Raw genomic sequence first — 115,343 nt, forward strand, 5'->3', positions numbered from 1 at the left:
CGTTTTGCCTGTTTTTCGCGATTTATCAACTTTTGGTTCGGGTGCTTTTTAAGCAAAACATAGGTGGCACCGAGCCCACCATGTAAAGGTTGCGCGGTATGAAACGCAATAACAGTTTTAAGCTGTGGCAACCAGTGATTTACGTAAGATTTCTTCAAAGCGGGGAACGGCTGGCTGTGTTCTCCTTTGCCATGTTGGAGCAGTAACATTCTGATCCCACGTTCATGCGCGGCAATAATTTTGTGATAAAGCGTTTGACTCGACTCGCGCAACGATAAACCAGCCAGTGAAATTTTCTGCTCAATGGGGTACTTCCCCTGACGCATGTTCTTATACACACCATCTTGTATACCTGCCTGTTTATATTCAAGAAAGTCATCCGGCCTTACGGGAATGACATTGTCGAATGTCAGCGGGCTGTCGGTGGGTTGTTGGGCCAGTAAGGCTTCTCGGCGCGACTGCTTCTCCAGCGCTTGTTGGGTACGTTGTAAAGGGACACGGTCATCAGCCTTGAGCGGCTTGACGTCACCGAGCTCGTGCAGAAAATCCTGGAAATCGTCGTGTTGCTCATGGTCTTGATCATCTTGTCGCATCACTCACCCCCAAAATCCCAATGTGCTGTTGCCTTATCATACGGCGAACTGGCATTAAAGTTCATTTGCTGCGTGGCGTCCCCACCAGGAGTCGAACCTAGATCTAAGCCTTAGGAGGGCCTTGTTTTATCCATTAAACTATAGGGACAGGACGCGTGCCGAATCGCAGCATCCTGCCCATTATAGATAGACAAGAAAAAATCGAAAGCTTTAACGCTTGGCGACGAAGTCGTTTGGTTGAATATTACCCAGAAAACGGTCGTCTTTGGCCTTCACCCGCGCGTTATCGGCATAAGCTTCAATGACTTCGACTTCAACCGGATATAGATGGTACTGAATAAACTTTTCGCCCCGGTAGTCGGTGACTTCCTGAACCTGATAGACAGAAAGGGCGTCACCCGTTTGTAAACCGTGCTGTCGGCCTAATGACACATTCAGTTCGTTGCCAGCACTAATACTGATGACATGGCCGGTGGCGGGCACACAGGCCAGTGTGGTATCAACATCGCTTTGCAACTGCTGAAGCTGTTGTTGAAGTGCTTTACCGTAAGCGCTGCGCCAAAACTGACTCGACGATGCGTCGATTTGCGCATAGCGGTCAAATTCCCATTCAGACTCGGTTTCGTAGCTTTTTTGCAATAGTGGTGCGCCATTAATACCATCAATCAGCTCTACGCTGAGGCGAAAACTGCGGGTGGCGGTATTGTCCTGCCAAAATGCCAGTGCGCTATTGTCGGGACGGTGAACACTTAAATCTTCAATAACGCCGGTGAGTACAAACTGGGTTTTGGTTTGCGTTGCCAGCGCGGTTGCCTGATTACGTACCTGGCGGGACTGCCAGTGCACCGTGTAGGGTTCGATACTGCTGATCACTGCGTGCTGAGCTGAACGGTCGAACTCGCGTTTAAGCTGGCCACTAAGTAATCTGCCAAGCTCCTGAATCTGGCCGTCCTGGGCGTGTTGACGTTCAAGCAAAGGAAAATAACTGGTCGCAATAGTTTTGCTGTAATTTTCAGCCGAACACTGTTGTTGGGCAGGAAAAATGTCAGCTCTGATTTTTACGGTAACGACATCGTTGTGCCAGTTTTCCGATATAAGCTCTAACTGCTGAACTTCACCACTGGCAGTCACTTCCATATGGTCGTTGTTAAGTAAGCCGTTAGTTAATTTTTGTACGCTGCGAACTGACGCGCCTGCAAATAGCATGGCCTGTCTGAGCGCCTCTTCGGTAGCCTGCTGTCTGGCTTTTACCTTGTCACCGTTTAATACCACTGACTGGCCCTGGGTTTCATACCAGACGGCATGAGATTGCCCTGACAGGCAAACTAACAGGCAGATCACCGCCGATTTTAGCGTCGTTGTTTGTTGTAAAGCGTTGCTCAGCATTTTCATCGGCTTGTAACTCATTAGCGTAGGCTTGTTAAGATTCGCGCAATCAAACTCTGGCATGGCGAGTGCGTGTCAGGCACTGTATCCCGCTAACGTGGGGATAACCTCATTTTACTGCTGTTTTGATTCGTCGAACGGGTTATTTCCAGTCTTTTGCACAGATAACACTGTTGATGTGCTTCTGCATATCGTCATATTTGTTTAGCATATTTCGTTCCGCTTTGTGCGTATTGACGCTACATGTCTTGCTGATGGTGTCGTTGTGACGCAATTGCAGGCTGATTATGAGTCTTGTCGCGAATATTGCTGCTCGGGCATGGTTATTGCAGCCTTCGGCATGGAGTTTGCGAAGATATTGCTGTTTAGTGCTGAATAACAGCAATGAAAAGTGATTGCACCGTGTTCACAAACAATCACTGATGCGTTCATCACGAGATGAGTGATTGAGAGTCCGTGCGCCGTGTTATTGAGTTGCGTTTTTATGTGAATGGCAATCAATATAGCGTGTTGCGGCGATATGAGGAAGGTTAAAATGAAACTACATTTTTGGCAGATGGTGTTCGTATTGGCGTGTTTAAGCGTTACAGGGGGGTGCACCTCACTGTTTGAAAAGCACGTTGAGTGGGAAACGATAAAGCCCGAGTCTTATCCGGTATTAACGGCTGTCGGTTATGCGCCCATCGACTCTCAAAATGGTGCGTCAGACTCACAAAAGAACCTGATGGCCATGAAGGCGTCTAAACTTGATGCGTATCGGGAATTAGCTGAACAAGTCTATGGACAACGTATTAATGGTCAACAGTCACTGGCGAATATGGTGCTCAACAACACCCAGTTGCAGACCTCTGTAGAGGGCGTTATTCGTGGTGCTAGAGTAGTGAAGTCTTATCCGGTAGGGGAGGACACCTACGCTACTGAACTGTCGTTAGATATGGCAGAGGTTTACGATATTTATTTAGCCACCACACGTCCGCAACGCATCAAAACCGTCAACTACTACTAACCAATAACGTTAGATATGGTGTTAATCGACACCTCTCAGGGCAGTGATCGAACATGTTTTATCACTGCCTTGATGCCCTTGTTTGTGGCTCGCAGCGCCCGGCGTCAGTAAAATATCAATGCGTGCCCACGCTGGAACAAACGCGCTGCCGGGTCAATTATCACGCCGCCATAAAAATTGCGCCCGACCCTGGAATTTTTTTGACAGCGGGTAATTCGTTACTATTCTTAGATCGTTTCAGACGCGTATCGTTTTATAACGCCGCTATCTTCGGGAGACACTCATTACTATCTTCGGTAAAACGCCGCTGTTTACTGCCTTTTCAGTGACCTTGCTGGTCTTTTCGTCATTTGTCTGGGCGAAGGAAACACTCACATACGATGCCAGCGGCTCAGGCGCCTGGTATCCTTATTCTATTGTAAAGGATGATGGCACGGTGGAGGGAGTCTTACCTGATGTGGTGGACTATGTGCTCAATGCTGCCGGTCTTGAAGGCCAGCAAGTGAATTTTCCAGCTAAACGCACTCAACGCATATTTGATAGTGGCCTGATAGACTTTGACTTTACCAGCCCAGCCTGGTTACCGGCAGACAAAGATACAACAGGTTTCACGTTTTCTGATCCCATCATGCCGATCCGGGAGCATATTATCTATCTTAAAGGCACCACGCTGCCAAGCGGGATTTTAACCGAGCAACAGAGAAACAAGCCCAACATCGGAGTGGTTCGCGGCTACCTGTTTCATGATGAGCATATGTTCCATCGTGTAGACTTCAGATCGGAAAAAGAGATTGTTCAGGCACTGTTATTCAACCGCATTAGATGGGGAATTAGCGGCGATCTGACCGCGCTATACTGGGCCAGGGAACTTGGGGCTAAATTGACGTTAGGTCCTGTTCATTCCGATGCACAACTGCATATTCGAATACAAAAAGACAAAGCCTATTTGTTGCCAAGGATAAACGACGCTATCAGCATGCTAAAACAGTCGGGGAGGCTGCAACAAATATTGGATCGTTATAGCACCAAGGCTGTTGCTGAGCTGGCTCCCGATACCTCTGCAAAACACTAAGCCGCTATCTGGCGTCGGTTTAAGCTGGCTAACTAAGAGCTATTAAGGTTTGTCGGGTTTTTGGGGCTGGCTGCGCAGGTGCGTCAGCTACGCTATCGGTTCAATAAGTCTTTGAGGGCATCATAAAGTGAAAGTAAGCGTTACCGTGGAATAGAAAATATAATCTTGCAGCTATAGGTAGCGGCGGTTATCAGGCACTGACACCCTTGCCAGAGAATCCACCTTTCTTTTTACCGGCTTTATCGTAAGTGAGCGATTCTTTGGCGCGCACTTCCATCATCAGGTTGCGTAAATGACCCAGGCGCAGCTGGCCCTGTTCAACAGCAATTTGATTCACATCAGTACAGTACTGACATTCGCTGAGTAATTCTTTTGCCTGTGCAATTTGCTCTTCATAGGTTTCCGGCAGCGGGCCCTGTTGTTGCAATGCCAGTAACTGCGGATTAATCGCGTCGTCGATTTGCTGAATCGCTGTCAGTAATAACTCTTTTTCATTCAACAGTGTCATTAATGCTTCTGCATCGCGAGAACTAATCAGGTGCAGCTCTTTATCTAACATGCCTTTCAGCGATGTCAGGTTATTGACCTGTTGATCGAGTTGCTTACTTAGTGTGTTATCCATAGTTTCCACTTAGCGATACCGTGCCTTATCGGTCAGGACTTCATACCAAATATTTCAGACTCCAGTCGGGCGATTTTTTTCGCCAGTGACTGCGGGTCAACTTTATACTCACCGCTTTGAATCGCTTTTTTAAGCTTATCAACTTTTTCCTGATTGACCGGTACATCTGCGCTTTTCTTTTGAACCTGGTTCAATTGCTGCGCTGACTGTGTTAACGATACCGAATCCTGACGCGGGGCAGTACTCGCCTGCGCAGCTGATGCCGCTGCTTGCTGTGCCGCCGTCTGATTTGATTTAACCTGTTGCTGACTGTTGACCTTGTTGTTGTCAACTGGCGCTTTAGGTAAACCATTGTTTACATTATTAATTGCCATAGTTAAATTCCACTACCTTTTAAACCTCAGTAATTATATCGGCTATCGGTAGATTTTCTTTAGGCCTTAATGAGATTATTTTCAAACAAACTGCATCTATTTCCTTAGCAGATTATCACAGACTTACAACAACTTCCTGGGTACTGGCTACTTTTGCAATAATTGATTTATTAGAGCTACTGTTAACCACCTCGATCACATCGCCTATAACGCCGTCCTGGCGTGCGATCCCAGACGTTTTGACCTCCATTGTGCCAGCCTGTGCACTGATGGTTATTCTATCACCTTTGCAAATAAAGCATAGCATGTTGCTCTGCACTGGCTGCCCCTCTCGTACGCGATATTTAAGCCGCGCACCGGTGACATCTTCCAGGGTCGTAAAGGGAGTGTGACGTAAGCGTTTAATATCGACTTCTGCCAGTGTCAGATGATCGTCCGATAAAACAGTGTCAGGACTTATCATACTTGCTGTGACGACAATTGTGCGCGTGCGAGTGACTTTTGCGCTGGTGAATAAATACCAGTCGTTGCTGTCACAGCTGACCCTGACATTAAGATAACTCAAATGCAGTGTGGCGGGGTCGACGTCGTAACTAAACGGCACATTACACTCAGGTATGTTAATCCGGCTATCAACAGGTGTAACGTCGATGGTTAAATTGTCGCTTAAATCATTACTTTGGTCACCAGCAAGTTGTTGATTTAAAAAATCAGCTACACTTAGCGTCAGACGCTCTTGAGCGGTCATGGAGTTTTGTTGGGCAATCGAGTCAAAGTGAGCTAAGGTGATACCTGTAGTCAATATGAAAGCCAAACGTGTAGGCAATAGTAATGTTTTCAATATTTTCATGTTCAGATGTTGTCATTTTGACTATTATTAAACACATATCAGCATGTTTCGCCGATCTGGTTAACGGGTGTCGGAAAGTTGACACCCGTTTTGATGGTAGTTGAACACGCAAACTCTGTGCCTATATTGAAATATTGAGGTGATGTATGTCTGGAATTTTAGATTCGGTTAATCAGCGAACACAGTTAGTAGGTCAAAACCGGCTGGAGTTGTTGCTGTTCCGTCTTAACGGTCGGCAACGTTTTGGGATTAACGTTTTTAAAGTTCGTGAAGTGCTACAGTGCCCGGCGTTAACGTCGATGCCGAAACTCAATCCACTGGTGCGTGGTGTGGCGCATATTCGCGGCCAGACGATCTCGGTTATTGATCTGAGTATGGCAACCGGGGGACGTCGCATAGAAGACTTAAAAACCGCCTTTATTGTTATTGCAGAGTATAACCGGTCGGTACAAGGATTTCTGGTTGGTGCAGTTGAACGTATTATCAATACCAACTGGGATGCCATTATGCCGCCGCCGCAGGGAACAGGCAGGGCAAGCTACCTGACTGCGGTTACAGAGGTTGAGGGAGAGTTGGTAGAAATTCTCGATGTTGAGAAAATTCTCAACGAAATATCGCCGTTGAATACCGAGGTAAGCGAAGCGGTTGCATCAACGCTGAATACTGAAAAGTATAAAGACAAAATCATTTTTATTGCCGATGACTCGTCGGTTGCGCGCAATCAGGTTAAACGTGCGCTGACGACCCTTGGTCTGGAAATCGAAATGGCCAAGAACGGCTTGGAAGCGCTGAAGCGTTTAAAAGAAATCGCAGCGGAGACCGGCGATGTAACCGATAAAGTTGGCGTTTTGGTGTCGGACATTGAAATGCCCGAAATGGATGGGTATACGCTAACCGCTGAAATTAAAAATACCCCGGAACTACAAAAATTGCATGTGGTTTTACATACATCACTGAGCGGTGTATTTAACCAGGCAATGGTGAAAAAGGTCGGCGCAGACGACTTTATTGCAAAGTTCCATCCCGATGAACTGGCTTCGGCGGTACAAAAGTGGTTGGGGCCGGATGAGTAATATAACGGAGCATCACAGGGTTGATTAATAAGGATGTGTCACCGGACGTTTACCGTCAATTCCGGGACTTTCTTGAGCGACAATGCGGCATTGTGCTTGGTGATAATAAGCAGTATTTGGTACGCAGTCGTCTCGGTGGTCTGCTGCACGAGCGTCAGTATAAGAGTATCGATGAGTTATTGAGCCAGTCGATATCGGGACGTGACCGAACGTTGCTGCAGCAGGTGATAGACGCCATGACGACCAATGAAACACTCTGGTTTCGTGACGGCTATCCCTTTGAGCTTCTGATCAAGCAACTGTTACCTGAGCATGCCAGCCGCCAGCGGCGTTTACGCATCTGGAGTGCTGCCTGTTCGTCCGGACAAGAGCCCTATTCCATTGCCATGTCAGTATTGGAGTATCAGCGTCAAAACCCCAGTGCAGCGTCATTGTCGGTAGAGATCCTGGCGACTGACTTATCGAGTAATATGCTCAAGCGATGCGAACAAGGCACCTATGATGAACTGTCCCTGGCGCGTGGGCTTTCAGCTGAGCGTCGTCAGCGCTATTTTAACCCCCATACCGATGGCTTACTGCAAATAAAGCCAGAAGTACGTCGTATGGTGAATTTCCGAAGTATTAACCTGCTGCACAGTTATTCTTCGCTAGGTAAGTTTGATATTGTGTTTTGCCGCAATGTATTGATTTACTTTTCGACAGAACTGAAACAAAAAATACTGCAACAAATTGCCGCTCAATTGAATCCAGGCGGCATTCTATTCCTCGGCGCCTCAGAATCTGTCGCCTCTGCGGCCGATTGTTACCGCATGGTCAAATGCAACCCAGGCTTGTATTACGCCAAAAAAGACTAGCAAAAACATATGCTTGAGAAGTCTTTTGAATCAAAAATAGCATCTTACAGCTAATTGGCACTTCACTTGCTTCTTCTCTTGTCGTTAGAGGAGAAGTCGCATGGCAATAAATTTAGATAAGTTGACAGGTTTCCATAAGAATGCGCTGCAGGTGCGCGCAGATAAAATGGAAGTCATATCAGGCAACCTGGCGAATGCAAATACACCTGGCTACAAAGCAAGGGGTATTGATTTCCAGCAAGCCATGGCGAGAGCTCAACATTCTTCCGGACAGTCGATGACGCGAACTCACGATAAACACCTGAGCGGGACAATAGTTTCCGCAACGGAAATCGGCTTTCGTATTCCATCGCAGCCAGACACCGGCGACGGTAATACCGTTGAAGTTCAACGCGAACGTAACCAATTTTTAGATACAGGTATGCGCTATCAGGCCACGCTGCAGTTTTTGACTGGCAAAATTAAAGGCATGAAGAAAGCGATAAGCGGAGGTCAGGGTCAATGAGTTTATTTGATGTTATGTCTATTTCAGCGTCGGGTATGCATGCAGAAAGCGTACGTTTGAATACGACTGCGAGTAATATCGCCAACGCCAACTCGGTAAGTAGCAGCGAAAGCGAAACCTACCGTGCACGTCACGCCGTATTTGCCGCTGAGCTTAATCGGGCTACCTCAGACAGTAAAAGCAAAGGGGCAGAAGTCAATGTGCTGGGGATTGTTGAAAGTAACCGTCCTCTGCAAATTGAGTACGCGCCGCACAACCCAATGGCTGACGAAAACGGCTATATCTATAAGCCAAACGTGAATATTGTTGAAGAAATGGCTGACATGATGTCGGCGTCTAAAGCATATGAAACCAACGTGCAGGTCGCTGATACTACCAAACGTATATTCCGACGCGTAATGATGCTTGGTCAGGGTCAGTAACAGCGGGTTTATGAGGAAACGAGTGTGAACACAATTAACAGTACCCCCGGACTCACCGACGACCTTTACTGGAAGGAAGAGAAAGTAAAAGTTGCCGACGGATCAGAGAACCAACTGTCCCAGGAAGATTTCTTTGCATTGCTGACCGAACAGTTAGCCAATCAGGATCCAACCAAGCCAGTTGACAATGATCAGATGGTCTCACAAATGACCCAGTTTACGACCGCGGAAGGTATCAACAAACTCAACGACAAGTTCGCGAGTTTTGCTACGTCCATGACGTCTAATCAGGCACTGCAAGCGTCTGGTTTAATTGGTCAGGATGTATTGGTTGAGGCCAATATAGGCTATATGAGCAGTGAAGGGGCAGGCATTTCCGGCTTTGTGGTAAACGATAAAACTGTTCAGGATATGGAAATTACCATCACCAATGGTAACGGTGAAATTGTTAAAACTATCAATGCGGGCACCCAGGGCGAAGGTAACATCGAGTTTAACTGGGATGGTACTGACAAAAACGGCAATCCTATGCCGCCCGGCAATTACGTGGTTAGTGCGAACGGTAAAGCGAATGGTGAAGGGGTTGCGTTATCAACAGCCATCAATCGTCACGTGAGCAGTGTCAGCCTGGCTGGCAGTAATCAGGGTATTATTTTGAATTTAGATGGCGACGTCAGTATTAATCTGAACGACGTTATTCAGATCGGCAGTTAACAGGAGAAAAGCAAATGTCTTTTAATATTGCACTCAGTGGCGTCGCTGCCGCACAAAAAGACTTAGATACCACAGCAAACAATATTGCTAACGTGAATACTGTGGGGTTTAAAGAATCCCGAGCCGAATTCGGTGACGTGTACGCAGCGTCTTTGCTGGCGGGCGGTAAAACCAAAGTGGGTGATGGGGTATTAACTCAGGAAGTCGCGCAACAGTTTACCCAGGGAAGTTTGCAATTTACCAATACCTCGCTCGATTTGGCTATTACCGGCAACGGTTTTTTTGCGACAGTGCCGGATCTTACTTCACGGGATACGTCATTCACCCGTGCCGGGCAGTTTAAGCTGGACGAAAATAATTTTGTGGTAAATACCGCTGGTGACCATCTGTTAGGCTTTCCTGTTAACCCAGACGGTACTAGCTCGTCGGTTGCGTTAAGCACCACGGTACCGGTGCGGATCCCCGATTCATCAGGCTCTCCGCAACCCACCCGGGAAGTCACGATGCGAATGAATTTACCGGCCAACGATGAAGCGCTCAATCCGGCAAACTTCGATCCTAACGATACACTGACCTACAATGCAGCTACCTCTGTAACAGTGTACGATTCACTCGGTGAAAGTCACATCATGACTTACTACTATGTGAAGGACAACACGGATTTAACCAATAACCCCAACCGCTGGCAGATGTATGCCACGGTGGATGATACCCCCGTCAATATTAACGGCGGTAACGATCTTGGGGTGACCAGAGCGGATCCGGCGAACCCAACCGGCCCGGCAGTGCCGTGGACGTCAGCATCACTAAATTTTAATACCAGCGGCGACTTTATCAGTCAATCACCGGCAACCATTCAAACCGAAATTCTCGGCTTGGACGCCGGCGGTAACGGTGCGAATGCGCTTGGTGGCGGTGCTGATCAGGATCAGCAAATTACCATAGATTTTAACCTCGACCCGACCGGTCAAACGGTCAATGAGCCAACCCAGTACGCCTCTGCCTTTGAAGTTACCTCTCTGGAGCAGGATGGTTTACCGGTGGGACGCCTGACCGGGGTTGATATTGGCCCTGACGGCCTGGTACGAGCAACGTTCTCTAATGGTACATCAGAGCCCGTGGTACGTGTTGCCCTGGCGCGATTCTCCAATGAGCAGGGGCTTACCCAGAAAAGCAATACCCAGTGGAAAGAATCAATAGAGTCGGGTGAGGCGCTGGCAGGTGAAGCGACCACCGGTACCTTTGGCGAAATTAACTCTTCGGCGTTAGAACAAGCCAACGTGAACCTCACTACTGAACTGATTGACCTTATTATTGCCCAGCGTAATTTCCAGGCAAATTCGCGGGCGTTAGAAATTAATAACCAGCTTAACCAGACAATTCTGGGTATTCGATAAGCGCTTTAGGTTACTTATAATCCACACTTTCAAAAGCCAGTTCGTTTATCACGACTGGCTTTTTTTATGTCCCGCTTTTATGGCCTGACTTGTTGAGCGTATTAAGCGTACTTGGCACCCCGTTTGCAACAATAAGTTAAATGTAACTTAAGCGTCAAAAGGCAGTCATGGACAAATTACTCTATATCGCCAGTAGCGGCGCCGGACAGGACCTGTTAGCCACGTCTCTGCGGGCTAATAACCTGGCCAACGCTCAAACGACAGGCTTCAAGGCACAGCTGGAACAGGCAAGAGCTATGCCGGTCTACGGCGAAGGTTTGCCGACCCGGGTGTTTGCCATGACCGAAAGTCCGACCAATAACTACGAAGACGGGCCGCTAATTCAAACCGGCCGGGATCTGGATGTGGCAATTCAGGGCGATGGCTGGTTCGCCGTTCAGGATGGTCAGGGCAATGAGGCCTACAGTCGCAACGGTAACTTTCAGTTGGGTCCTGACGGTGTGCTGGAAGATGTGCACGGCAATGTCGTGCTGGGGGATGCCGGCCCGGTCTTTTTGCCGGTCCCGCTGGATAACCTGACCATCGCCTCCGATGGCACTATCTCAATTCGTCCTCAAGGAGCGCCGGAAGCCGTTAGTGAAGAAGTGGGGCGCTTAAAACTCGTTAAGCCTGAATACAGCGACATGGAGCGCGGCACCGATGGGTTGTTTCGCCGCAAGGACGGTATCCTGGCACCTGCCGACGAGACCGTGTCGGTGATGACAGGCATGCTTGAAGGCTCAAACGTGAATGCCATCGATGAAATGGTCAGCATGATCAGCCTGCAACGCCATTATGAGTTGCAAGTCAAAATGATGAAGAAAGCCGATACACTGGATACCCGCGGCAATATGCTGCTGAGAATTATCTAATTTAGCCCGGGCAACCTTGCCCTGGCAGAGGAGAAACTACTATGCATCCAGCACTTTGGATTAGTAAAACCGGCCTTGATGCCGCTCAGACCGATGTGTCGACGGTGTCAAATAATCTGGCCAACGCCTCGACGGTGGGTTTTAAAAAAGACCGGGCGATCTTTGAAGATCTGCTTTATCAGAATATCAATCAGCCCGGTGGGCGATCGTCAGCCGATACCGAGTTACCATCCGGATTGATGATTGGTGCGGGCTCTAAGGTCGTGGCAACCCAAAAAGCGCATACGCAGGGCAACCTGATTACCACGGATAATGCGCTGGATATGTCTATACAGGGTCGTGGTTTTTTTGAAATATTGCAACCTGACGGCACCATTGCCTATACCCGCAACGGTCAGTTCACGTTAAATGATCAAGGCCAGTTAGTTACGCCTGGTGCCGGATTTTTACTGCAACCTGAAATTGCCATACCAGAAGATGCCCAGCAAATTACCATTTCTCAGGATGGCGAAGTGTCTGCCTCAGTACGTGGTCAGGCTGAGCCCCAGGTATTAGGTCAGCTTAATATTACCGACTTTGTAAACCCGACAGGTTTACAACCCGTTGGTCAGAATTTGTATGTTGAAACGGCTGTGTCTGGCGCTCCCCTGCAAGGCGTTCCTGGTCTGCAGGGCTTGGGCACGCTGGCGCAGGGAACGTTAGAAACTTCTAACGTTAATGTCACCGAAGAGCTGGTCAACCTGATTGAAAGTCAGCGTTTGTACGAGATGAACTCAAAAGTTATTTCTTCGGTAGATCAAATGCTTGGCCAGGTTATTCAGCAGCTATAACACATAGTAGGTATGTCATGTTACGTCTTGTTCTGTTTACCTTAATACTGTTGATCGTCGGTGGCTGTGCCAGCACAGGCGCTGATCACGTGCAAGCCAACGATCCTTCGTTTGCGCCGGTTATTCCTGACCTGCCACGTGAACAAATTGTCGAGGACGGCGGCTTGTTTCGTCCGTACATGGCCAATAGTTTGTATTCGGATGTAACCGCGCGCCGGGTAGGTGACATTATTACCGTTACCCTCAGCGAAAATACCAATGCCAGGAAGTCGGCAGGTACCACAACATCAAAAGAATCAAATGTCGATGTACAGCCGATCACCGGGTTAGGTGGCAATGCGCTGAACATTGGCAACGAATCAATCCAATTGGGCCTGAACTCCTCCAATGAATTCAATGGTGATGCTCAGGCTAACCAGAGCAATAGTTTAAATGGCAGTATTTCGGTAACGGTAGTGGATGTGCTGGCTAATCAAAATCTGGTGATCCGCGGCGAAAAGTGGCTCACCCTTAATCATGGTGACGAATACATCCGCTTAACCGGCATTATTCGCGCCGCCGATATTTCGCCGGAAAACGAAATTTTATCGACTCGTATTGCCAATGCCAGGATCCAATATAGTGGCACCGGCAGTTTTTCCCGCTCCCAGGAAAAGGGCTGGTTAACGAAATTCTTTTCATCTGAGTGGTGGCCACTCTAGGGAGTTGTAAGATGCGTATTATTTTAAGTTATGTATTGTGTGCGCTGTTAATCAGCCCTTTGGCAAACGCTCAGCGGATTAAAGATGTAGCCAGCATACAAGGCGTCAGAAGCAATCAACTGATTGGCTATGGTTTGGTGGTAGGGTTACCTGGCACCGGTGAGCAAAGTCCGTTTACAGAGCAAAGCTTTCGGACCATGCTGACGAATTTTGGGATCAGTCTCGATCCTAACATTAAGCCCAAAATCAAAAACGTTGCAGCGGTTGCTGTGCATGCTGAGCTACCGCCGTTTATCAAACCCGGGCAAACTATAGACGTTACCGTATCGTCGGTGGGTGAGGCGAGCAGCCTGCAAGGTGGCACCTTACTGCAAACGTTTTTAAAAGGGGTGGATGGCAACATCTACGCCGTGGCGCAAGGTAGTCTGGTGGTGAGTGGTTTTGGCGCCCAGGGCGGCGACGGCTCGCGAATTATTGTCAATACGCCAACAGTGGGACGCATTGCTAATGGCGCGCTGGTTGAACGCGCGGTGCCGAGCGGATTTGCCAGCGGTGACAGCTTAACGCTGAACTTACATTATCCTGATTTCTCCACAGCCAAAGCGCTGGCAGATGTGATCAATGAACGTTTAGGCGCCCAGCCTGAAAAAGGCTACGCGATTGCTGAACCACTGGATGCTGCCTCGGTACGCGTCACTGCGCCGCGCGATCCGGGTCAGCGGGTGGGCTTTTTAGCAACTCTGGAGAACTTTGAATTTACCCCCGCTGATGCGCCGGCAAGGGTGGTGGTGAATAGCCGCACCGGCACCATTGTTATTGGCCGCGATGTCAGGTTGTTGCCGGCGGCCATTACCCATGGTGGTCTTACTGTGACCATCAGTGAAAACCAACAGGTCACTCAGCCCAACGCGTTAGCCGAAGGCGAAACCGTGGTTACCACACAATCGATTATTGATGTAAACATGGCCGACAGCCGGATGTTTAAATTTGAGCCGGGTGTAACGCTGGATCAACTGGTACGCGCCGTCAACGAAGTGGGCGCTGCGCCCGGTGACTTAATGGCAATTCTTGAGGCGCTGCGTCAGGCCGGGGCATTGCAAGGTGAGCTGGTGGTGATCTAATGGATATCCTCAACACAAAATCACAACTTGAATCTGCGCGTAACGTGCATGACTTATCCAGTTTGAATAAGTTGCGCGAAGCGGCCTTTAGCAAAGACGATAAAGCGTTAAAAGAGGCCGCCCAGCAGTTTGAAGCGATTTTTGTGCAGATGATGCTTAAGTCCATGCGTAAAGCCCAGGATGCGCTCGCCGATGAAGACAGCCCGTTTAACTCTGAGCAGGTGAAGTTCTACCGCGACATGCACGACAAACAACTTGCCACCGATTTATCCAGCGGTGGTGGTGTTGGTCTGGCTGACATTATTGTTCAGCAATTGGGCCAACATGCCATTGAAGACTTTGTGCCCGCCAGTGTTGCGCGCGCTGATGGGAATCTTGAATCGATAAATCGCCAGCGTCAGCATGCAGTACAACAAGCGCAGCAAACTGCTGCGGCGCTGACCGACAATGAAACCCGCCAGGCGTTCAAAGCTGCTGCCTTCGCCAATCCTGAAGAGTTTGTCAAAATGCTTTATCCGGTAGCAGATAAAGCCGCAGCCGAGCTTGGCATTGCGCCCGATGCATTGATTGCCCAGGCCGCAGTGGAAACTGGCTGGGGACAACACGTCATCCACGATAACAAAGGTAATAGCGCTAATAATTTGTTCGGCATTAAGGCTAACAATTATTGGCAGGGCGACTCGGCTACAGTGAGCACTCTTGAATTTGACGGTACGGTGGCTCGCGCCGAGAAAGCGGCGTTTCGGACCTATGAAAGTCTCGAGCAGGGATTTAATGATTACGTCGATTTTATTCAGGCCAATGCGCGTTATCGCGACGCCGTTGAGCAGGCGGATAAGCCACACGCTTACTTTAACGCCCTGCAAAATGCCGGTTACGCCACCGATCCCAAGTATGCCGAGAAGGTCATGGCAGTTTTTAACAGCGAGACGTTCAGGAGCTATTTGCCATGAACCCGTTTAAGACTGTCGTGCTTCTGATCATGGGGGATAACGCGTAATGTCCACTAATATCGATCTGTATAACATTGCCACTGGCGGTATCAACGCGAGCAATCGCTTACTGGCTACCACCAGTAACAATATTGCCAATGTCAATACCGACGGCTACATCAGAGAGCGCACGGTTTTTACCAACGACCTCAATGTGGGTGTGGGGCGGGGTACTACCGAACGAATTATCGATAAATTTGCGCAGAATCAAATGCGCCGGGATATTACGTCGGTGGGCGAGTGGGAAATGTTCTCGACCAAAACTTCTGCCATTGATGCCCAGTTGGCTAACGAAGCCAACTCTATTTCTAAAGGCCTCAATGAGTTTTTTGCCGCTGTGCAAACCTCCGCCGATGATCCCACTAACCTGGCTTCCAGAGACGTGGTGTTAAGCAAGGCTGAGTCGCTGCTGCGACGCATGACCTCAGTCTCCGACTACATGACCTATAAAGAAGAAGAGCTGAATTTAGAAACTGAAAATATCATCACCAAGGCCAATAATCTGATCCAGACCATTGGTGATTTAAATGAAGCCATTATGGTGGTCAACGGCAATAGCACAGGCAGTCAGCCTACCGCATTACTCAATGAGCGTGATAAAGCCATTAATGACTTGTCTGAACTGATGGACATTACGGTCAGAGAAAGTGGCAATGCCGGAGGTTCGGTACTGGTTAACTTATCCAGCGGTGAATCGCTGGTACTGGAAGATGGCAGCTTTAACGTGCTGAAGGTGAGCAACAGTGCCGATCTGATGCGCCAGCAATTGCAGTTGTCGACAAATTTTTCGGCGCCCAAAAACAACACCGATCTCTTCATAAAAGAAGATCAATTAGGTGGTGCGTTAGGTGGACTGTTTCGCTACCGGGACGAAGTCCTTGGGCCAGCGCAGCGTGATATTGGCCAGCTTGGGGTGGCGTTTGCCGAAGCCGTTAATCAGCAAAACCGCTTGGGTTTGGATTTGGATTACCAGCTTGGCGCCGACATTTTTACGCTACCAGAATTAGTCGGCTTACCCTATCCTGATACGCCGGACACACTGAACTTAACGGGGCAATTTACCCCGGGTAAAGGCAACCAAATTACTGATGCCGACATACGCGTCACCGTCACCAGTCTGAATCTTGGTGTGCCTGATCAGGTAAATATCGAATTATTAAATGGTGATGGTACCCCCAAATTAGATGAGAATAACCAACCGGTCACCTATACCGGTGTGGCGGTGGCTGCAACCGGATTTACAGAGATCGTCGGCGGTATCGAAATTGATTTCCAGTCTGCCGGCGGCTACGCCGTGGGCAATGAATTTTTGCTTCAACCCACCAAATACACGGCAGGCGATATTACCATGGCCACCACAAGGCCCGAGGATCTTGCGTTTGCCAATCCCATTCGGGTCGAAGTCAATTCCAACAATTTAGGTGATGGGGCAGTGTCGAAAACGACGGTCACTAACACCACTGTTGATAATTCATTTGGCCCTTATGCGTCTGCATTTGATGGTAGTGGAGCTATACAAGGACTCGGCTCATCGCCGAGCCCCACTGTTGGTGCACCGGTGCAAGTGAGGTTTACCTCCGAAACCAGTTATGATGTGCTCGATGGCGAGAATCCACCCAACGTGATTACCAGTGTCAGTGGTGTTACCGACTACAACAATTTGTTGGCGCAGGCCGAAGCGTCAGGCGTTCCGGCATGGCCAGCGCAGTTCTCGGCGCTGAATGATTACCCCGGCTATGATTTTAGTATTGAAGGCAGACCGGTCGCGGGTGACAGCTTTTCGGTAAACTATAATGCAGAAGGGCGGTTTGATAATGCCAATGCCTTATCGCTGGCCGGATTACAACAGCAGGGGTTAGTGCAGTTAAGCACAAATTCAAACAGCGAGCCGCGCTCACTGCATGAGAGCTACTCTACGTTAGTGAGCCGGATAGGCGAAAAATCAGCTACCGCCAGTGTTGCGTTGCAAGCGGCAGAGGCCATGAAAGTGCAATCTTCAGACTGGTTTGAGTCGGTGTCTGGCGTGAGTCTCGACGAGGAAGCGGCGAACCTGGTGCGCTATCAGCAATCTTATGCGGCAGCGGCACGAATACTGGGCACTGCTCAGGAGTTGTTTAACACCATCTTGTCGGCGGTAAGGTAATTATTATGCGGGTGACTACTAATCAGTTATACAACCAGACTATCCGCAATATTATGGAAAACCAGAAGGCGCTGTCAGATACCCAAATTGAGTTGAGTACTGGTAGCAGAATAAACAAGCCATCTGATGATCCGGTGGGTGCAGCCCGAGTATTGCGCTTAACCGAAGAGCTTGACACGCTTAAGCAGTTTCAACGCAATAACGACCTGGTTACCGGAGCGTTGGAACAACAAGAAACCATACTGCGTAATATTACCGACACAGTTCAACGGGCCCGACAATTAACCATACAAGCGGGCAATGGTTTATTGTCTGATGCAGATAGAAAAGCCCTGGCCGCTGAGATCGGCCAGATTAAAGACGAAGTGTTTGATTTAATGAACTCGCAAAATGCCGAGGGAGATTATTACTTTGCCGGGTTCCAATCGGAAACCCAACCTCTGGTATTAAATAGTGCGGGTGGCGGAAATGCCTATACATTCCAGGGAGATAGCGGTACTAACAACGTTCAGCTTTCCAATAGTGTGTCAATACGCAGTAGTTTATCCGGGCAACAGGTTTTTGAAGATGTTCCAGCCCGGCGAAACTTTAGTATTACTACTACAACCGGTATTGGTGTTGAAGAGGCATTGGTAGCTGGTCAGGGCGATTTTGATAGGTTTTATCGTAATAATTATGACCCGGTCACACCGCTTAACAACAGCTATCAAATTACCATTACAGCGCCAAACCAACTCAATATTACCAATGTTGGTACCGGCGCTATTGTCGCGACAAAAGACTACGCGGCCGGTGAGTCGTTTAATTTTGCCGGTATAGACTTTACCCTTAATGGCAACCTTGGTGACACGCTGAATTTTCAACTTGATGCGCCGCAAAAGAAAAATATCGCGAATACGCTGAACGATCTCGAGGAAGTGTTAAACAACAGTTCGGTTAGCGACGCCGCCTTTCGTGAAGGTCTCAGCGATGCGCTGGTGGGCATTGATAATGGCTTAGAAAAAATCGCCCTTGAGGTTTCGTCTATTGGCGCTCGTTTAAACACGGCGCAATCAGTGTACGAAACTAACCTGGATATTGAGGTGTCGGTAAAAGAGGCCCGCTCAAGCATTAAAGACGTTGACTATGCCGAAGCCTCGTCTGAGTTTGCCAAACAAGAAGCGGCATTGACCGCTGCGTTAACCACGTTTCCGAAAATTTCCAATTTATCCCTGTTTAATTACATCTAAGTATTCTGTCTCTACATCAAGCCGGGCCAGATACATCCGGCTTTGATTATCAACATGGCTGGAGTAATACGCCACAAACAGTTGGTTTCCAATCCGGGTTATGCCCGGGTAACTATTATCGCCGCCACTGGGCAATTTAATAAGTTCGCTAATTTCCCCGCTGTGAATGGCTAACTGCCATAACTGAGTAACCAGCCTTTTACCATTATAATGCCGACCGGCAATGATGGCGGTATTCTGATTGAGGCATAGCAGCGCTGGAGCGCCAATATAACAACCCAGATCCTGCCAATCCCAATGGCGATAGGGTGGTTTGCTGCGGCCCAATTGGGCTGAGAAAGAATCGGCATCGCGCCTGACAACGGCAATTAATTCGCCACTGTCAGTAAAGCAGCAGTCGCTCTCATTGGGATAACCCAACCCGTGTTGCTGTTTTGATAACACGGCTGTTTTCGCGCAATGCATTTTACCGCGTAAGTTGCCAGCAAACAGATCGAGTTGCTCAGACGGGCGATGATAGGCTAATCCCCACTGTTGATTATTATAGGTTGTTGCCCGCCATAGCCACCAGTTGTCAGGGCCCGGATCATGCCTTGTTGACCACGACACCCCATCGCCACTAAACCAACTGTAGGTTTTTGCCTTTCCCAGTACTGCCGACCAACGCTGATGCGCCAGCAAATATAACCGGTCACCAACCACGCAAAAATGTGGGTCGCGCAGATCGCCCTCGGTACTGAAAAGACGTTGAAACCGCTCGGGCAAGCCCTGTTCGTTTATTTCAGCGATTATCACACAACCGTCATCACTCATATGATGGGTACCCTGCCGGTAGCAAACCAGCAACCGCTGCCTAAAATAAACCACATCCCCAAAGGCATTATGACTATGGCCCCGACATATCCGGGTTAAACGATTCAACGAGATTTGCACGGCCACCTCTTGCTGCTACGTAAAATATAAATCAAAGAACTACCAATAACTTAGCATGGCTTTAAGGCAATCGCGCGGCTACCTGCCAAAAAAATAGTGAATTTTAATTAAAGGGAATTTGGCACGGGTCGATAAAGTACACGAGAGAGCCAGTTCATCAATTACCCCCTCAGGTATTGGTGGCTACTATTACAATGCAATTGCCGGCGTCCCCGGCAGCCAGCGCTAGCTGGATTGAGAGTGTAGGAGAGACTTATGTCTTTGTACGTCAATACCAATGTGTCTGCATTAAATGCACAACGCCAGTTGTCCAATGTGAGTAATGCGCTGGGCACTTCCTTTGAGCGTCTGTCTTCAGGATTCCGTATTAATTCTGCGTCCGATGACTCGGCCGGTTTACAGATTTCTGACCGAATGACCTCACAAATCCAAGGCCTGAACCAAGCTGTTCGTAACGCCAACGATGCGATTTCACTAACCCAAACTGCTGAAGGTGCACTCGATGAGACGACCACTGCTTTGCAGCGTATACGCCAACTGGCGGTACAATCACAAAGTGGTATCAACTCATCAGCTGACCGTGTAGCCCTGCAAAAAGAAGTATCGGCGCTTAAAACCGAGATTTCGCGAATTTCTACTGATACTCAGTTCAACGGTGTTGATCTGCTTAGCGGTGGTTATTCTGCTAAGTTCCAGGTTGGTGCCAACGCAGGTCAAAGTGTGTCGGTTAACCTGTCCAGAGCCGGTGGTTTTGGTGCGTCAGGTCTGAGCGTGGGCTCGTTGTCAGTATCCACTGCAGCGGTAGCGTCAGCAGCGTTAGCATCTATTGATGCAGCCATCTCTACCATTGGTGGAGTGCGGGCTGATTTGGGTGCGCTGCAAAACCGATTCACTTCAACTATTCGTAACCTGAGTAACATTTCAGAAAACGTATCTGCAGCTCGCTCGCGAATCAAAGATACTGATTTTGCAGCAGAAACTGCGGCACTAACTCGTAATCAGATTCTCCAGCAGGCGAGTACGACTGTGCTGTCACAGGCAAATCAGCGTCCGCAGGCAGCGTTACAGCTACTTGGATAATTGATTAAACCGAAGTCAGGGAATGGGGCCAGGAGGTAGTGAACCAGGTATCCACCTGACCGCAGGAGTCGCTCACTCTAACCAAACGAGCATAGCCGGACGAAAGTCCGGCGCTTTGTCTCTTTAAATCATTGAAAAATAAGCTTAATAAAATTTAGCAAAAAAAGGCTAAAGGATTTCTCCTGCCTGCACGATAACTATTACAAAGGCACTGCGAACAATAATAATAAATACGCTAAATGCCTGACTGAGCAACTAATAATAACAATACTGCCAGTCAAACACGGACAAACAATAATAATAAATGTCCGGGTAATTACAAAAAATCGTTAGGAGATTTTACAGTGAGCTTATATGTAAGCACGAATGTGTCGTCGCTGAACGCTCAGCGGCAACTATTTACCTCGTCAACGCAGTTAGATACCGCCTTTGAGCGTTTATCTTCCGGCTTTCGAATTAACAGCGCAAAAGATGATGCGGCGGGTCTGCAGATATCAGATCGCATTACCTCACAAATCATGGGGCTTGACCAGGCAGTCAGAAACTCCAACGACGGTATATCACTTGCCCAGGTCGCTGAAGGCGCCATGCAAGAGATCACTACGGCGTTGCAACGTATCCGAGTGCTGGCCATTCAAGCGCAAAACGGCATTAATTCGTCGGCTGACCGCACTGCACTGCAAAAAGAAGTGTCAGCGCTTAAGTTAGAAATCAGCCGAATTGCCTCGACCTCACAGTTTGCTGGCAGTGACATATTGAAGGGCGGATTCTCTACCGCGTTTTTGGTTGGTGCCCAGGCTGGTCAGTATATCAACTTCAATTTGTCCCGCACTGGTGGCTTTGGCTTTTCAGGCCTGACCAATGGTTTTGATGCCAGTGTGCTGACGGCTGAACAGGCGTCTGCAACGCTGGATCGAATCGACAGAGCCATCTCTGCTATCGATGCGAAACGCGCTGACTTAGGTGCACTGCAAAATCGTTTTCAGTCAACGATCAGAAACTTAAGTAATATTTCGGAGAATGCTTCGGCGGCAAGATCGCGCATTCGCGATACCGATTTTGCCGGTGAAACGGCAGAGCTTACCCGTTGGCAGATTATTCAGCAGGCCAGTACCACTGTTCTTGGCCAGGCGAATCAGCGGCCACAGGCAGCCTTGCAGCTATTACAGTAAATCGGGTGAAGTGATTTATAAGTAAAGTGCGAAGGAGATTGTAATGGATGAGTTTTCAGAAACTGCAAAGAAAAACGGCCGAAACGCAATAAGCGGGGGGAGCAAATTGCATTCGACCATTGGGTATAACGAGGCGAATTGTTAAGTCTGGTTATAACAAATCCATAAAGAAATTGTTAAATGCTAAAACAGCCGACTGACAGGAATGAAGCCAGGAGGTAGTGAGAGGTATGAGGTCTGAACAACATACCTGCAGCCAGCATGAGCTTGTGCTCGGTTTAGCACTGCTTAACCAGGCATTCGCCAAGCAAAGCGTCAGGATTTTAACTCTGACATAAATGATAAAGCACATGTTGTGCCAATTTTTGAATCGCGTTGAGAATAACTATAAATACAACGCTTAATTAAATAGTTAGGAGCTTGTAATGAGTTTATATGTAAACACAAACGTATCGTCACTAAACGCCCAGCGTCAGTTGTTCACCTCAGGCAATCAATTAGATACCGCCTTTGAGCGTCTGTCGTCAGGCTTTCGTATTAACTCCGCAGCAGACGATGCCGCGGGCTTGCAAATTTCCGACCGGATGACCAGCCAGGTAGAGGGCTTAAATCAAGCCGTACGAAACGCCAATGACGGTATTTCTCTCGCTCAAACCGCTGAAGGCGCAATGCAGGAAATTACCACGGCATTACAGCGCATCAGAGTGTTGTCTATCCAGTCCCAAAACGGCATAAACTCTTCTTCTGACCGACTGGCACTGCAAAAAGAAGTGTCGGCGCTTAAAACTGAGATTTCACGAATCTCGGTGACTACCCAGTTTGCTGGTGTAAACATTTTGGCAGGCTCTTACTCGGCAAAATTCCTGGTTGGTGCCAACAGCGGCCAATCCATTAGTGTCAACATTTCGCGCGCCGGAGGAGGCTTTGGTTTTTCCGGGCTAACCAATGGCCAGAGTGACTTAACGGTGGCAGATGCTGCCAGTGCGTCGGCTGCACTTGCGACCATTGATGCTGCGATTTCGACAATTGACGCAAAGCGTGCCGATCTCGGTGCTTTACAAAATCGTTTTCAGTCGACTATCAGAAACTTAAGTAACATTTCAGAGAACGTATCAGCGGCAAGATCGCGCATCCGGGATACAGATTTTGCCGCCGAGACGGCACAACTTACCCGCACCCAGATTATTCAGCAGGCAAGCACAACCGTGTTGTCGCAGGCAAACCAGCGACCACAGGCAGCATTATCGCTACTGCAGTAAAGATAGAAATACCAAAGAGAGGGTGGAACTGAGAGGCCAACCCATGCCAGGGATGGCGGCCGAAAGGCCACCAAATTAAGGAATAAAAAGCCGACTAACAGAATTGAGAGTGTAGAATTTAAGGTTGAGAGGCCAGTATATTTCTACTATCCTGCAAGCCGACCGAAACTGAATTTGCTCAAACTCCTAACGTGAGCAAGTTGGCCGGGTCACTTTTTGACTCGGCCTTTTTTATTTTTATTGACCGATCCCGCAACTTACCCAATTCAAAAAGCAATACTAGTGCCAACATTTTCGTCTGTGATAAAAAATACTGATGGCAACCATTTTACATGCCTTTGCGATTCAACGCTTGTCGTATTCATCCGCAGCCATTATTTGCCGCGTCAAAAATATAGCGCTTATTTCTGAGTGCCAGCACCGTTTTATACCCTGCAAATATCCTACGTCGACATTCAGGTATTAGCCAGATCTCACTAAACAGCCTCGCTTATTGGTTGCCATTAATCAAATTGGCGCTCCGAATTTATGCAGTGGGTGGAATGTTTCAGGGGTTTGGGGAGAAAATTTAGCTATTTTTACTCTATAAAAAACAATGGCTTAAATTTTATTTTGGTTTTTTTTAAATTTTTTTATAAAAAAAACTAAAGATCCTCATGTTTAGGCCGATAGCTATTGTTGAGGGGTAATTCATTTGATGAATTGAGTAGTTGCTTTATGGCGCTACATTTATGAGGTGATTTGGCGTGAAGAGTTAATGTTAACACATTAATACGTCCACGCTAAGTCTTATACGTAAGGCTATAGCATTCAGTTTCCGGGGGGATTCTGCAAATGGTATAGCCTCAGGAGGTTAACAATGAGTTTATATGTAAATACAAACGTGTCGGCCCTGAATGCGCAGCGTCAATTAAGTGATGTAAACGATAAATTAAGTACATCGTTTGAACGCTTGTCATCAGGTTTCAGAATTAACAGCTCGGCAGATGATGCCGCGGGTCTGCAGATATCAGATCGCCTGACGTCACAAATCCAGGGCTTGAACCAGGCAGTACGTAACGCAAACGATGCTATCTCGCTGACGCAAACAGCTGAAGGTGCGTTGTCAGAAGTGACAGCCAGCCTGCAACGTATTCGTCAGTTAGCGGTACAATCGCAAAGCGGTATTAACAGCTCGGCTGACCGTGTAGCCCTGCAAAAAGAAGTTTCAGCGTTAAAAACTGAAATCTCACGGGTATCAACAGATACTCAGTTTGCTGGCGTTGATCTGCTAAACGGTACTTACTCTGCTAAGTTCTTAGTAGGTGCGAATGGCGGTCAAACCATTTCGGTTAACTTGTCTCGTGCGGGTGGCGGATACGGCACATCAGGCTTGTCGCTGTCCAACTTGTCAGTGTCAACAGCTGCGGTTGCATCTGCTGCGATAGCCTCTATTGATAGTGCTATTTCCACTATCGGTAGTGCAAGAGCTGACTTAGGTGCATTGCAAAACCGCTTCCAGTCAACTATTCGTAACCTGAGCAATATTTCGGAAAATGTCACCGCGGCTCGCTCGCGTATTCGTGACACCGATTTCGCTGCTGAAACGGCTGACTTAACGCGGAACCAGATCATTCAGCAGGCGTCTGTATCAGTATTAAGCCAGGCAAACCAGCGTCCTCAAACAGCGTTGTCGTTGTTAGGATAACTGATTGAGCGGCAGTAATTTGCCGCTACTTTGTTTTGGTAAACGGGCGTCTGTGAGTTGCAGGGCCCGTTTTATTCGTTTATGACAGAGGGTTTTGTTATGGATGTTACCACATCACAAATTGGCCAGAATTTTGCTGTAAATAACCTGGCAACCGGAGAGCCTCAGTCCGACGTAAAATCGAATCAGGCAACGCCGGAAAGTGCGCCGGGCAGTGAACAAAAAAAAGTGGCTCAGCGACCAGAAGATACTCAAGCTCAACAAAATTCAGCCGATAACTATAATCGAGAGGAACAGGGGCAAGAGATCGCAGGTGCTGTCCAGGAGATCCAGACGTTTCTGCAAGCGCAGAATAGAAACCTGGCATTTTCTGTAGATGAAAACACCAACCGTTCGGTTGTCACTGTGAAAGATTCTTCATCGGGAGACGTAATAAGGCAAATTCCCTCCGATGAAGTATTGAGGTTAGCAGAAAGAATTAAAGATCTTCAGCAAGACATCGGAAGTAGTGTGGGGGTTCTTTTTAACAAGCAAGCTTAGAGGTGAGTTATGACTATTCAATCGTTAGGTGTTGGTTCAGGGCTTGCGCTTGACGATCTCGTCACGCAGTTGCTCAATGCTGAACGAGCGCCCAAAGAAGCGCGTTTAAAAGACAAAGAAGAAAAAATCCAATCTGAGATCTCTGCATTAGGGCAAATAAAGTCCAAATTATCTGACTTTAAAGATTCTGTAGATAAGTTACGCAAGGACTCCGACATCAACGGCCGTGAGCCTACCATTACTAACCCTACTGAAGACAAAGAAGTTTTCACTGCCGAAGCCTCGGGCTCAGCACTACGGGGGACGTATAAAGTAGCGATAACTCAGCTGGCTTCTGGCTCACGCATAGAAACGGCCGATGCGGTGTATACCTCAGGTACCGACAAGGTGCTGACCGATGGCGCCGGTGATACCACAATGACCTTCAAGATAAATGGGTCAACAGATGAAACATTCACCATAGACGTCAAACAAAACATGACGTTGGCGCAACTGCGTGAAGCCATCAATAAGAATGAAAATAACTTTGGTGTGAACGCCAACATTATTGATACAGGCACCGCTGCCGGAGCTAAACTGGTGTTTACCTCTGATGTAACAGGTTTTGGCAAAGATCTGGTTATCGTTAACGATGGCGATCGTGGTGAACTTGAAAAACTCGCGACGACCAATTCAGCCGAAAGTTTGACTTACTTGTCGCCAGTTAAACCCGCGCAGGACGCTTTAGCGACAGTTGACGGCATTCTTGTCCGTAGCGACACCAATACCTTTGAAAATACGATTCAGAATGTGTCCTTTGAAGCTACCGAGGAATCCCCCTTTGATACCAATGGTACCACTCGCCTTGAATCAACCCTGGAAATCGGTTTCGACCGCAAGGGCCTCGAGAGTAAGGTTCGCGATTTTGTTGATAACTATAACAAGATCATCAAAGATATTAAAACGCTGACCCGCTATGGTTCATCCGAACTGGAAGATGACGGTGCGTTAGCGGGCGACTCGATGCTACGCGGAATTAGCAGTAGTCTGGCTGGCGTGGTGGGCTCAAGCGTGGATAAATCTACTCTGGGCAGTCTTTTTGGCATGGGTATCGAACTCACCTCCGATGGCAAACTGGAAATAGGCGATCTTGATTATGGTTTGGGTTCTGGTCAGGACAGGTTAGAGAAGGCGCTTGAGGAAAACTTTGACGACATCGCTAAATTGTTCACCGATGAAGATCAGGGTATCGCTACGCGACTCTACGAGATTACCAAAGAATATACATCTTACAGCGGCTTGCTCACCTTACGGGAACGATCAGCAAAAGACGACAAAGATCAGTTACAGGATGAACGTGAGAGCTTTGAAACAAGAATGTTTAATTACGAGCAAATTTTACGCGACAGGTATTTGAACTTAGACCAAACCGTCGCAAGACTAAATCAGACCGGTTCTGCCTTGTTGGCATCACTGGGTCAGTACTAGATAACCTGAACGAGGAGTTAGCATGGCACTTACGGGAATCAACGCGTATCGCAAAGGTAGTCTCAAGCAGGATATAGCCAATGCCGATCCGCATAAACTCACATTAATGTTAATGCAAGGTGCGCTGGACCGGATTGCCTATGCAAAAGGGGCAATGGAGCGACGCGAGTATGAATTAAAATCTCAGTATATCTCCAGGGTAACAGCAATTTTAATTAATTTGCGCGAAACACTGGATGTAAAAATCGGCGGTGAAGCGGCAGAAAACCTCTTCGCTCTGTATGATTATATGATTGACCGCTTGCACGACGCTCATGTGAAGAATGACTTGCAGATGCTTGATGAAGTGGCTAACCTGCTAACACCTATTCGAGACGCTTGGGTACAGATCCCTGAAGAAGCCAAGCAGGAAGCGTATTTAGCTCAGCGTCAAAAACGCGAAGCTGTGTGAAGACCAACGAACTTGATCACGACCTTACTCCCGACACGTTGCGCAATCTCAATGCGCAGATATGTGAATGTGTCAATACTCCACCCGACGAAGAACTCTCGTCGGGTTTTGAGCGTTTAAATGCGCTCATCGCCGAGCGCGATGAGCTCATCCATTCTATTTTAGCTTCTCCCGATCACGAATTTGTGCGCGAATTTGCGGCCCGGGAGCAAGTCGTCAACGACAAACTCAAGAACATGGCGCATTCTTTGCTAAGTAAAGCTAAAGACGATGTCAGCCATTTTATTCGTAGTCAGGCCGCCGTTAAAAAGTACAAATAAACAACGTTTGGCCGTTACAACGCTGTAAATAATGGCTTTTTGCTGTCTTACTGACTATATTTGCAATAATTGGTTAATTATAACCGCCTGTAATGAAACATTTTTTCTGCAAAGCCATATAACATGGGTTGCTTTTCCAGCATCATTTGGCGGCTGCAGTCACAACAGGTGATAGTGCAAATCGTGGTAATGTAACGTGACAATGTTTTGACAATCCAAGGCATAGATACCTGCTGGTCGATTGGCAACACGGCTTGTTTGCTTTGTCAGCACGGCGTTGCTGAATACAAATAACTGACTTTTTTAGCGGTGATAATATGAATGTGTTTGACAATAAAACGATACTAATCACCGGTGGTACCGGCTCTTTTGGTAAGCGTTTTGTGAGTTACCTGCTGGCCAATGCAACCCCCCGCAAAGTGATAATTTATTCTCGCGACGAACTAAAACAGTTTGAAATGCAGCAACATTTTAATGCTCCCTGCATGCGTTATTTTATTGGTGATGTCAGAGACAACGAACGGCTTAAAATTGCCATGAAAGGCGTTGATTACGTAGTGCATGCCGCCGCGTTAAAACAAGTGCCCGCCGCCGAATACAACCCGAATGAATGTATAAAAACCAATATCAATGGCGCTCAGAATGTCATAGATGCGGCCATGGCGAATGACGTTTCGCGCGTCATTGCGTTGTCGACCGATAAGGCCGCAAACCCGGTGAACCTGTATGGCGCAACTAAACTGGCATCTGACAAGCTATTCGTGGCGGCCAATAATATCTCAGGTGCCACCGGTCCGCGTTTTTCGGTGGTGCGTTATGGCAATGTAGTGGGTTCACGTGGTTCTGTCGTGCCGTTTTTCCGCAAATTGCTCAGCGAAGGTCGCCAAAAACTCCCTGTTACTCATCCTGAAATGACCCGCTTTTGGATTACCCTGGATGAGGGCGTTGAGTTTGTAGTGAATAACTTTTCGCGCATGCAGGGCGGTGAAATCTTTGTACCGAAAATTCCCTCGATTCGTATTACCGATCTGGTTACGGCAATGAGCGGGCAATCGGCTTACGAAGAGGTTGGCATTCGCCCGGGAGAAAAGTTACACGAGGTCATGGTGCCTGAAGAAATGGCCCATCATACCCTGGAGTTTGACGATCACTACGTTATCGCGCCGGCTATCATCTTCTTTGATAAGAATATCAACTACCGGCGCAATCGTCTGGGCGAAGAGGGCAAACCCGTGGCTGATAAATTTGAGTACCACTCTGGAACCAATCCACACTTCTTAACCATCGATGAGTTACAAGCTTTGGATAAAACCACGTTATGATCCCTTACGGCAAGCATACGTTATTTCCGGATGATATAGAGGCTGTTAAGCATGTGCTGGAAAGCAGCTTTTTAACTCAGGGTGACCAGGTGCCCCGTTTTGAGCAGGCGATATGTCAGTATACCGGCGCCGAATACGCGGTGGCTTGCAACAGTGGCACGTCGGGATTGCATATTGCCTGTTTGGCTGCGGGCGTTAGCCGCGGCGATACCGTGTGGACTGTGCCAAATTCTTTTGCCGCCTCGGCGAACTGCGCGTTGTATTGCGGGGCTAGCGTTGACTTTGTTGATATCGATCCGGCAACGCGTAATATTTGCATCTCCGCATTAACCGACAAATTGCATCTTGCGCTGGCTGAAAACAAGATTCCAAAAGTGATTATTGCGGTGCATTTTGCCGGCAGCAGTTGCGATATGGCAGCTATATCAGCCATCGTAGAGCCTTACGGAATCACCCTCATAGAAGATGCCGCACATGCTCTGGGCGGGTCTGATTCTGACGGTAACCGGGTAGGTTTGTGTAAATACTCGGCCATGACAGTGCTGAGTTTTCATCCGGTTAAATCTATTACCAGCGCCGAAGGCGGCATGGTGCTGACTAATGACGAAGAAACGGCCAGACAGTTACGCCGTTACGCCAGTCATGGTATCAGCCGCGACCCCCAGCTCATCGGCGCTGAACATGCCGACGAACCGTGGTTTTATGCGCAGTTTGAATTAGGCTTTAATTACCGGCTGAGCGATTTACATGCTGCTCTGGGGCTTTCGCAACTCAAGCATCTGGATGATTTTGTTGCCCGGCGATTAGCCCTGGTTCGGGAATATGACAAAGAACTGACCGACTTGCCGGTTATTAAGCCGATCCTCGATGAAAACAGTGCCTGGCACCTTTACATGATCGAGTTGAACCGTCATGATCGCAAAACTGTGTTTACACAGCTTCGCGAGCGGGGGATTGGTGTCAATGTACATTATATACCAATCCACCTGCATCCTTATTACCAGAAATTAGGGTTTGCGCCTGGTCAGTTCCCACATGCCGAACACTATTATGAGCGAGCGCTGACACTCCCTTTATTTCCCGCAATGTCTGCCGATAACCAGCAGGAGGTTGTTAAGCAGTTAAGAGAGGTTTTACTATGAACATCGCCGTGATCCCAGCCCGTGGTGGCAGTAAACGGATTAAAAGCAAAAATATCAGGGCGTTCGCGGGACAGCCTCTGATTGCCTATTCTATTCAGGCCGCTAAAGCCTCAGGAATATTTGAAGATATTCTGGTGTCGACCGATTCGGAAGAAATCGCCAGAGTGGCTAAAGCCATGGGCGCCACTGGCATTATTGAGCGCCCTGCAGCACTGGCCGATGATTTTATTGGCACCACGCCGGTCGTGCAGCACGCCATTAAGAGTCATCAGGATATTGAAGACTCACCGCCAGATTATGTGTGTTGTATTTATGCGACGGCGCCGTTTATTACTGCCAGCTCGATTGTCGAGGGGTACAGTAAATTAGTCGCCGCCAAAACCATGAAGTACGCCTTTTCAGTGACAACATTCCCGTTTCCGGTACAGCGCGCCATCAGAATGTCGGGGAACGGTGTTGAGCCGGTTGATCCGGGCAGCATGGCCTGTCGTTCACAGGATCTGGAAGAATGTTATCACGACGCAGGTCAGTTTTACTGGGGGACGCCGGAAGCCTGGTTAGGTGAGGCAGGCATGTTTGCGCCTCACAGTATTCCGGTTGTGTTGCCACGACATATGGTGCAGGACATCGATACGCCGGAAGACTGGGAACGTGCCGAGTTAATGTATCGCGCTTACGTGGCGGACAGCAAAAAATGAGCCGGCCAGACGCGCCTAAAACAGTGAATATTGGTGGGCGCCAGATAGGCGCGCAGCACTGCCCGTTTATTATTGCCGAGTTAAGTGGCAATCATAACCAGTCACTGGACACCGCTAAGGCCATGGTTGAAGCCGCTGCCGAGAGCGGCGCGCACGCGATAAAACTGCAAACCTATACTGCCGACAGCATGACACTGGATGTCAACGCGAAAGGATTTGTTATAGAGGAGCAGGATAGTTTATGGCACGGCGCCAGTCTTTACAGCCTGTATCAAAAAGCGGCGACGCCTTATGCATGGCATGCTGAATTGTTTGCCTATGCCAGGTCGTTAGGGATGCTTGCATTCAGCTCTCCCTTTGATGAAGCCGCAGTAGACTTTCTGGCCGAACTTGACGTGCCGTGTTTTAAAATCGCCTCGTTTGAGCTCACCGACATACCACTGATACGAAAAGCTGCCAGCAAGGGTAAGCCACTGATCATGTCGACAGGCATGGCCAGCCTGAGCGAGATTGAGCTGGCTGTGAGTACTGCGCGGCAAGCCGGTTGTCATGACATTATTTTATTAAAATGTACCAGCACGTACCCGGCGGAGGCGAGCAATACCAATTTGGTCACCATCCCTCATTTGCGGGACGCTTTTAACTGTCAGGTAGGGCTGAGCGATCATACCGGCGGTATTGGCGCCTCAGTGGCGGCAGTGGCGCTTGGCGCCAGCGTAATCGAAAAACACTTTGTACTGGATCGCAATGGCGGTGGCGTGGATGCGGCGTTTTCACTGGAGCCACAGGAATTAGCCTTGCTGGTGGTCGAAACAGAGCGTGCCTGGCAGGCCTTAGGGCAGATTACCTATGGCGGTAGTGAGGCCGAAGATAAATCAAAACAGTACCGGCGCTCTATTTATGTCAGTGAGGACATTGAGCCCGGTGATACCCTCGGCGCGCATAATTTAAAGATTGTTCGCCCGGCCTTTGGACTGGCGCCAAAACACTGGGAAGAGGTGTGCGGTAAAACTGCCAGGCGTGCAATGTCAAAAGGGACCCCCCTTCATTGGGGGGCCATTGGTTAATGAGTAAGCTGGTCTTTTGTGTAGAGGCCTCTGCCAGTGCCGGTATGGGCCATCTGATGCGATGTCTGGCCCTGGCTCAGGCCGCTCAAACCCGCGGGCTCGATAGTGTTTGGCTGGTGCCGGAGCCGGTGTTACCGGTTTGTCGCCAGCGGCATGACTGGGTTGGGCGCGCAGAGCAAGCTGCCAGCACGGAAGCGGGGCTGGCGGCGCAGGTTGAAGCCATATGCCAGCAGGAACATGTGCTAGCCACCGTGCTTGACGGTTATCATTTTAGCGCCGACCTAGCACAACAACTTCAACGCCTCGAACCCCCTTTGCTGGTGCTGGATGATATTCAGGGTGCAACTATCGACAGTGCCGATATCATTGTGAATCCCGCGGGCGAATCATTGCACCGTGACTATAGCCGGCGCAATAGTACAGCTACCTTGTGTTTAGGGGCGCCGTACCGCTTGCTGCGCAGTGAGTTTGCAGTGACGCTGCCACTGGAATTAAGCCAGCGGCGCAGTCTGACGGTCAGTTTAGGCGGCAGCGATCCAAAGCACTACACACTGCCCTTACTCGACGCTTTAGCTGCCACCTTACCGGATGTGCCGCTGCGGGTTGTAACCGGGCCGGGTTTTGCGCATCGCGATGCGCTCGATGATTTTATTTCTGACTCACCGGCAATTATCCAACATGTACACAATTGCCAGGATATGGCTGATGTATGGGTGAACGCCCGGTTAGCAGTTGCCGCGGCGGGCGGCACGCAGTTTGAACTGGCTGCTTGCCATACACCTGCGGTGTTACTGGTGGTGGCTGACAACCAGTTAGTGGCGACGGAGCAAGCCAGCGAGCAGGGCTGGTGCGAAACCTGGGATGCACGTGAGAGTCTGGATGCCCCAGCACTGAGCGAGAAGATAAAAGCTCTGTGGGACGACGCGCAAACACTCGAATCAATGCATCAAGGTGCTGCAAATTATGCATTCACCGAAGGGGCCGATAACGTCCTCGATATGCTGGCGGAACACTTACAAAACTTGCAACAAGCGACGGGCGAATGATAAGCGACACTCCGGTAAATCAGTATTCTATCAATGCCTACCAGGTATCACTTGAGCCTATACAGATTGAGCATCAGGCATTGCTGCGCGAGTGGCGCAATAGCCCGGCGGTACGTGCGCAGATGTTGTCGCAGTCGGTCATTAGTGAAGAGCAACAGCTTGCCTGGTTTAAGCAAACCCGTATCGACCCTAAGCAGCTGCATTGGGTTGTGGTGTATCGTGACGAGCTTATCGGTTCGACCAATGTGAAGTCTTTGGAAACCGGCGTGCCGGCCACACAAGCGCGCTTACTTGAACCCGGTTTGTATATTGGTGAGCCGCGGTATCAGGGTAATATTATTGCGTTTGCGCCAACGTTAGCAATGTACGATTACTGTTTTGAACAACTTAATGCTGAATGTTTCAGAGCAGTGGTTAAGAGCACGAATAGCGCGGCCTTGCGTTACAATCAAAAGCTTGGCTACCGGCAGATAGGTACTGCACAGCAGGGCACGCTTTGTACGCTGGAGTTGACCTTTGACGATTATGTGCAAAGTACCCGGCAAATAAAACAGTTCTTATCGCGGCAACGAACAACAAACAGAGGATAATGTGGATAATCAGCAAAAGTTAATTGATGCTTTTACGCAGGCCCTTGGTATTAAACCAGACGCCGTGACGGACGAGTTAACCTACAATACTATCCCGGAGTGGGACTCAACGGCGCATATGGTTTTGGTGGCTGAGCTTGAGAACACCTTTGATGTCATGCTCGACACCGACGACATTATTGATATGAGTTCGGTGGCTCAGGCAAAACTGATATTGCAAAAATACGATGTCAACATCGGATAGAGTCTCGCTCAGTAAAACATCGGTACTGATCACCGGTGCCACAGGGGGAATTGGTATGGCGCTGGTAGAACGCTGTTTAGCGGCGGGGGCTACCGTGTTTGCCGCGGGGCGAAACGAAGCCAGTCTCAATGCCTTACAGGAAAAAGCCGGCAAAGCACTGATCCCGCTTTGTTATGATGTGACCGACGAACAAGCCGTGAAAGACACCTTTCGACAATTGCAGCGTATGGTGTCAGACGGGGTCGCGCCTGCTCTTTTTGGATTGGTAAATTGTGCCGGCGTAATGCTGGAATCGCCCTTGTCTGTAACCAAAATGGACAACCTTAAAGCGCAACTCAACATTAATTTATTGGCGCCTTACCAACATATGCAGTTGGCCAGTCGTCTGATGAGCCGGCTGCGTCGTGGCAGTATTGTGAATGTAGTGTCGCAGGTGGGCGAGCAGGGGAGTAGCGGTATGAGCGCTTATGCGGCCAGTAAAGCGGCGCTCACCGGCGCCACAAAAGCGCTGGCAAAGGAACTCGCGCCAATTGGCATTCGGGTGAATGCGGTGGCGCCAGGCTTTATTAGCACAGCGCTGACCAGCCATTACAATGAGGCTGATCAGCAAGCGGTATTAAAGCGCGTGGCGTTGGGCCGGGCCGGTACGCCTGAAGAAGTGGCCGATGCCATATTTTATTTGTTATCGCCGCTGGCGGGCTATACCTCTGGTCAGGTACTGGGAGTGGATGGAGTGTTTACACCATGAGCCAAACCTCGCCGGTGCTGAGGATTCCGTTTATCTCTGAGCATCGCAGTAGCGATGCGCTGGCGCTGCTTGAGTCACAAGGCAGTATGACGTATCGACAGTTAGCTGCAGCCGTTGAAACGCGAACCAGGCAATTCACGCAAAGCCTGAACGTCGAACGGCCAATAATACTGCTAGTGATGGATAATAACATAGGCTCCGTGGTGGATTACCTGACCGCGCTGGCCCTTGATTACGTCACATTGGTGGTAAATCCCGATGCCAGCGATGAAGTACGCCAGGCCTATATCGACGCATTTAACCCTCATGCAGTAATCAGCCAGGGGCAGGTGTCACTGAGGCACACGAGCGTGATAGACACCGATCCCAGAGTCAGCCTGTTGCTATCAACATCTGGCAGCACCGGTGCGGGTAAATGTGTGGCGTTGTCGGGGCGAAACCTGGTAGCAAACTGCCAGTCGATTCTGGAATACCTACCCATTTTACCCTCCGACAACACTCTGGCCACGTTGCCACTGAGTTATTCTTACGGACTGTCTGTGCTCAATACTCACCTGCAAGCCGGTGCGACAGTGTGTTTTACGCGTAACAGTGTGTTCGATAAAGCGTTTTGGACCGAGGTTAAAACATTGCCTGTACATTCCTTGTCGGGTGTACCGTCTTTTTATGACATGCTCGCGCGACTGCGCTTTACGCACATGGATTTGCCCGAACTGCGTTATTTTACCCAGGCCGGTGGCCGCCTGAAGCCTGCACTCGTAGAAGCGTTTGCCCACTATGCAGCGGAGCATAACAAACAGTTTTTTGTCATGTACGGGCAAACCGAGGCAACGGCGCGGATGGCTTATCTGGCGCCGCATAAAGCGGCGGCAAAACCAGCGGCGATTGGCCAGGCCATCGCTGGTGGTGAATTTAAAATCGTTGCCAGCAACCAGAGTACTCCCGGCCAGGGCGAACTTTTTTATCGGGGTGACAACGTGATGCTCGGCTATGTCTCCACCGTGTCTGAACTGGCTGGCTTTACGCCGCCCGAGTGGCTCGCTACCGGGGATATAGCAAGTTGTGACGCTGACGGCGATTATACTCTCATCGGACGCTTGAAGCGGATGATAAAACTGGCCGGAGAACGGGTTTGCCTCGATGTGATGGAACAACTGTTTACAGCGGTGTTGTGTGATTATAGGCTCATGTTACCCGCTTGTGTGATAGGCAGGGATGACCACATTATTTGCCTTTACAGCGGCGATATTGCGCCAGATTTACACCAAAGCGTGCTCGAAGCGATAGCCAAGCGAATGCAGATCCCACGGCGCAATATTACCCTTCGTAGCGATGTCACCTTGCCCTACACCACCAACGGAAAGCTCGATTACGCCGGACTGACTGCGCAACTTGAGGAGCAGAACTGATGTTTAACTATTCCTCAGAGTTGTTCGAGTTGCCGGTGTACGGTGTGGGCCGGACCGACAAGCAGGCTATGCTCGATAGCATGTTAAGCAGGTTGAGCGAATACCATTATGACCATTGCCAGGCCTATAAAAACTTACTCGATTGCAATGGTTTTTCCCCGCGCAATAAAGCCGCTGCAGCGCAGCTGCCAGTGGCGACGACATTGTTTAAAGATCTGACACTATCGAGCATTCCTGATAGCCAGGTGTTTCGGCAAATGCGTTCGTCCGGCACCAGCGGACAAGCGTCGAAAATTGCACTGGATGCCGACTCTGCTAAACGTCAGAGCAAAGTGCTGGTAAAAATTTTGCAGGCCTGGCTGGGCAAGCAGCGCCGACCCATGTTACTGATAGATTCAGCAGCCACGGTTAAAGCCGCTGGCGCCATGACCGCGCGCGCCGCCGGGCTGCAAGGGCTGTCTTTTTTTGGCCGCGATCATTGTTATGCGCTGGACGAAAATATGCAGTTGGATATACCAAAGGTAACAGCTTTTTTTGATCAGTACGGGCAACAGCGGGTGCTAATGTTTGGTTTTACCTTTATCGTTTGGCAGCAGTTTGTACAAGCGCTTCAACGTCACGGTTTAACCTTTAATTTTGCTGACGCAAAGCTGATCCACGGCGGTGGCTGGAAAAAAATGCAGGAGCAGGCTGTGACAGACAGTCTTTTCAAACACACCATCAATGAGCGGCTGGGTAATGTCAGTGTGCATGATTATTATGGCATGGTGGAACAAACCGGTACCATTTATGTGCAGTGCGAACACGGTTATTTGCACACGCCGGTGTGGTCTGATGTATTGATTCGACGACCAGATGACTTAAGTATTGCTGACGTGGGAGAAAGCGGTTTAATACAGGTGAACTCGATATTGCCAAGCAGCTACCCCGGTCACTGCTTGTTAACCGAAGATTTAGGTATTATTCGGGGCGAAGATGATTGCGAATGCGGTCGTCTTGGTAAGTACTTTAGTGTACTCGGCCGGGTTCCCAAAGCAGAAGTGAAGGGTTGCAGTGATACATTTGCATAGTTTGTCTCATTTGGTTAAGTGGCATATTGCTCCGACAGAAAGTATGGACTCAAAGCCAGTTCCGGGTGCGACCGAATTGTGTGAAGCAGTAGGCGGTTTTTCTGATTTTTTGTTCAAACAAAGCACATTGAGGCGCTACCCTGAGATAGTGGCACTGGCGTTTTGGTTTCGGACCGCGAACCTTAAACATATCCGTAATCGACTAGCTCCTGACGATGCATCGAAAACAGTACAACGAGTGTTTCATATCGCCCCGGCCAACGTCGATACGGTGTTCGTTTACTCATTGTTGCTCTCTGTATTATCCGGTAATTGCAATACAGTAAGAGTAAGTGAACGTAGCGGTGAAGTGACCTGGATTTTAATTGATATGTTAAACCAGTATCTGGATACCCAAAGGGGCACATTGCTTAAGGCGCTGATTTGTGTCGTTGAATACCCGGCACAACATCAAGCTGTTACCGAACAACTCAGCAACTGGTGCGATCTGCGGGTAGTCTGGGGGGGCGATGATGCCATTAAGGCCATTTCTGAAATCGCACCGCATACCCACCAGATTAGTTTTCCGAATCGTTATTCGGTCGCAGTCATTAACGCGACGCAACAAAGTGACGTAGCAATTCATGCCCGTGCATTATTAGCGGACGTTTTACCTTTTAATCAGCAAGCTTGCTCTTCTCCCAAAGCTATTTATTGGTTAAACACCCAGCCAGCACTGCAGGAACAATTTTGGCGAGAAGTCGCGACTCAACTGCCGACGACAAACCATCAATTAAGTGTTGGCAATAAGGTAGGTCAGCATACTGATCTCCAGTACTTAGCCGCGTCGCAAGGATTAAAACTGGCTGAAGAGTTTGCCGATAAAAGTGCATTCGCGCGTATCGCAAGTGTTGGTCCGCTTGGCCGCTGTAAAGTAAGCGAAATTACCAGCGCAATGCTCGAAGTGCATGCCGGGAATGGTTTGATTCTCGAACAGGACATACAGTCAATGAATGACATTGCCTATTCCACAAAGTTACAAACTGTAAGTTGTACCGGAACTGACACCGGAATAGCACCGACGGGTGAGCACAAGCGGATCGTCCCACTAGGTAAAGCACTCGAATTTAACGAGGTGTGGGATGGCGTCGACTTATTAAAGGAGTTTTACTAATGGTGTTGCTTAGATTTGAGGATCTTCAATGTTAAAAGATATTCGCATGCACCTCGAAGCAGATGAGGATAAACAAGCTGATTTGGAGCAACAGCTGTCAAAACGTATTATTTCAAATCATCGTCGCAATGCATTGGCCTTCGCAAGGCATATACCGTCAATTCAGCATGAAGTGCAAAATGTGACGTCTGAGAATATTGCTATTTTTGCCAATAAACTAGGACAACACAATATTGTCGACTATGGTACTGGAAGAACTGTCTATGGCCTGGATCCGCAAGCGGAGATTAGCAGACAGGTTGATGAATTTGTTCGTCATGCACCCTATATGTCCCTGCAAACTAGCAAAGAAGAGCTTGATTGTGATAATTACAAATCCAACGAGCTGGAATCATTACCAGGTTACCAACAGCAAATGGCTTATCAGGCACTCCCTGAAAAAGTGGATGTACTGGTTGTGTTCGGCCTTGGGATGGGATTCCACATAGAAAAACTAGTACAACAGTGCAGTATTAAACATCTCATTATTTACGAGCCTGAAAAGCAGTTTTTCAAATGTTCTGTGTTGGCTATGGATTGGCAAAACTTACTTCAGACAATGGAAGATAAGGGTACGGCAGTCTACTTACAATTGGAGAAAGATGGCAGGGATCTCATTGAGAATATTGAAGAACTTGCCAGTAATGTCGCAATCGACGGGTTTTATTTTTATAAACACTACAATCATGACATTTTCGATGTGGTTGATCTCGATTTAAAACATTACTCCTGGCAACATCTGGTAAAAGAAGGCTTTAACTTTGCGAAAAGAGATAATCCTAATCTATATCTGCCAATATGGTCTGCAAGCATCGATATAGAGCACTCAAAATCGGTGAGCGAGGACGAATCCAGATATGTTGCTAATTTGGCGGCATTCAAAAAGTATTTCCCCGATATTTACGCTGAGTTTAAATCCTATCAGCCGCAAGATTGGCTCCCCATCAGACAGTCTAATGGCGAAATTAACCTTGTGCAGAAAAAGTCACTGTTGCCATTTAATGGTGAGTCACCTAAGAACGATGCGAAAGTGAGTTTTGAGTATTTTGATAAATACCCACAGAAAGACGGCCTGGTGTTAGGCTATAAAGGGGCAAAGTTAAAAAAATATCAGCACTATCAATTTGTTGCTAAAACAGAAGAATTACTTGAAGAGGTGGCTGAAGACGTTGGCCAATTGCCTGAAACGGTAAAGTCTCTGATTATGTTTGGTATTGGAACAGGTTATCCGGTAGAGGCGCTTTGCGATCAGAAAAAGGTGGAAAAGCTGTTTTTATGCGAGCCTAATCGTGATTTCTTTTATGCATCGTTATTTGCCATTGACTGGGAAAAAATCCTGGTTGATGCGGATAATCAAAAACATCGAATCTACATAAATATCGGTGACGACGGTTCGCATCTTTTCAGGGATCTTTTGGCTCAGTTTTATTCAATCGGCCCTTATATTCTTGCCAGCACCTACTTTTATCAGTCTTATTATAACGCGAGCCTTAACCAGGCATTGGCGCAACTACGTGAGCAGTTACAAATAGTTATATCAATTGGTGAGTATTACGATCATGCTCGTTTTGGTATAGCACACACCACTGAAACGATTAGCCGTGGCTATCCATTGTTACTTTCTCACCCAGCAAAGAAACTCACCCACCAGCAAAAAGAGGTGCCGGTGTTTATTGTTGGTAATGGACCCTCTTTAGATGGTTCTATTGAGGCAATCAAAGAATGGCAAGGGCAGGCGATTGTCGTTTCCTGTGGCACAGCTCTCATGCCACTTTACAAAAATGGTATAGTGCCAGATTTTCATGCTGAGATAGAGCAAAACCGCTCAACCTTCGATTGGATCTGCAGGATCGGTGATTTTGAATATCTGAAAAAAATAAATTTAATCAGTTGTAACGGCATACACCCGGATACCTGTGATCTGTTTAATAATGTTTATATTGCGTTTAAATCAGGAGAGTCTTCGACAGTCTCCGCGCTTAATATACTTGAACGTGAAGACTATGAAGAATTGGATTTTGCATTCCCCACGGTGTCTAATTTTGCGGTGAATATATTTAGCAAAATTGGCTTTAACCAATTGTACCTGATGGGCGTTGACCTGGGATTTTATGACCGGGATAAACACCACTCGGTGCATTCTGGTTACTATCGAAAAAATGGCAAGGAGGTGTACGATTATAAAAAAAATAACAATACTTCGCTTGTCGTTCCTGGCAACTTTAGAAAGCATGTTTTTACCAAACATGAATTTAAAGTGTCGAAAGAGATCCTTGAGCAGACCCTGGCAAGCCGCAAGCTCGATTGTTTTAACACCAGCGATGGAGCGAAAATCCAACACACCTCGCCGCTCACAGTCGATAATATTTTATTAACTAACTCTGCCGCCGATAAAAAAGATGCGTTAACCGCGGTATTGCAGACAGCATTTAGTCCGTATGCGGAGAGTCAGTCTTATCGTGAGGCGTTTGAGACGCGTTATTCCCCGAAAAATCTGGAGTTTGAACTGACAGGGATTATTAAATTGGTGGAGCAGCCAATTGAGACGGTTGCCGATGCTGAACATCTCATTGACCGGCAAAAAGATATGTTGTTCGCCTCCTATTCTCACAGTAAATCCTTGTTGTTTTTTTTACTGTACGGGACGCTCAATTATTCTAACTCGGTACTCAGCAAAATCGTTAACAGCCGTTCTGAGTCCTGGTTAATGCAAACGGAAAGATTTATCGAAGACTGGCTGCACTTTTTGAAATCAGTCAAAACAACTGCCCTCGATAACTTATTTTCGTTTGATTTTTGCTCATCGTTTGCTGACAAGCGTGAGCATGTTTTCATTAACAACTATATTGCTAACGAGCAAGTAGTAGTTAAAACGGATACTTCGCTTGAGCCATTGCTGTTAGGCCGATTAAAACACTTATCATTTTCGCCAGAACAGTTTTCAGATTGGTCTGAAACGTCATTAGACGGTGTGAGCGAGCTATCCGGCATTCTTTTTCTTGGTCGTAACAGTAAATCGATACTGGAAGAGGTGGGAGATGATATTGCCAGCGGAAAATTTAAAAAATTGCTGGTGTGTGGTTTTAACCCAACTGAAATCGAACACTTAGATTGTAAAGAGACCATTGTGAGTTATGTATTGCTGGGCGACTTTCTTAGCAGCGATGAAGATTATGAGGCCTTAGCTAGCGGTGAAAAGCCGTTGATTGTTGCGCATCATTTGGCATACGTGCTGTATAAGTGCTTTATGAGTTGTGATTATTACAGTTTATTTATCCCCAAAGCTAATTTTTATGGGGAAAATATGACAGCGCAGCAAAATTATGTTGATAACATAATAGATTGTATCGGCAACCCCGAAGGCTTTATGGAATTTTCGACCTATGTGGCAATGAGTAAACGACCGGGCATTAGCAAGGATGATTTCCATGATGCGGCGGGGAATCTCGGCATGTTTTTTAGTGGCATCCCCACGGCGAATGAGTTGGTAGTGCCATTATCAGACAATGCGCTAAGGGATGAACTGGCATTTCATTCTAAAGGCAAATGGCACCTGGTCGACTAAGTCGCAAAAGGGTGAATTAGGACATATGGAATTTCTGACTGGTACCGCCAACATACTTCCTGTTTTGTATTTAAGCCTTATTGCGATTTTGCTGTTGAATAAGGAGTTGCGTGCCAAGCGGGGGGCGTTGAGTAAGACGCTTTCATTAGCCGACCTGAATTGGCTGGCCGGAGTTGTTTTTTTGCACTCAGCGGTGAGCGGGTTAAATGATTATACGGGGATGTTATTAGCGCTAACCTTTACCGCCTACGGGTTACTTGTATGGCTCGATGCAATGCTATTCGTGCAGTACCGCATTGAAGTAAACCGTGAAACCATTACATGGTTTTTTAAGGGAACCAAGGGGTTACTTAAAGGTATCCCTCATTTATTCGACGTTCTTAATAAATACTGGCCCGCGATCCTCATACCTTTTTCGATTACTGGCGCTTTCTGGTTATCTGTATACAGCCTGAGCACGGAGGTTTCGCTTTTAGCAGCATTTATGTTTGTTATCTATGGCTGTTCCGCAAGTACCCCACGGACATTCAGAGTTCTGGTTGTGCTGTTTGGTAGCGGTCTGTCTTTGCTGAGCGTATTACTGGGCAGCGAGCTTAGATTTAATGAAAGTAGTATGTTGACGTTGCTTGCTGCATTTTTGCTGTTCATAAACATTTATGCGATGCTCAAGCGGCCCAAAAGTGCCTTTTTTACAACCCCCAGTTTGTTGCCCAATATTGTGTTGAGCGATGATTTTATTGTTGCTGAACAAACTGGCAGGTCAACTGACAGTCACTTTATTCCTGAGCCTAAGTCGATACAAAGAAGCAATCTTTTCGGCTGTTGCAAAGGCGCCAACGTCATCATGATCACCATGGAGTCTCTCGGGTGTTATGTAAAGCCCTATCCGGGAGCGCCGGTGGATTCGCTGTTGGAAAAGCGCTTTGGCAGTAATCGCTGGCTGTCGGAGCAACACTTTAGTCTTTGCCCGAACACGACAGTTTCAACAAATCAGATATATACCGGCATGTATTCTAATAATCCTTATAACAAGAAAGATTCTGCCTACTTTGGTGCCGAGCCTTATTATATTCGTGATTTAAAAGCGCAGGGTTATACAACACTGTTTTTAGACAGTGCCAATACCGACCTTTACGATTATTGGAAGCTATTGGAGCGTATTGGCTTTGACCATGTATGGGGTACACAAGACATACCTGCGAATGGGTTAACGGCTGATTACCGGCTCTGGAACATGGTGGATGAAATCGTCGATAGGGTTGGCGACAGACCTTACTATCTTCACTTAATCAACGATCAGACCCATATGCCGTATGAAGTGGTAGACAAACAACGCTTTAATCGACATAAAGGTAATAGTCAGAAGGCACTCTATTTAAACGCCGTTGAAGAAGTGGATTACATCATCGATGAATTTCTTAACCGGTTAGCGCAAAAGCTGGACCTGTCGAATACCATTTTGGTGTTTACTGGCGATCACGGCGAATCCTTTGGCGAGTATGGCTATAGCTTTCACAGTAATTCCGTGATACCCGAGCAGACCCAAGTGCCATTTATGCTCACGCACCCTAAGCTGTCTGCTAAAACTCTGACGCATTCGAGTCACTTTGACTTGTTTCCGACATTCTTCGACCTGCTGGGTATTGACTACCAGCACAAAAGTTTCGGCCAGAGTTTGGCCCTGGACAATAGGGAGTGCTGTTACTTTTTCCATTCAGCGACGCTTAAGGGCAATACACCAGCAAATTTCAGCCTGGTGAAAGACAATCAACTGTATTGGTTTGACCGATTGTTTAATCAAACCTATCAGTTTTCCTATCAGCATGAGCACTGGAGCAATATTCCAGTCAGTGACAAGCAATGGATTGAAACAATGCTTGGCTATAATTTGTTGCAGAAAGGGTTAATCAACTCAGATAGTGAACGGCAATCTGGCTGAATTAATGATTTTTGCACATAGACCGATATAAAGTTTGTCAGTGGGTTTACAATAGTAGCGTCATGAAATACCGCTTAAATAAAATTTACTCAGAATATGCCAACGTGCATCAGGTTTGTCAGGACGCGCTGACGGTGTCAGATAGCGCCAACGTCCGGTCCATATTAATTGGCGGCTCGTTACTTGGTATGGTGCGTGACAAAGATTTTCTGCCCTGGGACAAAGATGTAGATTTTTGTGTCTACCAGGATCAGGTCAGTGACATATTCGCTCTGGAGTCCCAATTCAGAGAGGCCGGGTTTGAATGTCGCAAGCACTTTGTTGGCGTGCGCAGTAAAGGCGAATTGGCCAGCGGATTAACTGGACTAAAAGCTATCACGACACTACTGGATTCACTCAGTATCAAGTATGTTCTCACTAGTGGCGCGTTACTCTCTTTGTACAGAGACGGCAAGTTGAATGCGCAAACCGATACGCTGGCGCTGTTAATCCCTACAATGGAAGAGGCAGAAATTAATGCGCTGGCAAAAGAATTCGGCCATTTTGAACAGTGTTTTATTCGCTGCGTGGACGGGCGGGGTAAGAGCCTGACCTTGGAACAAGACGGATGGCGCATAAATCTGTTTAATTTTGAGTTCTCGAAAAACAAAGGCGTATGGCGGGATCTTAATTGTGAATACTGGCTGGACTGCAATTTGCTGAACGCGAAAACACTAGAAGTGGGTGATGAGCAGTTTAGAATTCCTGTTGATACCGAGTCGTTTTTACAGGCTCGCTATGGCAATAGATGGTCTGAACGTTCTCCAGGTACATTCACAGAAGGACGACTGCCAGCGTTTTTGCAAGTATACAAAGCTGGGGTAATGGTTGATTATATTATTCATTATCAGGTGGGTGAAAAAACCTATTGGTTTGAGCCTAATGCGAATGTGATCAGCACTCAGGGCTTTCTCCCTACAGAACTCAAGTCGACAACGGCCGGAGAGCTGCGTTTTCCTGTTCATCCCGAAATTTTTTTAAAAGAGCATTATGGAGATTGGCAAACGCCGGTAAAACGGTGGAATGGTGCAGTAGACAACCCGACTTTAGTGCCCAATCAGCACGCCATGGCAATTATTCTCAAAAGCTATCCAACATTAGCGGTTAAATAATAGATGACGAGTTTTCTTACACAGCAAATAAATCAGGCGATTGAGAGTAAGCAGGTCAAACTGGTGTCTTTTGACCTCTTTGATACGCTTATATATAGAAAAGCTGATAAGCCTGCTTCTGTTTTTGCTGAGGCATTCGACTTGGTGAGTCATAAGCTGACAATGCAGTTAAACGCCCGCGATTACGAAGAATTGAGGCAATTTGCTGAAAAAAACTTAAAAAATAAAACGAAGAGCAGAGAGGTCAGCCTCCAACAAATTATTGCGACCTTGCCGGTGTCAGCACAAGATCAGGAGACATTGTTGCAGGCAGAACTGGCCGCGGAAAAGCGTCATGGCTTTATTGATGCGGAGCTTAAAGCACTGATTCTTGCGCTGCGAAAGCAGGGAACACAAATCATCTTTATTTCAGATATGTACCTGACAGCGGCGCAGATTCGGCAGTGCTTCTTTTACGATGAGCCAGAGTTGGCTGATATTCCTTTGTATGTGTCCTGCGAGCGTCAGGCCAATAAAGCATCTGGTGAGCTATTCAAACAGATTCAGGCTATTTATCAGATTGAATACGCTCAGTGGCTACATATTGGCGATCACGAAATATCCGACGTTAAAAATCCGCGCTTGCTGGGAATTGCGGCAATTCATGCCGCACCTATGTTTAATTTAAAGCGCATTACAGAAGCTGAAACTAAGATTTTTAACGCACGTAACGATTGTAATGCAGTCAGGCAATTAGCCGCATTACATCGCCCTCCGGAAGTAGATGTGCCCTGCTATGAGCTGGGCGCCATAATATGGGGCCCAACACTTTTGGGTTTTTGTGATTGGGTAATCGAAAACGTTTTAACTCAGCAAGCTTCGCATATCTTGTGCGTTATGCGTGAGGGAGAAGTGTTTGCCCCGTTAATAGAAAAACGGTTATCGCAAAGGCAACTCAGCGAAATTAAAGTCATCAAGCTCTATGCATCACGCAAGTCCACGTTTTGGCCGTCAATAGATATTACCAGTGATGACTGGTTCGAAAGCGTCATCAAGATTCTCGTTGGTCGACGAGGATATAGTGTTGCTGATTTTTGCAAAGATTTTGGCTTTACACCTAAGGTATTGCTGAGCCAGTTTGCAGATCTGGACTTTAAAAAAACTGATGGCGTTTATTTTGAAGGCGAGTCAGTTTTTAAGCTGTTGTGTCAACAAGCAAAAGCGAACACACAGCCGATCAAAGCTAAAATCGCCCAACAAAAAACTCAATTCATGGCGTATTACCAGCAAGCGGTTGGCGTGGAACTTAGCCAATGTGTAACAGTTGATTTAGGCAACGGGGGGACTATTCAAAATCATCTGGAGCAAACCCTGGGGATGCGCGCTGCGGCGAATTTGTTACTTTACTCGACGAACAGAATATATGGTCGCCTCGATACGTTATACCAGTCATTCATTGCCGCTCACAATGACAGCGATAACCTGCGCAGGCTGTTGGCTCGCTCGCCGGAGTGTATAGAAAGCTTTTTGTTAGGAAACATTGGTACTACGCTGGGCTACTCATCATCAGGTGAGCCGCAACTTGGCAACGCGACTAAAGAAAATGACACGCTAGTGTCTAGCTTTTACCGGGGCGTTGAGCAATTTTTTGATTTGTTCCTTCGCTATAACTTACCTCAGTCCTCGTTGCGAAGCGCCGTAGCAATTTTGTCGCGATTCGTAAGAATGCCAACGGTGGAAGAGGCGAATATATACACCCGGCTGCACCATGAAGACAATTTTGGCGCCGACATTTCTTACCCTATTATCAATGATGAGCAAATTACTGCTGTTAAAAATCTCGGCGTTGAGCAGGCACATTCAACCTTTTATGCATTTGAACACTGGGAGATTGGCGTGTTGCATTGGCCGCAGGCTATTATTACGCTGCTTGATCCTGATTTTCACTTCCGTAAAGCAGGCTTGTTACTCAATAACAACTACCTGAATATTGTTAACCTGATAAAGCTAATTGAAGAAAAACAGTGGCGTAATTTTACTGTTTATGGCGCTGGTATTTTCTTTGAACAGTTTTATGAGATTGCGTCAACTTATAACTTTACCGTTGAGCGCTTGGTTGACCGTAAGGCTGAATTAAGCGGTGAATACCAGTTGCAAGGATTAAGCGTTAATGGTCTGGCAGAGGCGTTGAAAAAGGGCTCGAGACTGTTTGTCGTGACCTCGTTCGCTTTTAAAGATGACATTGCCAGAAATATCTACAACCTGGCAGATGAAATGGGATATGCCGGCGATATTGAAGTGATAAGTCTATGAATTTGATACAACAAAAACTTGTTAGTATCGTTATTCCCTGCTACCAGCAAATTGAGTTTTTGCATCGCGCTGTTAACTCCTGTATTAAGCAATCTCACTCAAACATCGAAATTCTGATCGTTGATGATGGCAACGAAGACCCAATTACCCGGAAAGACTTTCCGGCCGATCCGCGCGTTAAGCTCATCAGGCAAGAGAATAAAGGCTTATCGTCAGCGCGCAATACAGGCATCGCCAAGGCTGAGGGAGACTATATTAAGTTTCTCGATGCTGATGACTGGCTATTACCGGATTGTATTGAAACGCAGTTAAGTTCGCTGGGTGCCAGTACTGATACGCTATCGATTATTGGCTACTGTTTAACCCGCGATAATGGCGGCACAGCTCAGCCTGTTATTCCTAAGTTTGGCGATTTTTTTGATGGTCTCGCGGCAATTAATATTGGGCCGCCGCATATCTTTTTATATCCCACTGCACTGGTGAAAGAGGCCGGAGGCTTCTCTACGTCTGATAAAGTCAGGGGGGGGCATGAGGACTATGACTTTAACCTGCGCCTTGCGCTTAATGGCGTGAAAGTGGTGACCTGCCACAGTATTGGTTGCTACTATTTTGTTCATGAGCAATCTATGTCGAACAAGGTTGAGAGTATGCGGGTTAGCCGGGGCAAGGTGCTTGCAGACGTGCTATCCGAAGCTCAGGCGCAGAGTGCTGAGTTAAGTTTATTTTGGTTAGTCTCTGCTCTCACCGGAGCGCTTAAATATGGTTTTTATGATTTAGTTAAAAACTCCCTGACAGCCAGAATAGAAGAAGCCAGGTCACGCACTGATGAGTCCCTTGGCCATATTGAACTAAAAGAGCTAATTTGGATGCTGCTGCGATGCCGCCAGCAAATTCTGCAGTTGCCATCGGCGCGAAATGATGTCCTCTGGATTGAGCATGTTTTGGCTTCACTTTACAGGCGTTACAGGAGAACTGAGCGCTTTTACACCGACCAGAATATATTATCGAGTTGCTATTCCGTGCGACCTTTTGAGTTATCAGAACGGCAAATAACGAGCATTGTTAATCGGTTACAACAGCTGGCGCCGCCTAACAAGCTGTTGTTATGGGGAGAGGGTGCGGGTCTTAAGCGCTGGCTAAAATGGGTGGAGTTGGCAGGTGTTAACAATTGCATTGGAACGAGTAAGGACATTAAAGAATCGAAGCGTTTGGAGGGGGTTCCATATTTACCTCTGAACGACATAGAGCTCACAGAAGTTGAGAGTATTCTTATTTGTAGTGAGAGTTATTATTGGGAAATTATAGCTTTTCTGCGCTCATTGAAACTCGAAAATAAAGTCATTGATATCTATTCGGAGTTAAACTTTTAGTCCTGCCGCTGATTAATGAAATTGGTTATGATGCCGATATCTAAGCAATGTTGCTGCTAAATGGGTTGATTGGCGCATACTGCGAATCAACACCCTTGTAAGCTTGTTGTACAGCTGGTGAATAAGCGCTGCGAAATTGCACGTTGCTGCAGAGAAAAGGTAATTGATTTGAGAGTCCTGTTAATAAGTCGCATCAATGAACACTCACAAAAATTCGCGGGAGTGTTTAATAAAATTAAGGGCCAGTTGGAAGGGTTTGAGCAAGCAGGATGTGAAGTGTTCTGCTCGTACATGTCTTATGGTACTCAAACCCTGGCAAAATATCATGACAACCATTTTGTCACCGAGTCATTAACTTTTACAGACATCAATGCAAAAGACGAACCGGTAAGCTTTTGGGAAAATGCCGTCAGTGTTGTAAACCATGTGCAACCAGACTTCATTTATGTGCGTTACGAGCCCATGCTGCATTCACCTACGCTGGTTCGTTTTTTTGAACAGGTCGGCCAGCAATCAGCGGCACAGAAATGTATAGAATTTCCAACCTATCCTTATGAATCTGAATTACCTGATGCGAACTTAGATACCGTGAGGGCTAACCGGCAGGCCATGCTTGAACATGTTGACCATATATTTTCGACTTGCTATGAACCGTCAATTATGGGGAAAGTTAACCACCCATTTGACAATCAATTAAGCGAATCAATGATCAACAGTTTTGCGGAGCATAGGCTTGTTCCGTCGCGTAAACAATCGGCAGGAATTAATTTGCTAATAGTGGCTAATTTAAGCCACTGGCATGGTGTAGACCGCGTGTTATTGGGATTGAAAGAGTATTACAACCAACCTCGAGATAAAATGGTGACGCTGGATGTCGTTGGGGTGGGGGAAATGCTGGAACAGCTAAAAAACACCTCCAATGATTTAGGCATTAACCATTCGGTTGTGTTTCATGGTTTCAGGAGTGGTGAGGAACTCAATCAATTATTCATTGATGCTGATGTGGCAATTGCGAGTTTAGGAATGCATCGTACAGGCTTGTATCGCAGTTCAACGTTAAAAGCCCGCGAATATATGGCGTCAGGATTACCCGTTATTTATTGCTGTGATGATAGCCTTTTTGAGGATAACCCTTATGCTATGAAGGTTGCTGAGGATGATACAGCACTGAACATTAGTGATGTAATACGTTTTTCTGAAGCGTTGACAAAAATTGATATTAGCAAAACAGATATCGCAGCATTCGCAAGCGGCCGAATATCCTGGCGTACCGTTGCCTGTAACATACTTAGCGTCGTGAAAGGTTCAAACAAAGTTAAAATGACTGATGTTAAGATCGCAGAGAAAGAAGATAGGAATGACTCTTGGTTAACTTCTTTCAGACAACTTTGGAAGGATAAAACCTACATCGCTTTTGTTGGAACAGGGCGTATCGGAACTAATTTCTTTGCGTCATTTTTTGACTCGGTACTTGATGAGGGCATAAGTGTTCATGAACCTCGTCCGGATGCCTTCGATTTAGCAATGGATTATATTCGCAATAAGCCGGATGTATCAGAGGCTGCACAGGAATACATTCGGATTCGAAGCGAGCTTTTTTCTCGAATGACACAAGAGAACAAACGGTACTTTATTGAGTCTAACAACAATTTATCTCTGTTGTTGCCGGTGATCGAATTATTGTTTCCAAATTATAAAATCGTCCACGTTATTCGTCATCCAGAAGACTATATTTGTTCGGTGCTCGGGAATGTCCAAGCTGGAGGGTATTCCTTGTACAGTGACGATGACCCTCGCCTGAGACCGTCAGCAAAAGATTTTAATGATGATCCGTTCTGGAACCAATGGGAGGGCTTTTCTCAGGAACAAAAGATAGCCTGGTTTTGGGGCAAGTACAATGGTGAAATCAATAAGCAAATGAAGGGTAAATCGCAGTATTTACAACTAGAGTTCGCTGATTTGTTCAATAATGAAAGCTATCTAAATATACGGCAGATGTTAGCGTTTCTGCAAATTGAGACGCTGCTTCACGTTGATGATAACGATCTACGGCAGCACTTTAGCACTCCGCGTAATGTGTCGAAAAAGAAAATCGAAACCTTTGCAACCTGGCCTCCATCGAAACAAGAAAAGTGCCGTTTGATTTTTAATTATTTTCAGCATAACGTCGGGCTGAATAAAGCCACTGATTTTTTATGAAAATTTTCAATGCTGGTTAAAATGGCAACTATGCTCGAAGATAAAATTAGGCTTTTTACAGCGCAAAAAGGTTTAAAAGTCAGAGTTGTTCGCCGCGACCTACTTAATGATTTGGAAGTGCGGTATAACAGAAGCCTAATCAATACATATTTTGAGACTGGTGTGTCTTTTCAATCCGCAATTATTAATGCTGGATACAAGGTTTTTCTAGGGGCTTACTCTTATATGAATGACCTCGGTTATATACGCTCTAATACTTTCATTGGGCGCTATTGTTCGATTGGTCGTCGTGTGACTATAAGTGCTGGTATGCATGCGATGCATGGTGTCAGTACTCATCCAGCTTTGCGTAAGTCTCTTAATTATTCGACATCTGAACAATCAATGCTCAAGCTAAATGTAGCTAATCCCACCACACAGCAGACTATAATACTCAATGATGTATGGATTGGTGACGGCGCTATTATTATGCCTGGTGTTACAATTGGTAACGGTGCAGTAATTGGCGCTAATGCGGTGGTAACACGCAATGTGCCTCCATATACAATTGTGGCCGGTAGCCCTGCAAAGGTTATAAAAAAACGGTTTCCGGAGAAAGTAATTGCGAATTTGTTAAATAGTCAGTGGTGGAACCTTCCTCACGAGCTATTAAATCAGATGCCAACCGGTAATATTTTTGCTTTTCTTGAACATTTAGAGAGCAGAGCAGCGAATAACATAATACTGCCGACTTTTTGTATAGAACAGGGCAAGGAATAGTACCGGTGAAGACTGTTAACTCTTATTATCAAAAGGTCAGCGCGGAGTTCATATCATGAACGCTTTAGTCGATTTTGTTCGCTCGATATACAATCGCAATGATTTTATTGCTTTGCATGAACCACGATTCTCCAGTCAGGAACATCGTTTTTTACATGATGTTGTCGATTCTACTTTTGTATCTTCTGTAGGCAAATATGTAGACCAATTTGAAGATGACATTATGCGTTACACAGGTGCAAATGGAGCTGTAGCCGTAGTCAATGGCACCGCTGCTTTGCATACATGTTTGCATGCGTTGGATATAGCCAACGGTGATCTGGTACTTACTCAGGCGGTATCCTTTGTTGCGACAGCCAATGCAGTCAAAATGGCTGGAGCAGAACCGGTTTTTATCGATATTGCTAGAGATAGCCTGAGTCTGTGCCCAGATGCATTGAAAGAATTCCTTACCAATCAAACTTCGCTTACCCAAGATGGTCAGTGTATCCATAACTCAACTCGTAAGCTCGTCAAAGCGATTTTAGTCGTGCATACATTTGGTCATCCGGCACGATTAAATGAATTGCTTGAAGTTGCTAAGACCTGGAACATTCCTCTTGTAGAGGATGCTGCAGAGAGCTTTGGAAGTTTCTACGAGGACCAGCATACTGGAACGTTTGGACACTATGGGGCTATTAGCTTTAATGGAAATAAAATTATAACGACTGGTGGTGGGGGGATGATACTTACAAAAAGCAGTAAAACTGCTCGCCAAATAAAGCACATTACAACCACTGCAAAAGTCTCTCATCCTTACGAATATTATCATGATGAGTTTGGTTTTAATTACCGCATGCCTAACCTGAATGCGGCATTAGGTTGTGCGCAGTTTGCTTCGTTTGAGAATGTTTTACAGCAAAAGCGTGAATTAGCGGATAAGTATCAGGCTTTTTTTTCGGGCACAGACTATGAATTTGTTACTGAACCATCCTATGCCCGGTCAAATTATTGGCTAAACGCTGTAATTTGTCACGATGCGGCAGCAAAAGTGTCTTTATTAGAGTCCACAAATAAACAAGGCATCATGACCAGACCGCTTTGGCAATTGCTGAATAGTTTGCCGATGTATAAACGCTCTATCAGCACTGATCTCACTAATTCTGAATGGTTAGCAGCACGTTGTGTCTGTCTACCCAGCGGCACCTTTAAGGAGGTAGAGTAATATGAGCGAAGACAATCTCTCGCGGTTATATATTACTGCTGATAAAACGGTCCTGGATGCGCTTAAACAGATGGACCGCGTAGCCAAAAAGCTTCTTATTCTGGTAGATGAAGAATCGACATACCAAAACCTGATATCGGTTGGTGATTTACAACGCGCAGTTATCAATAACGTACCGCTAAGCGCTAAAATTGCAGAACTGAAAATTGATGCGAAGTGGGTATGTAACAAAAGCGATTCATTTAGCCACATCAAGCGAACCATGGCTAAAATTCGTTGTGACTTTATGCCAGTGGTTGATGAGCATAATAACGTAATAGCTATACATTACTGGAATAATGTTTTTGGAGGCGCTGACCGATACAAAAGTAAAGTCTGTAAAGCTATCCCGGTTGTTATTATGGCGGGGGGGAAAGGTACCCGGCTAAAACCTATCTCTAATGTGTTGCCAAAACCGCTGACTCCGGTTGGTGAACGTACCATCCTGGAGGAAATTATCGACCAATTCCAGGCTGTAGGGTGTGATAAATTTCATCTGTCAGTCAACTATAAGAAAGAGTTGATTCAGTATTTTGTCGATGGCTTTAAGTCCGATGACTACAGTATAGATTATGTATGTGAGAGCAAGCCTTTAGGCACAGCGGGCTCACTGGCTTTATTGCGGGATAAAATTGACAATACTTTTTTTGTCACAAACTGCGACATTCTTATCAACCAAAACCTTGATGAAGTACTGGGATATCACCGCAGAAACTGCAATAAAATAACACTGATAGCTGCGTTAAAACACCACAAATTGTCTTATGGTACGCTGAAGACTGGGGACGATGGAGTTTTATTAGCTCTGGAAGAAAAACCCGAATTTACTTTTAAGATTAATACTGGTGTTTATTTATTAGAACCCGAAGTGTTTGAGTTTCTGCAGGATGATGAATATATGGACATAACAGATCTTATCGAGACGGTTAAAAACTCGGGCGGCCAGGTAGGCGTTTTTCCAATTAGTGATAAATCCTGGATGGATATTGGTGAATGGCCTGAATATATAAAAACAGTGCACTCACTATCCGATGACGATAACTTTAACGGGTTGATTTTTAACTAACCTATTATGGAAAATATAATTATCATTGGGGCGGGTGGTCACGCGAAAGTCATTATTGACATCGTTGAACAAATACAGACGCTGAATATCAGCGGCATAATTGCCCCTCATTTGCAAAAAGGTACGATATTCATGGGGTATCCTGCGCTGGGGCGGGACGCTGATTTACCTCAATTAGTAACTAAACACCAGATTTCAGGTGCAATAGTAGCGATTGGCGATAATACCTCCCGACAAAAAGTCGCTGAAACTGCCAGGCAGCTATGTCCCAACCTGAAATTTGTGACTGCCGTACATCCAACGGCGACTCTTGCTGCCGATGTAATCATAGGTGAAGGAACGGTTGTTATGGCAGGGAGCGTCGTCAATCCCGGAGTTCAGGTTGGGTCTTTTTGCATCATTAATACGCTATCTTCCGTTGATCACGAGTGTAAACTGGCTGATTATGCTAGCCTCGGTCCTCGCGCTACTCTGGGGGGAAACTGTACGGTAGGGGCGTCTTCTATGATTGGGCTCGGCGCAATATTGTGTCATGGGGTGAGTGTTGGTACACATACAGTTATAGGTGCCGGCTCGCTAGTCAACAAAGACGTTGGATCATCAGTTATAGCTTATGGGCAGCCGGCACGGGTAATTCGAAGCCGGCAACCTGATGAACGTTATCTTTAAATATTACTGTAAACTTTACTGTCAGGGTCTTTAATAAAGCCGTCTCTAACTACCTGCAAAACCTGAGCAATGCCATCTGGCACCGTTTTAGTAATTTTGAAATTCAGCACACGGGCGATTTTATCAAAATTGACTCTGTAGTCCCGGGGGTCTTCATTCCTCTCTACGTAACTAATCTCTGCGTCCGGAAGTAATCTCTGAATTTCATCTACAATCATTTTTTTCTGATAGTTTTCTGAAGTATCACCGACATTAAATACTTCATAGGCCACTTTATCTGACGTTGCATTTAACACTTCGAGCACCGAACGGGAAAGGTCTACGACGTGGCAATAAGGCCGCCAGAATTGTTCACCGAAAATCACAAGCTCCCGCCCCAACGCAAGTTCCTTAGTAAACTCATTGACAGTCAGGTCAAATCGAAGCCTTGGGGAGAGTCCGTATACCGTAGAGAATCGTAAACAGGTCGGTATACAGGTTGCGCCATTCGCTTTTTGTGATAACAGGAACTGTTCAAACTCCACTTTAGTCTCTGCATATAACGAAACCGGAGCCAGAGGAGATGTTTCTGTTACAAACCCTGCTGAGTTATCCATTTTTCCATAGTTGCTACACGTGGAGGCAAAAATAAAGCGTTTAACGTTATGTTTATTTGCTATGTTGTAAACTAGTTTTGCGCCGTCTAAGTTTATTGATTTCGTTAATTCTGGCTCCTTGGCACATGCTGGGTCGCCAACAATGGCAGCAAGATGGGCAATATAGTCAATACCAGGCATAACCTTGTGCAGAATGGTCTCATCCCTGACATCACCTTTTACAAAAACGAAATTTGGGTGGTTGAGTAACTCAACAATACTTTCGCCTCCAAAACTCAGCTTATCCAGCACGGTTACATGATAATGGTTATCGAGAAGTATTCTGACCAGAACACTGCCGATATAGCCGGCGCCGCCGGTAACAAGTACTTTTTTCATTTTTGCTCTCTAAATTTATAAGGTGCTGAGTCGTTTTCTACTATCAGATTATGCCAATCTTGAATTAACACTCCCCAATCACTGAAACCGGCAATTATCATCTCATTATTTTGCTCTGGACGAGGCGTCGCCAACATCTCAAGCAATATTGTATTTATTTGGTCAATGTTTTCAATTTTGGTAAATTCTACGCCTGCTCGTTCTAATTTAGAATAGTCCAGCCATTTCCCTGTGATTAGATGACTACCTGAATACAAACTTTCCAGAACTGTTCCTGAGGCCGCATCCGAGAGTGGGACGATGATACTAATATCGATACACAGTCGTAGCTTTGCAACGTCTTCATCGGATAGATAAGTTTCAAGGATCTGGTAGTTAAGTGATGAAGCTGCCAGCAAAGATCTGGTCTTAACCAAATGGTCCGGATATTTACCATAAGTAAATGGCAGTACAAAGAATACATCCTGTAACTGGTCCTGAATTTGAGTCAGTTGATTAATGACAGTGATATGTTGATGTATTGGGTTAGCCGAGTAACCTAACAAAACAATTTTTTTGTCTGTAGGAAAACCGAGGTGTTTACAACAGGTCTGCTTACTGATTTGTTGTTTCTTTAATTTAGCAATATGCTGTAAAGGTAATAATCCAAATAAACAATTGGAAAATGAAGTGACTTTTCGTCGCTTTTCAGATAATAACGACTGTAATTTCTCTTTCATTTTGGGAGTATGGCAGTTGATTCCATCGCAGCGATTAAGAATAGCTGACAACATAGATGGCGTGCTACATCGAAATAAGTCAGATCCCCAGATTACCGCTGTTAGTTTTTTTGTACTAAGTCGGTAAATAGGTGCTGCTAAATGATGAAGTATATCAACATAATGGATTTGGATATTATCGTAATAGGTGCGATTTTTTCTGAAAAAGAACCAGGATAATACGCCTAGTAACCATCCGTAACGAACTTTTTTGCCAAATTTGGCCTTCCACCATTCACAAATCGGATTTGTATAAATATTATCTGGCCTGGCTTTGAGACGTTCTATTGGCAATGTGCAAAGGCAATCAACCCGTAGGGAAGGGTCATAGGACTTAAGGTTGTTAATAAGCCCTATTACAAACGTTGAATTAATATTGCCAATAATTAATACGGATTTCATTATTAACCATTTATCTGTTTAAGTAACATAAATGCTTCTGCTGCCTTGCAACCAGCCTGCGCCCCGCGGATTTGCCACAACGCTCGAAGAACTTCAGGGCGTCTGGGAAAAGGAAATTGCCCGAACTCACTCTCATATAGTAAGCATGTTTTCAATTTTTTCTCGGCATGCTCAGTAATATTATTGTAGTAGTTGGGTCGAAAGCCGCCGCTCTCGGGTTTTAAATCAAAATCTGTTTCAGATGGCGTTTCATAGGCCAGTAGCTGTTTTACAGAAGGTGAGCGGAATGTTTTAGATGCTGAAATTACCGCATCAAATACATATTGGTGATCGCTGTGAACATCGTTTCTAAATGGCACGTAAACAATCTCAGGTGCTATCCGTGTTAACACCGACTTTATTGGCCCGATGATCTCTCCCAGTGGGTAGGTCTCTAAACCAGCAGGTTTTAGTCCAAGCTGACTTACCGATTTAAAGTGTAAGGCATTCATGACCTCACTAATTTCCTGCTGACGTTTTGCTGCAGTGGCAGCGCTGTAACCATACTCTTCTTCAGGTGTGCTCGATATTTCGGGTCACCAGTTTCAGCATGTAAGGTTTCCATTATAGATAAACATACATTATTACCAATTAAATCAGCCAATGCTAATGGGCCTAAGGGATGATTGGCACCTAATTTCATCGCTTTATCAATATCCTCTTTGCTCGCCACGCCTTCAGCAAGCACGCTAACTGCCTCATTAATCATTGGTATTAGCATTCTATTGACAATAAAACCGGGTGATTCCTCAACCAGAACGGGGGATTTATTTAATGAAGCTGCAAAGTTTCTTACAAAATTCAAAGTGCCATCAGATGTTTGTAAGCCCTTAATGACTTCTACCAACTCCATCATTCCAATAGGGTTGAAAAAATGCATGCCAATAAAATTTGAGGGTGTATGCGTGTAAATTGAAAGCGCTGTGATAGATAGCGAAGAAGTGTTGGTAGCCAAAATGGCAGACGAGGGAAGATGCTCGGAAATTGCAGTAAACAAGGCCTGTTTTTTTTCAAAGTTTTCGACAATGGCTTCAATGACAAAGTCCGTATCATTAAGTTGGTCAAACTTTTCGATAACTGTAATTTTCGCCGCCATGCTTTCTGCTTTTTCTGGCGCAAGGTTTTGTCGTTTAAGTGTTTTGTATATATCTTTAGTTATTTTAGGAAGTTTCAGGGAAAGTTGCGATGGTGTTCGTCCCCACCATAGAATTTGGTCTATGCTATTTTGTTGCGCGAATGTTGAAACAATTCCGCTGCCCATTGTTCCAGAACCTAATACTGCAACTTTCATGATAAAATCTCTTTAGTTTCATGCAGGATAAACGGTTATCGGACTTTTAGACACTAACTTTAATGCAATTTAACTGGCTGTCTGACCAAATAGGAATGGTTGCTTTAGTTTGGACGTTAGGTGTCGATAAAGTACTATCCCAGAAATTAAAGCGAATAAAACTATCCGGGTTCCAAGTTAGGTAGCATGAATGCATACCTTGTTGGTAGCCTGGAGGTGCCTGTTAGCAACTCAAAAGTGAATATTGAGTGGCAACCTGTAGCACTATCGGAGTATTTATGACTGAAAAAATAAAGTTCGGAATTATTGGCTGTGGCAGAATTGGAAGCAGGCATGCTGGTCATATTGAAAATCTGGGGGAGTTGGTGGCGGTATGCGATGTCAGATTTGAGGCTGCCGAGAATCTGGCTAAAACCCACAACTGTCAGGCATATAATAATATCGATGAACTCCTGACAAGCCATCCGGAAATTGAGGTTATTGCAGTTTGTACGCCTAATGGTCTTCACGCAGAGCACACTATTCTGGCTTTAAATAAAGGCTTTCACGTACTTTGTGAAAAACCAATGGCTATTTCAGTTCATGATTGCGGGCGGATGATTAACGCTGCTGAAAAAGCCAATAGAAGGTTGTTTATCGTTAAGCAGAACCGGTTTAACCCAGCTGTGGCGGAAATTAAAAAAATTATAGATGAAGGTAGGTTAGGACAAATTATGTCTGTCCAGCTTAATTGCTTCTGGAATCGAAACTTTAATTACTATAACTCTTCCGACTGGAAAGGCACTAAAGCACTTGATGGTGGTACCTTGTACACTCAGTTCAGCCATTTCATAGATTTACTTTACTGGCTGGTTGGTGATGTTGAGGATGTGCGCGCTTTCACAGGCAACTACAGCCATCAGGACGTGATCGCGTTTGAAGATACCGGTGTTATTACGCTTAAGTTCTTTAACGGAGCGATAGGCACAATCAATTATACGGTCAATTCGTTCGGGAAGAATATGGAAGGCTCTATCACGTTATTTGGACAGAAAGGTACCGTTAAAGTGGGTGGTCAGTATCTGAATAAACTCGAGTACCAGTCCATAGAAGATTATGAGATAGGGGAGTTGGCGCCTGGTAACCCAGCCAATGAATATGGCGAGTATCAAGGCTCTATGTCAAATCATGACAAGGTTTACGAAAACGTGATCGAGGTATTGACCCAAGAGGGCGTTATCGCTACAAATGGTTTCGAGGGACTGAAAACAGTCGAAATCATCGATAAAATATACAGGTCTGCACATGGCTGAACCTATTCTCGCAGAAGCAGACATTAGAGATGTCAGGTTTGGAGATCTTGTTAAGGTTGTTAAGCCTGTAAATTTGTATGGCTGTGAAATTGGCGATAACAGCTTTATTGGCCCATTCGTCGAAATACAGAAAAAAGTAAAAATTGGTCAACGATGCAAAGTCCAGTCGCATACTTTTATATGTGAATTGGTTGAGATTGGGCACGACTGTTTTATTGGCCATGGCGTTATGTTTATCAACGATCTTTTTGAAGAAGGTAAACCGGCCGGAGGCGATCAATCCAAATGGAGAGCCACTTGCATTGGTAATCACGTTTCAATTGGTTCTAACGCTACGATTCTGCCAGTAAATATAGCTGATCATGTGGTCATTGGAGCAGGCGCAGTGGTGACTAAAGATATCAACGAGCCTGGTGTATATGCGGGTAACCCAGCTAAAAAAATAAGAGATTTATGAGTATTCCTTTTGTTGACCTCAAAGCACAGTATGCATCAATTAAGTCAGATATCGATCTGGCGATTGCTGGTGTAATAAATAATACCAGCTTTATAGGTGGCCCCATTGTTACTGAGTTTGAAGAGGCATTTGCTGACTATCTGGGTATTGACCACTGTGTTGGGTGCGCAAATGGTACTGATGCCATCGAGATAGCGTTGCAGGCTTTAGGAGTAGGCGCTGGCGATGAAGTGATAGTGCCAGCTAATAGCTGGATATCGACTGCTGAAGCTGTCAATGCCGTAGGCGCTGAGCCAGTATTTGTTGACTATCTGGAAAACGAATACACACTGGATCCAGCATTGACTGAATTGGCTATTACGAATAAAACCAAGGCCATCATTCCTGTTCACCTCTACGGCCTTCCAGCCCGGATGCCGGAACTCTTGAAAGTCGCACAAACGCATCAGTTAAAAATTGTAGAAGACTGCGCGCAAGCACACGGTGCCAGAATTGCGGATCAGAAAGTTGGAACCTTTGGTGATATTGCCACCTTTAGTTTTTATCCCGGTAAAAACCTCGGAGCCTATGGCGATGCAGGAGGCATTGTCACTAGTGATAGGTTGCTTGCACAAAGGTGCAGAATGATTGGCAACCATGGTCAGCTTTCTAAGCACGATCATAGGATTTTAGGTCGAAACAGTCGTTTGGACACGCTTCAAGCGGCCATCCTTAAAGCCAAACTTCCTTTCCTCGAGCAGTGGGTGCGGCAAAGAAATCAGGTAGCACAGTGGTATGGTCAATATTTGAACAAAAGTGTCACTCGGCAAATTACCCCAGACGGATATAGGCACGTTTATCACTTGTATGTGATCAGAACGGCTAAAAGAGCGCACCTGATGAATGCATTGGATAAGTCGAATATAGGTTACAGTGTGCATTATCCTACGCCTTTGCCATTTATTGAGGCCTATGCTTACCAAAATAAAAGTGAGGAGGATTTTCCGGTGGCCTCTAAACTTGCTGATGAGATTATTTCCCTGCCTATATTCCCTGAGATGACAGAGAAACAAGTGCAGACAGTAGCTGAAATTGTGAATAAATTTAAATAATTAGCGAATATATACAGCACTCTTAAGCTTTCAAATACTGGGCCATGTATCACTATTTGTTTGGGTGAATAAAAAAGGCAAAAGAATGGGGCAGAAGCAATTTATCTTCATTGGCGGAACAGGCCGGTCAGGAACCACAATCCTTTCACAACTTCTGAATACTGACAAAACTGTTCGTAGGTTGCTGGTCGAACTTCGTTTTCACGTTGACCCTAAAGGGTTATTTGATCTCTACCGTAATCTAACTGTCGATTGGGATATGTTCCGAGGTCATGATGCTGTTAAAAACTTCAGGTTCGTCTTCGATCAGCTTAACGGTTTCGGTAGCAAAGCATATGATGTCATTGATTTACAAAACTATAATAAGAAAGAGAACTTGTTGAAATCGGAAGAACAGTTTTTCAAGGCGTTAAAGGTTAAAAAGGAAAAGAGATTGTGGACCGGCAACTCTCCCTTAATAATCAGGAGCCTCAATAAGTTTTCAAACAAGAATAGCTTTGCCCGAAAAATCGATTTACAAAAAAAACTGGCCAGATTTTATCCTGATTTTTATGCCACTCAGCAAGTGAAAGAAGAAGTGTTTTTTGAAGCTGCTAATCGGTTATTTTACGAAATATTTGATTTATGGTTTAAAGAGATTGATTACATCATTGAGCATACTCCTTATAACTTCATAAATTTTCCGTACTTACATAAGATGTTTCCGGGTGCTACGCTCATTCACAGCTATAGACATCCCTTAGATGTGCTCAGTAGTTATAATAACCAGCAATGGGGAAGCAAGAGTTTAGAACAAAATATGCACGAGTTGATTGGTCTGTACAATCGATGGTTTCTGGTTGACGAAGAGTTAGGGGACATTGTGTATAAGGTGAAAATGGAGGATCTGTTAACGGACCCAAACGGAGTTCTTAACGGCTTAAAAGCACATATGGGAGCAGAGCATTTGAATTTTGATCACTCTATTTTCACAGAGAAGAACGCGAATGTTGGTCGATACAAAGGAATCCTATCACAGCTCCAAAGGATTGAAGGATTTAAAGAAATAGAAGCTATATCGCACAGACTGGGTTATCAGGTATAACTAAACGGCAACAGATAAAAGCTTTTCAACACGCAATAAGTTGTCTCTAACTCTTGTAAAGCGCTACCAGTAACGGTTCAGACCTGCGCTGACATTTTATGTTTTTCTATGCCAGCATCAGGTTCGGGTTGAGTAGTATTGGATAATAATTACAGCTTATTCAACAAATCATTTAGATGCGAGGCTACGTTTCTTACTTCACGCAGTTTCTCGTCATTAATCTCTTTAATAACCGTTTTTAATTCGGTGGTGGAGACGTCCTGAGTGCGGGGTAAGTAGAGCACTTTAACAATGTCCTGTAAGTCGTCGAATTTGCCTGCCCAGTCGTCGCCCATAGCAAAAATGTCAGCCTTTTCCCGCAGTAAATCCTGGCGTTTTTGCTCCCAGGTATTTTCCTGAAACACGTCGTCTACGTATCGGCAGGAAAGCAGTATCTCGCGTCTGTCAGCGTAAGGAATAATCACCTGTTTACCTTTCACCGCATTAAATTCATCGGATGACAAGCCAATGACTAAGCGATCGCCCAGTGATTTTAGTCGTTTCAACAACCTGACATGGCCAATGTGAAAAAGATCAAATGTTCCGTAAGTTACTACTGTTGTCATGTATAAGTCTCAAAATATAACGGTTTCAGCGGCTTAAGCAGCGCGAACTAGCTTCACAGTTGCTAACAGCCAGCTTGATGTGAACATCCCAAATTGCCGTCAGTATATAATAGTTTTGACAAAATGTTTGATGGGCTTTTTAGGCTGTTTTGTCAACCGGGCAAATCACTCATGCACAAACTATATTAATTATACAAAGGTATAGTTTGGTATACAGTCAAACGCCGTTTATCAGGGCGCCATAGGTTGGCGAATGTTTGTACAAATGCTACTATATTGGTGAGGTGAAAGGTATGATCAATTTTAATTCAGACAAGCCAATGTCGCTGCTGGAACAAGTGCAGGAGCGGCAAAACAAGTTGTCAGAGCAACTTGCGTCGGGCAAGCGTATTAATAGTGCTGCCGATGGGGCTGCTGCACAGCAGATTATCGACCGACTAACGTCGGAAGTCGAAGGCGGTCGTCAGGCTGTTAACAATGCTTACGATGGCATCTCGCTGGCTCAGGTTGCTGAGAGCGGGCTTGAGGGCATTAATAACGATGTGAGCCGGATCCGTGAATTGAGTTTACAGGCTGGCAACGGAATATTAAACGATGCTGACCGCCAGGCAATTCAATCGGAAATAAGCCAGCTACAAGAGAATATTTCTCAAACCATCGAACAAACAGAGTTTGCCGGTAAACCATTACTGTCGCAAGACGGCTCAATTGATTTTCTGGTAGGCAGTAATGCAGGTCAGAACATCAGCGTTAATACCAATGATATTGGTAGTCGGCTGTCCGATGTGTTAGGGATCGACATTACCTCGCAGTCTGTCGAAGAAGCGCTTGCTGCCGCTGACAGCGCCATCGAAACTGTTGGCAGTGCGCGTGGTGACCTGGGCGCTATTCAAAGCCAGTTTGATTCAACTGCCAGAAACTTAACAGAAACCAATGTTAACCAGGCCGCGGCAAGAAGCCGTATTCAGGATACCGACTACGCTCAGGCGGCTTCACAGCAGGCCGTTAATGATGTGTCAAATCAGGCGGCGCTCACTGTACAGGCTCAGTCTAATCAACAGCAAGGGCAGGTACTGTCGCTGCTCAACGGCTAATTCGTACGAAATTAATACAAAGGCAGGTTTACCTGCCTTTTTTATTGGCAAAATTCCGTTTTTTCATTGCGATTCACATTGTTACGACTACAATTGCCGAAGCATACTGAAGTCACATTCAACACTTATGGTGATGTGCAAAGTAAAGGTTAAAGTCAGTAAAGCCGGAGCCAGACAGGCAGCGTGCTGTGACATCTGCATCTGTGGCCTTGCTCATTACGCAATATCATCTGGCTTTAATAGCAGAGATTGAATTGCCGGGATAAATGATTTATTACTAACTAAACCAAAAGTCTATTCTGCTAAAAAAATTGTGTCCGAATTTTGACACTCGCACACAAAATTGTGTGGTTTGGTATAAACTAATAAGAATAACAATAGCGTTTCGGGGAATGAATGAAGGATATATTGCTTGTTAGCGATAACAACGCATTGCAGCAAAACTTACACACTATCCTGACTTTTTTAGGGGAGCCGTGTGTATCACTGTCCATTACAGAAGCCAAAACGGTATTGGAAAGTAAAATTCCTTCGGCAGTGATCATCGACGTTGCGGCGGGCGATAGCGCGCTGGCACTGATTAGCATGTATCCTACGCACCCTTTTGTTGCGTTAAATATGCCGGATCCCGGCGTTTTATCGGTTGGTAATCTGGTAGGGCATATCAGTTTACCCATTACCTACCCATCGCTTACCCAGTCTATTCATCGCTGTCAGGAGTATATCCGCAGTCACCCTATACGAAATGGAACGGTGCCTACCAAGACGCGCCTTTTTCGGAGTCTGGTGGGTAAAAGTGAACAGATTCAGGGGGTTCGCCGGCTGGTGGAACAGGTTGCCCCAACTGATGCGACGGTACTTATTCTTGGCGAATCCGGCACTGGTAAAGAAGTGGTCGCTCGTAATGTTCACTTTTTATCTGAGCGCAAAGATGGCCCGTTTATCCCGGTTAATTGCGGTGCAATACCCGGCGAATTGTTAGAAAGCGAGTTATTCGGTCACGAGAAAGGCGCTTTTACCGGCGCGATCAGTGCGCGCAAGGGACGCTTCGAGCTGGCTGAAAACGGTACCTTGTTTTTAGATGAAATAGGCGACATGCCATTGCAAATGCAGGTTAAACTGCTGCGCGTGTTACAAGAGCGTATTTTTGAACGGGTGGGTGGTAATCGCCCAATCAAATGCAATGTCCGCATTATTGCGGCTACCCACAGAGATCTCGATAAGCTAATTGCAGAAGATAAGTTTCGTGAAGATCTCTATTATCGCCTCAATGTGTTTCCAATCGACAGTCCGGCGTTGCGTGAGCGCAGAGAAGACATACCACTGCTGTTACAGGAATTAATTAGCCGCATTCAGGGCGATGGTGTTTCGCCGGTTAAATTTACCGAGCGGGCTATCCAGTCGTTAATGGAACACAACTGGTCAGGCAATGTCAGGGAGTTGTCAAATCTGGTTGAGCGTTTGATGATCTTGTTTCCTGGTCAGATTGTCGATGTTCAGGATCTGCCAGAAAAGTACCAGTACGGCGACATGGAAACATTTCAGCCCGACTACCCTGAAGAGGTCCTTGAGCGCGATGCCTTCAATGAACTTTTTGCTGAAGCGGCGTCGCATGACACCACAGACAGTGAGGGCGGCGATGGCTTCCCAGTTGATGCTACGCTTAACGGTTTCTTGCCCGACGAAGGGGTTAATTTAAAAGAGTACCTTTCTGAGCTGGAAATAAATCTTATACAGCAAGCCCTCGAACAGCAGGACTGGGTTGTAGCGCGAGCTGCCGACAGGCTTGGCATGCGCCGCACCACGCTGGTGGAGAAAATGCGCAAATACAACATTCAGCGAGACTGATACCAGCTTATTGGTTATTTAATGCTGTCCCAAAGCTTTCTCCGAGGCACCGGTTTGTCATTTAATTGACAGGTGCTTATTTACTACCTTATCGTAAATATTTGAAAACAAACAAATAATTACTGGCACGACTCATGCTAGTTCCTTTGTAGTCCACATTGTGTCTGCAAATTGACGAGGAACGTATGGCATTAAAAAGTAGTTCTGCCACTACCATAGAGGCTGTACCGGTAAATACGGTAAAGCCGCATCAGCCGTTAACCGACTTATCACTGGTGCGTGAGTCTGCAAAAACGCAACAGCAAGAACTTGATTCTCTTCGCCAACAGGCGTCGCGTTTAACCCATTTGCTGCAGGTGATGCCTGCAGGCGTGATTGTTCTTGATGGCAAAGGTTACGTTCGGCAGGCAAACGAGCAGGCAACGTTGCTGTTAGGCGAACCCTTGGAAGGTGAGCTATGGCGAACTATCATTGCCCGTTCATTTAATCCCCGAGCCGATGATGGGCACGAAGTCTCTTTGTTTGATGGGCGCAGAGTGAAACTGTCTATTACGCCACTCGTCAACGAGCCCGGCCAGCTTATTGTACTGACCGATCTTACTGAAACCCGGCAGTTGCAAGCCCGGTTGAGTCATCTGCAGCGTTTGTCGTCATTAGGCAGAATGGTCGCTTCGCTGGCGCATCAAATTCGCACTCCTTTGTCAGCTGCCATGCTGTACGCGGCAAACTTAACGCGCAAGAACCTGCAGGCCGATGCAGGTGTGCAGTTTGCCGGCAAGCTACAAGACCGCTTAAAAGAGCTGGAAAGCCAGGTAAACGATATGTTGTTGTTTGCCAAAAGTGGTGAGCAACAGGTCGTCAATGACATTTCTGTTGGCGACTTATATAACGCCATTGCCAGTACCGCACAAACAATTACGCAGGGTAAAGAACAAACCGTCAATTTTGACGGTGAACATACGTCAGCCGTTATCACCGGCAATCTCACTGCGTTGCAGGGGGCGTTGCTTAATTTAATTCAAAATGCCAGTCAGATAAGTCCCAAAGGCAGCACAGTGTGTGTGCAATTTAGTGTGCAGGACACATGGCTGAATATTCAGGTTACCGATGCTGGTCCTGGCGTGCCCGACAAGCTCCGGCATAAAATTTTTGAACCGTTTTTTACCACCAAAACTCACGGCACTGGCTTGGGCCTTGCTGTTGTTAAGTCTGTTGTAAAGGCCCATCAGGGGCAGATCACGGTAGACAGCGCGGCCGAAAAAGGCGCGTGCTTTTCAATATTATTACCCCGCGCATTAGCCACTGAAACGGCATCTGCAGCGGTCAGTCGAGAGGAATAACACATGCCAAAAACAACTGTACTCATCGTTGAAGACGATGCAGGTTTGCGCGAGGCGCTGGTCGATACGCTTTTGCTGGCTGACTATCAGGTCGTCGCAGCCGACAGCGCAGAACAGGCTATTATGATGTTGTCCCGGCAATCCGTTGATATTGTGGTCAGCGATATTCAAATGGGCGAAATGAATGGCCTGGCCTTGCTTAAAGCCATCAAGAGTAAAGATGCGAACTTGCCGGTATTGCTGATGACCGCCTATGCCACCGTGGATGATGCGGTCAGTGCAATGCGGGATGGCGCCACCGATTACCTGTCGAAGCCCTTTGCGCCAGAAGTGTTGCTTAATTTGGTTGGGCGCTATGCACCAGCGCAAAAAGTGGAATCGCGTCAGCCAATCGTAGGCGACGCCAGAAGCCAGGAGTTATTGCAACTGGCCAAAAAGGTAGCGCGTTCAGAAGCCACCGTCATGGTACTGGGCCCTAGTGGTTCGGGTAAAGAGGTGTTATCACGCTATATTCACGATAACTCCCCGCGCAGTCAGCAAACATTTGTGGCAATTAACTGTGCGGCAATTCCAGAAAACATGCTCGAAGCCACGTTATTCGGTTACGAAAAAGGCGCCTTTACCGGTGCAGTGCAAGCGTGCCCGGGTAAGTTTGAACAAGCCCAGGGAGGCACGCTGCTGCTTGATGAAATCACCGAAATGGACCTTGCACTGCAAGCGAAGTTATTGCGCGTGTTACAGGAAAAAGAAGTCGAACGTTTAGGGGCACGCAAAACTATTGAGCTGGACGTGCGGGTGATTGCAACCAGCAACCGCGATCTGAAAGAAGCGGTGGCCAGGGGCGAATTTCGCGAAGATTTGTATTATCGGTTAAATGTATTTCCAATCAGCTGGTTGCCGCTGGCGCAGCGCCCCGGTGACATTATTCCGCTGGCGGAACATCTGCTTAACCGACATGCAGCCCAGCAAGGGCTTGGCAGCTATAAATTAAGTGCCTCGGCGCGTAACAAGTTATTGCAACATAGCTGGCCGGGTAATGTGCGCGAGCTCGAAAACGTGTGTCAGCGGGCGTTAATACTTTGCGATGCTGATACCATCGACGCCAGCGATCTGATGGTTGAGCCAATGACCGGTCAGCCGGTTGCTCCGGTGAGTGACGCCGAAATTGATGAAGACGACAGTAAACTCGGCTCTGAATTACGTCATCAGGAGCATCAAATCATTCTCGATACCATGGTCAACTGCAACGGCAAGCGCAAAGCTGTCGCGGAGAAGCTCGGCATTAGTCCGCGCACGCTTCGCTATAAGCTGGCGCGGATGCGAGAGCAGGGCATCGAAGTGCCGGCCTGATAAGTGTTTTTTAATCAATAAAGGGTGCGTCAAAGCACCCTTTTTGCTGTCCGGGCCTCTGGCCTGTCAATTCCGCGTCGCCGTTCCGCTTTGTTGTATTGCCGTCATTTAATTGGCAATTTTCTGTAACTCATTGATTTTTATTGCTTGTTAAAGTTGGTCTGGTCCTTGCTGTAGATTCAGTACCAGTGACAAATATGCCATAAATCCGGCGCTACCGGATGGTTACAACAGATAAATCAGGAGTCGTTATGGATATCAAAGCCAATAGCTTGTATCAGGAAATGCAATCTATGATTGCGCAATCGCGGCTGGATGTTAATCCACAGCCACAGGTTGAGTTGAATACCTCCAAAAGTGATTTTTCTGCCATGTTGGGTAATGCCATTGAAAAAGTGAACAGCATGCAGTTGGAGTCAAAAGATCTGACTCAGCGTTTTGAAATGGGTGACAAATCCTTAAGCTTAGCGGAAGTCATGTTAGCTAAGGAAAAATCAGGCATCGCCTTTGAAGCAACGGTACAGGTGCGCAATAAAGTACTCGAAGCCTATAAGCAAATCATGAACATGCCGGTGTAGTGGAGTAGGTAACCGTGGCTGAAGCAACAGGTACTAATTTGGCGGTTTCTGGTTCTGACGAATCAGATATCGAACAAAAATCAGGCTTTATGGACACCATAGGCAATACCGACATGGTGCGTCAGATGACGCTCATTGTGGTGTTAGTCATCAGTGTTGCCATCGCAATATTTGTGGTGGTGTTTATTCAGGAGCCAGATTACCGTCCGCTGGCCAAAATGGATACCGAAGAGCTTATTGAGACACTGGATTATCTCGATGCCAACCAAATTGAATACAAGCTCGAAGGTAATATTGTTCATGTGCAGGTTAATGATTATCAACGAATCAAACTGGGCATGAGTCGCGAAGGCCTGGTTCAGTCTGAACAGCTGGGCAGCGATATTATAATGCAGGATATGGGCTTCGGTGTTTCTCAGCGAGTGGAACTTGAACGATTAAAGCATGCCCGTGAAATGCAAATCGCCTCTACCATCGAAGACATGGCCAGTATCAAGAAGGTACGGGTCTTATTGGCTATGCCTAAAGAAAACGTGTTTGCCCGGCGCGAAAAGAAAGCCAGTGCAACCGTAGTGCTCACTGCCGCGCGAGGGGCCACCATCAGTGGCGAAGAAGTCGACGCCGTGGTGGATATTGTGGCTTCGGCTGTGCAGGGAATGGAACCTGAGCGTGTCACAGTGACCGATAGCAACGGCCGCTTATTAAATTCGGGATCACAAAACTCCGTTAGTGCCCGCGCCAGAAAAGAATACGAAATTGAGCGCCAGCGCGAGAGTGAATATCAGGAAAAAATCGATGCCATTTTGATCCCCGTTCTGGGTATTGGTAACTATACTGCGCAAGTCGACGTGAGCATGGACTTTACCTCGGTAGAACAAACTCAGCGTCGTTATAATCCCGACTTACCGGCCGTTCGCAGTGAAATGATTGTTGAGGAAAACTCAGTCGGTTCGGTGGCCTCGGGCATCCCTGGCGCCATCAGTAATCAACCGCCACTGGAAAGTAATATTCCGGAAAATGCGACAGGCAATAATGGTCAGGGAGCGCCGGTACCTGGTCGTACATCCAAAGAGTCTACCCGCAACTACGAGCTCGACACCACCATCAGCCATACTAAGCAGCAAACTGGCGTTATTCGCCGCTTAAGCGTGTCGGTAGCTGTCGACTATCAGTCTACAGTGGCCGAAGATGGTACAGAAACCAGTGAGGCCCGTAGTCAGGAGGAGTTACTCAGTATCAGACGCCTGTTGCAAGGCGGTATTGGCTTTGATGTGACGCGCGGAGACAGCCTGGAAGTGGTGAGTATGCCGTTTAGTCGCATTGACGCCGGAGAAGTCGAAGATCTGCCAATCTGGGAACAACCGTTTTTCATGCCTATACTTAAGTGGGTTATGGGTGGTCTGGTAGTTATTGCACTGATATTTGCGGTAATCCGGCCAATGCTGTCAAAACTCATTAATCCTGACAATGTTCAGCAAGGTGACGACTTCGATGCCGATGAAGGACTGGACTTAGGTGATGATACGATTAACATGCTATCCCAGGACTTTGACGAGGGGCAAGTTGGCTTTGCCGCCGATGGCTCCTTGATGTTACCGGATTTGCACAAAGATGAAGATGTACTTAAAGCTGTACGGGCACTGGTTGCTAACGAGCCTGAACTATCTGCCCAGGTAGTAAAAGGCTGGTTATTGCAGGATGAGTAGGGGTAGCGAGAAATGGCCGAAGAACTAGCCACACAAGAACAACAGACCTACGACGTCACGAAACTCGAAGGGGTTGAAAAAGCCGCGATATTGCTACTGAGTCTGTCAGAAGAAGACGCCGCGCAAATCCTCAAGCATTTAGAGCCTAAACAGGTCCAAAAGCTGGGGGCAGCCATGGCGCGTATCGATGATATGACGCAGCCTAAAATTACCGCGGTCCACAAGCATTTTATCGAAGAAATTCAAAATTATTCGACCATTGGGTTCCAGAGCCAGGACTTCGTTAAACGTGCGCTAACCGCCGCCTTAGGCGAAGATAAAGCCGCTAACCTGATTGATCAGATCCTGATGGGATCGGGGGCAAAAGGCCTCGATTCACTTAAATGGATGGACTCCAAGCAGGTGGCGAGCATTATTCGTAACGAGCACCCGCAGATCCAAACGATCGTATTGTCTTACCTTGAACCGGAGCAATCGGCGGAAATCTTATCGCAGTTTTCTGAAAAAGTGCGGCTTGATCTGTTAATGCGCGTGGCGAATCTTGAAGAAGTACAGCCGGCTGCATTACAGGAACTGAACGAGATTATGGAGAAACAGTTTGCCGGTCAGGCCGGTACACAGGCAGCCAAAATGGGCGGCCTGAAATCAGCGGCCGACATCATGAACTACCTCGATACGAATATCGAAGGTCAGTTGATGGATGCGATCCGCGAACAGGACGAAGAGCTGAGTCAACAAATTCAGGATCTTATGTTTGTGTTTGACAACCTTGTCGATGTTGATGACCGGGGGATTCAGGCTATTTTACGTGAAGTCCAGCAGGATGCGCTGCTCAAGTCTATTAAAGGCGCCGACGAAGAACTGCGAAACAAAATTACCAAGAATATGTCAAAACGGGCAGCAGAAATGCTCATCGACGATCTCGAAGCAATGGGACCGGTGCGCATAAGCGAAGTAGAAACCGCCCAGAAAGAAGTGTTGTCTGTGGCGCGCAGACTCGCCGATGCGGGCGAAATCATGCTCGGCGGCGGCGGTGGCGAAGAATTCCTCTAATGGCAGCATAACTGATGAAACCTTATAAAACCTTTTCGGTTGCAGAGTTAGAAAAAGCCAAAGGATGGGATCTGCCTTATGTTGAAGCAACAGAAACAGAGGAAGACAGCAAAACCAATGCGTTAAATAAACGCAGCGACTGGAAGTACGAGCCGCCGGAAGAGGCCGAAGAAATAAAACCACCTACCGCTGAAGAAATCGAAGCTATCCGTCAGGCAGCCTTTGATGAAGGCTACGCCGAGGGCAAACAGCAGGGCTTTGACGAGGGCAAAGCCGAAGGCTTCGAAGCAGGCAAACGAGAAGGCTCAGAGCAGGGGTTAAAAGAGGGGCTGGAACAAGGCTTACAGCAAGGCGAAACGCAAATTTCGCAGCAAACTGAGTTATGGCAGTCATTGGTGTCGCAGTTGCATGAACCCCTTAAAAAAGTCGATGAACAAATCAGAAAAGAGATCGTTAAACTGGCGGTGGCGTTGGCGCGTTCGGTGATAAGAACAGATGTGCAAACCAATGAAGCGGTTATTCTGCAAGCCCTCAGTGAAGGCCTCAAAGCATTACCCGTTGAAGAAAACCAATACAGCATTCATCTGCACCCTGAAGACATTCAGCTCATTCACCAACACTTCGGTAGCGATACCATTAAAGAACGTGGCTGGACATTGATTGATACGCCGTCACTGGAACGCGGTGGTTGCGATATTGTTACTCAACATAACGCCGTAGACTTGTCTATTGAGCGCCGCTGCCGGGGCGTTTTAGATAAGTTCTTACTCGATCAGGGATTATCCGATGGCAACTAGCTTGTTATCGCATCTGCAGCAGTTAAGCCAGCAAATTCCGTCACCACCGGTCGTGGCAGCAGGCAAGCTGGTGCGGGGCATCGGTCTCACTCTGGAAGCGGTCGGTTGTCAATTACCCGTCGGTAGTCAGTGCATGGTGCAAACGGTCGACGGTGAAATCGAAGCTGAAGTGGTGGGGTTTGGCGAGCAAATCACTTATCTGATGCCTACCGAAGCGGTGCGTGGCATCGTGCCGGGTTCCCGTGTCCTGCCGCTAAACCGCGAAAGTGGTTTAGCTGTCGGGCTCGGACTGATGGGCCGGGTAGTCGATGGCAATGGTCAGCCGCTCGACGGACTCGGCCCTATTGATACCTCAGCCCGGGTGCCAACCACCAAGCCACCTATCAATCCATTATCTCGCCGGGCTATTACTGAACCTATGGATGTTGGTGTCAGAGCCATTAACGCCCTGATCACTGTTGGCACCGGCCAGCGCATGGGCCTGTTTGCCGGCAGTGGTGTGGGTAAAAGTGTCTTGCTCGGTATGATGACCCGCGGCTCAAAAGCCGACGTGGTCGTGGTCGGCCTGGTAGGAGAACGGGGCCGCGAGGTAAAAGAATTTATCCACGACATTCTCACCGAAGAAGAGCGCCAACGGGCTGTCGTGGTAGCTGCCCCTGCTGATACGTCACCATTAATGCGGCTCAAAGGGTGTGAAACCGCGGTCACCATTGCGGAGTTTTTTCGTGATCAGGGCATGAACGTGCTGCTGCTGATTGATTCACTTACCCGCTATGCCATGGCGCAGCGCGAGATTGCGCTGGCCGTAGGTGAGCCGCCGGCAACAAAAGGATACCCGCCATCGGTATTCGCGCGGTTACCGGCGTTGGTTGAGCGGGCGGGTAATGGCAGCGACAATCAGGGCGCCATTACCGCGTTTTATACGGTGTTAACTGAAGGCGATGATCTGCAGGATCCCATTGCCGATGCAGCCAGGGCTATTCTTGATGGTCACGTTGTGCTTTCCCGCACCCTGGCCGAGAGTGGTCACTATCCGGCAATTGATATTGAGTCTTCGATTAGCCGGGTTATGCCTCAGGTCGTCAGTGAAGAGCATTTAGCTCAGGCCCGGCGAATTCGTCAGGTTTATTCGACATACCAACAAAACCGCGATCTGATTACCCTCGGTGCCTACACCCGCGGCACCGATCCGCGAATCGATCTCGCTATTAATGCCGAGCCGGCTATCAATGCCATGCTTCAGCAAGGAATGAAACAGGTTTTAGAATATGATGAAAGCTTGCAGGCAATGAGCAAGCTGGCCGGTGGACTAGGCAATGGATAAGCCATGAGCAGAGTCGAGGTCACAAAGTCACTCAAACAACTCGCCACCGTACTGCGTTTGGAGCAGGACAAGGAACAATCGGCGCTGCAGGCATTTAAAACCGCACAGGATTACTACCAGCAGCAAAGAGCCAAGTTAACCAGTCTGCAGCAATACCGCCTCGAATATATGCGCCAGATACAGCAGGAAGGCGGCAACGGTGTTGGCGCACTTCATTATCAACAACGCTTGTCGTTTGTGGGTAAACTGGATAAAGCCTGCGAACAGCAGGGGCATATTATTGCGCAGAGCAAAATGGCCGTCGATCAGCGCCGCGGCCAGTGGCTGGCGCAGCAACGTCGCCGCCAGGCTGTGGAAAAACTCATCGAAAAGAAACAGCAGTCACTGCAGATCATCGACAATCGTCTTGAGCAACAAATGATGGATGAACTGGCCATTCAACGACTGCGCCGCAACGCCATGTAACGCCCTTCAATCTATGCCCATTGGCTGCAAATTGTCACACTGGCACATAACTTGATACATCCTCATATGATTTACGATTTATTGTGTAACACCAACACAAATTCAAGTATTTAGGTATTGAGGACTCGGTTATGATGCAACACCTTGCCACGCAAAGTTCACAAATTGCCGCTTTGCCGGGGGGACAGGTTAATTCCCAGGGAAAAGCTCCGGCCGACGCAGCAAACGGAGTATCCTCTGGAACCTGGTCAAAACCTAAAACCTCTCAGAAAGACGATTTTTCTCAGGTGTTAGATCAGCATAGCCGGCAATTGTCCAAAGAGGATGCACCGGACAAAACCCTGAATGGCAGGCCGGAGGATGTTGCAGGTAATCAATCTGGCAGCGACAAGCAGCTAAAAGGTGCTGCGTCAGAACCCCGACAGTCGGATGAAAAAACAACCTCAGATGATAGCGCTCGCGCATCGGATGAGGAGCAAGCATCGGCAAGTGGTAATAAAAACGGCGAGAACACCAACAGCCAGGCTGATGAAAATGCTGAGAACACATCTCAGGATGAAAAGCACTCGTCTGTTTCAGCAACAGACCAAAAGCTATCGCTGGAACAAAACCCCGACGTTGAACCTGACCAATCATCCGCGTCAGACGACGCCGCAGTAGGTGATGAGAGTACTACCGTAACGGCGGATAAAAGCGGCCAGTCTGACGGTATAAACTGGTTGTACTCACAAGCTGACGGGGCTCAAAAAGGCGGTGAGCAAACTGACTACCTCGCTTTTATTGACAGTATCCGTGCACTGCAGGAAAGACTGACCAGCGAAGAGACGCCGGTGACAGCCCAGTTGCTGAACTCAAACGGAAAAGAAATAGATCTGAGTGGCTGGAAAAAAGGCAGCGGCGAGCTGTTGCCCGGTGATGTATTAAACAAATTGCAGGATTGGCTGGCAACGGTGTTACCTGAGGGCATGCAAGTGAGTGGCGACGGCAGTGCGGTTGAGCAAATAGCCAATGCCGAGACACTGTTATCTGATGTACTAAACTTAGTACAACAACTCAACAATACCGGGTCTAAAACAGAGCAGAATGGCACACCTGTACAGGACGATACCTTGCTCAACGTATTGGCTGCAGAGTTACTCAGCGGTCTGCGAGCCAATCAGTCGAGCAGTGATGCCGACAATGTAAAATCCGCTAAAGCCGATGTGACAGAACTGAATATTGGTGACGCACAAGTAGATTTATCGACGGTTGCAAATATACAACTAGCCGAAGATGCCATTATCGTTGCCGAGTCGGCCGATAGCAGTTTGCAGAACCAGGCAAGTTTGTTGGTAAGCCTGATGCGTCAGATGCAAGCTGGCAATAGCCAGGTGAAGACAGAAACAACGCCAGCGCTTAATAAGCAGGGCGAGAATGCTGCCGCAGAGTCACTGGAAGCCATGTTGGGTCAGGCGAGTGATACCACTATCAGTGAGCTTGCACAGGTGATGTCGGACAGCGCAAGTAAAGCTAACCCGCTGTTAAACGATACTCAACTGGGCCAAATTCGCAGCCAACTGGTGACCGGGATGGAAGAAATCCGCTCACAATTAAAGCAGGGGCACGAACCCGGCATTAATTTAGCGGCACTAGTCACGCAAGCCATCCAGGATGTCGCCCCCGATATGCTGCAGGGTCAAAATGCGCTGACGCCGGTGATGCAGGAAGTTCAGCAATTAGTCCAGTTAGCAAGTCTGGCGAACCTGGGAAGTGCACAGGAACGCCAGATAGCCGAATTAGTAGCGGTGAGTCGGGATGTGGTGTCACAGGATGTGCGTCAGCACGTAGGTGATACTATGAAGTCCATGCAGCAACAGGCCACTATGGATAAACCCGTACCCATTCATCAGCCTCAGGGGCAGCAACAAATTGCAGAAAAAATCCGCTGGATGGTGAATGGCCGACAAACCATTGCCGAAATTCGCCTTGATCCGCCGGAGCTTGGTAGCATGCAGGTAAGATTAAATGTCAGCGGCGATAGTGCAGCGGTGAGTTTCGTTGTGCAATCCCAGCATGCTAAAGAGGCGTTAGCTGATGCTATGCCGCGGTTACGCGACATGTTTGCAGAGCAGGGAATAAACCTGGGTGAGTCGTTCGTAAGTCAGCAACAAAGTGGTCAGCAGGGGGACGGTGAACTCGCTCAGCGCCATGGTCAAGGGCCTGGAGATGAGGAGTTTGACGAATCAAACGCCAAACAGTCCGAAGTTGTCAGACCAGTAAATGGACTCATTGACGACTATGTTTAATGTTCAAGGACTTTCTTTGCGAAAGTAGTCGCCAATAAATGAAGGTAAATGCGCGGACATTGAGTAATAGCCGTTGCCATTTATAGATGAGTAGACATAATACGCCTAACCTGGATGAGTAAGAGAAGCGAATAATGGCTGAAGAAGAGCTACAAATTGAAGAAGGCGGCAAAAAAAGCAAGTTAATGCTGATAATTATCATTGCCGTGGTACTGATTGGCGGTGGTGGTGCAGCGTATTTCTTTTTGTTTGCCGGTAGCGACCAGCCGAGCGCAGCAGAGGAGCTGGCCGCTGAAAGTCCTGGTGAGATGGCTAGCACGCCCTCATCCAGTGCCGACGTAGGTACGGCACTGTATGTGGCCATGCCAAGACCAATTGTATTTAACGTACCCGGATCAGGACGCGACCGTCTGGTTCAGATCAAGGTACAGCTTATGGTGCGCGGGACCGATAACGAAGAAATGGCCCAAACTCATATTCCGCTTATTGAGGGAACGCTGTTACAAGCCTTCAGTGCCAGTAATGCGGATAATCTGGTCACCGAGGTGGGCAAAATCGAATTGCGCGAAAATGCCCTCGAAGCAGTTCAAACAGAACTAGAAAAAGTAGCCGGTGCAAAAGTCGTCGAGCGCGTACTATTTACCGACTTTGTCATGCAATAATGGGAGTTCGTGGTGAGCGATTTATTATCACAAGATGAAATTGATGCCCTGTTACACGGGGTAGATGACGTCGAGGAAGAAGAAGCTCCCCATGAAGCCGGCGATACCTCGGCGCTGGAATATGACTTTTCATCGCAGGATAGAATCGTACGGGGCCGCATGCCAACCCTGGAGATTGTCAACGAACGATTCGCCAGGCACTTACGGGTTAGTCTGTTTAATATGATGCGCCGCAGCGCGGAAGTGTCGATTAACGGCATCCAGATGATAAAATTTGGTGAGTATATTCACACGCTCTTTGTTCCTACCAGTCTTAACATGGTGCGTTTCAGACCGCTGAAAGGCACGGGTTTGATTACCATGGAAGCCAGGTTGGTGTTTATTCTGGTCGACAACTTTTTTGGTGGTGATGGTCGTTATCACGCCAAAATTGAGGGCCGGGAATTTACCCCTACCGAGCGGCGTATTATTCAAATGCTGCTGAAAATTATTTTTGAGGATTACAAGGAAGCCTGGGCACCGGTGATGGATGTGTCTTTTGAGTATCTTGACTCTGAAGTGAATCCGGCGATGGCAAATATCGTTAGCCCCACCGAAGTGGTGGTGATTAGCTCATTTCATATTGAGCTGGACGGTGGCGGCGGAGACTTCCACGTATCCTTGCCTTATTCGATGCTCGAGCCCATTCGTGAGCTGCTCGATGCGGGTGTGCAAAGCGATAAGGAAGATACCGATCTGCGCTGGAGTAAAGCGCTGCGTGACGAAATCATGGATGTGCAGGTAGAGTTGAGTACCCATATGCTTGACTTTGAACTGACACTGCGCAATGTCATGGAGTTTAAGCCCGGTGATATAATTCCGGTAGAAATACCCGAGCATATTACCGTGTTGATCGAAGATTTACCGACGTTCCGGGCTAAGCTGGGGCGCTCGCGCGAAAACCTGGCACTTAAAATTACCGAAAAAATACCGCGACCGACATCGGTTAAATCAGAGCTACAGTTACTTACCCGGGGTGGGCGCATCATTGATAATGACGCCGAACTGCAGGTGTTAGAAGAAGACTTATAGTCGCAAGCGAGTTAGACAAGAGGCAAGATCATGAGTGAAGAAGATGGTATGGACGACTGGGCCGCTGCAATGGCTGAGCAAGCCGATTCAGAAGGCGAGTCCGGTGACGAACAGGGTGAGGGTGATGATGTCCGCGTTGCCGAATTTGACGAATTGTCTGACGATGCCCCCATTACTCAGGAAGAAAAGAAAAAGCTGGATACGATATTAGACATACCGGTGACGATTTCGATGGAAGTCGGCCGCAGTCAAATTAGTATCCGTAATTTGTTGCAGTTAAACCAGGGCTCGGTGGTTGAGCTCGACCGTGTTGCCGGTGAACCGTTAGATGTACTTGTAAATGGCACGTTGATTGCTCATGGAGAAGTAGTAGTAGTCAACGACAAGTTCGGGATTCGGTTAACGGATGTTATTAGTCAAATCGAGAGAATCAAAAAGCTTCGGTAAATTTCTATCTAAAACAGGGGGATACCTTCTATTCCCCTGTTTAGCCCTGCAATCTGCGGATGCCCTGGCAACACAAAGCATCACCAACCCCACCTCGGTACTGTCAATTTTTCTATCACTCTTGCTGGTGGTAGCGATTATATTTGCTGTGGCATACCTGATGCGTCGGTTTAATGTCACTCCTGGTGGCAGCGGACAACTGCGGGTCATTGCCAGTATGTCGGCCGGTACCCGCGAGCGCGTAATGGTGCTGCAGGTGGGTGACGAGCAACACCTCATCGGGGTTACTGCTCAAAACATCAACCATTTAAGTAAGCTGGAAACGCCGCTGACAACAACATCACCCTCAACGCCTGACACCGGCGCGGCTTTTAAACAAAAGCTGGTACAGGCGATGGCACAAAAAATGAACCCGTCTGTAAAGGAGCGCAACGATGACCGTTAAATTAAAGTGGTTGTTGCTGCTTGTGTTGGTGACAGCGAGTTTATCGTCGCCGGTGCTGGCGCAACAGGGCATTCCGGCCGTCACCGTTACCACCAATGACGACGGTACCCAGGACTACACCATGACACTGCAAGCGCTGTTTATTATGACATCGCTCAGTTTGTTGCCCGCGTTTATTATGATGATGACCTCATTCACCCGCATCATCATTGTATTGTCAATTTTACGTCAGGCCATTGGTTTACAGCAATCCCCTTCAAATCAGATACTTATTGGTGTTACTTTGTTTTTATCGATGTTTATTATGATGCCTGTCTTCGAAGAAATAAACGAGCGTGCGTTGCAGCCATACTTAGATGAAGCTATGAGCGCCAGAGAAGCTTTTGAGCAAGCCAAAGGCCCGATGCGCGCATTTATGTTGTCACAAACCCGGGTGAAAGATTTAGAAACATTTGTGTCGATTGCCGGCGAGGAAGGCAAGTACCAGGATCCGACTGATGTGCCCCTGAATATCCTGATCCCGTCGTTTGTCACCAGTGAGCTAAAAACCGCCTTCCAAATTGGTTTTATGCTGTTTATCCCTTTTTTGATAATCGACCTTGTGGTGGCGTCAATTTTGATGGCCATGGGGATGATGATGCTATCGCCGATGATTGTCTCGCTGCCCTTCAAACTGATGTTATTCGTACTGGTGGACGGCTGGAATCTGATTTTCGGTACGCTGGCAACCAGCTTTGGAATGGGAGTATAGCGCATGAGTCCTGAGGTCTTTGTTGAGATCCTGCGTGAATCCATGTTTATGGTGATTTTACTGGTGTCGGCGGTAATCGTTCCCAGTCTTATCATTGGCCTGGTGGTGGCGGTGTTTCAGGCGGCCACCTCAATTAACGAACAAACGATGAGTTTTTTACCGCGTCTTATTGTGACATTGCTGGCGCTCAGTTGGGGTGGTAACTGGCTGGTACAGCAACTGATGGATTTTACCTTTCATATGGTAGAGCAGATCCCACAGGTGGTTGGCTAAGTGGAAGTTGACCTGGAGACCATCAACCGGTTTTTGGCCGATATGCTGCTACCTTTTATGCGGATCAGCGGTATGTTTGCGGCGATGGTTGGGTTAAGCGCCAAAACCGTGTCGCCTAATGTCAAAGCGCTGCTGGCTATAATGCTAACCCTGGTCATAATGCCCATAGTGCCGCCGTCGCCGGTTACTCAGTTAGTCGATGTAGGAACCTTTGTTATTGGTATCCAGCAATTGTTGATAGGTATTGCGATAGGCTTTATTTCTATGCTGGTCCTCAATACCTTTGTATTGGCCGGTCAGGTTATCGCTATGCAAACAGGCCTGGGGTTCGCCAGTATTGTTGACCCCATCAATGGCATTAATGTCCCGGCTGTTGGTCAGTTCTACCTGATCCTGGCGACGTTGCTGTTCTGGGGAATGGATGGTCACTTGTCGATGATTCAAATGATAGTGATGAGTTTTGATGCCTTCCCTATCGGGGATGGCTGGTTTGCCCGCGAGCAGTTACGCGACATCGCGCATTTTGGCAGCTGGATGTTTGTGGCGGCCCTTACGCTGGCATTAGCGCCGATTATTTCGCTGCTGATCGTGAATCTGGCCTTTGGTGTGATGACCAAGGCTGCGCCACAGCTCAACATCTTCAGTATCGGTTTCTCGATTGCCCAGATTATGGGGCTAATTATTATCTGGCTAACGCTTGATAACTTTTCTACTCACTTTGAAAATCAATGGCAGCGCGCACAGCAGTTTATGTGTGAATTGTTGTTGGTTTGTCCCAGCTAACGGTGCGGATAAGTCATGGCTGATTCATCAGAAAAAACAGAAGACCCCACGGCGAAACGAAAATCCCAGTCCCGTCGAAAAGGGCAAATTGCCCGCTCAAGGGAGCTTTCTACTACTCTGGTGTTGATTGCCAGTAGCATAACGTTGCTGTTGTATGGCAGCTACATTGCCGAGGCCTTGTTTAAAGTGATGGCGCGGGTATTTACGCTGTCGCGTGACGAAACCTACGATCCCACGCATATGTTTTCGGCATGGGGTGAGGCCTTTTTGCAAATCAGTGTGCCGGTGATCTCGTTTATGCTGGTGGCCATGATTGCCGGGATTTACGGCTCAATTGCATTAGGCGGCTATAACTTTACCTGGTATTCGGCCAAACCACGATTTCAAAAACTCAGCCCGATGGCGGGTTTAAAACGTATGTTTGGCATAAACGGTATCGTTGAATTACTAAAGGCTATTGCCAAGTTTGTGGTGATCGGCTCTATGGCGTTGATTGCATTGTCACTTTTTCAGGATGAAGCGCTGCATTTAGATCAGGAGATCTACCCTCTGAACGTTTTTCACGCGCTGGAAATGATCGAATGGGCGTTCTTTTTACTGACCCTCGGAATGATACCCATTGCTTTGTTCGATGTGCCATATCAGGCCTATAAGCACAAAGAACAGATGAAAATGTCGAAGCAGGAAGTCAAAGACGAACGTAAAAACTCAGAGGGCGATCCCCAGGTTAAAGGACGGATCCGTCGGTTACAGTATCAGGCCGCGGCACGGCGAATGATGAAAGAAGTGCCAAATGCCGATGTGGTTGTGACCAACCCTACCCATTACTCGGTGGCTTTAAAGTACGATCAGGATGGTAATCGAGCCCCTGTAGTGATTGCCAAAGGGTCTGATGAACTGGCAATGCATATTCGTAAAATTGCTACCGCCCACGGCGTACCGCTTATTCCCACACCAATGCTTACCCGGGCAATTTACTACACCACCGAAGTGGACGATGAAATTCCACATCGCTTATTTATGGCTGTTGCCCAGGTGTTAGCGTACGTATTTCAGTTAAAAGCGCACCGGGCGGGTAAGGCAAAACGACCAAAACCGTTAACACGGGATCTGCCGATACCACAGGATATGCGTTATTAATTGCGATATCGCTAACTCTTGTTGATGGTTTTATGCGCACTTGAGCAACCGTCAAAAAAAGCTGGCACGAGGATTGAAGAGAATTAAAGTAATACTGAGAAGATCAGGTTAATTCCTGCCAAAGCCAACCAAAGTGTCAAAAAACGGTTAGTGAGAAGTCGCTCTTATGGTGCTATCAAATTACTTACAGCGTTTCGATAAAGCGCAACTGCAAAAATATACCCAGGGTATAGGGTTGCCGGTGGTGCTGCTAGCGATAATGGGCATGGTTATTCTGCCCATGCCGCCCATATTACTGGATGTACTGTTTAGCTTTAACATTGCGCTCTCGCTGGTCATCATCCTGGTGGCAGTACTCACCCAGCGCCCCGTGGACTTTGGTATTTTCCCTCTTGTTTTGTTAATTGCCACGGTATTGCGATTAGCCCTGAATGTGGCGTCTACCCGCATCGTGTTGCTTCATGGTCATGAGGGCGGCGATGCCGCGGGTAAAGTGATTGAAGCCTTTGGTGAGGTCGTCATCGGCGGCAACTATGCTGTGGGCGTGGTGGTCTTTGCTATCTTGCTGATCATTAACTTTAAGGTGGTTACGGCGGGTGCCGGACGTATTTCTGAGGTTAGCGCGCGATTCACCCTTGATGCTATGCCCGGTAAACAGATGGCCATCGATGCCGATCTTAACGCAGGTTATATCGATCAGGATGAAGCCCGCAAGCGGCGCGAAGATATCACCGCTGAAGCTGACTTTTATGGTTCCATGGACGGTGCGTCAAAATTTGTAAAAGGTGATGCCACCGCCGGCCTCTACATTATGATGATCAACATCGTAGGTGGCCTGTTTATTGGCATGATTCAGCATGACCTGAGCTTTGGTAATGCGCTTGAAGTATATACAATTTTGACCATTGGTGATGGTCTGGTGGCGCAGATTCCTTCACTGTTGTTATCCGTTGCAACGGCAATCATTGTTACGCGGGAAAATGATACTCAGGAAATGGGCACCGAGATTAGTACCCAGTTAGGCAACCAAAGAGCGTTATACATTGCCTCGGGGATCCTGTTTGTAATGGGGATTGTGCCGGGTATGCCGCATGTTGCATTTCTGGGCTTTTCGGCGCTGGCTGGTGGCTATGCGTACTACCAAACCTATGCCGAGAAACGTAGCGAAAAAGAAGCCAACCTGCCGGCGGTTGACAACGATATGGATAACAGAGCCCCCACTGAAATAAAAGAGCTGGGGTGGGATGACGTACAACATGTTGACACCATTGGCCTGGAAGTAGGGTATCGTCTTATTCCTCTGGTTGATAAAACCCAGGGCGGAGAATTACTGACGCGCATTAAAGGTGTCCGTAAAAAACTTTCTCAGGAATTAGGCTTTTTGATTCCGCCGGTACATATTCGCGATAACCTCGATTTAGATCCCAATGCTTATCACATTTCTATGTTAGGGGTGACTATTGGCGATGCGGATGTGAGTCATGAAGAAGAGCTGGCCATTAACCCTGGTCAGGTATTTGGTAAGCTCGAAGGGCGCAAAACCAAAGATCCGGCCTTTGGACTGGATGCGGTATGGATTAAACCGGGTCAGCGTGATCATGCCCAAACCCTTGGTTATACCGTTGTGGATGCTGCCACGGTTATTGCTACCCATCTCAGCCAGTTGCTGACCAATAACGCCTATCAGCTGCTTGGTTTTGAAGAGGTACAGCAACTGATGGACATTCTCGCTAAGCATAATCCTAAGCTGGTAGAAGGCCTTATTCCGGATCTCATCTCGCTGGCGACAGTGGTAAAAGTCTTGCAAACCTTGTTATACGAAGGCGTGCCGATTCGCGACCTGCGGACAATAGTACAAACCTTAACCGAATATGCGCCTAAGAGTCAGGATCCTGACGTATTGGTGTCAGCCGTACGTATCGCTTTAAAACGGTTAATCGTGCAGGAAATCAATAGTGGCGGGGCTGAGCTGCCGGTTATCACCCTGGCGCCAGAACTGGAGCAAATGTTGCATCAGTCGTTGCAGGCGGGTGGCGAAGATGGTGCCGGTATTGAGCCGGGCCTGGCGGAACGTTTACAGAAGTCATTGCAACAAGCCAGCCAGCAGCAAGAGCTGGAAGGTGAACCCGCGGTGCTACTCACCTCTGGTATGTTGCGTCCGGTTTTATCCCGTTTCTTAAAAAATGCAGTGATGGGTTTACACGTATTGTCGTACCAGGAAATCCCGGACGACAAACAGGTCCGTATTGTGTCATCGGTGGGTCAGTAATTTGACGCCCCTTATCCCTTTGAGGTCATTATGAAGATAAGACGATTTTTTGGCAAAGACATGCGTGAAGCATTGAGTCAGGTAAAAAATGAGCTGGGTAGTGAGGCGGTAATCATGTCTAACCGCAAAGTCGCCGATGGTATTGAATTAGTGGCGGCCTACGACAAAGAGCCCGACGCCAAAATCAGTATTGCGCCCAAAGCGAAGACGGCCGGTGCCAAAAAGCCGGATGGCAGCTTGCCAACCCTGAGTGAAATTATCGGTGATGACGGCCCGGACAGCCTGCGTGCACTGATGGAAAAACAAGCCGAACAAAAAGTCGCCGTTGCCCAGCGCGTCAATGCCGCGAACGCCGAATATGAAAAACGCAACGGACCTGCCGACACGCAACGTCAGCAACCCGCGCCCGCAATGGCAACCCGTCACGCGTCGGCGTATAGCGTTAGCCCTGAGCAAGAGCCTGAAACTGATGCGGTCAGCGACAGTGGGGCGAGCCTGGCCGATATTCGCGCAGAGATCGCCTCACTGCGTAACGTGCTGCAATTTCAATTGTCCGATATGCAGCAACAGCAGCAATCCCGGCTTAAACCATTGCAGCGTTATCTGCTTCAGCAGCTGTGCAACATGGGTATCAGCCAGTCACTGGCGGCGCAGATGGTGCATTACACGCCGGCTGAGTGCAATGAGCGGGAAGCCTGGCTGTATCTGTTAAAACTATTGTCAAATCGTTTGCAGACCTCAAATGATGATATTTTGTCTCAGCGCGGGGTTGTGGCGTTGGTTGGCCCCACCGGCACCGGCAAAACCACCACTATTGCAAAGCTGGCAGCCCGTTATGCGCAAAAATACGGCGTCGATCAGGTTGCACTGATTACTATTGATACGTACCGTATCGCCGCTTACGAGCAGTTGGCGACCTATGGCAAGATAATTGGGTGTCCGGTGCGTAAGGCGCAGTCCGGCGAGCAACTCGCCGATTTATTGTTCCAGATGCGGGATAAGCGTTTAGTGCTAATCGATACGGCCGGGTTTAGTCAGCGTGACAGCCGACTCATCAGCCAGCTTTCAACCTTTAGCCAAATTGCCGGTCAGCAAGTAAAAAATTATTTAATTGTGCAGGGTAATACGCAACAAGCTACAATAAAGCATATCATTGATGCATATAAGAGTATTGAGTTGCAGGGATGTATCATCACTAAGCTGGATGAATGCTATAGTTTAGGTGAGATCATCAGTAATATGATTGAGGCGCAGTTGCCAATCAGCTATGTTGCCGACGGCCAGCAAGTGCCAGAAGACATCCATGTAGCAAATGCGAAATCTATAATCTCATTGGCAGCAAAGCTTTATAAAAAGTATGGTTTGAATCATACTATTAGCAGTTCCGATGTAAACACAGCACAGGCAGTATGATTGAAGACCAGGCGAGTAGCTTAAGAAAGATGAATCAATCAAGATTAATCAAGGTAATAGCCGTAACCGGTGGTAAAGGAGGGGTTGGTAAAACCAACATTACTCTTAATACTGCCATTGCCATGGCGAAACAGGGCAAACGGGTCATGGTTCTGGATGCCGACCTTGGCCTGGCCAACGTCGATGTGATGCTCGGGTTACGGGTAGAGAAGAATTTGTCTCACGTATTGTCCGGAGAATGTACCTTAGATGAAGTACTGGTTACCGGCCCTCATGGCATAAAAATCGCGCCGGCAACATCAGGCAGTCAGTCTATGACTGAGCTGTCAGCCACTGAGCATGCAGGGCTTATCAGAGCCTTTAGTGAATTGCGCTCACAGATTGATGTGCTGATTGTAGACACCGCCGCCGGCATATCCGATATGGTCCTGAGTTTCTCTCGTGCAGCGCAGGATATTATGGTGGTGGTTTGTGACGAACCGACCTCGCTGACCGATGCCTACGCGTTAATCAAAATTCTAAACCGTGATTACGGTATTTTCCGTTTCAAAATCGTTGCGAATATGGTGCGGGATGTCCGCGAAGGTCAGGAATTATTTAGTAAATTATCAAAAGTTACCGGGCGTTTTCTGGATGTCGCGCTAGAATTAGTGGCGACGGTACCGTTCGATGAAAATATTCGCCGCGCGGTGCGCAAACAAACGGCAATTGTGGACGCTTTTCCAACGTCGCCGGCAGCGAAAGCAATCGACCAATTGGCAACCAAAGCGATAAGCTGGCCAATTCCGGCGCAACCAGGTGGGCATCTGGAGTTTTTCGTCGAGCAATTAATCGCTCCAAAGGTGTCAGGGAGTTAGGGTGAATAGCAGAGCTGCAGCGTATAAACAGCAATCAGATAAAGCGCAGCTGGTAGAGCGTCATGCTTCTTTAGTTAAACGCATTGCTTACCATCTTATGGCGCGGCTTCCGGCCAGTGTTATTGTAGATGACCTGATTCAGGCTGGCATGATTGGTTTGCTGGAGGCAGCCAAAAACTTTGATGGCAGCAAAGGCGCGAGCTTTGAAACCTTTGCCGGCATCCGTATTCGTGGCGCCATGCTCGATGAGATCCGCAAAGGTGACTGGACTCCGCGGTCAGTGCATCGCAATGGCCGGGCAATTTCTGAGGCGATCGCCCAGGTAGAATCTGAGACTGGCCGTGATGCGCGTGATGTTGATATCGCGGCACGTTTGAATGTATCGCTCACCGAATATCATCAAATGTTGTCTGAGGTAAATGCCGGTAAGCTGGTCGGTATTGAAGATTTGGGAGTGTCGGAAGACATTATCGCCACGGAAGAATCCCGTGGCGCGGACTCCCCGTTAGAAGATTTAATGCAAGGTTCGTTTCAAAAAGCGCTTGCGCATGCTATTACTACGTTACCAGAGCGTGAAGCGATTGTTTTATCCCTGTATTATGATGAAGAATTGAACCTGCGGGAAATCGGCGAGGTTCTCGAGGTAAGCGAGTCAAGGGTCAGTCAAATACACAGCCAGGCAATGCTAAAACTTAAAGTTCGTATGCGGTCATGGCAGACTGGTGAGTAACCTTAACTATACTAACAATATGACTATCCTCACTGGAGGCAATTTTGGATAAGAATATGAAAATTCTCGTAGTAGACGATTTTTCTACCATGAGACGTATTATCAAAAACTTACTCAAAGATTTGGGCTTCTCAAATATTCAAGAAGCCGATGATGGCAGCACCGCATTGCCGATGCTGCAACAAGGAGATTTTGATTTTGTAGTAACGGACTGGAACATGCCGGGCATGCAAGGTATCGATCTATTGCGTGCTATTCGTGCCGATGACAAATTAAAGCATCTTCCTGTGTTAATGGTGACGGCTGAGGCAAAGAAAGAGCAAATTGTTGCTGCCGCTCAGGCTGGCGTAAACGGCTATGTTGTTAAGCCTTTCACAGCAGCTACATTAAAAGAAAAACTAGATAAGATATTCGAACGTTTAGGTTAATTCAGTTAAGTGTTTAACCGCCTGAGGACAACTGGATGACTGAAAAAAAGAAAGTCCCCATGACTCTGGACGAAGCAAAGCAGTTGGTTACCTTTTTAGAAAATGGTGACGATGAATCGGCTAACGCCCTGCTGGATGCTGTCGCGATGAAAGAGTCCGTAGAACTATTTGCAGAAGTGGGCAAGCTTACCCGTCAGCTTCACGACTCGTTGAACAACTTTCAATTGGACGAACGCATAGCCGGTCTGGCTAACGAAGAAATTCCCGATGCACAGACACGATTGACCTACGTTATTGAAGAAACTGAAAAAGCAGCTAATACTACAATGGATGCTGTAGAAAGCAGTATGCCGATTGTTGAAACCATGAAAGGTCAACTCGACAGTGTGATGCCTGAGTGGAAAAAACTGATGAACCGCGAGATCGAGCTTGATGAGTTTAAGTCGATGTGTCTCGATTTAGATAAGTTTTTAGAAGAATCTGCCAAAAATGCCGATCAGCTTATGTCGTTGTTAACCGAAGTACTGATGGCTCAAGGATATCAGGATTTGACTGGCCAGGTAATCCGCAGAGTGATCGAGTTGGTGAAAGAGGTTGAAGACAGTCTGGTTCACATGTTGACCGTGTTTGGTGGTGCCGAGGTGTCGAAGTCACCCAGTGCAGCGCCTAAGTCGGTTGAAACAGAAATCAAAGCCGAGGGGCCAATTATTGATGCTGAGTCACGCGATGACGTAGTGTCTGGCCAGGATGATGTAGACGATTTATTGTCCAGCCTGGGTTTTTAGGGGAGCGGGTGCATGTCTTTTGATGTCGATGAAGATATTTTGCAGGACTTTCTGGTGGAAGCCGGAGAAATACTGGAACAACTCCAGGAGCAGTTAGTTGATCTGGAAAATAATCCGGAAGATAAGGATCTTCTCAATGCAATATTCCGTGGCTATCACACCGTTAAAGGCGGTGCGGGCTTTTTATCTTTAACTGAATTAGTTGAGATCTGTCACGGTGCCGAAAATGTGTTCGATGTTATGCGAAATGGACAGCGAACACTCACTCCTGAATTGATGGATACGATTCTGCAAGCCACAGATGTTGTGGTGGATATGTTCGAAAAGGTCAAAATGCGTGAGCCGCTGGTGCCAGCCAGCGCGCAGCTCGTCGAGACATTGCACAAGCTCAGCACCCCTGAAACAGCGGATGAAAACATCTTTGAGGATAGTGCCGAAGCGCCAGCAGCACCTGCAGAGCCAGAACCGATCGAAGATACCTTTGAGTTAGACGATGAGCCGGTCAGTACGCCTGACACAACGGCACGTTCGTCTGAACTCATCGAAGATATTTCTGAAGATGAGTTCGAAGCCTTACTTGATGAGTTGCATGGTACCGGCGGAGCGCCTGGTGCTGCCAGCGCAGCGAAACAGGCAACGCCGAAAGCCGAGGCATCAGTGGCTGCCAGTGGTGGTGATGATATTACCGACGACGAATTTGAAGCGCTGTTGGATGAACTGCATGGCAAAGGGCAGTTTAGTAAAGAAAGTGCCGTAGAGCCTTCCGCAAAGGCAACGCCGGCCGCCCCGGTCTCTGATGATAGCGACGAAATATCGGACGATGAATTCGAAGCGCTGCTTGATCAGTTGCATGGCGAGGGCAAAGGGCCTGCTGCCGCTGCGGCTAAACCTGCTGCTGCCAGTAGTGAAGCCGCTGCGCCAGCTGCAACTTCAAAGGATAAAGAAAAGCCTGCGCCTAAAGAGGCCAGCAAGCCTGCGCCGCAACCAGCCGCCAAAGCGGCACCGGCAGCGGCCAAGTCGCCTGCACCTGCGGGCAAAGAGGAAAAGAAATCAACGCCACCCCCACCACCAGCTGAAACAACCGTGCGGGTTGATACCAAACGCCTTGATCAGATCATGAATATGGTGGGCGAGCTGGTACTGGTTCGAAACCGACTGATCAGCCTTGGCATCAATAATGCCGATGAGTCGATGTCGAAAGCCATTGCTAATTTGGATGTGGTGACCGGCGATCTGCAAGGCGCGGTCATGCAGACACGCATGCAGCCTATCAAGAAAGTGTTTGGTCGTTTCCCACGGGTTGTTCGCGATTTGGCGCGCACGCTGAAAAAAGAAATCACCCTGGAGCTTGAGGGTGAAGAGACCGACTTAGATAAAAATCTGGTTGAGGCGCTGGCCGATCCTTTAGTGCATTTGGTGCGAAATTCCGTAGACCATGGCATTGAAATGCCTGATGACCGTCAGGCTGCAGGGAAAGCCCGTATGGGTAAGGTTAAGCTTTCCGCTTCGCAGGAAGGCGACCATATTCTGCTTGTCATCGAAGATGATGGTAAGGGAATGGATGCCGAAAAACTCAAGGAAATTGCTATTTCCCGGGGCGTTTTGGATGCCGATGCGGCGGCGAGAATGTCAGATGTCGAAGCGTTTAATTTGATTTTTGCACCAGGGTTTTCAACCAAAACTGAGATCAGCGACATATCTGGTCGTGGTGTTGGTATGGATGTGGTTAAAACCAAGATCAACCAGTTAAATGGTACTGTTAATATTGATTCTGCACTGGGGCGTGGTACCCGTTTAGAAATCAAGGTTCCGCTGACGCTCGCTATCTTGCCTACCCTGATGATCATTGTTGGTAAGCAAACGTTTGCCCTGCCGTTAGGGTCGGTAAGCGAAATCATTAACATGGACATTAAAAAGACCAACACCGTCGATGGCCAGCTGACTATGATAGTACGGTCCAAAGCGATACCGCTGTTTTTCTTAGGTGAATGGTTGATTCGCGGGCCCAAAAACATAGAGCGAGACAAAGGTCACGTAGTGGTTGTGCAGATGGGCACTAAGCAGGTTGGCTTTGTTGTTGATGCGCTGATTGGTCAGGAAGAAGTGGTAATCAAGCCCCTCGATGCGTTATTACAGGGCACTCCTGGTATGGCGGGAGCGACGATTACATCCGACGGTGGTATTGCGTTAATTCTTGATATTCCGAACTTGCTGAAACGTTACGCGCGTAAAATTATTAAGTAACGAGTTAAGAGGATTGCTGGTTAATGGCCTACAAAGTCCTGGTGGTCGACGATTCGAGTTTTTATCGCCGTCGGGTAAAAGATATTTTAAATGCTGATCCCTCTCTGGAGGTGGTTGGTGAGGCAGCAAACGGGCGTCAGGCTATTGAAATGGTAAAGTCTTTACGCCCGGATGTTGTAACGATGGATGTGGAAATGCCATTAATGGATGGCATAGAAGCGGTCAAACGCATCATGAGCGAGTGTCCCGTATCCATTATCATGTTTTCTTCGTTGACCAGCGAAGGCGCTACAGCCACACTTGATGCTTTAGACGCCGGCGCGGTTGATTTCCTGCCTAAGAAATTTGAAGATATTGCTAAAGACCGCAGTGACGCTGCGACAACGCTACGTGCCAAAGTTCGCATGCTGGCTCGCCGTACGCCGTTAATGTCGGGTCGACTCAACCGGCTTTCGTCGGAGTCGCCAGGCAAACCTGTTCAACCAGCCAAACCCCCTGGCCGGGTAATGCCTACCAATGCGCCCAAGTCGACCTTTGTGCGCGGCTCCGGATTGCTCAGCGGTCAGCAAGGTGGTGTTGAAGAAGTAGAAACTGTCTCGCAGATAAAACGCAGCGGTAAACGCTATCGTTGCCTGGCAATTGGTGCATCGACTGGCGGACCGGTTGCGCTGCAGAATGTATTGGTTAAATTGCCTTCTGGGTTTCCTTACCCGATCTTTTTGATCCAGCATATGCCGGGTACATTTACCAATGCTTTTGCCGAACGCCTAAATCAGCATTGCAAAATTGAGGTGAAAGAAGCGGTTCATGGTGAGGTAGTAAAACCAGGTTGCGCTTATCTGGCACCAGGCGGTAAACAAATGGAAGTTGAAAAGTCTGCAGGCCAACTGCGGGTGGTTATCAGGCCGTCCGATGAAGCGGGTATTGGCTACAAACCCAGTGTGGATATTACCTTTAAAAGCTTATCGCAGGTTTACGGTGGTGACATTTTAGGCGTTATTCTAACGGGAATGGGCGCGGATGGTCGTGAGGGCTGTCGAACAATTAAAGCACTTGGCGGTAAGATTTGGGCTCAGGATCGCGATAGTAGCGTGGTCTACGGTATGCCTCAGGCCGTCACGGTAGATAAATTAGCCGAAGTCAATATTGGTATTAATGATATTGGTAATTGCATCAATACCGAGATGTCATAACGAGTCATATCAGCCTCGATGGCAGGAGAGTAGCGGTGAAAATATGGACCATAGCCAATCAAAAAGGTGGGGTAGGTAAAACTACCACTACCGTCACACTTGGCGGTATTTTGGCTAAGCGTGGGTACAATGTTTTGCTGGTCGATATGGATCCCCAGGCCTCGCTAAGTTATTACTTTGGGATCGACTCTGAAGAACTATCCAGTTCAATTTACGATATTTTTACTCATCCTTCTGACATGACGGGCGATAAAGTACTCGATTGCCTGTGCTCGAGTAGATTTGACAGTTTATTTATATTGCCATCGACCATGGCACTGGCAACGCTTGATCGCTCACTGGGAAACCAGGTTGGAATGGGCCTGGTTCTCAAAAAAGCGTTGCAACAGGTATCGGCAGAATTTGACTACGTACTTATTGATTGCCCACCGGTTTTAGGCGTTTTAATGGTTAATGCATTAGCCGCCTGTCAGAAAGTCGTGGTGCCTGTGCAAACCGAGTTCCTGGCGCTTAAAGGGCTCGATCGAATGATGCACACATTAAAAATTATGAGTAAAACCCTGGCACGTGAATTCGATACGATTATCGTTCCTACTATGTTCGATCGACGCATCAATGCCGCTATTGCCGCGCAGAAGCAATTAATATTGGACTATAAAGAACAACTTTGGAAAGGTATGATACCGGTAGATACACGTTTTAGAGATGCCAGTCAGATGCAGGTACCTGCACCCGTCGCGTATCCAAAATCTCGTGGCGTGTTTGCTTACGAAAAACTACTTAACGTCCTGGACAGTGACTAGAATGAGCAAAAATACCCCGTTTGCTAATGAAGAGGTAATGGAAGACTACCTTAGCAGTTTGCTAAGCGACACTGTCGATCCTGTTGAGGTTACCGAGCGAACGGCAAAGCTGCTCGAACAAGCAACAGTTGACCTTACCGAGACTGAGTCAGAGCAGGATTCGGCGCTTGAGCAAGCCGTTGTTAGCGCTGAGGAAGAGATCGTTTCGCAGGTTAACGATAGTGTTGATGAGGCGGCTAAGACGCCACCCGGTGGCGTGCCCTTAAAGCCTTTAGAAGAACGTTTGGACAATCATTTTCAGGCGTTGTTTTTTGAAGTGGCAGGATTAACCCTGGCCGTTCCGCTGATCACGTTAGGTGGCATACATAACCTGGGTAAAATCGGCCCGCTGTTTGGCAAGCCTGGTTGGTTTATGGGGGTCATGATTCATCGCGATGAAAAATTCAACGTGGTGAATACAGCACAATGGGTAATGCCTGAAAAATACGATCAATCTCTGGAAGATAAGCTACACTATCAATATCTTATTATGTTAAGTGATAGTGAGTGGGGACTGGCGAGCGAAAAGCTGGTTAACACGGTATCGCTGAGCAAAGAAGACGTGAAGTGGCGTCAGGTCAGTGCCAAGCGCCCCTGGCTAGCAGGTATGGTAAAAGATAAAATGTGTGCATTGCTTGATGTTGATGAACTAATAGCAATGTTGAATAACGGCTTGGGCAGTAAAGACCAGGTGCCATAGTCAATTGGAGCCAAATACATGAGTGATGATAGAAATAACAACGCTGCGAATGTAGACGATCAAGTTCTGCAGTGGGTTACGTACCGTTTAGGTGAAGAAACCTATGGCATTAACGTAATGCAAGTGCAGGAAGTGCTGCGTTACTCTGAAATAGCCCCGGTACCCGGCGCGCCAGACTATGTGCTGGGCATTATCAATTTGCGCGGCAACGTGGTTACCGTGATCGATACCCGGGCACGCTTTGGCCTGCCGCCGGAAGAAGTCACGGACAACACACGTGTGGTTATTATCGAATCAGACGAGCAGGTAGTGGGAATTCTGGTTGATAGTGTGGCTGAGGTGGTATACCTTAAATCGTCGGAAATCGACAGCGCTCCAAACGTTGGCACAGAAGAAAGTGCTAAGTTTATACAAGGCGTGAGCAATCGCGACGGCGAGCTGCTAATTCTGGTTGATTTGAATAAGCTGCTTAGCGATGAGGAGTGGGACGAGTTAACCAGCCTGTAACCATACCGGACCTATCAGTACAGCACATGGAAGTATCCTTACCATTGATTGTTGCGGGTGTTGCTTGTGTAATTGCGATTGTATTAACGGCTCTGCACTGGGCCGTTAGCCATCAAAAAGTAAAGCGATTACGCGCTGAAATGTCAGCGCAGCAGCACCAACTAGCCAACCTAAAAAAACAACTACAATTGTTTATCAGCTCGCTTGAAGAAAGCCAGGCGCGCAGCATGGTTGTAGCTGACAACACCGAGCAGTTAAAGCAAACCATCGCTGCATTACAGCAACAAATTAAAACACTCGCCGAACAGGATCCGGATAGCCGCATGTATCAGCGCGCTGCCGAAATGATTCAGTCAGGAGCCAGTGCCGATGAGGTCATGCATAACTGCGATATTCCTTTCGCTGAGGTGCAGCTGCTAATGAATATCCATAGTAACAAGAACTAGTCTCCCGCCAACTGTCGATTGAGTAGCGTGTAGCGACAGTCATTTTTGTCTGCGCTAAAAGAGATGAAAGCTTAACAAGGCAGATTCCATTATCAAAAGTAAACCTAGACGGGTATTTCTTCCTATACGCATATCTACCAGGCGATGAAACCATTTTCCACAGATAGTAATATTGATTCTATCCTGCGGATAACGGTAGCTATGAGGCTCACAGTATTAAACATGTGGCGTTGTATATGCAACTTTGTTTAGCGCCTGTTTCAGTAGGTGATTACCATTCCAGGTTGGGCGTTACGCTTATTCGTCAAAGTGCTGGTCATGCTGTTGTACGCATGATTCGGAATAGAGATATATTTGTGGTCGCTTAGCAGTACCTAACACAACAGAGCTGCAGTTTATGTTGGTACCACTGACAATAGCTTGATCATGATTACCACAAAACATGCGGACATACTAAAAAAAGCGACCAATTTCAGTTAAATACCGTTGGTCTGCGTTGTCAAATCCATAGGCCCTGTGTAGCATGACCGCGCGTTTTACTCAACAGCATCAAGCTTCACAGGTATATAGTCCGTGCTTAACCTCTCTCACATGAAACAGCAATATTCATTAGCAATGCTAATGTTGCTACTTGCCTGTTTAATGGGACTGGCTCAGATCTCGTCGCTCAATGCTGATTCATATCACCTTGATGCTTCGGCTTCGGCATCGGCGCTGGAGTTTGAAATAGAGGAAAGCGCTGGTGATTACCCTGTTACACCTGAACACGCAGAGTTGACAGAGGCACAGTATGTTCTTAGCGAAACACTGCTTTTAACGCCACACCAAGCCGATCTTAAGTCCCTTAGTTATACCACACCCCATACCAGAGCTCCGCCGCTCGTATAAGCTTTTTAGTACTTGTGAGCACTATGGTCACGTACTGAAAATCAATACTTAATCGACATTCATAATTTTCACTCCAGCTTGTTTTAAAGCTGGCCAGGTTCGTATGCCTTTTTAACGCACAGTGGTGCGCTAAACACCAGCATACGATGGATCGTCGTGTCTGTTTATCGGCGCGGTGGTTATAGTTTTCTTACTGAACGAATTTACATCATGAGCAAAAAAACACTTTTAGCAGTCAGCATGCTTACTGCAATGCTAGGCGGTTGTGGTCATCAAGAGCACGAAACACACCATGCCATTTTACAATTTGATGTGACACATCCTGTACGGCAGGATACAACGCTTGTTAAAGAATATGTGAGTCAAATTCACGCTATTCAGCACATCGAAATAAAGGCTATGGAAAAAGGCTACCTGCAATCAACTTACGTTGATGAGGGGCAGACCATAAAGCAAGGTGCGCCTATGTTCAAAATTATGCCTAAGGTGTACGAAGCGGAATTACATAAAGCAGAAGCGGAAGCGCAAGCTGTTTATATGGAATACAAAAATACCAAATCTTTGGTTGAGCAAGATATCGTATCGCCGAACGAGCTGGCAGTGATTGAAGCTGAGTATCAAAAAGCGATGGCTGAAGTGGAGTTGGCGGAAGCCCACCTGGCCTTTACCGATATAAAAGCGCCATTTACCGGAAAAATGGGGCGTCTGGAAGCCCGCACCGGCAGCTTACTTGATGAAGGTGAACTGCTTACCACTATGTCCGACTTAAGCCAGATGTGGGTCTACTTTAATGTGCCAGAGACCGAGTACCTGGATTATGTGCAAAATGATAGTGCCAGTAAAAATACCAAAGTGAGACTGAAACTGGCTAATGGCAGTATTTACCCCTATGAAGGCGTGATCGATACCATTGAGGCGGACTTTGATAATCACACCGGCACCATCGAAATGCGCGCTTCATTTCCCAACCCAGACCAGTTGCTCAGACATGGCCAAACCGGCAATGTATTGGTAGATGTAGCGTATCCGGATAGCCTGGTAATACCTCAAAAAGCCACATTCGAAATACTCGACCAAAGTTATGTGTATGTGCTAGATAGCGAAAACAAGCTTGCTACCCGCCATATTGAAGTGAGCGCAGAGCTGCCGCATTTATACGTGGTATCCGACGGCTTAACTGAGGACGATACCGTGTTGATTGAGGGCTTGCGGCGCGTAAGTAATGGTCAGCAAATAAAGCCAGACCTGTTATCAGCCAGTGATGCGTTAGCTGAACTGTCGCTTCACGCAGAATAGAGGAGCGACCATGTTTGGAGTTTTTATTAAACGACCAGTGATGGCGATTATGCTTTCACTGATGATTATTTTTTTGGGTGTATTGTCGGTTTTTTCATTGCCCACATCGCAGTTTCCGGATATCGCGCCACCACGAGTGCTAATCTCCCTGGCTTACCCGGGCTCCAGTGCTGATGTGTTAGTGAAATCGTCATTAGTGACCATAGAACGTTCAATAAATGGCGTGCCAGGTATGAAATACATTGTATCTGATGCGACCAGTGCCGGTGAGGCCACCATTCAGGTCATTTTTGATCTTGATGTGGATCCTAACCAGGCGCTTATCAACGTTAAAACGCGACTTGACCAAATCATGAACCGTTTACCACAGTTGGTGCAACTTGAGGGGGTGGTATTAGAACGTGTGCAACCGAGCATGCTGATGTATATCAACGTCTACAGCACCGACGAAGCGGCAGACGAAAAGTTCTTATATAACTACTCGAATATTAATCTCATTCCTGAAATTCAGCGCGTAAAGGGTATTGCCAGTGCCAAAATATTAGGTAGCAGGCAGTATGCTATGCGGATCTGGTTAAAACCCGATCGTATGCGTGCTTACAACATTTCTGTGGATGAAATTATGGAATCGATTGACGAACAAAGCCTGATAGGCCGGCCGGGCCGATTAGGAAGAAGTTCAGGAATTACTGCGCAGTCTAAAGAGTATGTGCTTATTTACGAAGGGCGTTATGACGAGCCCGAAGAATATAAGAACATCATCATCCGTGCCGATAGTGACGGGCGATTGCTCAAACTCAGCGACATTGCAGAGGTTGAGTTAAGCAGCGAGTTTTTCGATATTTACTCCAATAAAGATGGCTATCCCTCAGCCGCAATTGTACTTAAGCAAAACTACGGCAGCAGTGCTAACGAAGTTATTGCGCAGGTAAAAGCCAAAATGGCGGAGCTGGAGAGTACGTTTCCGGAAGGCATGAAATACGAAATCAACTATGACGTATCGAAGTTTCTCGACGCGTCTATTGAACAGGTCCTCCATACATTGATCGAAGCCTTTGTGCTGGTCTCGCTGGTGGTATTTGTCTTTTTGGGCGATTGGCGCTCTACGCTTATTCCTTTGCTGGCCGTGCCAGTGTCTCTTGTTGGCACTTTCTTTTGCATGCAGGCCACCGGCGTGAATATTAACCTGATCACGCTCTTCGCACTGGTTTTGGCCATCGGTATCGTAGTGGATAACGCCATTGTTATTGTCGAAGCAGTGCATGCAAAAATGGAGGACAGTCACATTCTGACGCCCTACATTGCCACTCAGCAGGTACTCGGTGAGATGGGCGGTGCAATTATTGCCATCACGCTGGTAATGACCGCCGTGTTTGTTCCGCTTATTTTCATGACAGGACCTGTAGGCGTATTTTACCGGCAGTTCTCCATTACGATGGCGTCATCGATCATCATTTCATGTGTCGTGGCGCTCTCACTGACGCCGGTTCTGTGCGCGATGCTGCTAAAAAATCCGCACATGCATAGTAAGAAAGCGACCCCATTGAGCCGATTTATAGATATGTTCAACCACTGGTTTAATAAGCTAACCGGGCGTTATACCGGTATTATCAAAGTGCTGGTGACCCGCCGTGTGGTAACAGTGGTGGCGCTTGCAGCTTTTGTGGTTAGCACCTTTGGTTTAAACCAGGTACTCCCCACCGGCTTTATTCCCGGAGAGGATCAAGGACAGATATACGCCATTATCCAAACACCGCCGGGAAGCACGCTGGAAGCCACAAACACCGTTGCACGGGAGCTTCAAAATCTGGCGCTTGAAGTGGACGGTGTGTCTTCGGTGTCTTCGCTGGCAGGCTATGAAATATTAACCGAAGGTCGTGGCTCTAACGCCGGTACCTGCTTGATCAACCTGAAAGATTGGGCTAATCGAGAGCACTCGGTAGGCGAGATCATTGAAGAGCTGGAGGCTAAAACACATCACCTGGGTGCGGTCATCGAATACTTTGAACCGCCTGTGGTACCCGGTTATGGAGCGTCTTCCGGACTGTCATTTCGCTTGCTTGATAAAACCAATACAACGGATTATCAGGAGTTTGATCAAATCAACAAAGATTTTATGGCTGCCTTGGCTGAGCGTAAAGAACTTAAAGGGTTGTTTACTTTTTATGCAGCTGATTATCCGCAGTATAAAATCGAAATTGATAATCAGGCAGCCATGCAAAAAGGGGTATCTATAGGACAAGCTATGGAAAACCTGAATATTTTGATTGGCAGTACATATGAGCAGGGGTTTACCCGTTTTAATAATTTCTTCAAGGTGTATACCCAAAGTGCACCAGAATATCGCCGCTATCCAAGCGATTTACTGGACTACTACGTACGCAATGAAGAAGGTGAAATGGTGCCTTATTCAGCTTTTATGAAGTTAGTGAAGACCCAGGGACCAAATGAAATTACCCGTTATAACCTTTATACCTCGGCAGCTATTCGTGCTGAGCCAGCCAAAGGCTTTACCTCCGCAGAGGCGATCAAAGCGGTGGAAGAGGTGGCTGCCCAAACCTTGCCAAAAGGGTATGACATTGGTTGGGAAGGGCTTTCTTTTGATGAAGCGAAGCGTGGCAATGAAGCGATTATCATTTTTGGTGTTGTATTGCTTTTCGTTTACATCGTATTGGCGTCTCAGTACGAAAGTATGTTGCTACCCTTTGCAGTGATTTTGTCGTTACCGTGCGGGATCCTGGGAGCATTCTTATTTCTCAAAGGTATGGGGCTGGCCAATGATGTCTATGCTCAATTGGGGCTGGTTATGCTGGTTGGCTTGTTAGGCAAGAATGCGGTGCTCATTGTTGAGTATGCCGTACAAAAAAACCAGCAAAACATGTCAATTGCCGAGGCCGCCATCGAAGCCGCCAAGCAGCGTTTTCGTCCTATTTTGATGACGTCGTTCTCTTTTGTAGCAGGCCTTATTCCGCTGGTCATTGCAACGGGCGCTGGTGCCGTGGGTAATCGGACGATTGGTGCGTCAGCGTTGGGGGGAACATTATTTGGCACTATCTTTGGCGTTTTGGTGATCCCTGGTCTTTATTATTTGTTTGCCAAATTAGAAGAAGGTAAATCACTGATTAAAAATGAAGATCATATACCGTTAACCGAAACTTATCACTATAACGATGAGGTGCTGAGCGATGAGTAAAACTTATAAATTCATTCGTAACCCGCTATCGATGGCATTGGTTAGCGCAATACTTGTTCAGTCATGTGCTTTGCCAACTGTCACAAAACGCACACCCCAGGTTGAACTGCCTGATGGCTACAATGTTCAGGCAACGAGCAATCCGCAAGCAGCAAAAGAGCTTGAACACGAAGAAGCCGTCAATATTAATTGGGCCGAGTGGTTCAATGATCCCCAGCTTGCCGACTTAGTAGAAACTGCGGTAAACAATAACCAGGAAGTGGCGATTCTTCTCCAGCGCATTAATATGGCGGCGAATGAAGTGTACGCCCGCGAGGGGGAGTATTTACCACGTGTTTCTGCTGGCATTGAAGCCGAAATAGAAAAAGTGGGTGAATACACCCGTGAAGGGGCAGTAGAAGAGCAACTGTCGATTAAAGAAGAAAAGGCATTTCCTGACCCGTTGGGCAATTTACGTCTGGGGTTAAATGCATCCTGGGAAATAGACGTGTGGCACAAGTTAAGGGATGCAACCAAAGTGTCGTCACTTGAGTACCTGGCGTCAGTAGAAGGGCGCAAATTCTTTATTACGCAATTGGTCTCTGAAGTGGCTCGTTGTTACTACGAACTCCTCGCGCTCGACAATAAACTGGCGAACTTAAACGCAACTATAAAGGTGCAACAAACCGTAATAGATACGATTAGTGCGTTGCAGCAATACGGGCGTTCTTCGTCTTTGCCAATTGCGAGATTCACCGCTGAAGTAAAGAAAAACGAAAGTGAACGATTTTTGATCGAACAAGACATTGTTGAAAAAGAAAACATGTTGAATCTTTTGTTAGGACGAACACCCCAGCCAATCTCCCGTCGTAGTGATGTATTAATGAGTGCCGATGTTCGTATGCCAGGAGTGGGCGTGCCGTCAGAACTGTTGGCGAATCGCTCAGATATAAAGCAGGCAGAGTTAGCGCTGGCGGCAGCGGACCTTAATGTTGATGTCGCCAAAGCCAACTTCTACCCATCCTTTGAATTAAGGGCGGGAACAGGGCTCGCTTCATTTGATTCCCGTTATTTGTTGAATATTCCCGAGTCATTTGCCTACTCACTATCTGCCGACATTTTCGCACCGCTTATTAATCGAAGAGCGATTGAAGCCGTGTATCAAAATGCCAGCGCAGAGCAGGTGCAGGCAGCCTATGACTATGAACTGGTGCTGCTTCGTGCTGTTGCCGAAGTTTCTAACAGCCTGTCTAAACTGCACAAGCTGGAGCAAAGCGTAACTGCCAAAAGCCAACAAATAGCGTCGCTTGAAAAGTCAATTGACGTTGCCAGCAGGTTGTTTGCATCGGCTCATGGCGAGTATCTTGAAGTATTGCTGGCCCAGCGGGAAGCGCTTGAAGCACGAAGCGAGCTCATTGAGACACGACAACAGCAAATGACCGCGTTAGTCGATTTATATCAAGCCCTGGGAGGTGGGTGGAAGGCCTGAAAGTGCGGTGATAAGAGATAGCTATTCAACGGCTATCGCCTGCTAGAGGAGAGCACTGCTCTCCTCTAGCAATTAAGTGCAATTGGACAGTCACTCTCATAGACAATATCTATCCGGGAGGAAAGTTGTTTTAACCGTATAATTATTACGCTTTAAACTGCGAAATATGCTGACGCAGCGAGGATGTCTGAGTTGCAACTTCTTCACTCGCTTGTTCATTTATGTGCACGTTGTGCATCGTGTTTTCCGACAAGTCACGAATATTCACCACGTTTCTATTCACTTCGGTAGCCACTTGACTCTGTTGCTCAATTGCCGCGGCAATTTGCGTAGTCATGTCCAGAATAGTGGTAACATCGTCGCCGATTTCGTTTAGTCGTTGCATGGCTTTGTCGCCTTGCTCACCACTGTTTGCCCCTTCCTGCAGGCATGCTTTCATCTCTGTTACTATCTGTTGCGTTCGCGTTTGCAGTCCACTGATGATCGATTCAATCTGGCTGGTAGATTCCTGCGTGCGCATTGCCAACGTTCTCACTTCGTCAGCGACCACAGCAAACCCCCGACCTTGTTCACCGGCGCGGGCAGCTTCGATTGCCGCGTTGAGCGCCAGCAGGTTGGTTTGTTCTGCAATGCCGCGAATAACATCAAGCACGGTGCCAATAGTTTGGCTGTCTTTTTCCAATTCACTCACAGCACCGGATGCGCTGTCCAGGCGATTGACTAAACTGCGAATAGAACTGACGGTATCTTTGACCTGATTGCGACCATCCATAGCATTATCATTGGTGGTTCGGGCTTTGTCTGCCGTGCTTTCAGTATTCGTGGTAATCTCCTGAATAGTGGCCCCCATTTCGGTAATCGCTGTCGCGACCATGTCGGTTTCATTTTGCTGCACGCGCATGCCCTCGGCGGTGTCATTTGTTGCCGTGGCGAGTTGTTCCGTAGCCGAATTGAGGTTGGTCAGGGCAACGTTAATAGACTTCACTAAATCCTGAAATTCCTCCAATAATGCGTTCACATCATTACTGAAGTGGGTGATCTCATCATTGCCGGCTTCTTCCAGACGTAATTTAAAATCCCGCTCTTTGCTAATGCGTGATATTTGCATTGAAGCCTGTGCCAGTGGCGCATTAATAGAGTGCGCCAGCATGATAATGAGGCCAGCTACCAATAGCAGTACAATCACAAAAATAATAAAACCAATCGTTTGAAGTTGCGCCAAGGAACTATCTAACTCCTGGTTAAGCGATGAAGACATTGCCTCCAGAATGTCTTCCGTTGCCTGAATACTTTCGCGCATTTTTCCTTCAGCACCTTGTTGAGGTGTCAGGCCTCGCGCTTCAGTTTTTTTAGCAAGCAGGTTAAAGCTATTGACGTAGTTGGCTGCAAGCGTGTTCAGTCCGTTGGGTAACTGTTGCTCAAGTTGATCATGCCAGTTATTGAAAGATACGACTTCTTCTAAGGTATTACGCATCAAAAAATCTTTTTCGTCGCGTCGCATCTGTAGCAGCGTTGTGAATGCAACATCACTTGTACTCAGGCGGCTCTCCAACTGTTTTGCGGCGTCACGGAGTGTGCCCCTTAGGCCATCGTCGGGTCCAAGCCCAATACTACGCTCTAATTCGACTAACCTAGCAAAGGTCGCTGAGTACTCACCCACCAGTTGCGTGAATTGTTCAACCTGTTGAGTATCGATATTTAAATCGGCGAGGTTTTTGCGCAGCGAGGAGGCAACGGTCTGCAGTTCATCAACGACTTTTTTATGCCGCTCGGGGTATTTTTCTTCTTTGCGCATCAGAAAGTCTTTTTCGTGTCTACGCAGCATCAGCATATCTGCCGTAAGTTGTTCCACACGACTTTTGGCGCTGGACAGGGCACTGGTCGAACTGGCCTGGTACAGTTGTAGCACAAGCATTAACGTCATCGCCAACAAAGCGATAACACCAATTAATATTAATCTGAACTTTATGCTTAGCGAGCGAATTTGCATGGCTATTCCTTACTAACAGAGTTTGTTCTGTTTAAATTCGGCCCTCAAAAGGGGCGCGCGTTGTGTATAGAAGCGTATCGTTTTATCCACATTATAAAACGATTGCGAAAACTCTGGACAGTAATAACATAGACTTTTTGTCGTAGAATTGCTTCGATCGTTCATACAATATTGATCGCTAAACACACGTCATAGCATAGTATACCGCTCGATTACCTGACAAAGTAAATCGTCAGACGTGTCTGTTTTGATTTAGTGTAACGTTCGATTAGTTGTTGCTGGCGTCTTTACATTTATATCTGGCTATCAAAAACGCTGTAATTAGCAGCTTCCGGCTTTACGTTGATGCCAGCCGCAAAATGGCTGGTGGACACCGTTATTACAGCGTGTAAGCTTCATACATTTGCTCAATTTGAAATACCCGATTAGCCTTGCTAAACGAAATACTTCGCTAAATGTGCTTTAAAGTAAGCCGCGCTGGTTGCTGCACTCTTCATTGGCGACTGACTAAAATTACCGCCTTGCTCGATATAAAAGTAGCGTAAGCCAGATGTTGACGTGTCGGGTAATATCGCGGTGTAGTCGATACTGCCATTACCCAGTTCGGTGTAGTCCTGCGTTTGCTTATCCATGTCTTTTACGTGCCACATCACGTATCGTCCCGGATGCTGCCTGACTAGTGCCTGCGGTGTTGTTGAAGAGGAGCGGGATACCCAGTACATGTCCAATTGTAACTTGACCAGGTCCGGATCGGTTTGGTTAACAATAATATTGTAGGCGTTTTCACCGTTGCCTGAATCATCCTTGATTTCGAACTCAAAACCGTGGTTGTGATAAGCAAAGCCTAACCCCGCGTCGCTAACCTGTTTGCCTATTTTATTTAGCAGTTGCGGCAGGCGTTTGAATGTGGCGATGTTTCTTTGCGCCGGATCTGTCCAGGGCCATGTAATATAATCTGACCCTATGGTTTTTGCCCCCTCAATACAGCGGTCTACAAATTCGGTGAGTTGTTTATCAGATTTTTCAAGGTAGGGAGCAAAGCCGTAGTGCCCGCTGGTGACACTTAGCTCAAGATCATCCAGCAGCGACTTAAAGGCCGGTGCCGGCATATTGTAAAAGGTGCCGGCGGTTGGATCGAAACCATAAAGTTCAAAGTGCTGATAGCCCATTTTTTTGAGAGCCAGCAAAGTGCCTTCCGGATCGTTGTTCATATCATCCCTGACACTATAGAGTTGATAGCCAAGTTTAAATCCGGCGTTGGGTGATAACGCCAATGCGGGTGTCGATAACATCGCACAAAACGCAGCTGTGCCAGAACAAAACAGAAAATCACGACGATCCATGTATGCGCCTTTAATGTAAATATAATGTTGCAAATTAGCACTCTAACTCGTCTTGTACAATAAAGGTGTTTATACGCCCCGTTAGTTTGAATGGCATTCGACCTGGCAAGGCTGGGGGGAGGGGCATATTCTACGACCCCTCAAATCTTTTAAGCTATCCTCCCACGGTCACTCAGTGCAGCGTTTTGATAAAACTTTTTTTACGACGCTGTCTACAATTAGCAGTGTTACCCGCACAACATGTTGGCTCAACATAAATAAAACGTTTAGACGTCTAGACGTAAAGATGTTGACTTTGGCGTTACATCAGCGACAATAGCTTCATCAGTGTTTAACCGGAGTTATTATGCCTATCAGGATCCCAGAGAATTTACCTGCACAAAGCGTGCTGTTGGGTGAAAACATCTTTACGATGGAAGATCAGCGCGCCGCCAGTCAGGAAATCAGGCCGCTGCAAGTAGGTATTCTTAACCTGATGCCGAACAAAATAGAAACCGAAGTTCAGCTGCTTCGGTTGCTCTCCAATACACCGCTGCAAATTAATGTAGACTTGATCCGGATTGACAATCAGGCGCCTAAACACACCCCCCAATCCCATATGGACGCTTTTTATCACGAATTCAGCGAGATAAAAGATAAACGTTATGATGGTTTAATTGTCACCGGTGCGCCGCTGGCGCTGCTCGATTACGAGGATGTCAATTACTGGGATACCATGAAAACCATCCTGGAATGGGCCAATCGTAATGTGCAGTCAACTCTGTATTTGTGTTGGGCTGCCCATGCCGCGATGTACCATTTTCATGGTATTCAGCGTCAGTTGCGTAAGAACAAATTGTCAGGGGTGTACAAGCACCGTGTCAATGATACGCATAACGAACTGCTGCGTGGCTTCGATTCGGAATTCTTTGCGCCACATTCGCGATATGGCTACATCAGCCCTGCCGACTACAACAGCATTCCCGATTTAAATGTGATTGCCGAATCAGACGAGGCAGGGGCGTACGTGGTGGCATCAGACGATAAACGTATGGTGTTTATTACCGGTCATCCGGAGTACGATCCGGAGACTCTCAACGACGAATACCATCGCGACCTTAATGCCGGAATGGAACCAGCTATTCCAGCTAATTATTATCCGGATAACGACCCGTCACTACCACCCGTGGTAAGATGGCGCGCCCATGGCAGTTTGTTATTTACCAACTGGATAAACTATTACGTTTACCAGACTACGCCATACGATTTAAATCAGCTGGTAGAAAAAGACCAGCGCAAGAGGTAGCACGTGAGCAGGTACACAGATAAAGATATTCTCGATATTGCCGCACAGCGTATTTTATTGCTCGATGGTGCCATGGGTACCATGATCCAGCTTCATAAGCTCAGCGAAGAAGCCTACCGTGGGGAGCAGTTTAAAGACTGGCACTGTGACATTAAGGGCAACAATGACTTGTTGTCGATTACGCAGCCAGAGCTGATTTACGATATTCACTGCCAGTACCTGGCGGCGGGCGCCGATATTATAGAAACCAATACGTTTAATGCGACGACCATTTCTATGGCCGATTATGATATGCAGGCCCACTCCCGCGACATTAACATTGCGGCAGCAAAACTGGCCCGCCGGGCGGCTGATGAATTCACCGCCAAAAATCCGCAAAAGCCGCGTTTTGTGGCCGGGGTCATTGGCCCGACAAGTCGTACCGCCTCGATTTCGCCCGATGTCAACGATCCGGGTAAACGTAACGTCACCTTTGATGTGCTGGTAGCGGCCTATACCGAGTCATGTGAAGCGCTTATTGAGGGCGGGGCCGATATCATTATGATTGAAACCATCTTTGATACCCTCAATGCCAAAGCCGCGTCCTTTGCCGTAGAGGTGGCGTTTGAAAAGCAAAACGTGAAGCTGCCGGTAATGATTTCCGGCACCATTACCGATGCCTCTGGTCGTACCTTGTCGGGTCAAACCGCCGAGGCGTTTTACTATTCCATGCGCCACATTAAACCGGTTTCCTTTGGTTTAAATTGCGCGCTGGGCCCCGATTTATTGCGCCAGTACGTTGAAGAAATCAGCAACGTTTCAGAGTGTTTGGTATCGGCGCACCCGAATGCCGGGTTGCCTAACGAGTTTGGTGAGTACGATATGGAAGGACCAGAAATGGCCGAACATATCGAAGAATGGGCCGCGTCGGGGCTGGTAAATATTGTCGGAGGGTGTTGTGGCAGCACGCCTGAGCACATTGCCGAACTGGCCAGGGCGGTTGAGGGCAAAGCCCCCCGTAAGGTGACTAAACTTGAGCCCAGGATGCGTCTTGCCGGCTTAGAACCCTTCGTGCATTGAGGTACTAGCGTGTCAGCAGAATTTTCCAGTTTTATTAATATCGGTGAACGCACGAATGTCACCGGTTCGGCGATGTTTAAACGCCTGATCTTAGAAGGTGATTACGAAACCGCACTCGACGTTGCCCGTCAGCAGGTGGAGAACGGCGCCCAGATTATCGATATCAACATGGACGAAGCCATGTTGGACTCGGTGCAGGCTATGCAAACCTTTTTAAACCTGATTGCGTCCGAGCCTGATATCAGCCGCGTGCCGATCATGATTGACTCCTCTAAGTGGGAGGTTATCGAAGCCGGTCTTAAATGTGTGCAGGGCAAATCCATTGTCAATTCAATCAGCCTCAAAGAGGGCGAAGCATCGTTCCTTCGTCAGGCGCGTCTGATAAAACGCTACGGCGCCGCGACTGTGGTGATGGCGTTTGATGAAAAAGGCCAGGCTGATACCAAAGCGCGTAAAATCGAAATATGCCAACGCAGTTACAAACTGCTGACGGAAGAGGTCGACTTTGCCCCCGAAGACATTATTTTTGACCCCAACATCTTCGCCGTAGCGACCGGCATCGAAGAGCATGACAACTACGCGGTAGACTTTATTGAAGCTACCCGGGTTATTCGTGAAACCTGCCCGCATGTGCATGTGTCAGGCGGCTTGTCGAACATTTCGTTTTCGTTCCGCGGTAACAACCCGGTCCGCGAAGCTATGCACTCGGTGTTCTTATATCACGCCATTCGGGCGGGGCTGGACATGGCCATTGTGAATGCCGGTCAGCTTGAAGTGTACGATGAAATTCCCCTTGAACTGCGCGAAGCCGTTGAAGATGTCATTTTAAACCGCCACAGCGGCGCTACCGACAAACTGCTCGAACTGGCGCCTAAGTATCAGGGCGACGGCAAAGCGGTAGTCAAAGAAGATCTCGCCTGGCGTGAGTTACCGGTTAACAAGCGCCTGGAGCACGCACTCGTCAAGGGCATTACCGATTTTATCGAAGAAGATACCGAAGCCGCCCGAGCCGCCGCTGACAAGCCTTTACACGTTATTGAAGGGCCGTTGATGGACGGCATGAACGTGGTCGGTGACTTATTTGGCGAAGGCAAGATGTTCTTGCCTCAGGTGGTAAAGTCGGCCCGGGTGATGAAAAAAGCGGTTGCTTACCTGCAGCCTTATATCGAAGCCGAAAAGTCCGAAGGCACCAAAAGCAACGGTAAAATATTGCTCGCCACGGTAAAAGGTGACGTCCACGATATCGGCAAAAACATTGTTGGTGTGGTGCTGCAGTGCAATAATTTTGAAGTCATCGACATGGGCGTAATGGTGCCCTGTGCGGCCATATTGCAAAAAGCCAAAGAAGAAGACGTCGACATGATTGGCCTGTCAGGGTTAATCACGCCGTCGCTTGATGAAATGGTACATGTCGCCAAAGAAATGCAGCGCCTTGAGTATGACTTACCGCTGTTGATTGGCGGCGCTACCACCTCTAAAGCCCATACCGCAGTGAAGATTGAACAAAACTACCATGCGCCGGTGGCCTATGTGCCTAATGCCAGTCGTGCGGTGGGAGTGTGCCAAAAGCTGCTCAATACCGAGTCGAGAGCCATATACGCCAAAGAGCTCAGCAAAGAGTATGACATTGTGCGCGAACAGCATGCCCGCAAAAAGCCGCGCTCCAAGGCCATTCCGTTGCAACAGGCCCGCGACAATGCCTTTGAACCAGACTTTACCGTGCTGCCCACCACGCCAAATAAACTGGGCGTCACCCCGGTGAGTGTGGATCTTGAAGTGTTGCGTCATTACATCGACTGGACACCGTTTTTCCTCACCTGGTCACTGGCTGGCAAGTACCCGCGAATTTTAACCGACGAGGTGGTCGGCGAGCAGGCGCGTTCGTTGTTTGATGATGCCAACACCATGCTCGATAACGTTATTGCCGATGGTAGCTTAACGGCCAAGGGCGTGTTCGGGCTGTTTCCGGCTAATCGTCAGGAAGATGACGTGGTAATTTATACCGATGAAAGCCGCACCGAAGTGCTGGGTGTTGCTCACCATTTACGCCAGCAAACGCACAAGCCTAAAGGGGCGAATTATTGTTTAAGTGATTTTGTTGCGGCGACCGGCTCGGGCATTAAAGATTACGTGGGCGCCTTTGCGGTGACAGCCGGTATCGGCGAAGATGAGTTGGCTAAAAAGTTTGAAGCCGATGGTGATGATTACAACGCCATTATGGTGAAAGCTGTGGCGGATCGCTTAGCCGAGGCCTTTGCCGAATACCTGCATGAACAGGTGCGTAAGCATTATTGGGGCTACGCTGCCGACGAAGCGCTGGATAACGATGCGCTCATTCGCGAAAAATATCAGGGGATCCGCCCGGCGCCAGGCTATGCCGCGTGCCCGGAGCACACCGAAAAGCAGCTTATCTGGGATCTGCTCGACGCTGAGCAACACACCAGCATGAAACTCACCGAAAGCTATGCCATGTGGCCCGGCGCGGCGGTTTCTGGCTGGTACTTTGCCCACCCGGACGCCCGCTATTTTGCGGTGGCCAAAATCCAAAGCGATCAGGTGGAAGACTATGCCAGGCGCAAAAGCTGGGACATGGAAACCGCCGTGCGCTGGTTAGCGCCCAATTTAAACGACTAATTTAAGTGGTAACGTTAATGATTAAGTGCAATGGATAAACCCTTCAGTCAGGCCTGTGAAAACAACAAAGGGCCTATTTTAGCGGTGCTTAAAGATTATTTTGCAGAGGCTTCCAGCGTACTGGAAATTGGCAGCGGTACAGGCCAGCATGCGGTGTATTTTGCGCAGGCTTTGCCCCATCTCAGCTGGCAAACCAGCGATGTGCCAGCCCATCACGGCGGTATCCGTCAGTGGCTGGCCGACGCAGCATTAGCTAATCTTAAAGCGCCCATCACACTTAAAATTGGCGAGCAAGCCATCCCTCAAACGGGCTTTGATGCAATCTATTCAGCCAATACGGCGCACATTATGTTTGCCGATGAGGTGGCGCTGATGATGCGCCAAATTGCTCAAACCTTGCCGCCCGGCGGGGTGTTTTGCCAGTACGGCCCGTTTATTCATAACGGGCAGTTTTCCAGCGCCAGCAACGAAGCCTTTCATCACAGCCTGCTTATTCGCGGGCTGGATGGTTATAAACATATTGAGCAGCTTGTTGAATGGGCCGGAGCACAACTGCAACTCACGGAAATTCGTGACATGCCGGCCAATAATTTGTGTTTGGTATGGCGTAAATCGTCACCCTGTTAAATAACTATTGTAGCGCGCCGGCGGTGATAACAAGCGTAACGCGCAAGTACAAAAAAGGCAGCCATTGGCTGCCTTTTGTTTTAGTGATACCGAATAGCCGCGGTGACTACCAGATTCTCACGCGCTCTTCCGGTGCCAGGTAAAGCTCATCACCTGGTTGTACGTTGAAGGCTTCGTACCAGGCATCGTGGTTACGCGGTGCCAGCGCGCGGAAGCGGCCCGGTGAATGGGTACCGGCGCGAAGCTGATTAAGCATGCTTTGCTCGGTGCGCTTTTCTTTCCATACCTGTGCCCAAGCCAGGAAGAAGCGCTGATCGCCGGTTAAGCCGTCGATTATCGGGGCTTCTTTACCATTCAGGCTCAGTTTGTAAGCGTGGTACGCCATCGCTAAACCACCCACGTCACCAATGTTTTCCCCCAGGCTGTTACGGCCGTTAACGAAGTTGCCTTCGATAGGCTCATAAGCGCTGTACTGGGCTGCCAGCATATCGGCTTTTTGTTCAAACGCGGCGCGATCCTCATCACTCCACCAGTTTTGCTGAATACCCATGGCGTCCGATTTAGAGCCCTGATCGTCAAAGCCGTGGCCCATTTCATGGCCGATGACTGCGCCAATCGCACCGTAGTTAACCGCCGGATCGGCATTAGGATCGAAAAACGGCGGTTGTAAAATCGCAGCCGGAAACACAATCTCGTTGAACGATGAATTGTAATAAGCGTTAACCTGTTGTGGCGTCATGCCCCAGCGCTGACGATCAGTGGGTTTCAGCTCATCTTCAATCTGTTTGTTGCGGAAGAACTTATCGATGTTGCGCACGTTGCCAATTAAGTCTGAATCGCTGATTTCAAGCCCTTCATAGGAAATCCACTCATCCGGATAACCAATTTTTGGGTTAAAGGCAGCCAGTTTGGCTTTGGCGTTAACTTTGGTTTCCTCGCCCATCCAGTCGAGATTGTCGATACGCTCGCCCAATGCGGCGCGCAGGTTTTCAACCAGCTCCGCCATTTGTGTTTTGGAGCTTTCCGGGAAGAAGCGGTTAACGTAAGTTTTACCAATGGCAAAGCCGAGCGACGTGGTACCTGACATGGCGCTCAGGGCCCGTTTCCAGCGTGGACGCGGCTCTTGCTGACCATTTAAGGTTTTACCATAAAAGTCGAAGTTAGCCAGATAAATATCATCTGACAACATCGATGCATTGTTGGTAATCGTGTGGTAGGAAAGGTAGGTTTTCCATGCATCCAGTGGCGTGTCGTTGATAATTTCAATCACGTCCTGTACCGGCTCGGGTTGCGAAATGTTTAATTCAGGCGCTTTAAAACCCTGGGCATCTAACCATACATCCCAATCAAAGTTTGCGTAGGTGTCTGATAACTTACTGCGCGCGATCTGATTTAAGGTTAGGTCACGGTCACGGCGTTTTTCCCGTGGCCACTGAATTTCGGCGATTTTCGTTTCCAGTGCCAAAATGGTTTCGGCTTTTTGCTGGGGGTTCTCTTCACCGGCAAATTCGAGCATTTGCGCAATGTGGGCCAAATAGGCTGCACGAATATTGACAAATCGCTCGCTGTCGCTGAGGTAATAATCACGGTCAGGCAGACCTAAACCGCCCACGCCGATGCTTAACTGGTATTCATTCGGATCGAGTCGGTTATACCATAAGCCACCATAAATAGGGGATGTACTACCGTTTATCCAGCTCTCACCAAAAAAGCGGGTTAAATCCTGGGTTGATGACAGATTCTCTATTTCTTTGAGAGTGGGGGTGATTGGTGAAATACCTTTGGCATTGATGTTGTCGGTATCCATATACGCAGTATAAAAATCATGCACCAACTGTTCTTCGGCAGTGAGCTCACTGCTGGCCATAATGTCATCAATGATCTGCTTAACCTGCTCTTCACTGCGGTCTGCCAGGGCATTAAAAGCACCGAAGCGGGTTTTATCGGCAGGCAGTTCGTAGTTTTTATACCAGGTACCACTGGCATACATGAAAAAGTCATCGCCGGGTTTAACGCTTTCATCACGGGCGCTCAGATCGACCCCAAATGAACCGATTTCTGCACTGGCTGTTGCGGTTTGAGCGGTTGGTTTTTCTGCGGTTTGAGAGGTTGATTCTGGCTTTGAACAAGCGCTCAACGTAAGGGATGCAGCAACTGCAGCTGCAATAAAACTATACTTCATTTTATGTTCTCTGTGTTAGTAACTAATTGGTACTTTGAGTACCTTTTTGTGTGGTTGGTATAAATTCTTGTAGATAGGCTTCGTTAAACGGTAATACATCCAGCGCCTGATTGAAATAGTCAGTAATAATTGGTTTTTCCCGCTGTAAAAAGTCTGACACAGCGGCGTGAAAGCGCGGATCGTGCATTTTATGATGCGATACACAGTAGATCGGCTCAAAACCCCGGAGTAACTTATGTTCGCCCTGCGTACCCGGATTAAACCGCGCAATGTTTCGCTCTATGGCAAACTCGATGCCCTGGAAATAACAACACTCAAAGTGCAGTTCGTTGATGTCCTCGAGGCACCCCCAGTAGCGCCCGTACAGACCATGGTTATCGAATAAAAACAACGCCGCAGCAATGTCGGTGTCATTAAGCTGGGCTTTTACCAGTAAAATATGCTCGCGGAACTGGTCAAAAAGCGCAGTAAAAAAGGCCGGGGTTAAGTAGCCTTTGTGGCCACTGCGTTTAAGATAGGTATCCTGATAACAGTGAACAAAAAACGCCATATCGGCTTTGCTAAGGTTATCGCCACTTAAGCGCTCTATGTTAATTGCCGGGTTGTCAAATTGCTTACGGGTTTTACGAATGCTGCGGCGCTTGCGTGACGTCAGGCGCGTCAGAAAATCTTCAAAGTTATCGTAACCGCGGTTATTCCATTCAAATTGAACGCTAAAGCGATTGGCAAAACCACGCTGCTCGAAGTTTGCTTGTTGCGACGGCACATTAAACAGCCAGTGACACGACGAGTGTGCGTTATTGACCGCCCAGTTATCAATGTGATTTATCAGGGCTGTAAGATGCTGTTCTTCCGTTTCAGGCCGCGCCAGGAGACGTGGTCCGGTGACGGGAGTAAAGGGAATCGCCGCTATCCATTTAGGGTAATAGTCTATGCCATGCTGGTGATACGCATTTGCCCAGCTATGGTCGAACACATATTCACCATAGCTATGGGTTTTGATATACCCGGGCACTGCTGCAATAAGTTCGCCGTCAATCGTGGCGGTCCAATGGGCGGGTTGCCAGCCGGTACCTTCGCCAACGCAGTGCGTGTGCTCCAACAATTGTAACCAGGTATATTGCAAAAAGGGCCCGGCGCAATGGCTGAGTTGTTGCCACTGCTGCTTGTTCAGATCATCAATACTATGATGCAGCTGAAATTGCATGGCAGCGCTATGTGAACTGAATTGCTTAGTCATTATTGTGCCTAGACGAATGAATTGGCATTATACCCGTTATTACTCGTGCCACCGCCGTCAACCATTGTCAGTTGCGCTGCAGGCAGTTATCTTGTGCGCTACTATCACCATACTAGTTTTTAAAATGACAGATTGCCCACGCAAAATCATTATGGAGTCGATTACCCGCATGCTCGCACGACGAGAGCATGCGTATCACGAATTGTTACGAAAATTATCACAAAAAGGTTTTGCGTTGGCCGATTGTGTGCCTGTGGTCGATGAATATAAATCTGCGGGTATTCAAAGTGACGCCCGGTATGCCGAAATGAGAGTTCGCTCGGGGATCAACAAAGGGCACGGTCCGGCGCGGTTAAAAGCAGATTGTCAGCAATGGGACATTGATGAACGCTATGTCACACAAGCGTTTGAGGAGTGCCAGGCTGACTGGTTTGAACTGGCTGTTGTGGTGCGGCACAAGCGATTCGGCACTGGCGCGGCGCGAGATAGCAAAGATAAATCTAAACAGATCCGCTTTTTGCAATACCGTGGCTTTTATTCTGAGCATATTCAGTATGCATTATCTGTCGTCGAAGAGTAGAAAATCCCTGCCAAATCACCGTTGCCTGCTTAACAAAATAGCCTTAATCATGGTATTGTTGCGCCCACATGTTAGTGCGTCACTGGTGCGGCCTGAACAAGACTAAGCCCTACCCAGACAGCATTTAAACTTTAAGGTTAACTAAGGATTGCAGGATTTCAATGACATTATCAACTGCTGATATTCGCCGTACATTTTTCGAGTATTTTGGTCGTCATGGCCACCAGGCTGTTTCCAGTTCATCACTGGTACCAGCAGATGATCCCACGTTATTGTTTACCAATGCGGGTATGAACCAGTTTAAGGATGTGTTTTTAGGCACCGAGAAGCGTAGCTACACCCGCGCCGTATCGGCTCAGCGCTGCGTGCGCGCCGGTGGTAAACACAACGATCTGGAAAATGTGGGTTATACCGCACGTCACCACACGTTCTTTGAAATGATGGGAAATTTCAGCTTTGGTGATTATTTCAAAAAAGAAGCCATTGAGTTTGCCTGGACATTTTTAACCGAGGAACTGAAATTACCGAAAGAAAAGCTACTGGTGACGGTTTACTCTGAAGACGATGAAGCCTTTGATATCTGGGAACATCATATCGGGGTACCGAAAGAAAAAATCATCCGAATTTCAACCTCAGATAACTTTTGGTCGATGGGCGATACGGGGCCATGCGGGCCGTGTTCAGAAATCTTTTATGACCATGGCGAGCACATTTGGGGCGGCCCTCCGGGCACGCCAGAAGAAGACGGCGACCGCTTTATAGAAATCTGGAACCTGGTATTTATGCAATACAACCGTCAGGCAGACGGTACCATGGAGCCGTTACCCAAGCCGTCTATCGATACCGGTATGGGGCTTGAGCGTATTTCTGCCATCATGCAGGATGTGCACAGCAACTACGAAATTGATTTGTTTGCAAACCTGATCAGCGCCGCCGCGAGTATCGTGGGTACGTCTGATCTGAGTGATAAGTCGCTTCGCGTTATTGCCGATCATATTCGCTCGTGTGCCTTTTTAGTGTGTGATGGCGTGATGCCAAGCAATGAAGGCCGGGGTTATGTATTGCGCCGCATTATCCGCCGGGCAGTACGCCACGGTTACAAACTGGGCGCCAGTGACATCTTTTTCTATAAGCTGGTGGATGCACTCACTAAAGAAATGGGCGAGGCGTATCCGGAACTTGCTGATCAAAAACCGGTTATCGAAAAGGTACTGCGGGTTGAAGAAGAGCAGTTCAGCAAAACCTTGTCACGGG

104 protein-coding genes and 1 tRNA gene (2 of these 105 cut by a window edge) are annotated in these 115,343 nt (G+C 47.4%); 89 read left to right on the plus strand and 16 right to left on the minus strand.

The window, feature by feature from the left end; all coding sequences use genetic code 11:
* From smrA to OIK42_RS06575, 3 genes are all read right to left on the minus strand, one after another.
* Positions 1-593, minus strand: the 5' portion of a protein-coding gene (gene smrA, locus OIK42_RS06565) for a DNA endonuclease SmrA (RefSeq protein WP_273639264.1). It extends 4 nt beyond the left edge of the window; 593 of the gene's 597 nt are visible here — the first part of the coding sequence; its start codon is at positions 591-593; its stop codon lies off the left edge, out of view.
* Between the two features lie 73 nt (positions 594-666).
* Positions 667-741: transfer RNA gene (locus OIK42_RS06570), tRNA-Arg, on the minus strand.
* A gap of 62 nt (positions 742-803) precedes the next feature.
* Positions 804-2,000 carry a flagellar assembly protein T N-terminal domain-containing protein gene (locus OIK42_RS06575; RefSeq protein ID WP_273639266.1) on the minus strand — a complete coding sequence of 399 codons (1,197 nt, stop codon included), beginning with the start codon at positions 1,998-2,000 and terminating at the stop codon, positions 804-806.
* 514 nt (positions 2,001-2,514) lie between these two features.
* On the opposite strand from OIK42_RS06575, the gene OIK42_RS06580 reads away from it, so the two are divergent.
* Complete coding sequence (locus OIK42_RS06580; protein WP_273639268.1) at positions 2,515-2,985, plus strand: LPP20 family lipoprotein; 471 nt, start codon at positions 2,515-2,517, stop codon at positions 2,983-2,985.
* A gap of 325 nt (positions 2,986-3,310) precedes the next feature.
* Complete coding sequence (locus OIK42_RS06585; RefSeq protein WP_273639269.1) at positions 3,311-4,057, plus strand: substrate-binding periplasmic protein; 747 nt, start codon at positions 3,311-3,313, stop codon at positions 4,055-4,057.
* Positions 4,058-4,247: 190 nt separating this feature from the next.
* On the opposite strand, the gene flgN is transcribed toward OIK42_RS06585, so the two are convergent.
* The 3 genes from flgN to flgA all read right to left on the minus strand — a co-directional run bounded on the left by flgN (position 4,248) and on the right by flgA (position 5,855).
* The gene (gene flgN, locus OIK42_RS06590) at positions 4,248-4,679 is read right to left on the minus strand and encodes a flagellar export chaperone FlgN (RefSeq protein ID WP_273639271.1); all 432 of its coding nucleotides are present in this window, start codon (positions 4,677-4,679) and stop codon (positions 4,248-4,250) included.
* A gap of 32 nt (positions 4,680-4,711) precedes the next feature.
* Positions 4,712-5,053 carry a flagellar biosynthesis anti-sigma factor FlgM gene (gene flgM / locus OIK42_RS06595; protein ID WP_273639274.1) on the minus strand — a complete coding sequence of 114 codons (342 nt, stop codon included), beginning with the start codon at positions 5,051-5,053 and terminating at the stop codon, positions 4,712-4,714.
* A gap of 115 nt (positions 5,054-5,168) precedes the next feature.
* Complete coding sequence (flgA, locus tag OIK42_RS06600; RefSeq protein ID WP_273639276.1) at positions 5,169-5,855, minus strand: flagellar basal body P-ring formation chaperone FlgA; 687 nt, start codon at positions 5,853-5,855, stop codon at positions 5,169-5,171.
* A gap of 194 nt (positions 5,856-6,049) precedes the next feature.
* Here flgA and OIK42_RS06605 point away from each other — a divergent pair, with 194 nt between their 5' ends.
* The 13 genes from OIK42_RS06605 to flgL all read left to right on the plus strand — a co-directional run bounded on the left by OIK42_RS06605 (position 6,050) and on the right by flgL (position 18,795).
* Complete coding sequence (locus OIK42_RS06605; protein WP_273639278.1) at positions 6,050-6,976, plus strand: chemotaxis protein CheV; 927 nt, start codon at positions 6,050-6,052, stop codon at positions 6,974-6,976.
* Between the two features lie 20 nt (positions 6,977-6,996).
* The gene (locus OIK42_RS06610) at positions 6,997-7,830 is read left to right on the plus strand and encodes a CheR family methyltransferase (RefSeq protein WP_273639280.1); all 834 of its coding nucleotides are present in this window, start codon (positions 6,997-6,999) and stop codon (positions 7,828-7,830) included.
* A 100-nt stretch (positions 7,831-7,930) separates the two neighbouring features.
* On the plus strand, positions 7,931-8,335 hold the full coding sequence (gene flgB, locus OIK42_RS06615; protein ID WP_273639283.1) for a flagellar basal body rod protein FlgB: 405 nt from the start codon (positions 7,931-7,933) through the stop codon (positions 8,333-8,335).
* Complete coding sequence (gene flgC, locus OIK42_RS06620; protein ID WP_273639284.1) at positions 8,332-8,757, plus strand: flagellar basal body rod protein FlgC; 426 nt, start codon at positions 8,332-8,334, stop codon at positions 8,755-8,757. The genes flgB and flgC overlap by 4 nt, the downstream gene beginning before the upstream one ends.
* 24 nt (positions 8,758-8,781) lie before the next feature.
* Complete coding sequence (locus tag OIK42_RS06625; protein ID WP_273639286.1) at positions 8,782-9,471, plus strand: flagellar hook assembly protein FlgD; 690 nt, start codon at positions 8,782-8,784, stop codon at positions 9,469-9,471.
* 14 nt (positions 9,472-9,485) lie between these two features.
* Positions 9,486-10,868: a flagellar hook protein FlgE gene (gene flgE / locus OIK42_RS06630; protein ID WP_273639288.1), complete on the plus strand. Its 1,383-nt coding sequence runs from the start codon at positions 9,486-9,488 to the stop codon at positions 10,866-10,868.
* A gap of 167 nt (positions 10,869-11,035) precedes the next feature.
* On the plus strand, positions 11,036-11,779 hold the full coding sequence (gene flgF / locus OIK42_RS06635) for a flagellar basal-body rod protein FlgF (RefSeq protein ID WP_273639290.1): 744 nt from the start codon (positions 11,036-11,038) through the stop codon (positions 11,777-11,779).
* A gap of 41 nt (positions 11,780-11,820) precedes the next feature.
* The gene (gene flgG, locus OIK42_RS06640; protein WP_273639292.1) at positions 11,821-12,609 is read left to right on the plus strand and encodes a flagellar basal-body rod protein FlgG; all 789 of its coding nucleotides are present in this window, start codon (positions 11,821-11,823) and stop codon (positions 12,607-12,609) included.
* A 17-nt stretch (positions 12,610-12,626) separates the two neighbouring features.
* Positions 12,627-13,310 (plus strand): flagellar basal body L-ring protein FlgH, encoded by a 684-nt coding sequence (gene flgH / locus OIK42_RS06645; protein ID WP_273639294.1) that lies wholly within the window; start codon positions 12,627-12,629, stop codon positions 13,308-13,310.
* Between the two features lie 11 nt (positions 13,311-13,321).
* Entirely contained in the window at positions 13,322-14,431 is a 1,110-nt protein-coding gene (locus OIK42_RS06650) for a flagellar basal body P-ring protein FlgI (RefSeq protein WP_273639295.1), read from the plus strand.
* Positions 14,431-15,384 carry a flagellar assembly peptidoglycan hydrolase FlgJ gene (gene flgJ, locus OIK42_RS06655; RefSeq protein ID WP_273639297.1) on the plus strand — a complete coding sequence of 318 codons (954 nt, stop codon included), beginning with the start codon at positions 14,431-14,433 and terminating at the stop codon, positions 15,382-15,384. The genes OIK42_RS06650 and flgJ overlap by 1 nt, the downstream gene beginning before the upstream one ends.
* 46 nt (positions 15,385-15,430) lie before the next feature.
* Positions 15,431-17,566, plus strand: coding sequence for a flagellar hook-associated protein FlgK (flgK, locus tag OIK42_RS06660; RefSeq protein WP_273639299.1), 2,136 nt, complete (start codon positions 15,431-15,433; stop codon positions 17,564-17,566).
* 5 nt (positions 17,567-17,571) lie between these two features.
* Entirely contained in the window at positions 17,572-18,795 is a 1,224-nt protein-coding gene (gene flgL / locus OIK42_RS06665) for a flagellar hook-associated protein FlgL (RefSeq protein WP_273639301.1), read from the plus strand.
* Here the strand turns inward: flgL and OIK42_RS06670 are convergent.
* Positions 18,772-19,728, minus strand: a complete 957-nt coding sequence (locus tag OIK42_RS06670; protein WP_273639302.1) for a hypothetical protein — start codon at positions 19,726-19,728, stop codon at positions 18,772-18,774. The two genes, flgL and OIK42_RS06670, sit on opposite strands and share 24 nt — an antisense overlap.
* 255 nt (positions 19,729-19,983) lie before the next feature.
* Between OIK42_RS06670 and OIK42_RS06675 the strand changes: the two genes are divergently transcribed.
* The 29 genes from OIK42_RS06675 (at position 19,984) to OIK42_RS06815 (ending at position 54,485) form a co-directional block, all read left to right on the plus strand.
* Positions 19,984-20,808: a flagellin domain-containing protein gene (locus tag OIK42_RS06675; protein ID WP_273639303.1), complete on the plus strand. Its 825-nt coding sequence runs from the start codon at positions 19,984-19,986 to the stop codon at positions 20,806-20,808.
* 344 nt (positions 20,809-21,152) lie between these two features.
* Entirely contained in the window at positions 21,153-21,980 is an 828-nt protein-coding gene (locus tag OIK42_RS06680; protein WP_273639305.1) for a flagellin N-terminal helical domain-containing protein, read from the plus strand.
* A gap of 425 nt (positions 21,981-22,405) precedes the next feature.
* Positions 22,406-23,239, plus strand: a complete 834-nt coding sequence (locus tag OIK42_RS06685) for a flagellin N-terminal helical domain-containing protein (protein WP_273639307.1) — start codon at positions 22,406-22,408, stop codon at positions 23,237-23,239.
* 859 nt (positions 23,240-24,098) lie between these two features.
* Positions 24,099-24,926 carry a flagellin N-terminal helical domain-containing protein gene (locus tag OIK42_RS06690; protein WP_273639309.1) on the plus strand — a complete coding sequence of 276 codons (828 nt, stop codon included), beginning with the start codon at positions 24,099-24,101 and terminating at the stop codon, positions 24,924-24,926.
* A 99-nt stretch (positions 24,927-25,025) separates the two neighbouring features.
* Complete coding sequence (locus OIK42_RS06695) at positions 25,026-25,466, plus strand: flagellar protein FlaG (protein ID WP_273639311.1); 441 nt, start codon at positions 25,026-25,028, stop codon at positions 25,464-25,466.
* Between the two features lie 9 nt (positions 25,467-25,475).
* Complete coding sequence (fliD, locus tag OIK42_RS06700; protein WP_273639312.1) at positions 25,476-26,933, plus strand: flagellar filament capping protein FliD; 1,458 nt, start codon at positions 25,476-25,478, stop codon at positions 26,931-26,933.
* A gap of 22 nt (positions 26,934-26,955) precedes the next feature.
* Positions 26,956-27,384 (plus strand): flagellar export chaperone FliS, encoded by a 429-nt coding sequence (gene fliS, locus OIK42_RS06705; protein WP_273639315.1) that lies wholly within the window; start codon positions 26,956-26,958, stop codon positions 27,382-27,384.
* Complete coding sequence (locus OIK42_RS06710; protein WP_273639317.1) at positions 27,381-27,704, plus strand: hypothetical protein; 324 nt, start codon at positions 27,381-27,383, stop codon at positions 27,702-27,704. The genes fliS and OIK42_RS06710 overlap by 4 nt, the downstream gene beginning before the upstream one ends.
* A gap of 323 nt (positions 27,705-28,027) precedes the next feature.
* Entirely contained in the window at positions 28,028-29,026 is a 999-nt protein-coding gene (gene pseB / locus OIK42_RS06715; protein ID WP_273641422.1) for a UDP-N-acetylglucosamine 4,6-dehydratase (inverting), read from the plus strand.
* Positions 29,023-30,168: a UDP-4-amino-4,6-dideoxy-N-acetyl-beta-L-altrosamine transaminase gene (pseC, locus tag OIK42_RS06720; RefSeq protein WP_273639319.1), complete on the plus strand. Its 1,146-nt coding sequence runs from the start codon at positions 29,023-29,025 to the stop codon at positions 30,166-30,168. Before pseB ends, pseC begins: the two co-directional genes overlap by 4 nt.
* On the plus strand, positions 30,165-30,866 hold the full coding sequence (gene pseF, locus OIK42_RS06725) for a pseudaminic acid cytidylyltransferase (RefSeq protein ID WP_273639320.1): 702 nt from the start codon (positions 30,165-30,167) through the stop codon (positions 30,864-30,866). The genes pseC and pseF overlap by 4 nt, the downstream gene beginning before the upstream one ends.
* Positions 30,863-31,933 (plus strand): pseudaminic acid synthase, encoded by a 1,071-nt coding sequence (pseI, locus tag OIK42_RS06730; RefSeq protein WP_273639322.1) that lies wholly within the window; start codon positions 30,863-30,865, stop codon positions 31,931-31,933. The genes pseF and pseI overlap by 4 nt, the downstream gene beginning before the upstream one ends.
* Positions 31,933-32,979 carry a UDP-2,4-diacetamido-2,4,6-trideoxy-beta-L-altropyranose hydrolase gene (gene pseG, locus OIK42_RS06735; RefSeq protein WP_273639324.1) on the plus strand — a complete coding sequence of 349 codons (1,047 nt, stop codon included), beginning with the start codon at positions 31,933-31,935 and terminating at the stop codon, positions 32,977-32,979. The genes pseI and pseG overlap by 1 nt, the downstream gene beginning before the upstream one ends.
* On the plus strand, positions 32,976-33,569 hold the full coding sequence (locus OIK42_RS06740; protein WP_273639326.1) for a GNAT family N-acetyltransferase: 594 nt from the start codon (positions 32,976-32,978) through the stop codon (positions 33,567-33,569). Before pseG ends, OIK42_RS06740 begins: the two co-directional genes overlap by 4 nt.
* A gap of 1 nt (position 33,570) precedes the next feature.
* Entirely contained in the window at positions 33,571-33,813 is a 243-nt protein-coding gene (locus OIK42_RS06745; protein ID WP_273639328.1) for an acyl carrier protein, read from the plus strand.
* Positions 33,797-34,561 (plus strand): SDR family NAD(P)-dependent oxidoreductase, encoded by a 765-nt coding sequence (locus tag OIK42_RS06750; protein ID WP_273639330.1) that lies wholly within the window; start codon positions 33,797-33,799, stop codon positions 34,559-34,561. The genes OIK42_RS06745 and OIK42_RS06750 overlap by 17 nt, the downstream gene beginning before the upstream one ends.
* Positions 34,558-35,970: an AMP-binding protein gene (locus tag OIK42_RS06755; protein ID WP_273639332.1), complete on the plus strand. Its 1,413-nt coding sequence runs from the start codon at positions 34,558-34,560 to the stop codon at positions 35,968-35,970. Before OIK42_RS06750 ends, OIK42_RS06755 begins: the two co-directional genes overlap by 4 nt.
* A complete protein-coding gene (locus OIK42_RS06760; protein WP_273639334.1) occupies positions 35,970-37,040 on the plus strand; it encodes a LuxE/PaaK family acyltransferase in 1,071 nt (356 codons plus the stop codon). Before OIK42_RS06755 ends, OIK42_RS06760 begins: the two co-directional genes overlap by 1 nt.
* 43 nt (positions 37,041-37,083) lie before the next feature.
* Positions 37,084-38,193, plus strand: a complete 1,110-nt coding sequence (locus OIK42_RS06765) for an acyl-CoA reductase (protein ID WP_273639336.1) — start codon at positions 37,084-37,086, stop codon at positions 38,191-38,193.
* Positions 38,194-38,221: 28 nt separating this feature from the next.
* A complete protein-coding gene (locus OIK42_RS06770) occupies positions 38,222-41,797 on the plus strand; it encodes a motility associated factor glycosyltransferase family protein (RefSeq protein ID WP_273639338.1) in 3,576 nt (1,191 codons plus the stop codon).
* Positions 41,798-41,822: 25 nt separating this feature from the next.
* Positions 41,823-43,736: a sulfatase-like hydrolase/transferase gene (locus tag OIK42_RS06775; protein ID WP_273639340.1), complete on the plus strand. Its 1,914-nt coding sequence runs from the start codon at positions 41,823-41,825 to the stop codon at positions 43,734-43,736.
* 62 nt (positions 43,737-43,798) lie between these two features.
* Positions 43,799-44,887: a LicD family protein gene (locus tag OIK42_RS06780; RefSeq protein ID WP_273639341.1), complete on the plus strand. Its 1,089-nt coding sequence runs from the start codon at positions 43,799-43,801 to the stop codon at positions 44,885-44,887.
* 3 nt (positions 44,888-44,890) lie between these two features.
* Complete coding sequence (locus tag OIK42_RS06785) at positions 44,891-47,179, plus strand: HAD family hydrolase (protein ID WP_273639342.1); 2,289 nt, start codon at positions 44,891-44,893, stop codon at positions 47,177-47,179.
* On the plus strand, positions 47,176-48,549 hold the full coding sequence (locus tag OIK42_RS06790) for a glycosyltransferase family 2 protein (protein WP_273639343.1): 1,374 nt from the start codon (positions 47,176-47,178) through the stop codon (positions 48,547-48,549). The genes OIK42_RS06785 and OIK42_RS06790 overlap by 4 nt, the downstream gene beginning before the upstream one ends.
* Positions 48,550-48,717: 168 nt before the next feature.
* Entirely contained in the window at positions 48,718-50,748 is a 2,031-nt protein-coding gene (locus tag OIK42_RS06795) for a glycosyltransferase (protein WP_273639344.1), read from the plus strand.
* A 21-nt stretch (positions 50,749-50,769) separates the two neighbouring features.
* Positions 50,770-51,507 carry a CatB-related O-acetyltransferase gene (locus OIK42_RS20400; protein ID WP_374211841.1) on the plus strand — a complete coding sequence of 246 codons (738 nt, stop codon included), beginning with the start codon at positions 50,770-50,772 and terminating at the stop codon, positions 51,505-51,507.
* Between the two features lie 55 nt (positions 51,508-51,562).
* Positions 51,563-52,711, plus strand: coding sequence for a LegC family aminotransferase (locus tag OIK42_RS06805; RefSeq protein WP_273639345.1), 1,149 nt, complete (start codon positions 51,563-51,565; stop codon positions 52,709-52,711).
* Between the two features lies 1 nt (position 52,712).
* The gene (locus OIK42_RS06810; protein WP_273639347.1) at positions 52,713-53,816 is read left to right on the plus strand and encodes a nucleotidyltransferase family protein; all 1,104 of its coding nucleotides are present in this window, start codon (positions 52,713-52,715) and stop codon (positions 53,814-53,816) included.
* Between the two features lie 6 nt (positions 53,817-53,822).
* Positions 53,823-54,485: an acetyltransferase gene (locus OIK42_RS06815; RefSeq protein WP_273639349.1), complete on the plus strand. Its 663-nt coding sequence runs from the start codon at positions 53,823-53,825 to the stop codon at positions 54,483-54,485.
* Here the strand turns inward: OIK42_RS06815 and OIK42_RS06820 are convergent.
* The 4 genes from OIK42_RS06820 to OIK42_RS06835 are packed head-to-tail and all read right to left on the minus strand — an operon-like array spanning position 54,482 to position 57,949.
* The gene (locus OIK42_RS06820) at positions 54,482-55,459 is read right to left on the minus strand and encodes an NAD-dependent epimerase/dehydratase family protein (RefSeq protein ID WP_273639351.1); all 978 of its coding nucleotides are present in this window, start codon (positions 55,457-55,459) and stop codon (positions 54,482-54,484) included. The two genes, OIK42_RS06815 and OIK42_RS06820, sit on opposite strands and share 4 nt — an antisense overlap.
* The gene (locus OIK42_RS06825) at positions 55,456-56,619 is read right to left on the minus strand and encodes a hypothetical protein (RefSeq protein WP_273639352.1); all 1,164 of its coding nucleotides are present in this window, start codon (positions 56,617-56,619) and stop codon (positions 55,456-55,458) included. Before OIK42_RS06825 ends, OIK42_RS06820 begins: the two co-directional genes overlap by 4 nt.
* Before the next feature lie 2 nt (positions 56,620-56,621).
* Positions 56,622-57,110: a PIG-L deacetylase family protein gene (locus tag OIK42_RS06830; protein WP_273639354.1), complete on the minus strand. Its 489-nt coding sequence runs from the start codon at positions 57,108-57,110 to the stop codon at positions 56,622-56,624.
* Positions 57,107-57,949: a 3-hydroxyacyl-CoA dehydrogenase family protein gene (locus OIK42_RS06835; protein WP_273639356.1), complete on the minus strand. Its 843-nt coding sequence runs from the start codon at positions 57,947-57,949 to the stop codon at positions 57,107-57,109. The genes OIK42_RS06830 and OIK42_RS06835 overlap by 4 nt, the downstream gene beginning before the upstream one ends.
* 278 nt (positions 57,950-58,227) lie before the next feature.
* On the opposite strand from OIK42_RS06835, the gene OIK42_RS06840 reads away from it, so the two are divergent.
* The 4 genes from OIK42_RS06840 to OIK42_RS06855 all read left to right on the plus strand — a co-directional run bounded on the left by OIK42_RS06840 (position 58,228) and on the right by OIK42_RS06855 (position 61,873).
* On the plus strand, positions 58,228-59,241 hold the full coding sequence (locus tag OIK42_RS06840; RefSeq protein ID WP_273639358.1) for a Gfo/Idh/MocA family protein: 1,014 nt from the start codon (positions 58,228-58,230) through the stop codon (positions 59,239-59,241).
* Positions 59,234-59,698 (plus strand): acyltransferase, encoded by a 465-nt coding sequence (locus OIK42_RS06845; protein ID WP_273639360.1) that lies wholly within the window; start codon positions 59,234-59,236, stop codon positions 59,696-59,698. The genes OIK42_RS06840 and OIK42_RS06845 overlap by 8 nt, the downstream gene beginning before the upstream one ends.
* The gene (locus OIK42_RS06850; protein ID WP_273639361.1) at positions 59,695-60,789 is read left to right on the plus strand and encodes a DegT/DnrJ/EryC1/StrS family aminotransferase; all 1,095 of its coding nucleotides are present in this window, start codon (positions 59,695-59,697) and stop codon (positions 60,787-60,789) included. The genes OIK42_RS06845 and OIK42_RS06850 overlap by 4 nt, the downstream gene beginning before the upstream one ends.
* Before the next feature lie 85 nt (positions 60,790-60,874).
* The gene (locus OIK42_RS06855; protein WP_273639363.1) at positions 60,875-61,873 is read left to right on the plus strand and encodes a sulfotransferase; all 999 of its coding nucleotides are present in this window, start codon (positions 60,875-60,877) and stop codon (positions 61,871-61,873) included.
* Between the two features lie 149 nt (positions 61,874-62,022).
* Here OIK42_RS06855 and OIK42_RS06860 read toward each other — a convergent pair whose 3' ends face one another.
* On the minus strand, positions 62,023-62,478 hold the full coding sequence (locus OIK42_RS06860) for an FAD synthase family protein (protein ID WP_273639365.1): 456 nt from the start codon (positions 62,476-62,478) through the stop codon (positions 62,023-62,025).
* Positions 62,479-62,771: 293 nt separating this feature from the next.
* On the opposite strand from OIK42_RS06860, the gene OIK42_RS06865 reads away from it, so the two are divergent.
* The 35 genes from OIK42_RS06865 to OIK42_RS07035 all read left to right on the plus strand — a co-directional run bounded on the left by OIK42_RS06865 (position 62,772) and on the right by OIK42_RS07035 (position 101,149).
* Positions 62,772-63,572 (plus strand): flagellin, encoded by an 801-nt coding sequence (locus OIK42_RS06865; protein ID WP_273639367.1) that lies wholly within the window; start codon positions 62,772-62,774, stop codon positions 63,570-63,572.
* Between the two features lie 396 nt (positions 63,573-63,968).
* Entirely contained in the window at positions 63,969-65,420 is a 1,452-nt protein-coding gene (locus OIK42_RS06870; protein ID WP_273639369.1) for a sigma-54 interaction domain-containing protein, read from the plus strand.
* Between the two features lie 185 nt (positions 65,421-65,605).
* Positions 65,606-66,760: a sensor histidine kinase gene (locus OIK42_RS06875; protein ID WP_273639371.1), complete on the plus strand. Its 1,155-nt coding sequence runs from the start codon at positions 65,606-65,608 to the stop codon at positions 66,758-66,760.
* A gap of 3 nt (positions 66,761-66,763) precedes the next feature.
* A complete protein-coding gene (locus OIK42_RS06880; RefSeq protein ID WP_273639374.1) occupies positions 66,764-68,110 on the plus strand; it encodes a sigma-54-dependent transcriptional regulator in 1,347 nt (448 codons plus the stop codon).
* A gap of 251 nt (positions 68,111-68,361) precedes the next feature.
* The gene (gene fliE / locus OIK42_RS06885; protein WP_273639376.1) at positions 68,362-68,688 is read left to right on the plus strand and encodes a flagellar hook-basal body complex protein FliE; all 327 of its coding nucleotides are present in this window, start codon (positions 68,362-68,364) and stop codon (positions 68,686-68,688) included.
* A 14-nt stretch (positions 68,689-68,702) separates the two neighbouring features.
* A complete protein-coding gene (gene fliF, locus OIK42_RS06890) occupies positions 68,703-70,394 on the plus strand; it encodes a flagellar basal-body MS-ring/collar protein FliF (RefSeq protein WP_273639378.1) in 1,692 nt (563 codons plus the stop codon).
* Positions 70,395-70,406: 12 nt separating this feature from the next.
* On the plus strand, positions 70,407-71,447 hold the full coding sequence (gene fliG, locus OIK42_RS06895; RefSeq protein ID WP_273639380.1) for a flagellar motor switch protein FliG: 1,041 nt from the start codon (positions 70,407-70,409) through the stop codon (positions 71,445-71,447).
* A gap of 14 nt (positions 71,448-71,461) precedes the next feature.
* Positions 71,462-72,244 carry a flagellar assembly protein FliH gene (gene fliH / locus OIK42_RS06900; protein WP_273639382.1) on the plus strand — a complete coding sequence of 261 codons (783 nt, stop codon included), beginning with the start codon at positions 71,462-71,464 and terminating at the stop codon, positions 72,242-72,244.
* Positions 72,234-73,568: a flagellar protein export ATPase FliI gene (gene fliI / locus OIK42_RS06905; RefSeq protein ID WP_273639384.1), complete on the plus strand. Its 1,335-nt coding sequence runs from the start codon at positions 72,234-72,236 to the stop codon at positions 73,566-73,568. Before fliH ends, fliI begins: the two co-directional genes overlap by 11 nt.
* A gap of 3 nt (positions 73,569-73,571) precedes the next feature.
* Complete coding sequence (gene fliJ / locus OIK42_RS06910) at positions 73,572-74,033, plus strand: flagellar export protein FliJ (RefSeq protein WP_273639386.1); 462 nt, start codon at positions 73,572-73,574, stop codon at positions 74,031-74,033.
* Between the two features lie 131 nt (positions 74,034-74,164).
* The gene (locus OIK42_RS06915) at positions 74,165-76,318 is read left to right on the plus strand and encodes a flagellar hook-length control protein FliK (RefSeq protein WP_273639387.1); all 2,154 of its coding nucleotides are present in this window, start codon (positions 74,165-74,167) and stop codon (positions 76,316-76,318) included.
* A gap of 134 nt (positions 76,319-76,452) precedes the next feature.
* Positions 76,453-76,980 (plus strand): flagellar basal body-associated protein FliL, encoded by a 528-nt coding sequence (gene fliL, locus OIK42_RS06920; protein ID WP_273639388.1) that lies wholly within the window; start codon positions 76,453-76,455, stop codon positions 76,978-76,980.
* 12 nt (positions 76,981-76,992) lie between these two features.
* Positions 76,993-78,051, plus strand: a complete 1,059-nt coding sequence (fliM, locus tag OIK42_RS06925) for a flagellar motor switch protein FliM (RefSeq protein ID WP_273639389.1) — start codon at positions 76,993-76,995, stop codon at positions 78,049-78,051.
* A 30-nt stretch (positions 78,052-78,081) separates the two neighbouring features.
* Complete coding sequence (fliN, locus tag OIK42_RS06930; RefSeq protein WP_273639391.1) at positions 78,082-78,498, plus strand: flagellar motor switch protein FliN; 417 nt, start codon at positions 78,082-78,084, stop codon at positions 78,496-78,498.
* Positions 78,458-78,943 (plus strand): flagellar biosynthetic protein FliO, encoded by a 486-nt coding sequence (gene fliO, locus OIK42_RS06935; protein WP_273639393.1) that lies wholly within the window; start codon positions 78,458-78,460, stop codon positions 78,941-78,943. The genes fliN and fliO overlap by 41 nt, the downstream gene beginning before the upstream one ends.
* Entirely contained in the window at positions 78,933-79,694 is a 762-nt protein-coding gene (gene fliP / locus OIK42_RS06940) for a flagellar type III secretion system pore protein FliP (RefSeq protein WP_273639396.1), read from the plus strand. The genes fliO and fliP overlap by 11 nt, the downstream gene beginning before the upstream one ends.
* A gap of 3 nt (positions 79,695-79,697) precedes the next feature.
* Positions 79,698-79,967 carry a flagellar biosynthesis protein FliQ gene (gene fliQ / locus OIK42_RS06945; protein ID WP_273639398.1) on the plus strand — a complete coding sequence of 90 codons (270 nt, stop codon included), beginning with the start codon at positions 79,698-79,700 and terminating at the stop codon, positions 79,965-79,967.
* A complete protein-coding gene (gene fliR / locus OIK42_RS06950; RefSeq protein WP_273639400.1) occupies positions 79,968-80,750 on the plus strand; it encodes a flagellar biosynthetic protein FliR in 783 nt (260 codons plus the stop codon).
* A gap of 15 nt (positions 80,751-80,765) precedes the next feature.
* Positions 80,766-81,890, plus strand: coding sequence for a flagellar biosynthesis protein FlhB (gene flhB / locus OIK42_RS06955; RefSeq protein WP_273639402.1), 1,125 nt, complete (start codon positions 80,766-80,768; stop codon positions 81,888-81,890).
* Between the two features lie 166 nt (positions 81,891-82,056).
* Positions 82,057-84,159, plus strand: coding sequence for a flagellar biosynthesis protein FlhA (gene flhA / locus OIK42_RS06960; protein ID WP_273639404.1), 2,103 nt, complete (start codon positions 82,057-82,059; stop codon positions 84,157-84,159).
* A 30-nt stretch (positions 84,160-84,189) separates the two neighbouring features.
* Positions 84,190-85,572 carry a flagellar biosynthesis GTPase FlhF gene (gene flhF, locus OIK42_RS06965; protein WP_273639405.1) on the plus strand — a complete coding sequence of 461 codons (1,383 nt, stop codon included), beginning with the start codon at positions 84,190-84,192 and terminating at the stop codon, positions 85,570-85,572.
* Complete coding sequence (locus OIK42_RS06970) at positions 85,569-86,429, plus strand: MinD/ParA family ATP-binding protein (protein WP_273639407.1); 861 nt, start codon at positions 85,569-85,571, stop codon at positions 86,427-86,429. Before flhF ends, OIK42_RS06970 begins: the two co-directional genes overlap by 4 nt.
* 1 nt (position 86,430) lies before the next feature.
* Complete coding sequence (locus tag OIK42_RS06975; RefSeq protein ID WP_273639410.1) at positions 86,431-87,159, plus strand: RNA polymerase sigma factor FliA; 729 nt, start codon at positions 86,431-86,433, stop codon at positions 87,157-87,159.
* A 44-nt stretch (positions 87,160-87,203) separates the two neighbouring features.
* Positions 87,204-87,587: a chemotaxis response regulator CheY gene (gene cheY, locus OIK42_RS06980; protein ID WP_108567833.1), complete on the plus strand. Its 384-nt coding sequence runs from the start codon at positions 87,204-87,206 to the stop codon at positions 87,585-87,587.
* A gap of 35 nt (positions 87,588-87,622) precedes the next feature.
* Positions 87,623-88,372 carry a protein phosphatase CheZ gene (locus OIK42_RS06985; protein WP_273639414.1) on the plus strand — a complete coding sequence of 250 codons (750 nt, stop codon included), beginning with the start codon at positions 87,623-87,625 and terminating at the stop codon, positions 88,370-88,372.
* Between the two features lie 12 nt (positions 88,373-88,384).
* Positions 88,385-90,616: a chemotaxis protein CheA gene (locus tag OIK42_RS06990; RefSeq protein WP_273639416.1), complete on the plus strand. Its 2,232-nt coding sequence runs from the start codon at positions 88,385-88,387 to the stop codon at positions 90,614-90,616.
* Positions 90,617-90,639: 23 nt separating this feature from the next.
* Positions 90,640-91,809, plus strand: a complete 1,170-nt coding sequence (locus OIK42_RS06995; protein ID WP_273639418.1) for a protein-glutamate methylesterase/protein-glutamine glutaminase — start codon at positions 90,640-90,642, stop codon at positions 91,807-91,809.
* Between the two features lie 35 nt (positions 91,810-91,844).
* Positions 91,845-92,612, plus strand: a complete 768-nt coding sequence (locus OIK42_RS07000) for a ParA family protein (protein ID WP_273639420.1) — start codon at positions 91,845-91,847, stop codon at positions 92,610-92,612.
* A 1-nt stretch (position 92,613) separates the two neighbouring features.
* The gene (locus OIK42_RS07005) at positions 92,614-93,351 is read left to right on the plus strand and encodes a chemotaxis protein CheW (RefSeq protein WP_273639422.1); all 738 of its coding nucleotides are present in this window, start codon (positions 92,614-92,616) and stop codon (positions 93,349-93,351) included.
* A gap of 18 nt (positions 93,352-93,369) precedes the next feature.
* On the plus strand, positions 93,370-93,858 hold the full coding sequence (locus OIK42_RS07010; RefSeq protein ID WP_273639424.1) for a chemotaxis protein CheW: 489 nt from the start codon (positions 93,370-93,372) through the stop codon (positions 93,856-93,858).
* A gap of 26 nt (positions 93,859-93,884) precedes the next feature.
* The gene (locus OIK42_RS07015; RefSeq protein ID WP_273639426.1) at positions 93,885-94,304 is read left to right on the plus strand and encodes a DUF2802 domain-containing protein; all 420 of its coding nucleotides are present in this window, start codon (positions 93,885-93,887) and stop codon (positions 94,302-94,304) included.
* Between the two features lie 573 nt (positions 94,305-94,877).
* Positions 94,878-95,192, plus strand: a complete 315-nt coding sequence (locus OIK42_RS07020; RefSeq protein ID WP_273639428.1) for a hypothetical protein — start codon at positions 94,878-94,880, stop codon at positions 95,190-95,192.
* A gap of 210 nt (positions 95,193-95,402) precedes the next feature.
* Positions 95,403-96,488: an efflux RND transporter periplasmic adaptor subunit gene (locus tag OIK42_RS07025; protein WP_273639430.1), complete on the plus strand. Its 1,086-nt coding sequence runs from the start codon at positions 95,403-95,405 to the stop codon at positions 96,486-96,488.
* A gap of 10 nt (positions 96,489-96,498) precedes the next feature.
* Entirely contained in the window at positions 96,499-99,681 is a 3,183-nt protein-coding gene (locus tag OIK42_RS07030; RefSeq protein WP_273639432.1) for an efflux RND transporter permease subunit, read from the plus strand.
* Positions 99,674-101,149 (plus strand): TolC family protein, encoded by a 1,476-nt coding sequence (locus OIK42_RS07035; protein WP_273639434.1) that lies wholly within the window; start codon positions 99,674-99,676, stop codon positions 101,147-101,149. Before OIK42_RS07030 ends, OIK42_RS07035 begins: the two co-directional genes overlap by 8 nt.
* Positions 101,150-101,294: 145 nt before the next feature.
* Here OIK42_RS07035 and OIK42_RS07040 read toward each other — a convergent pair whose 3' ends face one another.
* Together OIK42_RS07040 and OIK42_RS07045 are read right to left on the minus strand one after the other, a co-directional pair.
* Positions 101,295-103,139 carry a methyl-accepting chemotaxis protein gene (locus OIK42_RS07040; RefSeq protein ID WP_273639436.1) on the minus strand — a complete coding sequence of 615 codons (1,845 nt, stop codon included), beginning with the start codon at positions 103,137-103,139 and terminating at the stop codon, positions 101,295-101,297.
* Between the two features lie 434 nt (positions 103,140-103,573).
* Positions 103,574-104,482 (minus strand): sugar phosphate isomerase/epimerase family protein, encoded by a 909-nt coding sequence (locus OIK42_RS07045; RefSeq protein WP_273639438.1) that lies wholly within the window; start codon positions 104,480-104,482, stop codon positions 103,574-103,576.
* Between the two features lie 346 nt (positions 104,483-104,828).
* On the opposite strand from OIK42_RS07045, the gene metA reads away from it, so the two are divergent.
* The 4 genes from metA to OIK42_RS07065 are packed head-to-tail and all read left to right on the plus strand — an operon-like array spanning position 104,829 to position 110,087.
* Positions 104,829-105,767 carry a homoserine O-acetyltransferase MetA gene (gene metA, locus OIK42_RS07050; RefSeq protein WP_273639440.1) on the plus strand — a complete coding sequence of 313 codons (939 nt, stop codon included), beginning with the start codon at positions 104,829-104,831 and terminating at the stop codon, positions 105,765-105,767.
* A gap of 3 nt (positions 105,768-105,770) precedes the next feature.
* Positions 105,771-106,826 carry a homocysteine S-methyltransferase family protein gene (locus OIK42_RS07055; protein WP_273639442.1) on the plus strand — a complete coding sequence of 352 codons (1,056 nt, stop codon included), beginning with the start codon at positions 105,771-105,773 and terminating at the stop codon, positions 106,824-106,826.
* 9 nt (positions 106,827-106,835) lie between these two features.
* Positions 106,836-109,460, plus strand: coding sequence for a methionine synthase (gene metH / locus OIK42_RS07060; protein ID WP_273639444.1), 2,625 nt, complete (start codon positions 106,836-106,838; stop codon positions 109,458-109,460).
* Positions 109,461-109,490: 30 nt separating this feature from the next.
* Positions 109,491-110,087 carry a DUF938 domain-containing protein gene (locus OIK42_RS07065; protein ID WP_273639446.1) on the plus strand — a complete coding sequence of 199 codons (597 nt, stop codon included), beginning with the start codon at positions 109,491-109,493 and terminating at the stop codon, positions 110,085-110,087.
* Between the two features lie 106 nt (positions 110,088-110,193).
* Here the strand turns inward: OIK42_RS07065 and OIK42_RS07070 are convergent, their stop codons facing one another.
* Together OIK42_RS07070 and OIK42_RS07075 are read right to left on the minus strand one after the other, a co-directional pair.
* Positions 110,194-112,269, minus strand: coding sequence for a M13 family metallopeptidase (locus tag OIK42_RS07070; protein ID WP_273639448.1), 2,076 nt, complete (start codon positions 112,267-112,269; stop codon positions 110,194-110,196).
* Positions 112,270-112,291: 22 nt separating this feature from the next.
* Positions 112,292-113,509: a GNAT family N-acetyltransferase gene (locus tag OIK42_RS07075; RefSeq protein WP_273639450.1), complete on the minus strand. Its 1,218-nt coding sequence runs from the start codon at positions 113,507-113,509 to the stop codon at positions 112,292-112,294.
* A gap of 124 nt (positions 113,510-113,633) precedes the next feature.
* Here OIK42_RS07075 and OIK42_RS07080 point away from each other — a divergent pair, with 124 nt between their 5' ends.
* On the plus strand, positions 113,634-114,089 hold the full coding sequence (locus OIK42_RS07080) for a regulatory protein RecX (protein ID WP_273639452.1): 456 nt from the start codon (positions 113,634-113,636) through the stop codon (positions 114,087-114,089).
* 161 nt (positions 114,090-114,250) lie between these two features.
* A protein-coding gene (alaS, locus tag OIK42_RS07085; protein WP_273639454.1) for an alanine--tRNA ligase crosses the window boundary here: on the plus strand, positions 114,251-115,343 show its 5' end (the start). Its footprint extends 1,505 nt past the window's final position; 1,093 of the gene's 2,598 nt are visible here — the first part of the coding sequence; its start codon is at positions 114,251-114,253; its stop codon lies beyond the right edge, outside the window.

The organism is Alteromonas gilva (genome assembly GCF_028595265.1).
GTDB classification, from domain to species: Bacteria; Pseudomonadota; Gammaproteobacteria; order Enterobacterales; family Alteromonadaceae; genus Alteromonas; species Alteromonas gilva.

What these genes read in the sequence shown, in the direction of transcription:
- OIK42_RS06575 (WP_273639266.1), bottom strand. Translation starts at nt 2,000, where the DNA reads ATGAGTTACAAGCCGATGAAAATGCTGAGCAACGCTTTACAACAAACA.
- OIK42_RS06580 (WP_273639268.1), top strand. Translation starts at nt 2,515, where the DNA reads ATGAAACTACATTTTTGGCAGATGGTGTTCGTATTGGCGTGTTTAAGC.
- flgN (WP_273639271.1), bottom strand. Translation starts at nt 4,679, where the DNA reads ATGGATAACACACTAAGTAAGCAACTCGATCAACAGGTCAATAACCTG.
- flgM (WP_273639274.1), bottom strand. Translation starts at nt 5,053, where the DNA reads ATGGCAATTAATAATGTAAACAATGGTTTACCTAAAGCGCCAGTTGAC.
- OIK42_RS06605 (WP_273639278.1), top strand. Translation starts at nt 6,050, where the DNA reads ATGTCTGGAATTTTAGATTCGGTTAATCAGCGAACACAGTTAGTAGGT.
- flgB (WP_273639283.1), top strand. Translation starts at nt 7,931, where the DNA reads ATGGCAATAAATTTAGATAAGTTGACAGGTTTCCATAAGAATGCGCTG.
- flgC (WP_273639284.1), top strand. Translation starts at nt 8,332, where the DNA reads ATGAGTTTATTTGATGTTATGTCTATTTCAGCGTCGGGTATGCATGCA.
- flgE (WP_273639288.1), top strand. Translation starts at nt 9,486, where the DNA reads ATGTCTTTTAATATTGCACTCAGTGGCGTCGCTGCCGCACAAAAAGAC.
- flgF (WP_273639290.1), top strand. Translation starts at nt 11,036, where the DNA reads ATGGACAAATTACTCTATATCGCCAGTAGCGGCGCCGGACAGGACCTG.
- flgG (WP_273639292.1), top strand. Translation starts at nt 11,821, where the DNA reads ATGCATCCAGCACTTTGGATTAGTAAAACCGGCCTTGATGCCGCTCAG.
- flgH (WP_273639294.1), top strand. Translation starts at nt 12,627, where the DNA reads ATGTTACGTCTTGTTCTGTTTACCTTAATACTGTTGATCGTCGGTGGC.
- OIK42_RS06650 (WP_273639295.1), top strand. Translation starts at nt 13,322, where the DNA reads ATGCGTATTATTTTAAGTTATGTATTGTGTGCGCTGTTAATCAGCCCT.
- flgJ (WP_273639297.1), top strand. Translation starts at nt 14,431, where the DNA reads ATGGATATCCTCAACACAAAATCACAACTTGAATCTGCGCGTAACGTG.
- flgK (WP_273639299.1), top strand. Translation starts at nt 15,431, where the DNA reads ATGTCCACTAATATCGATCTGTATAACATTGCCACTGGCGGTATCAAC.
- flgL (WP_273639301.1), top strand. Translation starts at nt 17,572, where the DNA reads ATGCGGGTGACTACTAATCAGTTATACAACCAGACTATCCGCAATATT.
- OIK42_RS06675 (WP_273639303.1), top strand. Translation starts at nt 19,984, where the DNA reads ATGTCTTTGTACGTCAATACCAATGTGTCTGCATTAAATGCACAACGC.
- OIK42_RS06685 (WP_273639307.1), top strand. Translation starts at nt 22,406, where the DNA reads ATGAGTTTATATGTAAACACAAACGTATCGTCACTAAACGCCCAGCGT.
- OIK42_RS06690 (WP_273639309.1), top strand. Translation starts at nt 24,099, where the DNA reads ATGAGTTTATATGTAAATACAAACGTGTCGGCCCTGAATGCGCAGCGT.
- OIK42_RS06695 (WP_273639311.1), top strand. Translation starts at nt 25,026, where the DNA reads ATGGATGTTACCACATCACAAATTGGCCAGAATTTTGCTGTAAATAAC.
- fliD (WP_273639312.1), top strand. Translation starts at nt 25,476, where the DNA reads ATGACTATTCAATCGTTAGGTGTTGGTTCAGGGCTTGCGCTTGACGAT.
- fliS (WP_273639315.1), top strand. Translation starts at nt 26,956, where the DNA reads ATGGCACTTACGGGAATCAACGCGTATCGCAAAGGTAGTCTCAAGCAG.
- pseC (WP_273639319.1), top strand. Translation starts at nt 29,023, where the DNA reads ATGATCCCTTACGGCAAGCATACGTTATTTCCGGATGATATAGAGGCT.
- pseF (WP_273639320.1), top strand. Translation starts at nt 30,165, where the DNA reads ATGAACATCGCCGTGATCCCAGCCCGTGGTGGCAGTAAACGGATTAAA.
- pseI (WP_273639322.1), top strand. Translation starts at nt 30,863, where the DNA reads ATGAGCCGGCCAGACGCGCCTAAAACAGTGAATATTGGTGGGCGCCAG.
- pseG (WP_273639324.1), top strand. Translation starts at nt 31,933, where the DNA reads ATGAGTAAGCTGGTCTTTTGTGTAGAGGCCTCTGCCAGTGCCGGTATG.
- OIK42_RS06740 (WP_273639326.1), top strand. Translation starts at nt 32,976, where the DNA reads ATGATAAGCGACACTCCGGTAAATCAGTATTCTATCAATGCCTACCAG.
- OIK42_RS06750 (WP_273639330.1), top strand. Translation starts at nt 33,797, where the DNA reads ATGTCAACATCGGATAGAGTCTCGCTCAGTAAAACATCGGTACTGATC.
- OIK42_RS06755 (WP_273639332.1), top strand. Translation starts at nt 34,558, where the DNA reads ATGAGCCAAACCTCGCCGGTGCTGAGGATTCCGTTTATCTCTGAGCAT.
- OIK42_RS06760 (WP_273639334.1), top strand. Translation starts at nt 35,970, where the DNA reads ATGTTTAACTATTCCTCAGAGTTGTTCGAGTTGCCGGTGTACGGTGTG.
- OIK42_RS06765 (WP_273639336.1), top strand. Translation starts at nt 37,084, where the DNA reads ATGGACTCAAAGCCAGTTCCGGGTGCGACCGAATTGTGTGAAGCAGTA.
- OIK42_RS06770 (WP_273639338.1), top strand. Translation starts at nt 38,222, where the DNA reads ATGTTAAAAGATATTCGCATGCACCTCGAAGCAGATGAGGATAAACAA.
- OIK42_RS06775 (WP_273639340.1), top strand. Translation starts at nt 41,823, where the DNA reads ATGGAATTTCTGACTGGTACCGCCAACATACTTCCTGTTTTGTATTTA.
- OIK42_RS06780 (WP_273639341.1), top strand. Translation starts at nt 43,799, where the DNA reads ATGAAATACCGCTTAAATAAAATTTACTCAGAATATGCCAACGTGCAT.
- OIK42_RS06785 (WP_273639342.1), top strand. Translation starts at nt 44,891, where the DNA reads ATGACGAGTTTTCTTACACAGCAAATAAATCAGGCGATTGAGAGTAAG.
- OIK42_RS06790 (WP_273639343.1), top strand. Translation starts at nt 47,176, where the DNA reads ATGAATTTGATACAACAAAAACTTGTTAGTATCGTTATTCCCTGCTAC.
- OIK42_RS20400 (WP_374211841.1), top strand. Translation starts at nt 50,770, where the DNA reads ATGGCAACTATGCTCGAAGATAAAATTAGGCTTTTTACAGCGCAAAAA.
- OIK42_RS06805 (WP_273639345.1), top strand. Translation starts at nt 51,563, where the DNA reads ATGAACGCTTTAGTCGATTTTGTTCGCTCGATATACAATCGCAATGAT.
- OIK42_RS06810 (WP_273639347.1), top strand. Translation starts at nt 52,713, where the DNA reads ATGAGCGAAGACAATCTCTCGCGGTTATATATTACTGCTGATAAAACG.
- OIK42_RS06815 (WP_273639349.1), top strand. Translation starts at nt 53,823, where the DNA reads ATGGAAAATATAATTATCATTGGGGCGGGTGGTCACGCGAAAGTCATT.
- OIK42_RS06820 (WP_273639351.1), bottom strand. Translation starts at nt 55,459, where the DNA reads ATGAAAAAAGTACTTGTTACCGGCGGCGCCGGCTATATCGGCAGTGTT.
- OIK42_RS06825 (WP_273639352.1), bottom strand. Translation starts at nt 56,619, where the DNA reads ATGAAATCCGTATTAATTATTGGCAATATTAATTCAACGTTTGTAATA.
- OIK42_RS06830 (WP_273639354.1), bottom strand. Translation starts at nt 57,110, where the DNA reads ATGAATGCCTTACACTTTAAATCGGTAAGTCAGCTTGGACTAAAACCT.
- OIK42_RS06835 (WP_273639356.1), bottom strand. Translation starts at nt 57,949, where the DNA reads ATGAAAGTTGCAGTATTAGGTTCTGGAACAATGGGCAGCGGAATTGTT.
- OIK42_RS06840 (WP_273639358.1), top strand. Translation starts at nt 58,228, where the DNA reads ATGACTGAAAAAATAAAGTTCGGAATTATTGGCTGTGGCAGAATTGGA.
- OIK42_RS06845 (WP_273639360.1), top strand. Translation starts at nt 59,234, where the DNA reads ATGGCTGAACCTATTCTCGCAGAAGCAGACATTAGAGATGTCAGGTTT.
- OIK42_RS06850 (WP_273639361.1), top strand. Translation starts at nt 59,695, where the DNA reads ATGAGTATTCCTTTTGTTGACCTCAAAGCACAGTATGCATCAATTAAG.
- OIK42_RS06855 (WP_273639363.1), top strand. Translation starts at nt 60,875, where the DNA reads ATGGGGCAGAAGCAATTTATCTTCATTGGCGGAACAGGCCGGTCAGGA.
- OIK42_RS06860 (WP_273639365.1), bottom strand. Translation starts at nt 62,478, where the DNA reads ATGACAACAGTAGTAACTTACGGAACATTTGATCTTTTTCACATTGGC.
- OIK42_RS06865 (WP_273639367.1), top strand. Translation starts at nt 62,772, where the DNA reads ATGATCAATTTTAATTCAGACAAGCCAATGTCGCTGCTGGAACAAGTG.
- OIK42_RS06870 (WP_273639369.1), top strand. Translation starts at nt 63,969, where the DNA reads ATGAAGGATATATTGCTTGTTAGCGATAACAACGCATTGCAGCAAAAC.
- OIK42_RS06875 (WP_273639371.1), top strand. Translation starts at nt 65,606, where the DNA reads ATGGCATTAAAAAGTAGTTCTGCCACTACCATAGAGGCTGTACCGGTA.
- OIK42_RS06880 (WP_273639374.1), top strand. Translation starts at nt 66,764, where the DNA reads ATGCCAAAAACAACTGTACTCATCGTTGAAGACGATGCAGGTTTGCGC.
- fliE (WP_273639376.1), top strand. Translation starts at nt 68,362, where the DNA reads ATGGATATCAAAGCCAATAGCTTGTATCAGGAAATGCAATCTATGATT.
- fliG (WP_273639380.1), top strand. Translation starts at nt 70,407, where the DNA reads ATGGCCGAAGAACTAGCCACACAAGAACAACAGACCTACGACGTCACG.
- fliH (WP_273639382.1), top strand. Translation starts at nt 71,462, where the DNA reads ATGAAACCTTATAAAACCTTTTCGGTTGCAGAGTTAGAAAAAGCCAAA.
- fliI (WP_273639384.1), top strand. Translation starts at nt 72,234, where the DNA reads ATGGCAACTAGCTTGTTATCGCATCTGCAGCAGTTAAGCCAGCAAATT.
- fliJ (WP_273639386.1), top strand. Translation starts at nt 73,572, where the DNA reads ATGAGCAGAGTCGAGGTCACAAAGTCACTCAAACAACTCGCCACCGTA.
- OIK42_RS06915 (WP_273639387.1), top strand. Translation starts at nt 74,165, where the DNA reads ATGATGCAACACCTTGCCACGCAAAGTTCACAAATTGCCGCTTTGCCG.
- fliL (WP_273639388.1), top strand. Translation starts at nt 76,453, where the DNA reads ATGGCTGAAGAAGAGCTACAAATTGAAGAAGGCGGCAAAAAAAGCAAG.
- fliN (WP_273639391.1), top strand. Translation starts at nt 78,082, where the DNA reads ATGAGTGAAGAAGATGGTATGGACGACTGGGCCGCTGCAATGGCTGAG.
- fliO (WP_273639393.1), top strand. Translation starts at nt 78,458, where the DNA reads ATGTTATTAGTCAAATCGAGAGAATCAAAAAGCTTCGGTAAATTTCTA.
- fliP (WP_273639396.1), top strand. Translation starts at nt 78,933, where the DNA reads ATGACCGTTAAATTAAAGTGGTTGTTGCTGCTTGTGTTGGTGACAGCG.
- fliQ (WP_273639398.1), top strand. Translation starts at nt 79,698, where the DNA reads ATGAGTCCTGAGGTCTTTGTTGAGATCCTGCGTGAATCCATGTTTATG.
- flhB (WP_273639402.1), top strand. Translation starts at nt 80,766, where the DNA reads ATGGCTGATTCATCAGAAAAAACAGAAGACCCCACGGCGAAACGAAAA.
- flhA (WP_273639404.1), top strand. Translation starts at nt 82,057, where the DNA reads ATGGTGCTATCAAATTACTTACAGCGTTTCGATAAAGCGCAACTGCAA.
- flhF (WP_273639405.1), top strand. Translation starts at nt 84,190, where the DNA reads ATGAAGATAAGACGATTTTTTGGCAAAGACATGCGTGAAGCATTGAGT.
- OIK42_RS06970 (WP_273639407.1), top strand. Translation starts at nt 85,569, where the DNA reads ATGATTGAAGACCAGGCGAGTAGCTTAAGAAAGATGAATCAATCAAGA.
- OIK42_RS06985 (WP_273639414.1), top strand. Translation starts at nt 87,623, where the DNA reads ATGACTGAAAAAAAGAAAGTCCCCATGACTCTGGACGAAGCAAAGCAG.
- OIK42_RS06990 (WP_273639416.1), top strand. Translation starts at nt 88,385, where the DNA reads ATGTCTTTTGATGTCGATGAAGATATTTTGCAGGACTTTCTGGTGGAA.
- OIK42_RS06995 (WP_273639418.1), top strand. Translation starts at nt 90,640, where the DNA reads ATGGCCTACAAAGTCCTGGTGGTCGACGATTCGAGTTTTTATCGCCGT.
- OIK42_RS07005 (WP_273639422.1), top strand. Translation starts at nt 92,614, where the DNA reads ATGAGCAAAAATACCCCGTTTGCTAATGAAGAGGTAATGGAAGACTAC.
- OIK42_RS07010 (WP_273639424.1), top strand. Translation starts at nt 93,370, where the DNA reads ATGAGTGATGATAGAAATAACAACGCTGCGAATGTAGACGATCAAGTT.
- OIK42_RS07015 (WP_273639426.1), top strand. Translation starts at nt 93,885, where the DNA reads ATGGAAGTATCCTTACCATTGATTGTTGCGGGTGTTGCTTGTGTAATT.
- OIK42_RS07025 (WP_273639430.1), top strand. Translation starts at nt 95,403, where the DNA reads ATGAGCAAAAAAACACTTTTAGCAGTCAGCATGCTTACTGCAATGCTA.
- OIK42_RS07030 (WP_273639432.1), top strand. Translation starts at nt 96,499, where the DNA reads ATGTTTGGAGTTTTTATTAAACGACCAGTGATGGCGATTATGCTTTCA.
- OIK42_RS07035 (WP_273639434.1), top strand. Translation starts at nt 99,674, where the DNA reads ATGAGTAAAACTTATAAATTCATTCGTAACCCGCTATCGATGGCATTG.
- OIK42_RS07040 (WP_273639436.1), bottom strand. Translation starts at nt 103,139, where the DNA reads ATGCAAATTCGCTCGCTAAGCATAAAGTTCAGATTAATATTAATTGGT.
- OIK42_RS07045 (WP_273639438.1), bottom strand. Translation starts at nt 104,482, where the DNA reads ATGGATCGTCGTGATTTTCTGTTTTGTTCTGGCACAGCTGCGTTTTGT.
- metA (WP_273639440.1), top strand. Translation starts at nt 104,829, where the DNA reads ATGCCTATCAGGATCCCAGAGAATTTACCTGCACAAAGCGTGCTGTTG.
- OIK42_RS07065 (WP_273639446.1), top strand. Translation starts at nt 109,491, where the DNA reads ATGGATAAACCCTTCAGTCAGGCCTGTGAAAACAACAAAGGGCCTATT.
- OIK42_RS07070 (WP_273639448.1), bottom strand. Translation starts at nt 112,269, where the DNA reads ATGAAGTATAGTTTTATTGCAGCTGCAGTTGCTGCATCCCTTACGTTG.
- OIK42_RS07075 (WP_273639450.1), bottom strand. Translation starts at nt 113,509, where the DNA reads ATGACTAAGCAATTCAGTTCACATAGCGCTGCCATGCAATTTCAGCTG.
- OIK42_RS07080 (WP_273639452.1), top strand. Translation starts at nt 113,634, where the DNA reads ATGACAGATTGCCCACGCAAAATCATTATGGAGTCGATTACCCGCATG.